The following is a 115,343-nucleotide window of genomic DNA, read 5'->3' as shown; positions in this document are numbered from 1 at the left end:
TTTACTGTAAAATTAAAAGTAGTGTAAGGCGAACCATTTTCATTAGTAGCTGGATTTAATCTCAACTTATTAGCAGCAATGTCTGTTGCTGTTATTACTTGATTTAAGGTTACATCTACCCAAGCGCTACCATTATAATATTGTAATGCACCAGCATCTTCTAATGTTGTAATTTTTATACTTACTAATGCATCATCATCATCTGCATCTGTGTAGCCAAAATCAGAAGTTGAAAATACATAAGGGGTATCTTCTGCAGTAGAAATTGTTTTATCTGAAGCTGTTGGCACATCATTAATTCCGGTTACTGTAAAGATTAATGTTGCAGTGTCTGTTGCTGTTCCATCCGATATTGTATATGTGAAACTATCTGTTGCAGTGTCTGAAGCATCTAAATCGTCTGACGCTGATTGATCTGCAACGTAAGTGTATGTTCCATTTGCACCAACAGTAAGTGTACCATAAGTTCCTGTTACTGTTTCTGGTGAACCAGAATTGTAAGTGCTGCTTGCAGTAACTGCGTTATCAGAGCTACCAGTAACTGCTATTTGAGTTACTGTGAAACTATCATCGTCATCAGCATCACTATCATCTGCCATTAATAAACTATCGCCTGAAGTTCTGGTAACTGTCGCATCTTCGTTAACAGCATCAGTATCATTGACTGCAACTGGAGCATCGTTAATTCCTGTAACCGTAAAGATTAAAGTAGCTGTATCAGTGGCATCACCATCTGAAATTGTGTAAGTGAAACTATCTGTTGCAGTATCATTTAAATCTAAATCGTCTGACGCTGATTGATCGGCTACATATGTATAAGTACCATCAGCACCCACTTTTAATGTTCCATAAGTTCCAGTAACTGAAGTAAAATTGTTGTTGTAAGTACTACTTCCAGCAACTGAGCTATTTGATCCACCTGTTACTGCAATTTGTGTAACGGTAAAACTATCATCATCATCAGCATCGCTGTCATCAGCCATTAATAAACTATCACCTGAAGTTCTGGTTACTGTTGCATCTTCATTTACAGCATCAGTATCATTGACTGCAGCTGGAGCATCATTCACTCCTGTCACTGTTATTGTAATTGTTGCAGTATCCGTTGCGGTTCCATCTGAAACTGTATAGGTAAATACATCTGTTGCAGTATCACTTGCATCTAAATCATCTGCAGCACTTTGATCAGCTGCATAAGTATAAGTTCCATCCGCTGCTAAAGTTAATGTACCATAATAACCTACAACAGCATTTGTTCCTGCTGTTCCACTGTTTCCGTTTGCAGATGATGCACTTCCACCACTTTGATTTGTAGCTGATGTATGAGAATAAGTTGTAACTGTTAAAGTATCACCACTATCAACATCAGTATCACCATGTAAAACATCTGACGATCCATCAGTAACGGTTAATGTTGCATCTTCATTGACTGAATTAGTTTCATCATCTGCAACAGGTGCATCGTTAACTGCTGTTACATTGACTGTAATTGTATTAGCTGAGGCACTATCTGCATCGCCATCATTTACTGTAAAATCAAAACTAGTGTAAGAAGATCCATTTTCATTTGCAGCTGGGTTAAATCTTAATTTATTAGCAGCAATGTCTGTTGCGGTTATCACTTGATTTAAAGTTACATCTACCCAAGCACTACCATTATTATATTGTAAAGCACCTGCATCTTCTAATCCTGTAATTTTTACACTTACTAACGCATCATCGTCATCTGCATCTGTGTAGCCAAAATCTGATGCTGAAAATACATAAGCTGTATCTTCGTTTGTAGTTACAGTTTTATCTGCAGCAGTTGGTACATCATTAATTCCTGTTACCGTAAAGATTAATGTTGCAGTGTCTGTTGTTGTTCCATCCGATATTGTATAAGTGAAACTATCTGTTACTTGGTCGTTTAAATCTAAATCATCAGACGCTGATTGATCTGCAACGTAAGTATATGTTCCATTAGCACCAACAGTAAGTGTACCATAAGTTCCTGTTACCGTTTCTGGTGAACCAGAATTATAAGTACTGCTTGCAGTAACTGCATTATTTGATCCACCTGTTACTGCTATTTGAGTTACGGTAAAACTATCATCATCATCAGCATCACTATCATCTGCCATTAATAAACTTGAACCTGAACTTCTGGTAACTGTTGCATCTTCATTTACAGCATCAGTATCATTGACTGCAACTGGAGCATCATTAATTCCTGTAACTGTAAAGATTAAAGTAGCTGTATCAGTTTCACCGTTTCCATCAGAAACTGTATAAGTAAAACTATCTGTTGCAGTATCTGAAGCATCTAAATCATCTGAAGCACTTTGATCTGCTACATACGTATAAGTACCATCAGCGCCTATAGTTAAAGTACCATAAGTACCCGTTACTGATCTACCATTAGAATTATATGAACTTGAACTTGCAACTGAAGAATTAGAAGCTCCTGTTACTGCAATTTGAGTTACTGTTAAAGTGTCACTATCAGCATCCGTATCTCCATGTAAAACATCTGAAGTTCCATCGGTGACTGTGACTGTTGCATCTTCATTAACTGAATTAGTTTCATTATCTGCAACAGGTGCATCGTTAACTGCTGTTACATTGACTGTAATTGTATTAGCTGAGGCACTATCTGCATCGCCATCATTTACTGTAAAATTAAAAGTAGTGTATGAAGATCCATTTTCATTTGCAGCTGGGTTAAATCTCAATTTATCATTACCGATATCCGTTGCTGTTATCACTTGATTTTCAGTTACATCTACCCAAGCTGATCCATTGTTATATTGTAAAGCACCTGCATCTTCTAATCCTGTAATTTTTACACTTACTAACGCATCATCGTCATCTGCATCTGTGTAGCCAAAATCTGATGCTGAAAATACATAAGGAGTATCTTCGTTTGTAGTTACAGTTTTATCTGCAGCTTCTGGTACATCATTAACACCAGTTACTGTAAAGATTAATGTTGCAGTGTCAGTAGTATCACCATCTGAAATTGTGTAAGTGAAACTATCTGTTGCAGTGTCTGAAGCATCTAAATCATCAGCTGCACTTTGATCGGCTACATATGTATAAGTACCATCAGCTCCAACAGTAAGTGTACCATAAGTTCCTGTTACCGTTTCTGGTGAACCAGAATTATAAGTACTGCTTGCAGTAACTGCGTTATTAGATCCACCCGTTACTGCTATTTGTGTAACTGTAAATGCATCATCATCATCAGCATCACTATCATCTGCCATTAATAAACTTGAGCCTGAAGTTCTGGTAACTGTCGCATCTTCGTTAACAGCATCAGTATCATTGACTGCAACTGGAGCATCGTTAATTCCTGTAACCGTAAAGATTAAAGTAGCTGTATCAGTGGCATCACCATCCGATATTGTATAAGTGAAACTATCTGTTGCAGTATCATTTAAATCTAAATCGTCTGACGCTGATTGATCTGCTACATATGTATAAGTACCATCAGCACCCACTTTTAATGTTCCATAAGTTCCAGTAACTGAAGTAAAATTGTTGTTGTAAGTACTACTTCCAGCAACTGAGCTATTTGATCCACCTGTTACTGCAATTTGTGTAACGGTAAAACTATCATCATCATCAGCATCGCTGTCATCAGCCATTAATAAACTATCACCTGAAGTTCTGGTTACTGTTGCATCTTCATTTACAGCATCAGTATCATTGACTGCAGCTGGAGCATCATTCACTCCTGTCACTGTTATTGTAATTGTTGCAGTATCCGTTGCGGTTCCATCTGAAACTGTATAGGTAAATACATCTGTTGCAGTATCACTTGCATCTAAATCATCTGCAGCACTTTGATCAGCTGCATAAGTATAAGTTCCATCCGCTGCTAAAGTTAATGTACCATAATAACCTACAACAGCATTTGTTCCTGCTGTTCCACTGTTTCCGTTTGCAGATGATGCACTTCCACCACTTTGATTTGTAGCTGATGTATGAGAATAAGTTGTAACTGTTAAAGTATCACCACTATCAACATCAGTATCACCATGTAAAACATCTGACGATCCATCAGTAACGGTTAATGTTGCATCTTCATTGACTGAATTAGTTTCATCATCTGCAACAGGTGCATCGTTAACTGCTGTTACATTGACTGTAATTGTATTAGCTGAGGCACTATCTGCATCGCCATCATTTACTGTAAAATCAAAACTAGTGTAAGAAGATCCATTTTCATTTGCAGCTGGGTTAAATCTTAATTTATTAGCAGCAATGTCTGTTGCGGTTATCACTTGATTTAAAGTTACATCTACCCAAGCACTACCATTATTATATTGTAAAGCACCTGCATCTTCTAATCCTGTAATTTTTACACTTACTAACGCATCATCGTCATCTGCATCTGTGTAGCCAAAATCTGATGCTGAAAATACATAAGCTGTATCTTCGTTTGTAGTTACAGTTTTATCTGCAGCTTCTGGTACATCATTAATTCCTGTCACTGTAAATATTAATGTTGCAGTGTCAGTAGTATCACCATCTGAAATTGTGTAAGTGAAACTATCTGTTGCAGTATCATTTAAGTCTAAATCATCAGCTGCACTTTGATCGGCTACATATGTATAAGTACCATCAGCACCCACTTTTAATGTTCCATAAGTTCCAGTAACTGAAGTAAAATTGTTGTTGTAAGTACTACTTCCAGCAACTGAGCTATTTGATCCACCTGTTACTGCAATTTGTGTAACAGTAAAACTATCATCATCATCAGCATCGCTGTCATCAGCCATTAATAAACTATCACCTGAAGTTCTGGTTACTGTTGCATCTTCATTTACAGCATCAGTATCATTGACTGCAACTGGAGCATCATTCACTCCTGTCACTGTTATTGTAATTGTTGCAGTATCCGTTGCGGTTCCATCTGATAGTGTATAGGTAAAGACATCTGTTGCAGTATCTGAAGCGTCTAAATCATCAGCAGCACTTTGATCAGCTATATATGTATATGTTCCATCACTTGCTAAAGTTAAAGTTCCATAAGTACCGGTTAAACCAGAGCCAATTGAGCCTGAGGTTCCACTTCCATCTTCAGCCCCAGTTCTAATTGCTGAAACTGTTAAAGATGCACTATCATCAGCATCCGTATCTCCATGTAAAACATCTGAAGTTCCATCGGTGACTGTTAATGTTGCATCTTCATTTACTGCCCCTGTTTCATTATCTGCAACTGGTGCGTCATTGATCCCTGTAACTGTTATTGTGATTGTTGCAGTGTCTGTTGCTGTTCCATCACTTAATGTATAATTAAATACATCAGTTACCTGATCACTTGCATCAAGGTCATCTGCTGCATCTTGGTTTGCAACATATGAATAGGATCCATTTGCATTTAAAGTTAATTGACCATACGTTCCTGTTAAAGCTTGACCTACAGTTCCTGCATTTCCACTACCTTCTACCCCACCAATTCTTACAGCAGACACCACTAAACTTGCGCTATCATCAGCATCGGTATCATTATTATCAATGATATCTCCTGAACCATTGCTAACTGACAAAGTAGCATCTTCATTAACTGAACCAGCATCATTTGTTGCAACTGGAGCATCATTAACACCTGTAATCGTAATTGTGATTGTTGCAGTATCCGTTGCTGTTCCATCTGATAGTGTATAGGTAAAGACATCAGTAACTGTATCGCTTGCATCTAAATCATCTGCAGCACTTTGATCAGCTGCATAAGTATACGTTCCATCCGCTGCTAAAGTTAATGTACCATAATAACCTACAACAGCTCCACTTCCAGCAGTACCACTGTTTCCATTTCCAGATGATGCACTTCCACCACTTTGATTTGTAGCTGATGTATGAGAGTAAGTTGTAGCTGTTAAAGATGCACTATCATCTGCATCTGTATCTCCGTGTAAAACATCAGACGTTCCATCAGTAACAGTTAATGTTGCATCTTCATTAACAGCTCCCGTTTCATTATCTGCAACCGGAGCATCATTAACACCTGTAATCGTAATTGTGATTGTTGCAGTATCCGTTGCTGTTCCATCTGATAGTGTATAGGTAAAGACATCAGTAACTGTATCGCTTGCATCTAAATCATCTGCAGCACTTTGATCAGCTGCATAAGTATACGTTCCATCCGCTGCTAAAGTTAATGTACCATAATAACCTACAACAGCTCCACTTCCAGCAGTACCACTGTTTCCATTTCCAGATGATGCACTTCCACCACTTTGATTTGTAGCTGATGTATGAGAGTAAGTTGTAGCTGTTAAAGATGCACTATCATCTGCATCTGTATCACCATGTAAAACATCAGACGTTCCATCAGTAACAGTTAATGTTGCATCTTCATTAACAGCTCCCGTTTCATTATCTGCAACTGGAGCATCATTGATACCTGTTACAGTAATAATCAAAGTTGCTGTATCAGTATCTGTTCCATCTGAAACAGTATAAGTAAAACTATCTGTTGCAGTATCTGAAGCATCTAAATCATCAGCAGCACTTTGGTCTGCAACGTAAGTGTACGTTCCATCTGCACCAACTTTTAATGTTCCATAATTTCCAGTAACTGACGTAAAATTATTATTGTAAGTACTACTTCCAGCAACTGAACTATTTTCTCCACCTGTTGCTGCAATTTGTGTAACGGTTAAAGTATCGCTATCTGCATCTGTATCATCTGCAACTAATAATTTCGATCCTGAGCTTTCAGTTATAGTTGCATCCTCATTTACAGCATCTGTATCATTTGTAGCTGAAGGTGCGCTATTTGGAGCAACAGTAATAGTTAAAGTAGCAGTATCTGTAGCTGTTCCATCTGATAATGTGTAAGTGAAAACATCCGTTCCTGCACTTGAACCTGCAATATATTGATAAGTACCATCTGCACCAACTCTCAAAGTACCATAACTTCCAGTAACTGATGTGTAACCTGAATTATAAGCAGTTCCTGAATTTACAGCTGTAGCACTTCCGCTTGCTGTGGTTGCAACAATACTAGATATACTTAATGAAGCACTTGTATCAGGATCCGTGTCTCCATCTAAAAGATCTGAAGATCCATCTGTAACTGTTAAAGTTTGGCTGATATTAACAGACCCGGTTTCATTATCTGCTGTTGGCGCATTGTTTGCTCCAGTAATTGTTATGGTTATAGTTGCAATATCTGTTTCGCCTTGTCCATCAGATACAGTGTAATTAAAGATATCCGTTACAATATCGCCTGCATCGAGTGCATCTATTGTACTGTTGTCTGCAACAACATAAGTATAAGACCCATCTGCTGCAATTGTTAAATTACCATACGATCCTGTTAAGGCTGAACCAACAGTACCTCCTGTACCATTACCTTCATCTGAACCGGTTCTAATTGCAGTAACAGTTAGTGTGTCGCTATCAGGGTCTGTATCATAATTATTAGTTGAACTTGTGTTAATGACATCACCTGAATGTTCACCAGAGACATCCACTAGGCTGAAAGGAGTTGTTAAAGAATGTTCATTAACTCTATCGTAACTACCACCTGTGGTAAAAAGTTTTGTTCCATCATTATTAAAAGAAAAACCAGCTGGATACGAGTCTGAAGAAGTAAGACTGTAACTACCTTTATGGGTAACAGTAGATGATATATCAAAGGCAGTCGACAACGTATACTCGTTAATATCTCGACCACTTGTACCTGTGATATACATTTTTGTTCCATCGTGATTAAATCTTATGTCTGTTGGGTATATTTCTTGAGATTGAATACTAACACTATCAGTATATGAAAGTGATGATGATGAAACGTCGAAAGCTGTACTTAGGGCGTATTCATATACTTTATCGTTTGATGCACCAACGGTGAACATCTTAGTTCCATCGTTATTAAAGGTTACCCCCATCATAGCTGCGTCTTGGGAACTAAGAGTACTGAATGTAGTTGCGCTTACGTTACTAGCAGTTGTATCAAATCCTGTTGAAACACTGTATTCTCTTATTTGGGTTGTATTTAGCATAAACCATTTTGTTCCATCATTATTAAATGCCATGGATTGGACGCCAAAACCACTCCCATAAAGATTAAGGTAAGATGCACTACTTACATCAAAGGCAGTTGAGAGATTGTAGTGGTATATATAACCAGTAGTAGAATCTGATACATACATTTTTGTTCCATCATCATTAAAAATTACATCAGAAGAATTAGTTGGGTAAGTTAAACTGTATGAATTTGAGGAACTGAATGTAGCTGTATCCACACTTGTTGCATTAGAACTATTTGAAACGGTTAAAGTTCCACCAACATTAATATTACCGGTATCATTACGTGCGGTTAGATCTTGGCTTGGAATAACATATATAGTTAATGTTTTTGTAGTGGCTACACCTCCAATACTCTCGGTGTAAGTAAATGTGTCGGTTACGTTTGAACCGCCTGCATTAACACCTGATATATTAGAGTTTGCAACATAGTTATAACTACCATCTGAACCAATGGTTAAGGTTCCATAAGTACCCTCAACAGAAGTTGCTGAACCATGAGAGTAAGTAACATTTGTTACAGCAGTTGTAGAACTTCCACTAGGTTGGATATGTGTTACAGTATATGTATCGCTAGTATCATTAAAGACAATGTCTCCTGTATTACTTCCAGTACTTGTACCAGAAACAAGTGAGGCCGTATTTGCAACCGTTAATGTTTTACCTTCTTGGATATAACCAAAATGATTAACTACAACATTGATTGTAAGTGTTGCAGTTGTTGTAGAGGTTCCATCAGTTACGGTGTAAGTAAAAATATCCGGTCCTGTTGTGACATTTAAATTTGCAGTATAAGAATAACTACCATCTGAACCAAATGTTAAGGTACCTTTAGAACCAACAATGGTTGCTGCATTCGATGATTTTGTTGAGCTATACGTTACCTCTGAGCTGTTTCCGTTAGTGTGAGTAATTTTTGTTACATATAAACTAGAACTTGCATCAGCATCGGTATCACCTAAAACTAAGGTTCCAGCGCTATTAGTGGCATCAGTTACAGTACCAGCTGCCGTAACAGTATCTGTATCATTATCTGCAACTGGCGCATTGTTTGCTCCAGTAATTGTTATGGTTATAGTTGCAATATCTGTTTCGCCTTGTCCATCAGATACAGTGTAATTAAAGATATCCGTTACAATATCGCCTGCATCGAGTGCATCTATTGTACTGTTGTCTGCAACAACATAAGTATAAGACCCATCTGCTGCAATTGTTAAATTACCATACGATCCTGTTAAGGCTGAACCAACAGTACCTCCTGTACCATTACCTTCATCTGAACCGGTTCTAATTGCAGTAACAGTTAGTGTGTCGCTATCAGGGTCTGTATCATAATTATTAGTTGAACTTGTGTTAATGACATCACCTGAATGTTCACCAGAGACATCCACTAGGCTGAAAGGAGTTGTTAAAGAATGTTCATTAACTCTATCGTAACTACCACCTGTGGTAAAAAGTTTTGTTCCATCATTATTAAAAGAAAAACCAGCTGGATACGAGTCTGAAGAAGTAAGACTGTAACTACCTTTATGGGTAACAGTAGATGATATATCAAAGGCAGTCGACAACGTATACTCGTTAATATCTCGACCACTTGTACCTGTGATATACATTTTTGTTCCATCGTGATTAAATCTTATGTCTGTTGGGTATATTTCTTGAGATTGAATACTAACACTATCAGTATATGAAAGTGATGATGATGAAACGTCGAAAGCTGTACTTAGGGCGTATTCATATACTTTATCGTTTGATGCACCAACGGTGAACATCTTAGTTCCATCGTTATTAAAGGTTACCCCCATCATAGCTGCGTCTTGGGAACTAAGAGTACTGAATGTAGTTGCGCTTACGTTACTAGCAGTTGTATCAAATCCTGTTGAAACACTGTATTCTCTTATTTGGGTTGTATTTAGCATAAACCATTTTGTTCCATCATTATTAAATGCCATGGATTGGACGCCAAAACCACTCCCATAAAGATTAAGGTAAGATGCACTACTTACATCAAAGGCAGTTGAGAGATTGTAGTGGTATATATAACCAGTAGTAGAATCTGATACATACATTTTTGTTCCATCATCATTAAAAATTACATCAGAAGAATTAGTTGGGTAAGTTAAACTGTATGAATTTGAGGAACTGAATGTAGCTGTATCCACACTTGTTGCATTAGAACTATTTGAAACGGTTAAAGTTCCACCAACATTAATATTACCGGTATCATTACGTCGGTTAGATCTTGGCTTGGAATAACATATATAGTTAATGTTTTTGTAGTGGCTACACCTCCAATACTCTCGGTGTAAGTAAATGTGTCGGTTACGTTTGAACCGCCTGCATTAACACCTGATATATTAGAGTTTGCAACATAGTTATAACTACCATCTGAACCAATGGTTAAGGTTCCATAAGTACCCTCAACAGAAGTTGCTGAACCATGAGAGTAAGTAACATTTGTTACAGCAGTTGTAGAACTTCCACTAGGTTGGATATGTGTTACAGTATATGTATCGCTAGTATCATTAAAGACAATGTCTCCTGTATTACTTCCAGTACTTGTACCAGAAACAAGTGAGGCCGTATTTGCAACCGTTAATGTTTTACCTTCTTGGATATAACCAAAATGATTAACTACAACATTGATTGTAAGTGTTGCAGTTGTTGTAGAGGTTCCATCAGTTACGGTGTAAGTAAAAATATCCGGTCCTGTTGTGACATTTAAATTTGCAGTATAAGAATAACTACCATCTGAACCAAATGTTAAGGTACCTTTAGAACCAACAATGGTTGCTGCATTCGATGATTTTGTTGAGCTATACGTTACCTCTGAGCTGTTTCCGTTAGTGTGAGTAATTTTTGTTACATATAAACTAGAACTTGCATCAGCATCGGTATCACCTAAAACTAAGGTTCCAGCGCTATTAGTGGCATCAGTTACAGTACCAGCTGCCGTAACAGTATCTGTATCATTATCTGCAACTGGCGCATTGTTTGCTCCAGTAATTGTTATGGTTATAGTTGCAATATCTGTTTCGCCTTGTCCATCAGATACAGTGTAATTAAAGATATCCGTTACAATATCGCCTGCATCGAGTGCATCTATTGTACTGTTGTCTGCAACAACATAAGTATAAGACCCATCTGCTGCAATTGTTAAATTACCATACGATCCTGTTAAGGCTGAACCAACAGTACCTCCTGTACCATTACCTTCATCTGAACCGGTTCTAATTGCAGTAACAGTTAGTGTGTCGCTATCAGGGTCTGTATCATAATTATTAGTTGAACTTGTGTTAATGACATCACCTGAATGTTCACCAGAGACATCCACTAGGCTGAAAGGAGTTGTTAAAGAATGTTCATTAACTCTATCGTAACTACCACCTGTGGTAAAAAGTTTTGTTCCATCATTATTAAAAGAAAAACCAGCTGGATACGAGTCTGAAGAAGTAAGACTGTAACTACCTTTATGGGTAACAGTAGATGATATATCAAAGGCAGTCGACAACGTATACTCGTTAATATCTCGACCACTTGTACCTGTGATATACATTTTTGTTCCATCGTGATTAAATCTTATGTCTGTTGGGTATATTTCTTGAGATTGAATACTAACACTATCAGTATATGAAAGTGATGATGATGAAACGTCGAAAGCTGTACTTAGGGCGTATTCATATACTTTATCGTTTGATGCACCAACGGTGAACATCTTAGTTCCATCGTTATTAAAGGTTACCCCCATCATAGCTGCGTCTTGGGAACTAAGAGTACTGAATGTAGTTGCGCTTACGTTACTAGCAGTTGTATCAAATCCTGTTGAAACACTGTATTCTCTTATTTGGGTTGTATTTAGCATAAACCATTTTGTTCCATCATTATTAAATGCCATGGATTGGACGCCAAAACCACTCCCATAAAGATTAAGGTAAGATGCACTACTTACATCAAAGGCAGTTGAGAGATTGTAGTGGTATATATAACCAGTAGTAGAATCTGATACATACATTTTTGTTCCATCATCATTAAAAATTACATCAGAAGAATTAGTTGGGTAAGTTAAACTGTATGAATTTGAGGAACTGAATGTAGCTGTATCCACACTTGTTGCATTAGAACTATTTGAAACGGTTAAAGTTCCACCAACATTAATATTACCGGTATCATTACGTGCGGTTAGATCTTGGCTTGGAATAACATATATAGTTAATGTTTTTGTAGTGGCTACACCTCCAATACTCTCGGTGTAAGTAAATGTGTCGGTTACGTTTGAACCGCCTGCATTAACACCTGATATATTAGAGTTTGCAACATAGTTATAACTACCATCTGAACCAATGGTTAAGGTTCCATAAGTACCCTCAACAGAAGTTGCTGAACCATGAGAGTAAGTAACATTTGTTACAGCAGTTGTAGAACTTCCACTAGGTTGGATATGTGTTACAGTATATGTATCGCTAGTATCATTAAAGACAATGTCTCCTGTATTACTTCCAGTACTTGTACCAGAAACAAGTGAGGCCGTATTTGCAACCGTTAATGTTTTACCTTCTTGGATATAACCAAAATGATTAACTACAACATTGATTGTAAGTGTTGCAGTTGTTGTAGAGGTTCCATCAGTTACGGTGTAAGTAAAAATATCCGGTCCTGTTGTGACATTTAAATTTGCAGTATAAGAATAACTACCATCTGAACCAAATGTTAAGGTACCTTTAGAACCAACAATGGTTGCTGCATTCGATGATTTTGTTGAGCTATACGTTACCTCTGAGCTGTTTCCGTTAGTGTGAGTAATTTTTGTTACATATAAACTAGAACTTGCATCAGCATCGGTATCACCTAAAACTAAGGTTCCAGCGCTATTAGTGGCATCAGTTACAGTACCAGCTGCCGTAACAGTATCTGTATCATTATCTGCTGTTGGCGCATCATTTATTCCAGTAATTGTTATGGTTATAGTTGCTGTATCTGTTCCACCATTTCCATCTGAAACAGTATAAGTAAATACATCGGTTACAATATCGCCTGCATCAAGGGCATTCGTTGTACTGTTATCTGCAACAACATAAGTATAACTTCCATCTGCACCAATAGTTATTGTTCCGTAGGTACCCGCAATACTTCCAGGTTGTCCTCCACTGTCAGAATAAGTAGAACCAGAGTCAACTGTATCTGTATTAGTGTTAGAATGTGATATGTTTGTAACTGTTAAAGTATCACCATCAGGATCTGTATCATAATTATTAGTTGAACTTGTGTTAATGACATCACCTGAATGTTCACCAGAGACATCCACTAGGCTGAAAGGAGTTGTTAAAGAATGTTCATTAACTCTATCGTGACTACCACCTGTGGTAAAAAGTTTTGTTCCATCATTATTAAAAGAAAAACCAGCTGGATACGAGTCTGAAGAAGTAAGACTGTAACTACCTTTATGGGTAACAGTAGATGATATATCAAAGGCAGTCGACAACGTATACTCGTTAATATCTCGACCACTTGTACCTGTGATATACATTTTTGTTCCATCGTGATTAAATCTTATGTCTGTTGGGTATATTTCTTGAGATTGAATACTAACACTATCAGTATATGAAAGTGATGATGATGAAACGTCGAAAGCTGTACTTAGGGCGTATTCATATACTTTATCGTTTGATGCACCAACGGTGAACATCTTAGTTCCATCGTTATTAAAGGTTACCCCCATCATAGCTGCGTCTTGGGAACTAAGAGTACTGAATGTAGTTGCGCTTACGTTACTAGCAGTTGTATCAAATCCTGTTGAAACACTGTATTCTCTTATTTGGGTTGTATTTAGCATAAACCATTTTGTTCCATCATTATTAAATGCCATGGATTGGACGCCAAAACCACTCCCATAAAGATTAAGGTAAGATGCACTACTTACATCAAAGGCAGTTGAGAGATTGTAGTGGTATATATAACCAGTAGTAGAATCTGATACATACATTTTTGTTCCATCATCATTAAAAATTACATCAGAAGAATTACCTGGGTAAGTTAAACTGTATGAATTTGAGGAACTGAATGTAGCTGTATCCACACTTGTTGCATTAGAACTATTTGAAACGGTTAAAGTTCCACCAACATTAATATTACCGGTATCATTACGTGCAACCGGTAAGGCATTAACTGTAATAGTTAAAGTAGCAGTATCTGTAGCTGTTCCATCTGATAATGTGTAAGTGAAAACATCCGTTCCTGCACTTGAACCTGCAATATATTGATAAGTACCATCTGCACCAACTCTCAAAGTACCATAACTTCCAGTAACTGATGTGTAACCTGAATTATAAGCAGTTCCTGAATTTACAGCTGTAGCACTTCCGCTTGCTGTGGTTGCAACAATACTAGATATACTTAATGAAGCACTTGTATCAGGATCCGTGTCTCCATCTAAAAGATCTGAAGATCCATCTGTAACTGTTAAAGTTTGGCTGATATTAACAGACCCAGTTTCATTATCTGCAACTGGTGCATCATTAACACCAATTACTGTAATTGTAATAGTTGCAGTATCCGTTTCACCCTGTCCATCAGATACAATATATGTAAAGACATCTGTTACCACATCCCCTGCATCTAGTGCATCCGTTGCATCTAAAGTTGCTGCATATTGATATGAACCATTAGAATTAATCGTTAAAATACCATAAGAACCTGTAACCGCTTCAGTATTACTTGAGAAAGTTGTTTGAGCACTTCCACCAGCTGTTGTGGCTATAATACTTGTAATAGTTAACGTATCGCTGTCAGGGTCTGTATCATAATTAGCAGTTGAACTTGTATTAATGACATCTCCTGAATGTTCACCTGAAATATCTATTAAATTATAAGGACTAGTTAAATTATATTCATGAACTTTATCTGAATCATAACCCAACATAAACATTTTAGATCCATCGTTATTAAACCTTAAACTAAAAGTGTCTACGTCTTGTGATGACGTATCGTATTCGCCATGATATGTTGCTGTAGAAACATCAAAAGCAGTAGATAATTCATATTCCGTAATATCATCACCCGTACCTCCGGTAATAAATAATCTTGTTCCATCGCTATTAAATTCAATGTCTCTAGGTTTAGTTTCATAAGACGATGTATTTAACCTTTCACTATCACCTGCATACGTAGCTGAAGATGAAGATATATCAAATGCTGTTGATAGAGAATATTCTTCAATTCGTTGACTATCAAATCCAGTTACGAATAATTTTGTTCCATCATTATTAAAACGAATTCCACAAGGTCTATTGTCTACAACAGATAAACTAACGTTATCGTATGTTCCTGATGAAATATCGTAAGCTGTACCTAAACTATATTGAAAAACTGCATCAGCTGTGTTAGCACCGGTGAAATACAACTTAGTTCCATCATTATTAAAAGTTATACCATAAATTTGGGTGTCTCTTGCTGAGACATCTAAAGAATCTACGTAAGAAGCTGACGATACATCAAATGCCGATGTTAAAGTGTATTCATGAATATCATCATTATCATTTCCTGCATGAAACATTTTTAAACCATCTTTGCTAAAAGCAAGTCCAGCAGCATTAGTTTCTTGATCACTAATACTCTTAGCATCATCTACACTATATGAGGTTGCAGCAGTTGTAATACTGTTAGCATTATCACCATCTACAACAGTTAACGTTGCATCTTCATTTACAGTACCTGTATCATTTCTTGCAGTTAGATCTTGGCTTGGAATAACATTTATAGTTAATGTTTCAGTATCGGTTCCACCATTTCCATCTGATACAGTATAAGTAAAGACATCGGTTACATTTGCTTCACCTGCATCTAAATTATTGATATCTGAACTTGCAACGTATTGATAAGAACCATCTGAACCAATGGTTAAGGTTCCATAAGTTCCATTTACTGAAGTTGCTGATCCATGATTATAAGTAACATTTGTTACAGAAGTTGAAGAACCTGCGCCACTATGTTGAATATGTGTGACAGTTAAACTGTCATTATTGGCATCTGTATCATTATCAGTTATATCACCTGTATTACTTCCAGTAGTCGTGCCAGCAACTGCTGATCCACTATTAGCAACAGTTAATGTTTTACCTTCTTGAATATAACCAGTATCTGCAACAGCACTTGGATCCACATTAGTTTTTACAATAACTCTTATATAGTCACCACCATTACCATTTTCGAAACTAAATCTTAAAAGATTATTAGTACCTGAAGAATTTGATATACTAAATTCGTCCTCATTTCTTGTAAAACTGCTTGTGTCAACTTTAAATTCCTCACCACCACTTTCTAAAAGTCTACCTCCTGCAAAATTACTTCCATAAGTAAGAGTAGTTGATTTATATTTATTATTTATTGTATTCGAAGTGTTGTATGTGTAGTCATGGTCTAGAAATACTCCAAGTATTTCGTTATCAAATTTTACATATCCCGACTTAGCACTATTAGTATTACTATTATTATAATTTAAAAACACCAAATAACTATCAACAATGGCTGAACTTAAACCATGTAATGAACTCAATGTTCGAAGTGAAAGGCCAGTATTTCCAGTGCTATTATTACCGGTGAAAGATGTTGCTGTATCAGGATCTATCTGTGAAACATAATCGCTCGAAGTTAATGATACTGATGTTTTTTCAGGTGCAATGTAATAACTGTATGTGCTTCTGGTAGTTCCGGTACCACCTTCAGAAACATTTCCACTCGATCCAAGATTGACAGTATTGCTTAGACTAACAATATCTAAGTTTGCATTATATGGTAAAACTTTAACGTTTTCAGTTTCAATAATTCCAATTTTTTTCTCTAGCTCCCAGTCACCACTTTTACCAGTAAGGTCATCTGACGCTGCAATATCTGCTTTGGTGATTTCTGATATTTTTTTAATTAAAATTTCACCTTGTTCAGTGGAAGCTACATTACAACCATAAAATAAAATATCTCCACTTGTGGTTAACGATTGACCAATGGATGCTAAAGTTGATTGGTAATTAGTGATGGTATCGTTATTTAAAAAGGCATTACCAAATAAAATTTGTCCAGCACTACCGTGACCGATGATGTGTAAACCATCAATATCTTTTCGATCATTTAAAATTTCACTAATTCTTTTAAATCCATCTTCATTGGAGTTGATTAAATAAAACTCAGTGTTTTCTTTAAATGAATTAATAATGGTTTCATAATCAGAGACAGCACTATCAATAAAGACTACATTTTTTTTGTTTTGGTCTCTTGCAGTGTTTGCAAAAGGAACTTCATTGTTGTCTTTAGTGGTATCGATTATTTTAGAGTTTTTTTTTATCTCTTCTTGATTACGTTCATCAATTAAATCCAAAAAGGTTGAGGCCCCTGCTCCGTCGAGCATTATCCTCTGCTCAAGGGCTTCTATAAATATTTTCTGTTTCTTTTTAGGTTTTTGGGTCAATTGGTTCTTCGTCTAATTTTACCAGTTATTGTTTGTCCTGGTTTTGCAATTGATTTATTGGGTGTCTTTCTAATACCTCCAATTTTACCTGTTATAGTTTGTCCTGCTCTTGCTTTAACCACACGAGGTAATTTATGTGTTTTAGGTGCATTCAATATGTTTCCTGAAACTTTTTTTTTATTCGAGGCAACTTTAACCTTAATATTCTTTGTAATTTTCTTCATTAGATCTCCTTAATTTATTGGATTTTTGAAGCTTTAACTATTTCAGCTTTTTCTTTTAATGTGGTACCTATTATTTTTGCTAAATCTTTTTGGCTCTTTAAAATTGGATCCACTATCAAAGTAAATTGATCATCAACTGTAGAATTGATATTTTTTGCATTAACAATGAGCTCTATTTCATGAATGTCACCTTTTAGTACCGAGTCTATTAAAAACGCTCTTTGCGTTGGTAAAAAATCTATCCAACTAGGTAATGGTTGATCATTTGCTAATCTTGCTGAATATTGAACAGAACCTTGACCTTCAAGTTTGAATGTTTTATCTGAAAATTCAAATTTTTTATAATTTTCATCAAATTGTTTAGCAACTGGATTTTGTTTTTGAATAGGTTCTGTTACTTTTGCAATGTATTTTTTACCTAAACCACTAAATTTATTCTTAATTTCATATGCAAATAATTCCGTTCCCCCTACTATGGTGTCTCTGGTGGTAATATCAATTCCAACTGATGTATAAACTTGTGCAATTGAATGTTGCATTTTAGAAAATGAAATATCTCTTCTTAGTTCAGCAACAAGAGTACCCGCTTCTTCTCTAATTAATTCTAACTCACCAAATCTTGCAATTTTTTGTGCGTTTCGAACTTGGTTGGCAATTTTTGTTGAAACTTTTAAATAACGTTCAGCCGTATCATATTCTTCCATGCTCATTTGAAAATCAATATTTGCTAAATGAACTTGTGATAAGATAGCCATAGATAAAGCAAGACGTTGTTCTTTAATAATTTCTGTATTTGCCTCATTCATTTTCTTAATCGATGGTGCTCTAAAGACATTTAATAAGTTTGCGCCAACTGAAGAACCAAATTCAAAATTTGATTTATTTTGTAGATAATCATTTGAAGAACTTGTGAAAGCTGCGTTAATATTAAAATTAGGTAACAAAGATCTTAATCCAACTTTAGTTTCAGCAACGGATATTCTTTCTTGATATCGGTTTTCTAATAACTCTGCTCTACTAACTAAAGCATGTTTTTCCATGTTTTTTAAATCCATGTCTAAAATATTGATAGGCTGATTGGTTGCTACCAATTTATAGCTTTGATTGGGTAACAATCCCATTAAGGTTCCTAATTCAATTTTAGAATTAATTAAAGTTTGTCTTTGTGTAATTAAAGCTCTCTTTATATCTAGCAATTCTTTTTGATACAAAAGTGCATCCATTGGTTTTTGTAGCAACATCTCTTCTATTTTTTGAGAGTCGCTTAAAGCTATTTTTACTTTTTTAATTAAAGGATCGTATTTTTGAATTAACTTATCTGCAGAAAGAGCATTCCAATAAGATCGAATAACTTCTTTTGCAATATTGTTAGCTGATTTTTTTTCTATCTCTTTTGCAATTAAAAATCGATCGCTTGTTTGCCCTGCTCTGATATAAGACAAACCAAAATCAAGTGCGTTCCAAGCAAAACCTATATCTTGATCAACAACATCTCTATTTCGTGATGTAGAGTATGTAGACCCTTTGGATGCTGCTATATCATTATTTCCAACAGTTGCACTTGTGGATGATTGATAATTGTCACTTCCAGAATAACCTGCATTAGCTGACATGGTTGGTAACATGTCAAACTTTACGTCTTTCAATTGACGGTCCGCTAATGCGGTTTCGAATAATTTTACTTTTAAATCTTTGTTATTTTCGATTGCAAGGGCGATCGCTGTATATAAATCAATGTCTAAGTTTTTTTGTAATATTTCATTTTGCTTTCTAATTTTTGAAATTTTTTCAATATCTTCATCAGCAGATTTCTTTAAAAAATCAAAAGAAAATGGCAATGGGCCTCTATTGGCGCACGAAGCCAACAAGCTAAGGCTTAAGATTAATACAATTTTTATAATTTTTTGGTACACGAACTCTTTATAAATCATTAGAAATATTCTAATAAAGGTTGAGTGACCAGTTTGGGGTTTTAAAGGTAAAAAGTATTTATTTCTTAAACTTTTTTTTAATTTTTTAATTATTTTCAGGAATTGAAGGTGTATCACTAGACTTTTCTTCAATGATATCCAAAACTGATTCAGTAGGTGTTAACTCACCTCTAGATATAATTGTTAAAGCTAAGCTACAAATTATAAATAAAGTTGCAACTACTGCAGTAGCCTTCCCCATAAAATTACCTGCAGATCTGGAAAGCATAAAATTATCCTGAGAGACACCTATGCCAAGAGCACCACCTTCTGATTTTTGTACAAGTATCAAAAGTACAAGTATTGTTGCTAGTACTAAGTTGACTACTAATAAAATATTTTCCATGTGGCTTAACTATACGTTTTTTTGACTATATCAATAAATTTTTTAGCACTTTGAGATGCACCACCAATCAAAAAACCATCAATATTATTAATTTTTTTTAAGTTTGTAATATTTTCAGGGTTGACTGAACCTCCATATAAAACTTTTGGCAATTTATCTCTAAATTTACTTTTAATAAATTCTATAGTTTTAAAAAGATCATATGATTTTGGTATAATGCCACTGCCAATAGCCCAAACAGGCTCATAAGCAATAAAAATATTAGATTTATTTTTAATATTTTTTAGACCAATTTTAATTTGTTTAGATAAAATTGAACGTGTCTTTTTTTTTCTTTTTTCACTTAAAGTTTCACCAATACAAAAAATAACTTTTAATTTAGCTTCGAGAGCACTTTTTATTTTTAGATTAATTAGTTTATCACTCTCACCTTGTTTTCTATTTTCAGAATGACCAATAATTACAAAATGCGCACCAATGTTTTTTAACATACGGGAATTAACATGGCCAGTGTGAGCACCATAATCTTTGCTTTCATGACAATTTTGTCCACCAATACCAATTTGACAATTATTAAATTTTTTAGCAAAAGAACTTATTAAAGTATTTGGAGGGCAGTAAATTAATCTACCTCCCTTTATTTCTTTAGATTTTGAAAATCTAATAACTTTATCCAATGTATTTAAAGAAGATAAATTCCCATACATTTTCCAATTAGCTACAAAATACATATATTTATTTGTCATAATGAAAAATTTAATCTATAGCTTGGTATTTTAAAGATCAATAAATTAATGAAGTAATGATAAATCCTTTTAAAAATTTTTCTAAAAAGAAAATTGGTGGTCTACTACTAATTTTTGTAATTATAGTAGCTTTTGGTTTTGGTGGTTTTGGTGGAGGATTTAGCACTGGCAATCAAAACAACATAGCTAAGATAAATAATACTAATATTTCTACACAAGATTTTATGGATTATTTAAATGAATCAGGATTAAGCCAACAGGTAATTAAAGAAAATATCGATAAAAATATTATAGAAGAACTTTTATCTACATTAGTATCCACGACTCTTCTTGATCTTGAAATAGAAGAACTTAATCTTTCAATCACAGAAGACGTATTGATTAGAAAAATTAAAAATAATAAAAATTTCCATGATGAAAATGGATTATTTCAAAGAACATTATATGAAAAATTTTTATTAACAAATAATTCTTCTGCAGCCATGTTTGAAATACGCTTGAAAAATAATGAACTTCAAAAACAATTATTTACCTACATAAGTGGTGGAACAAAATCACCAGAATTTTTAATTAATAAATTTTATAAAGAAAATAACAAAAAATTAGATATCGAATATATCGATCTAAGTACCTTTTATAAAAAAAAGGAAATGTTTACAGATAACGATATTAAGTTTTTCGTTGAAGAAAATGCAGAAAAATTAAAACAAGATTATATTGATTTCTCTTTTGTTGAAATTAGCCCAAAAAACTTACTAGGTATTGATGATTTTAATCAAGCATTTTTTGATAAAATTGACGATATAGAAAACCAAATATCAAAAAATATTGACTTTAAAACTATAGTTAAAAATTTGGATATTTCCCCTACCGAAGTTAACTCATACATAAATCTTGATAATAAAAAAATAATAGAAAATATGATCTATAATTCAAGAGAAGATAAAATTGAAATTCTTGAAAATAATGGTGCTTATATTTTTTACAATATAAATAATTCAATCTCTAAATTGCCAGATCTTGAAAATCCTATAATTAAAGAACAAATTACAAATCTTCTATTTCAAAAAGAAAAGTTAGAATTTAATAAAAATATTTTAGAAAAAATTAATAAAAAAACATTCAATCAAGTGTCATTTGATGAGTTTGGTAAAAACAATATAAAAGAAATTAAGCTAGATTCTATAAATGATACTAAAAAATTTGAGACAAACTCAATTCAAATACTCTATTCTCTTCCTATTAATTCTTTTACATTAATTGCAAACAATGAAAATGATGTGTTTATTGCAAAGACTATAAAATACGAAGAAAAAAACATTAACAAAAATTCTGCTAATTTTGGAAAAATATCTTCTGAAGAGGGAGCTCAAAGTAAAAATAATATTTTAAAATCATATGATTTATTTTTAAATAACAGATACCAAGTTGTTGTGAATGAAAAAACACTTGAGCGAGTTAAAAATTATTTTAAATAATGTTAAACAGAAACTTTAATGATTTTAAGTTTCAACATAAAAGAAACAAAAATCAAATCCTCTACACCACTAGGAAAATAAGAAATGATGACGAAATCCTAAATCTAATAGATAATTTTCTTATAGAAAAAAATAGTTTTGTTTTTGAATCCGTAGAAAAGGGGAAAATAAGAGGTAGATACACTATTTTTGGTAAAAACCCTGATAAAATTTGGGAGTTCAATAATAATAATTCATATTTAGTTACAAACAAAACTAAAAAAAGAATTAAAGGAAAACCTGAAAAAATTATAGAAAAGATAATTGAAGAATTTAAATTTAAGATACCATCAGGGCTTCCTCCTATTAGTTCATTAATTTCTGGTTATTTTTCTTATGATTCAATTAGATACATAGAAAAAATTCCAAACAAATGTAGAGATGATTTAAAACTACCTGATGTAAGGCTTTTAAGACCAAGGGTGTTAGTTGTCCACGATAACTTGAAAAAAAAGATTTTTTATATTGTTAATATCTTTAAGGATGAAAAAATTACAAACTATAAGAATAAATACCTTGAAATTGAAAAACAAATAAATGAATTATTAATTCAAGCTTCTCTCCAAAAAAAAGATTTTAATAAAGCCATTGTCAAAAATATAAAAATTAAATCTAATACAACCAAAAATAAGTTTTTAAAGATGGTAAACAAAGCTAAAAAATACATAAAAATTGGAGATATTTTTCAAGTCGTCTTAAGTCAAAGGTTTGAAGCTAAATTGTCTAAAAGACCATTAGAAATTTATAAAAAACTTAGAATTACTAACCCATCTCCATTTATGTATTTTTTTAATTTTGATGATTTTCAAATTATAGGCGCTAGTCCAGAAATTTTAGTAAGACTAAGAGATAACAAAATTACTGTTAGACCAATTGCTGGAACTAGACCTAGGGGTAAAAATTTAAAAGAGGATAACTTTTTTGCAAAAGATTTGCTTAAAGATAAAAAAGAACTTTCTGAACATTTGATGCTACTTGACTTGGGTAGAAATGATGCTGGTAAAGTTTCTAAAATAGGAACTGTTAAAGTTACAGATAGTTTTATGATCGAGAAATACTCTCATGTAATGCATATAGTTTCCAATGTGATGGGTGCTTATAATAATAAAATTTCAAAATTTAAATCACTACTTGCTGGATTTCCTGCAGGGACTGTTTCTGGTGCACCTAAAATTAGAGCTATGGAAATTATTGATGAGCTAGAAACCACTAAAAGAAAAGTATATGCTGGGGGTATAGGTTATTTTTCTGCGAATGGTGAGTTTGACACATGCATTGCATTAAGAACTGCTGTTGTAAAAAATAAAAAATTTTATGTCCAAGCTGGTGCAGGAATAGTAGCTGACAGTAATCCAATTAAAGAATACGAAGAAACTGTTAATAAAGCCAAAGCTTTAATGAATGCATTAAAATAATGAAAATTTTATTAATAGATAACTATGATAGTTTTACATTTAACTTATATCACTATGTATCATCACTAGGCGTTAAAGTTGATGTGGTTAGAAATGATAAAATCACCCATACACAAATACTAAAAATTAGATATGACAAAATTATTATATCACCAGGACCAGGTAATCCAAATCAATCAGGAAATTGTATTAAAATAGTAAAAGCACTTTATAGAAAAATACCAATTCTTGGAGTATGTTTAGGTCATCAAATTATTGGCCAAGTTTTCGGTTCAAAAATTATTCAAGCAAAAAAGTTAATGCATGGGAAAACTAGTTTTATAAAATCAAAAAAAATAGGTATACTTAAAAATCTTCCCTCTAAATTTGAAGCTACAAGGTATCACAGTCTTATAGTTGATAAAAAAACGTTATCTGATCATCTTGAAATTACTGCAGAAACTGAAGATGGAATTATCATGGGCATAATGCATAAAAAATATAATATTCACGGTGTTCAATTTCACCCTGAAAGTATAAAAACTACCATTGGAATTAAAATATTAAAAAATTTTATTAATTACAAAAGTAAATGAAAGTTTTCATAGATAAATTAAAAGATAAACAAGATTTATCATTTGCTGAAAGCAAAAATGCTTTTGAAATCCTAATGAATGGCAAAGCTTCAGATGATGAGATTTTTGATTTTTTAACTCTACTTTCATCTAAAGGTGAGAGCTCAGATGAAATTGCTGGAGGGGTTTTTGTATTAAGAGATAAATCTAAAAGAGTTAACGTTGATGATTGTATAGATACATGTGGAACGGGTGGAGACGGTATGAACACACTTAATATTTCAACCGCTTCAGCACTACTTCTATCTAGTATGGGGATAAAGGTTGCAAAACATGGCAATAAAGCTGTTTCCTCTAAATGTGGTTCAGGAGATGTTTTGGAAGCTTTAAATATAAAGATAGATTTAGAGCCTAAAGATATTGAGGAACAAATTAAAAAAAATAACTTTGGTTTTATGTTTGCACCTAACTATCACAGTGCAATGAGGTTTGTTGGTCCTACTCGAAAAAAAATAGGAAAAAGAACAATTTTTAATATGATTGGTCCCTTAAGTAGTCCTGCACTAGTTGATAGACAAGTAATTGGTGTTTTTGATAAAAAACTATTAAAAATTTTTGCTAATGCTTTGAATAATTTAGATATTAAATTTGCCTGGATTGTAAATAGTGAAGATGGATTGGATGAAATATCACCCTATTCAAAAACTAATGTTGTTCAATTAAAAGATGGTAAAATTTCTGAAATGTTAATTGATCCTATAAAACTAAATATAGGTGCAAATAAATTTGAAAATTTACTTGGTGATGATGCAAAATTTAACGCAAATAAAATGTTAGATATATTTAAAGGTGAGGATAATGATTTTTCAAAGGCTGTTTGTTTAAATGCTGCAGCAGGTCTTATCGTTTCAGAAAAATATACAATTTTTATTGATGCTTATAACGAAGCAAGAACACATATATTGTCAGGAAAAACATACAATGACTTAAAGGAAATTCAAAATGTCTAAAGATGTACTAGAGGAAATTATTAAAAAAAAAATTGAAAAAGTTGATTTATTAAAAAAATCAATTTCATTAAATTCTTTAAATGAACAAATAGATCAAAATAAATCATTTATTAACTTTAAAGATAAAATTCAAAACAACATTGATAATAATAAAATTTCACTAATTGCAGAAATAAAAAAGGCAAGCCCATCTGCTGGTATTATAATAGATGATTATAACCCTATAGAAATTGCAAAAATCTACAATAACAATAAAGCAACATGTTTATCAATTCTTACTGAAGAAGATTTCTTTTTGGGCAGCCTAAGTGACATTAGTAAAGTGAAAGAAAAAATAAATTTACCTGTCTTATGTAAAGATTTTTTTATTGATAAGTTTCAAGTACCTCTTGCAAAAAGTTATGGTGCGGATGCAATATTAATTATATTAGCTGGTGTCTCTGACGACCTTGCTAATGAGTTATATGAAGAAGCAATGAGACTTAATATGTCAATAATTGTTGAGGTCCATACAATTGAAGAAGCTGAAAAAGCTCTTAACTTTAAAGAAGCATTAATTGGAATAAATAATAGAAATCTTAAAACTTTAAAAACAGATCTTAATACAACTTATGATATCTATAACGTCTTAAGTAATCACTCCTCCCCTTTAATTTCTGAAAGCGGCATTAAAACAAAGGAAGAACTTCTTTCTTTAGAGAACAAAACAGAAATAAAAACTTTTTTAATTGGTGAATCACTTTTAAAAAATTTAAATAAAAATTCTATTTTTTCCGTTCTCTAGTAAAATAAGCCCCTATTTTAAACATTTTTTAGCTATTGCAGAATTAAAAGAACACTTGTAGAACAGATTTTGTACTTTATTTGTTCTTATGCTAACAAAAAAACAAAAAAACCTGCTTTTATTCATCAACAAAAAGTTGAGAGCCTCAGGTGTATCTCCTTCATACGAAGAAATGAAAGATTCTTTAAATTTAAAGTCTAAGTCAGGAATACACAGATTAATAAGTGCCTTAGAAGAAAGAGGTTTTATTAGAAGGTTAGCTCATAAAGCTAGAGCTTTAGAGGTTATAAAACTTCCTGAAACAGCTTCTGCTAATGATATTTACAATAGCTTTTCACCTAGTGTTATCAAGGGTGGTCTAGATACAGAAAATACTAACTTAAATGAAATGGAAATACCTGTATTAGGTAGTATAGCAGCAGGAACACCTGTGGAGGCAATACAAAATGAAGTTTCTCGTATACCTCTTCCAAGCAACCTTGAAAAAAACGGTCAATATTTTGGTCTAAAAGTTCAAGGTGATTCAATGATTGAGGCTGGGATTAATGAAGGTGATACTGTTATCATAAAAAGATCTGACACTGCTGATAACGGTAAAATTGTAGTAGCTTTAATAGATGAACACGAGGCAATGTTGAAAAGAATTAGAAGAAAAGGAAAAACTGTAGCACTTGAAAGTGCTAATAGAAACTATGAAACCAAAATATTTGGTCCAGATAGAGTAAAAGTTCAAGGTGTTCTTGTATCTTTATATAGAAACTTCTAAGAAAATAGTCTAAAAATCATTGATGTCAAAAGTAGCAACAAGATTTGCTCCCTCTCCTACTGGAGCTCTTCATATTGGTGGTGTAAGAACTGCTTTATTCAATTGGCTATATTCTAAAAATAAAAATGGGACCTTTCATTTAAGAATTGAAGATACAGACAAGGAAAGATCTAAAGATGAACACAAAATTCAAATTATCAAGTCTTTAAAATGGATTGGCATTGATCATGATGGTGATGAATACATTCAATCAACTAAAATTAATGATCATGTAAATGTAGCTAATGAACTGCTTAAAAATGGTCATGCTTATAAATGTTATTGTTCAAGTGCTGAAATAGAAGAGCAAAAAAAACGAGCAAGACAAAAAAAACTTCCTTATGTTTACAATAGAAAATGTAGAGATCTTCAAGAGACTAATGCACCTACAATTATCAAACCAGTAATTAGATTTAAAAGTAAAATTGAAGGAACTTCAGTACTAAAAGATTTGGTGCAAGGAGATGTTGAAATTGAGAATACTACAATAGAGGATTTTATAATATTAAGAAATGATGGAACGCCGACATACAACCTTTCAGCTACTGTAGATGATCATCAAATGAAAATGACACATATAATTAGAGGTGATGATCATAAAATTAATACATTCAAGCAAATGCAAATATATTTAGCAATGAGTTGGGATCTTCCTAATTTTGCACATATTCCATTAATCCATACTATTGAAGGAAAAAAACTATCAAAAAGAGACAATGCATCAACATTGGACGATTACTCTAAAATAGGAATAATGCCTGATGCTTTAAGAAATTACTTATTAAGATTAGGCTGGTCTTATCAGGATAAAGAAATATTTACACTAAAAGAAAGCATTGAACTCTTTAATTTAGAAGGAATTGGTAAGTCTCCATCAAAACTAGATATGAGCAGAATATTATCATTGAATGAACATTATATAAAAACTATTAATGAAAATGAACTTTACGATCATCTTGTAAAATATTGTGAAATTTATAAGGAAAAAATTAAACCTGAAAAAGAAACAAAAATTAAACCTTCATTAATCTTTCTTAAGAATAAAGCAAAAACATTAGAAGATATATTTAATAATGCTAAATATATAATTTTTGATGATGTAAAATTTGAAGATAAAGATTTAGAATTAATTGATGATAAAGCAAAAAGTATCATAAAAGAGTTTAAGGAAAAACTAATTTCAATAAATACATTAAATAAAGAAACACTTGAACCCATAGTTAACGATTTAATAAAAAAATATGAAACTAATTTTAAAGGTGTAGGTCAGCCCCTAAGAATTGCTTTAACAGGATCAAAATTTGGTCCTGGCCTGTATGATATAATTATTTCTTTGGGGAATGAAGAAGTGGAACGAAGATTAGGAAACAAGATAATTATTTAAGATTAAAGCTGCTTCACTTGATGAAGAAGATTTTGACTTAATTCCCTCTAAAGTTTTTTTACAATCAACTAATTGTTTTTCAATTAACTCTGGGTTTTTAAGAAAATATGTAACAGTTTTATATATCTCTTCAGCATTACATTCTTTTTGTAATAATTCAGGTATCACCTCCTTGTCATTAATAATATTAATGATGTTTGCGAATCTAACATTAACTAATAATTTAAATATCATAAAATTTATAAAACCTAATTTATAAATAATTATTGAAGGAATATTGGCACTAGAAATTTGAAGTGAAATTGTACCTGATTTAGAGACTGCAAAGATTGAATTAGATAAAACCTGATTTTTAATATCTTCATCTGAAATTATATCTATATTATCTAAATTAGTTTTTTTTACTTTATTGATTATAAATTCTTTATTTTCGTCTGTTGCATGAAAAACAAATAAATGATCAAGTTTTTTTTTGTTCATCAATTTAATAAAATTTAATAAAATTGGTAAAAGAACACTTGTTTCTGATTTTCTACTACCTGGGAATAAGGATATAATTTTTTTATCTTTAGAAATTAAATTATCTAATGATGTGATTACATTGTCTTTTTTTTCAATTAAGGGATGCCCAACAAAAGTATTTTTAATATTTTCTTCATCAAAATATTTTTTTTCAAAATTAAATAATAAAAGTATGTGATCAATAAATTTTTTAATTTTTTTAACTCTATTTTTTCTCCAAACCCATACCTGAGGAGCGACATAATGAATTATCTTTATGTTGTGATTGATATTCTTTACTTTTTCAGCAACTCTTAATGTGAAATCAGGACTATCAACACTAAATAAGATATCAGGATTAAATTTTATAATTTCCTCAACAGTTTTGTTAATTTTTTTTCTAATTTTGAAGATATTAAACAGCACACTAGTAAAACCAAGATATGTAATCTCTTTGAGATCAAATATAGATTTAATTCCTAATTTTTTAATATGTGTTCCACCTACTGACAAATATTCAATATTTGGATTATTCATTTTAAGTTTAGAGATAACTGTTGAGGCTAATTTATCACCAGAGGGTTCGCCCGTTAAAATAAAAATTTTTTTCATATAATCTTAACAAAAATCTTATTTTTATTAGCAAATGCTATACATTTAGTTTTATCTAAAAATATATTTTTTTTAGATCTTAACACTATTCCTTTTAGTCCATATTTTTTACAATCCTTTAGAGTTTGAAGGCCAATAGTTGGTAAATCCATTCTTAAATCCTGTTTTTTTTTAGGTAGCTTAATTAATATTCCCTCAGATTTTTTCTTTAATTTTGATAACATTTTCTTTGTTCCCTGCTGGTCTTCAATAGCTAGAATAGTATTATTTTTAACAATTATTGCTTGAACGTGGTCTAGACTTTTTAGTTTATTAAAGTAAGCAATTCCTTTTTTAATAGAGTTAATGTCGCTCTTATTAGCTTTAAATTTAGTATAATTTCCTCTTTTAAGCGTTAGTTCAGGGTTAAAAAAGACAGAACTAATAACTTTTATTTTTTCATTATCTAAAATTTTTATTATAGCTTTAATAATTGCTGCATCACCTAATTTTGCTGCTTTTAAGATACTGGGCATATAATAAATACCTTTAAGGTCCAATCTTAATGTTGAAAATTTTGGTTTTGCAATTTTACCTGCAAATAAAACTTTTTTTGATTTTTTTTCTTTAATTAAATCTATTATTTTACCAAACTTACCAATGCTTATTCGATTAGAGTTTATATCGTTTTTAAATTTATTATTTTTTGAAAAATCAATTATAAAATATCTTTTATTTAATTTTTTTATATTTTTAAGAACAGCTTCTGAAAAATCTGTATCTCCTAAAAATAGTCCAATCATTTTATTTTGAAAATGGTGTACAAATAGGTCTTTTTTTATCTTTCTCTAAAAAATTCACTACCTCTAATACAAGCTCGTTCTTTTTAAAATCTTGATCTAGTTTGATTAAATTTTGAGTTAAATTCTCATCCTTAAAAATTTCTTTATAGGCATCACTTAAATTTAAAATTTTTTTATTTGGAATATTCTTTCTTCTTAAACCTATTAAATTTAATCCTTGTAATACACTTCGATTACCATGAGCAATTCCGTAGGGTATGACGTCTCTTACAACACCACACATTCCTCCTATCATTGCTGACCTTCCAACTCTAGTAAACTGCTGTACAGCTGAATTACCTCCTATTATGACATTACTTTCTATATGAGCGTGTCCTCCTAAAGGAACGTTGTTAGCTAGAATAACGTTATCTTCGACTAAACAATCATGTGCTATATGTGAAGAAACCATAAATAAACAGTTATTTCCTACTTTAGTTATTCCACCACCGCCAGCAGTTCCGGGGTTAATGGTTACATATTCTCTAATTTTATTGTTGTCACCAATTTCAAGCTTCGTTTCTTCACCTGCAAATTTTAAATCTTGAGGATCATTTCCAATTGATGCAAATGAATAGATCTTATTATTAGTTCCAATTTTGGTATGTCCAACAATACTTACATGTGATTGTATTATGGAATTTTCTCCTATTTCAACATTGGGACCTATTAAAGCGTAAGCTCCAATACTAACATTGGCACTAATTTTAGCTTTTGGATCAATAATTGCTGTTTTATGTATCATTTACTTTCTTTTAAAAAATCTCTAATATTTTTTGCAGGATATCCCATTACTTTTGAATTATCCTTGATGTTTTTTATCACTCCACTACCACCTGCTATTTCAACATTATTGCCAATAGTTAAATGACCAGAAATCCCAGCTTGTCCACCAATTCGAACGTTGTTGCCAATGATGGAGCTACCAGCAATTCCTACTTGACCTGCTATAATTGAATTATCTCCAATTTTAACATTATGAGCAATGTGAATTTGATTATCTAAAAATGAATTTTTTCCAATAACAGTGTTAGACATAGAGCCTCTATCAATAGTGCAACCACACCCAATTTCAGAATTTTCACCAATTATTACAATTCCAATATGGGGATATCTTAAATTTTTTTTAGTAACAGGAAAAAAACCAAACCCATGTTTACCAATAACGCAATTATCTAAAACTGTAACGTTATTATCAATTAATGTGTTTCTTATAATAACATTTGATCCTATTGAGCAATTATCACCAATTGAAACATTCTGTTCAATAATAGTATTATGTCCAATTAAACAATTAGATCCAAGGGTAACATTGTCACCAATTAAAACATTATTTCCACATTTTACTTTATCTTTAAATTTTGTTTCAGTTATATTTCTAGCTGTATAATCAAAGTTATCATTAATTGAAGTAGGATAAAACTTTGATGTAACTTTAGAAGTTGAAACCAAAACATTCTCAACAATTAATGGTAAGCAACTCTTTGGTAATTCGTCTTTTAAAATCTCAGTTGTTAAACAAAAAGAGGCTTTGGTATTTTTTGCAAAATTTTTATATTTTTTAGAATGAAAAAAAGTAATGTCATTTTTTTTTGATGTAAGTAGATCTTTAATATCATTAATTTCTTGATCATTATCAATATTAAGGTCATCAAGATTTATTAATTGTAAAATATCAGATATATTAAGGGGACCATTATTTTTAAAAAAAGGATTAATCACAAATCCTTTTTACCAAAGCTAATTAAGCTGTGTTATCAAGATTTGTTGCTGATTATTTCTTATCAACAATAGTAGCTGACCATTGAGCATCAGCCATTTTTTTTCCATCAACAAAGGCATCACCTTTATATTTCCAAACCCTACCGTGGGTTCTGATCGCTTGAATTTTTAATTCTAGTTTACAATCTGGTATTACAGGATTTCTAAATCTTGCTTTTTCTATGCCCATTAAAAAAACTAGCTTATTTTCATATGTTTTTTTATCTAAACCATGAGCTGTTAATGCTGCAGCAGCCTGACCAAAAGCCTCAACTATTAGAACTCCTGGCATAACAGGATTGTCTGGAAAATGACCTTGCACAAAAAAACTATCTTTTTTTACATAAACAATAGCTGTTGCAGAAGATAGTTTTTCAATATCTTGCAATTCATCAATTAGTAACATTGGCTCCCTATGAGGTAGCAAATTAGCAATTTGTTTTTTATCTAGCATTTATTTATTCATTAATCTTAAATTCTTTAACTTCTAAATTTACAATTTTAATAACTTCGTCTGTAATGTCTAGTTGTGTTTTAGCAACAACTAAATCTTTTTTTTGTAAAATAATAGCTATTTCTTTGTCATTTGAAAATTTAATTAAAATTGGATTAATCAATTTTAAAAGATTATTGGTATTATCTATTTTTAATTTATTAAAATCAGACAACATTTTATTTCTATTTTGATTGTAGTTATTAATCTCAGATTTCAGTTCATTAACCTTATTTTTAAAATCATTTTCAGATATAATATTTTTTTGAGAAATTAATTTTGTTTCTTTTTCTTTGAATTTTTTTTCTTCCTCATTCAAAAATTTTAAATTTTTTTTATTAAGATCTGTTAATTGTTTTAAAATTGAAGAGCCTGCATTAGATGTTGAAATAACTTTATCCATATCTATGAATGCTATTTTTTGTTCAGAAAAAACTATATTCGTAGAAAATAAAAAAATAATTAAAAATGATGCGAGTAGTTTTTTCATTAAAAAGTGGTACCTAAATTAAACCTGAAAGATTCAGTTATATCATTTTTACCTTTAGTAATAGCTTCAGTTAAAGAAAAGTTTAGAGGACCAACTGGCGTGAAGAAATCTACAGCTATTCCTACAGATGATCTAATTTTACTTTCATCGCTTAATGATGAACTATAATCTATACCCCAGACATTTGCTGCATCAAAAAAAACAGAAAAATTAGTATTCTGTGAATTAGGTAATATTTGAGAAAGACTTGTTGCTATATTTATTGAAGCTGCATAATTACCACCAATAAAATCAGCCCCATCTTTTGGACCAACTTTTCCAGACTCAAACCCTCTTAGTTTACTTGCTGGTAAATACAATCTATCAGAAAGTTTAATATCTTTACCAGCTAAAGAATTTGAGATTTGCCCAAAAAAACCAATCGAAAAAATATTTTCGTCTAGCCATTCATTATAGATTTTATAATCATATGAATTAGTTAAAGTATAGCTTTCACTTATTAAAGGAATATTTTGTGAGAACCTACTAATGTAACCATCAGAGGTTTTGTATCTTTGGTCTCTCTTATCATAACTAAAAGTATGATTAAAAAAGGTATCAAAATATGAACCTTCTTGTTTTTTCATACTAGCAGAGGCTGTGCTATCGGTTTCTAGTTTTTCAACATACGAAGAAACACCTGTATTCCAATAAAGATCATCATAAAACTCGAAACCACTTCCAACAGAAAAACCAGTTTTATTTGACTTATAACCAAAATTTTTAAGTCTATCTGTGATCGTACTTTCCAATGAGGTGTTTAATGATCTGTTAGAGCCCTTATAGTTAGGATTATTCATTGAAATAATTCCTTTAAGACTTTCAGTGCTGACTGAAATATCAGATGCAAACTCTATACCTCTACCAAGAAAATTATTTTCTGATACGCCAAAAGCAAAAGTTCCACCACCAGTACCAATACCAGCTCCAGCCATAATTTCCCCTGTAGGTTTTTCTTCAACTGTAATATTAATTATTTTTTTATTTTCATTATCGATATCTAAAATTTCAGACTCAACTTTACTAAAAAAATTAAGTCCTCTTAAGTTATTTAATGTTCTGGTTTGAAGTAACTCATTAAAAGCATCGCCCTCATCGACCAGAAGATTATTACGAATTACTTCTTCACGGGTTACATTGTTGCCCAGTATATTAATTTTTTCGACATAGAATTTTTCTGATTCATCTATATCAAATGTAAGATTGATTAAATTGTCTTCTATACTCTCATTAACAGTAGATTTTAGAAACTCAAATTGTTCATTTAAAACAATTTTATCAATTTCTTTTAAAATTTTATCAATGGAGTTGAGAGAATAATTTTCACCTTTAAGCTTTTCAAAAATATTATCTAACTGTTGAAAATTAGCACGATCATAATCTAATGGAAGATTAAGATTAAATTCATTAAAATAAAATTTATTACCAGATGAAATATTATAGATTATTTCAAACTCATCATTGCCAAGATAGTTAGCAAATGACGACTCAATTACAACGTTAAAAAAACCTTTATTCTTATAAAAATTATTTAACAATCTTTTATCATAATTAATTAAATTTTCATTCAAGTATTTTTTACCAGAAAGAAACTTCCAAAATTTATATTCCTCACTAATAATTATATTTTTTAATGTGCTGTCTTTAAATTTTTTATCCCCAATAAATGAAATTTTTGAGATTTTTGATTTTTCACCAAGTTCAATTTGGTAAAGGAGATCAATTTTATTATCCCCTAAATCTTGATAGGAAGATGTGACTTTAGAAAAGTAATAACCATCATCTTTAAGAAAACTTAATATAGCTGATTCATCTTTTTTAATTAAAGTTGAGTTATAAGAGGATCTATTTTTTAAAGATAAAATTTCATATAAAGATTCTTTTGTTTTTTTTCTATTAATTCCCTCTATTAAAACTGTTTGAATTATTGGATTTTCCAATACATCTATAGTTAGATTATTATTTTCAATTTTAACTGTAACATCTTTAAAAAAACCAGATTTATATAATTTTTTTAAAATTTCATTTATGGAATTTTCGTCTAAAGGTATGTTATCTTGAATTTCTGAAAAAACTAATATTGTTTCATTAGATATTCTCTCATTACCATTAATAATGATTTTTTCATAATTTTTTGAGTTTGACGAAAATGTCAAAAAAATAGAGAATAATATTAATTGAATAAAAAATCTAAACATAGCGAGTTTATACACTCATAGAGCTAATTTTTAAACTTACATAATCATTTAAATTTTGAATTTCATCAATATTTCTGGGCTTCATTGACTTAAATTTATTGAATTCAGGAGTATTACAAATTTTTATCAATGTATTAGATATATCATTAAATTTAATCTTATTATTTAAAAAAAGTTTCACTAATTTATCATTTGCACTCACAATTATAGTCTCAAATAAAGAATCTTCATTACTCAAATTATTAAGAATTTTAATTACTGGGAATCTAATATTATCAATTTTTTTAAGATTTAGATTATTTAACGTTTTAATATCGATATTTTTTGATTTAAGTTTTTTGTCGGTATTAAAATAAATAGAATTAAATATTGGAATTGTCATGTTGGTATCATGAACTAAAAGTTTCGATAAACCATTATTAAATTTTACTATTGCATGCAGGTATGACTTTGGATGAATTAATATTTCAAGTTGTTTATAATTTAAGTTAAAGATTTTTTTTGCTTCTATAATTTCAAAAACTTTATTCATCATTGTAGCAGAATCGATTGTAATTTTTTTTCCCATCGACCAATTAGGATGTTTTAATGCATCTTTAACTGAAATATTTCTAAATTTTTTTAATGATAAGTTTCTAAAAGGACCTCCAGAAGCTGTTATGTAAATTTTTTCAAAATTGTTTTTTTTATTGTTATCTAATAGTGACCAAATAGAAAAATGTTCAGAATCTACTGGTACAAAATATGTTTTATATTTTTTTAAATCTTTTTTAATTAAATTCCATCCACATATGATGGATTCTTTGTTTGCTATCGCTATAGTTTTGGTAAATTTAATAATATCCAAAGTTGGTTTTAATCCGTCAAATCCTGAAATTGCACACATTGAATAATCAATTTTATTATTTGTATTAAAAATTTTGTTTAATGAATCAAAGTTATTAAAAACTTTAACTTTAGCATTTTTCAAAAGTTTGGTTGTAATTAAAAAAGAATTATAATCGGTGACAATTACATTTTTAACATTAAACAATTTAACTTGTTTTATTAATTTCTTATAATTTTTATTTACTGTGAGTAATTCAATTTTAAAGTTTTTTTGATCATCTTTAATAATCTTTAATAATGATGATCCAATAGAGCCTGTAGATCCAAAAATTGCAATTTTTTTCATACTAAATAAATATAAACAAAAAAATCCCAAGTGGTATTGCAAAAATTATTCCATCTATTCTATCTAAAACTCCTCCATGGCCAGGCAGCAAATCACTCGTATCTTTAACTTTTGCTTTGCGCTTTAAAAGTGAAATAAATAGATCTCCTAATTGAGATGTTAGGGAAATAATGATTGTTATTAAAAAAAGATTTACTATTGATTGATCAATTTGAACTTTATAAAAAAAGGGGATCAACAGCATGGAGAACATGAAAGAACCAATTGATCCAGAAATTGTTTTATTAGGGCTGATTTTAGTTAGTTTTTTTCCTTTAAATATTTTTCCACAAACAAGCCCTCCTATGTCTGACAATATTGCAATTAAAACAGAATATAAAAGGTAGATTTTAAGATTGGAATTCTCTGATTCTATAGTAAAAATTAAATAAACTAATCCTGATAAATAAATTAATGATAAAGCTTTATAAGAGAATCTAAAAAATTTATCCTTTAAAATATCTTTTTTAAAAATTTTTGATATTAATGCATAAAATTCAATCCATGAAATTATTGCTATAATAATTAAAGAAATTATCATTATATACGAGTAAAAAAACATTCCTATTAAAAGAGCAATAAGAAGTATTGAAGTTAAAATTCTTTTTTTTATATTTGAATTCATTAAATTGATCCGAAATTTCTTTTAATATTTTTAAATTTATTCATAATTTTATCAAAATCTTTACCTTTAAAATCAGGCCATAATTTTTTTTCAAAAAATATCTCTGTGTAAGATAGTTGCCAAAGTAAAAAATTGCTTAGTCTATTGGTATTTCCAGTTCTTATTAAAATATCAGGATTCGGTAGATGCTTTGTATACAAATTGTTATCTATATTTTTTTCATTTATTGTAATTTTTTTTCGTTTAATTTTTTTTACGGTATTAATTAATTCAATTTTCGAACCATAGTTTAAAGCAATATTAACTTGTAACGTTTTTTTATTAAAAGTTTTTTTTTCTGATAATTTAATTAATTTTTGAAGTTTTGTAGGTAATTTATTTAATTCACCAATAAACTTAAGCTTAATATCTTTTTCAATAATTTTACTAATCTTTTTTTGTAAAAAGTTTTCTAATAATTTAAATAAAAAAACAATTTCATTTTTGGGTCTTTTCCAATTTTCAGAAGAGAAGGTATAAAGAGTTAAAAACTTAATTTTATGGTTAATGCAATGATTAATGATTAGATCGACTGTGTTTAAACCAGCTCTATGACCTGCATTTCTTGATTGTTTATGCTTAACGCCCCATCTACCGTTTCCATCCATGATGATGGCAACATGTTTAATTGGGTTCATATGGTCATTATTTCTTTTTCTTTAACTTCAACTTTAGTATCTATGATTTTAATATGTTCGTCTGTAAATGATTGTACTAATTTTTCATTAATCTTTTCTTCATCTTCACTAATTATTTTTTCTTTAACTAGGTTTTTTAAATCATCATTGGCTTCTCTTCTAATATTTCTAATTGAGATTTTACACTTTTCACCCATAGATTTGATTAATTTTTTAATCTCAGTTCTTCGTTCTTCATTTAAATCTGGTACAGGAAGTCTAATTAATTGACCATCAATTTGAGGATTTAAACCTAATTCTGATTTTTTAATTGCAGTATCAACAAGTGGCACATTATTAAGATCCCAAACTTGAATATTAATAGTTCTAGCATCTGGAGTTGTTATGCTTGATACTTGATTTAAAGGCATTGCTTGACCATAAACATCAACCTTAACAAGATCCAACATTGAGGCATTTGCTCTGCCAGTTCTTAATGATGTTAACTCTTTCTGAAAAACCTCAATGGTTTTATCCATCTTCTGGCTATATGTTTTTTCATTAAACATTTATTCACCTATTTTAATTCTTAGAAAATTGTTAATCTTTAAATCGGGTATGTTTAGTTCTTTTATGATATCTTGAACTTTCTTTTTTGGTTCCATAACCCAGGCTTGTGTTAATAAGGCATTTTCTTCTTTAAATTTATTCATTTTACCTAAACTAATTTTTTGTGCAATATCCTCAGGTTTTCCTGAATTTTTTAACTCTTCTGCAACAAGATCCTGTTCTTTTTGAAGAAGATCTTTATCAATCAAATCTGAACTTAGTGCTAAAGGATTTGAAGCTGCAATATGCATTGAAAGTTGTTTACCAAAAGCTTTAACATCTTCACTATCGTTTGAGGTCTCAAGTGAAGTTATGACTGATAATTTAGACAAATTATCTTTAACTACAGTATGCAAATAATTAAAGTTTTTAGAACCTGGTTGGCTAAATGTTTTAGCTTTACCAAGTGTTATCTTTTCTCCCATTTTTGCAATTAATGCAACAAGGCTATCTTCAACTGTTTCTCCATTTGCCATTTTTGATTTATTGAGTTTCTCTAAGTCAGATGAATTTTGATTATTCAGTTCACTTAATTCTTTTGCAAAGGATACGAAGTCATCATTTTTAGCAACAAAATCTGTTTCACAGTTAATTTCAATAATAGATATTTTATTTTCATCGCCTGAAGTTGCAATAACACCTTCTTTAGCATCTCTTGACATTTTTTTTGAAGCTTTAGAAATTCCTTTTACTCTTAAAATTTCAACAGCTTTATCTAGGTCACCTCCAGATTCTTTGATTGCTAAATTACAATCTTTAAATCCAGCACCCGTTGCTTCACGTAATTGTTTTACTTTTTCTATATCACTCATGTTAATTTAGTTTTTCCTTATCTTTTTTTGAAAATTTAGCATCTAGCTTCTCTCTATCAATCTCCTGAATAGTTTTTGATGAAGTTTCTTTGGTTTTTGTATCATCAACATCTGGTTTTTCTTCAGATTTAGATGGAGCAGCTTTTTTTGCATTTTCAATAGTTTCTTTTACTAAATTGCAATACAAATCAATCGCTCTTCTAGCATCATCGTTACCTGGAATTGGGTAATCAATACCATCAGGATTAGAATTGCTGTCAAGTATAGCACAGATTGGAATACCTAATTTAGAAGCTTCAGCAATAGCTAGAGATTCATAATTAGTATCAATAATAAAAACTAGATCGGGAACCTTTTTCATTTCTGCAATTCCACCTAATGCTCTTTCTAATTTATCTTTTTTAACGCTCATCTTTAATAGTTCTTTTTTTGTAAAGCCTCTATTTTCAGCTACAAGATCAGCCTCATATTTTTTCATCTTTTTAATTGATCCTGAGATTGTTCCCCAGTTGGTTAGCATTCCACCTAACCATCTGTAGTTTACAAAGTATTGTCCAGTTTCTTTTGCTACTTCAGCAATAGCTTCTGATGCTTGTTTTTTTGTAGAAACAAAAAGAATTTTGCCATTATTGGCTATCGTATTGTAAACTTTTTCCAAAGCTACATTGGTTAATTCTAATGTTTGAGTTAAATCAATAATGTGAATTGAATCTCTTTTTCCAAAAATGTATTTTTTCATCTTTGGGTTCCATCTTAAGGTCTTATGACCTAAATGAACGCCTGCTTCTAATAGTTGTTGGATAGTTAAACTTGGTATTTTCATATTTATTCCCGGTTAAGCCACCACAGTAATTTCCATTTAAGGACCGGAGGTATAAAACCACAAACTGTGTGCGTGTTAATATAATTTAAGAGTTATTTACAAATTATTTATAGAACAAACAAGTCTTTTTTAATGAATAGTTGTCGAAATATCTTTATTTCTGATAATATTAATAGCTTTCCTGTCAATAAGACGCTTGTTTTTCAATTTAAAGCTAATTTCATTGTTTTTATCGGTTATATTAATTTTTACCTCAGTTGTCCCCTCTTCATTCACTAAATCAGATATTTTATCGATGTCTTTAATTGATTTAATATTAAATACAATTTCGTTAACAGGCTTATTAAAAAGATCCTTGAGAGATGCAATTTTTTGAACATTTATTCTTTTAAATCTATTTTCATCGTTAGAAATGGTTTTGATCAAGGTTATGATTAAAGAGCTACCCTCCACTAAAGCCTCTCTATTAAGTTCTAAAATATCTGAAAAAATAAATAGCTCAAAAACACTAGTTAAATCAGTGAACTTAATAACTCCGTATGAATTACCTTTTGCAGTTTTTCTTTCAGTGATTTTTAAAAGTGTAGCTGCAATATTTGCCTCTTTTATTGTATCATCCAAATTAAACTGTGCATAATCGACAATTTTATAATCATCAAAAATTTCTTTGAATTGATTTAAAGGATGGTCAGATATAAAAAAACCAATAGCTTCAAATTCTCTTGATAAACGATCCTCAAACTTCCAATCTTCAATATTTAGAACTATTTCATTATCCTGTTCTTCATCTGAGCCAAAAAGATCAATTTGATTTGCTGCTTTGTTTTCATAAATATTTTTTGTTTTTAAAATAAAATTTGGAATAGAATTAAATAAGGCTTGTCGATTGTTATCTATATTATCAAAAGCTCCTGCTTTAACCAAACCTTCTAATTGAAGTTTATTTATATCTTTAGGATTAACTCTATTTAAAAAATCATTTATAGATTTAAAATCTCCATTTTCATTTCTTTCTTTAACAACATTTGATATTGCTTCATAACCAACACTTTTAATTCCACCAAGAGCATAATAAAAATTATTGTCATCGAATTGAAAATCTGCAAAGCACTTATTAATATCAGGTCGTATAACTTTAATATTAATTCTTTTTAGTTCTTCATGGAATTCTCCCAATTTATTTTGATTTGAAATATCCATTGTCATAGATGCTGCAAAAAATTCTTTAGGATAATAGGTTTTTAAAAAAGCAGTTTGATAGGAAATTATAGCATAAGCAGCAGCATGACTTTTGTTAAATCCATATTCAGCAAATGGTTCAATTTTTAAAAATATACTAGCTGCAACTTCTTTGCTAATTCCATTTTTCAAAGCACCAGCAATAAATCCCTGTTTCTGCTTTTCTAATTCGGCTCTTTTTTTTTTACCCATAGCTCTTCTTAAAATATCTGCCTCACCAGCGGTAAAACCAGAGAGTTTTTGCGCTATTTGCATCACTTGTTCTTGATAAATAATAACTCCATAAGTAGGTTTTAAAATATCTTCAAGTAGTGGATGTAAGTAATCAGGTGTTTGTCTTCCGTGTTTACAGTCATTGTAAATTGGTATGTTGCTCATAGGTCCTGGACGATAAAGAGCAACAAGAGCAATAATATCTTCAATATGGTTAGGTTTCATTTGCAACAATGCTTCGCGCATACCAGCACTTTCAACTTGAAATAATCCAACAGTGTTACCAGAAGATAAAAGTTCAAAAACTTTTTGATCATCAAAATCAATATCTTCAATTTTGAAATCTTTAACTTTTTTATTAATCAATTTTTGTGTTCTATTAATAACTGTTAAAGTTTTTAATCCTAAAAAATCAAACTTGATTAAGCCAGCATTTTCTGCTGAATACATGTCAAATTGTGTTGATGGTAACAGCAAGTCTGCTGCAGCATCTTTGTATAAAGGTACAACTTCAGTTAATTTTCTATCAGCTATTACAACGCCTGCTGCATGAGTTGCTACATTTCTATTTAAACCTTCTAATTTTAAAGAAAGATCAGTTAATTTTTTTACACGTGGGTCTTCATTAACTAATTTTTGAAGTCGTGGTTCACTATTAATACACTCAGTTAGACTTTGAGGTCTAGAGGGATCAAAAGGGATCATTTTTGAAATACTGTCAACAAAACCATATGGTAGACCTAATACTCTACCAACATCTCTAATAACCATTCTTGCTTTTAATTTTCCAAATGTAATTATATGAGCAACACTATCTTTATATTTTGTAGTTAAATATTTAAAAACAAGATCTCTTTTTTCCTCACAAAAATCTATATCAAAGTCAGGCATTGATACTCGATCAGGGTTTAAAAATCTTTCAAATATTAAATTAAATTTAATCGGATCAACATCCGTAATGGATAAACACCAAGCAACCAGTGAGCCAGCCCCAGAACCTCTACCAGGTCCTACTGGAATATCGTTATTTTTAGCCCATTTAATATAATCAGATACAATCAAAAAATAACTTGGATATTTCATTTCGATTATGATTTTTAATTCATGATCTAGTCTGTCTTTGTATTTCAAAAATTTATCATCTGTTTTTAAATTGTTTTCTTCAACTTTAAAAACTTTGAGGAATTTTTCTTTTAATCCGTCTAGCGAATCTTTTTTGAGTATTTCATCAGCACTGCCTCCTTTTTCAGAGCTAATATTTGGAAGTACGGGTTTTGAAAACTGTGGTCTAAAATTACATTTAAATGGTAAATTGAAGTTATTTTCCAAAGCTTCAGGAAGATCTGAAAATAGCTTTGACATTTCTTCATTAGATTTAAAATAATGCTGGTTGCTATATTTAATTCTATTTTTTTCATTAACATAAGTTTTAGAACCAATGCACGTTAAAGCATCATGAGCTTCGTGCATGTCAGGTGTTAAGTAATAAACTTCATTTGTAGCTATAATTGGTATTTGAATTTTTAAAGATTGTTCTAAATTGAATTTTTCAAAAGCAATTTCGTTTTGATCACCATGTCTTTGGATTTCAAGGTAAAAATTATCATTAAATTTTGATGATAAGCTTCTATATAGTTTTGATATTTCATCTAAACGACCTTTTTCAAATAGTTTACCGAATAATCCTTGAATAGTTCCAGAAAGTAAGGACACACCCTCAGTGTCTATTAAAAGATCTTTTACATCTAAATGAGGGTCAGATAATGCATCATTTTCAAGGTAAGATCTTGAGGAAAGTTCAATAATTCTCTTATATCCATTTTCGTTAAGAGCTATTAGGGGTAATAGCCCTGTTGTATCTTCAAATCTAAAATAAATTTGAGTGCCAATAATTGGCTGTGTACCAACCTTAGAAATATTTTCAGCGAACTCTAATGCACCACATAAATTAGATGTGTCTGAAATACCTAAACAGGGTATTTTTTTTTCTTTGCAAAAATCTTTTAAGTTATCAATTTTGATAGCACCTTCACAAATTGAATACTGTGTGTGAATTTTTAAGTGATTAAAATTTTGATTATTTAATTCTGGCATTGATAGCTTTTATATTACCATCAATCATTTCTAATTTGCAATCAGCCATATTAGCAAAAAATCTATTGTGAGTTGCATAAATTATTAATCTATTTTTATTTTTTAATTTATATAAAACATTAAAAACCTCTTTAGCAGTAGTATGATCTAAGCTGCCAGTAGGCTCGTCTGCTAATATAATTTCAGGTTCATTAATTAGTGCTCTAGCCATTGCAATTCTTTGCATTTCACCTCCTGATAGTTCAGATGGAAAATGAGCTTCACGTGATGAAAGACCCATTGTTTTTATAATTTCTTTTGCTCTTTCAATTGAATTTTTTTTATCATTTGTTAAAGCTAAACCAGCTAAATAAACATTCTCTAATGCAGTAAAATCTGGAAGTAAATTATTTTGTTGATAGATAATACCAATTTTACTTGATCTAATTTTATCATTTTTCGCATTTTCATTAAAGTTTACTGGTGTTTTATTAATTATCAATGAACCAGTGGTAGGTTTATCTATTAGTGACAAAACATTTAATAATGTAGACTTTCCAGATCCAGATGGACCAACTAGAGAATAAATCTTACCTTTTGTAAAAGAATAATTAATTTTTTTTAAAACATTTATTTTTTTATTGTTAGAAAAAGATTTAGATATGTTCTTTAATGATATCAAATTATTCATACTTAAGTCCTTTAACAGGGTCTAATTTTGAAGCTTTTATTGCTGGAAAAATTGAAACGATAATAGTTATAAAAATTGAACAAAGAGAAATTATAAAAATTGAAGTTGGGTTTATTTCAGAGGGCATTGTGCTCAAAAAATAAATCTCTTCAGGAAATAAGCTAATATTAAATGTATTACTTAAGAATTCTCTCAGGTTTTCAATGTATAGAGAAAATATTACACCTAAAAAGATTCCAAAAAGTGTTGCTGTAGTTCCAATAATAACACCAACAAGGAAAAATATCTTAACAATAGACTTGTTCATGACACCAATCGACTTGAGTATAGCTATATCTCTTGTCTTATTTTTAACTAAAATTGTAAGACCCGAAATAATGTTAAAAGCAGCTACTATAATAATCAAAGATAAGATTATAAACATTACATTTCTTTCAACCTTTAATGCAGAAAACAATGAGCTATTCATATCAGCCCAACTATATACAAATTCATTTTTGAATATTTCTTGAATTTTATTTTTTGCTTCTTCAATATTTGATGGTTTGTTCAAATAAATTTCTAGGTTACGGTCTTCTTTTTTAAAACTAAAAAAGTTTTCCAATGTTTCTAAATTTATAAAAGCAATATTTGCATCAAAATCCGCTAAACCACTATCAAAGATAGATCTAATAATAAAAGTTTCTTGCCGGGGTAGACTTCCTATTATTGTTTCAATGCCTACTGGAGACATTATTGATACTTTATCTCCTACACTAAGATCTAAATTAAAACTTAATTCTTTACCTATTGATATCGAATTCTTTGTTAATTGGTTTGATTTACCAATTAAGTTTCCTTTTTTTACAACATCAAGTTTTAGAAAGTTTTCTCTACTATAACCTCTTAAAATTAAACCTTTAGTGTAGTTTTTACTAATAACAATTGCTTCACCAGAATTACTAAGTATTAATTCTTTTGAAATTAATTTTAGATTTTCACTATTTAGTTTTTCTAAATTAATAGAAGTTTCATATGGCTTAACAGTGACATGAGCATTAAATCCTACAATCTTATTAATTAACTCACTTCTAAAGCCATTCATAACAGACATCACAATAATAAGTACTGCAACACCAAGGCTAATTCCAATAAATGAAAAAATGGATATTATATTTAAAAAACCGTCTTTTTTTCTGGTTTTTAAATATCTAAGTGTAATTTCTTTTTCTAATGCAGAAATCAATTTTTTAATTTTTGTTCAGTTAAAATTTGAGTTATTTGATCTAGTGTTAAACTTTTAGGATCCTTTCCAATCTCTTTAAACTCTAATAAATTATCTTCTGAATTTTTTCCTAAAATTATTTGATAAGGCACACCTATCAAATTAAATTTTTTAATTTTAGATGAAAGATTTTCATCCATATCATCAATAATTGTATCAATATTTTTACTTTCAAAATGTTTAAAAAGTTTATTCGCTTTATCTAATGCCGATGTATCATTTTTGTTAATCATAGGTATTATTGCAAGTTCGTATGGTGCTACAGAAAATGGCCATTTCATTATTTCATCTTTTTGATCATATTTAGCTTCTATAATTGCTCCAACTAGCCTTGATACACCAATTCCATAAGATCCCATTTTAACAAAATCTTTTTTGCCACCTGGGAGATCTACAGCTGCATTTAAAGCTTTTGAATATTTATCTCCAAAATAAAAAATGTGACCTACCTCTATACCTTTTGTAATTAACCTATTTTCTTCTGACACCTTTTCTTCAAATTCTTTTTTATTAAATTTTTCATCGGCTACAGCGTAATATTGTTCATATTTTTTTCTTAAGTCTTGTAAGGATTGTCTATCCAATACAGTTCCTTCACTACCTAAATCAAAAACTCTTTTATCTGTAAAAATTTTACTTTCTCCTGTATCTGCTAAAATAATAAATTCATGAGATAAATTTCCACCAATTGGTCCCGTATCAGCTGCCATTGGTATTGCTGAAAGTTCTAATCTTTTAAATGTTTTTAAATATGAGAAAAAGAATTTATTATACGAGAATGTTGCATCTTCGTCATTAACGTCAAACGAATATGCATCCTTCATATAAAACTCCCTACCTCTCATTATTCCAAATCTTGGTCTAACTTCATCTCTAAATTTCCATTGTATATGATATAATAATTGAGGAAGTGACTTATAAGATTTTACACTTGATCTAAATATATCTGTAACTAACTCTTCATTGGTTGGTCCATAAAGCATTTCTCTACCTTGACGGTCTTTAATACGAAGCATTTCATCACCATAATCGTCATAACGACCACTTTCTTTCCAAATATCACTGGGCTGTATAGTTGGCATAAGTATTTCTTGGGCACCAATTTTATTTTGTTCTTCTCTTACTATTTGTTCAATTTTTTTCATCACCTTAAAACCTAAAGGTAGCCATGAATAAATACCTGCTGAGGATTGTTTAATCATACCAACCCTTAGCATTAACTGATGTGATTTAATTTTTGCTTCTGATGGGTTATTTTTTAATATTGGAATGAATGACTTTGAAATGTACATTTTAATTAATTATATATCTTAAATTTAAATATTCATATTTTATCAATAAATAAATTATCACGAAAATAACTGTTGTTATACCAGTACAATAAATGAATTTTTTTAGCATCTTAGGATTTTCAGGAGAACCTGCGTCTTCACCATCAATTTTGATAGATTTTTGTCTATTTACATCAATTGGAAGGATTGTAAAAAAAACTATCCACCAAATTATTATATAAATTATAGCAAGACCTGTTGCACTCATTTAAATTCTTACTAGGTTGATATTGATAAATGGTCTTTTACCAGTGAAATCTTTAGCACATTTTCTACATGTTATTTTTAAAGCATCAATTAAATTAAATTCTTGCTTTTTACTTTTTATAGAAAAAGTTCTAGTTGTTTTTTCGATTGCTTCTTCTAATTCGTATATAAACTCATCAACATCATAAACAGGCAGTCCTCTAAAAGTTAACACGGGTCTTTTGTGGATATTACCTTTTGCAGTAATTAAAATAGTAACCTCCATATATCCATTTGCACTAATGTTTTTTCTATCTTTAATTGATTGAGCATCTTCTTCTACAGTCATATTACCATCCAAATAAAGTCTACCACTTGGTGCTTTATCAAAAACATGTGGTTTACCAGGTGCTAATTTTACAATATCTCCATTTTCAACTTGAACAGGATGTGGAACTTTCATTTCTTTAGCAAACTTCATATGTTCAATCATATGTCTGTGTTCACCATGAACAGGAACTGCACATTGAGGTTTTACCCAATCGTACATCTCTCTAAGATCATCTCTATTGGGGTGTCCAGAAACATGAACAAATTCGCTTTCTTCTGAAATAACTTCAACACCATCTTTAACTAGTTGATTTTGTAATTTATACAATTTTTTCTCATTACCTGGAATAATTTTTGAAGAAAAAATAACAGCATCATCTTTTTCAATGAATACATCCGGGTGAGTATTACTAGAAATTCTCATTAGTGCTGCCATAGGTTCCCCTTGGCTACCTGTACAAAGATAAACTATTTTTTCTCTAGCAATTTTTTTGGCATCACGCGCATCGATAGGTTCTATAACATTTTTTAAATAACCACATTGTCTTGCTGCTTTAAATATTCTATGCATGGACCTTCCTACTAAAGATATTTGTCTACCAGTTTTTTCTGCACAATAAAAAGCTGTTTCCATACGTGCAACATTTGAAGCAAAAGAAGCCATAACAATTCTCTTTTTAAGGCTACCCATGATATTTAATAAACTTTTTCTAACATCTAACTCTGAACCAGCTTTACCCATGCTAAATACATTTGTTGAATCACAAATCATAGCAAGCACGCCCTCATTACCAATTTCTTTAAGTCTATCTGAATTAATCTTTTCACCAATAAGTGGCTCAGGATCAATCTTCCAATCACCAGTATGCAATATTACACCTACTGGAGTTTCAATTCTAAGACCATTGGGCTCAAGGATTGAGTGAGTTAGAGTTATATATTCTATTTTAAATGGATCTAAATTTACAGTTCCATTTAATTGAACTATTTTGAGAAACTTGGTTACATCTATATTTTTTTCTTTAAATTTTTCTTTTATTAAAACCGCTGTAAATGGAGTTGCAAAGATTTTACATTTAAGTTGAGGCCAAAGATGTGCGATCGCACCAATATGATCTTCATGTGCATGAGTTAAAATAATTCCTAAAAGGTCATCTTTTTTATCAACAATAAATCCAGGATCTGGGTAAATAAGATCAATACCGGGTAAAGTATCATCAGCAAATGTAACCCCAATATCAACCATGATCCATTTATGCTCACCAGGTTTACCGTAGGCAAATAGGTTCATATTCATACCAATTTCTCCGGACCCTCCTAGAGGGCAAAATAATAATTCATCTTTCATATTTATTTAATTAAAGTAGTGGCTCTGATTAGGCCTTTAATTGTTATGTCTTTATTTAATGTAACTTTCGTTTTTATTGAATTTTTGAATAAACCAGAAAATCCTCCAGTAATAATAATTTTAAAGGACATCTTAGTCTCTTTCTTAATTAAATTAACAATATTGTCAATTAAACCCTCATATCCCCAAAAAAAACCTGCTCTAACAGCACTAATAGTGTTTAAACCAATTACTCTATTTGTTTTTTTTAAATTGATCTTTGGAATTTGTGATGCTTTATCGGTTAATGTATCCAATGAGAGTTTAACACCAGGTGCTATAACGCCACCATGATAAGTATTTTTAATCAAAACATCAAATGTGGTTGCAGTTCCAAAGTCTAAAATTATAAAATTATCCTTATTATTAATGATGCTAATTGCATTTGCTAATCTATCTGAACCAATTTGTTTATAATTAACTTTAATCTTAATCAATTTATTTAAATTAAGTTTTTTTAGTTCGTGACACTTAATTTTATAAACTTTTTTAAAAAAGATTTTAACTGCATTAAATTTTTTTGGTACGACGCTGCAAAATAAACATTTGTTAATTGATTTATTTTTTAAATTTAGGCCAAGTAAAGATTTATTAAGTGAGGAGTGATTTATTTTTTTTGTTAATAAAGTAACACGTTTAATAATAATGTTTTTAGAGTTTACTAAACAAATTTTAGTTTCAGTATTTCCTATATCACCAACAATAATCATTTTAAATTTCTATCTAAGTTTTTTATATTAAATTTAGGAAACATTGGAATAAAAGTTTCATAAATTTTTTTTAACCTTAAAGCAGCATAATTAGGGGTAATTTTGGTACCAGTTAAGTCAAACAAATTTGTAGTTAAATAGTTTTTTATAATTGGACTCTTAGTCAAATTTATACCCACTCCAACAACAATAAATTTTTCACCAGATTTGGTTAATATTTCTTGTAAAATACCTGAAATTTTCATTCTATTAATTAATAAATCATTTGGTTTTTTAATTGTAATTTTACCATTATAAAATTTTGATAATAATTTTTTAACTAAAAGACAGTTAACTTTTGTTAAATCTTTCAATGATAATTGGACTTTGTTAATTTTAAAAAAAATACTAACAAATAAATTTCCTTTAAAAGAAGTCCATTTTTTTCCATATTGACCCCTTCCCTTTTTTTGTTTTTCAGCAATTATAATTCCAGATTTATTATTGGTTTTTTTAATTATTTGTATGGCTAGATCGTTAGTACTATTTACAGTTTTAAAATTAAACTTTTTTAATTTCATTAAATAATATTAATTCTAGATACAATTTCCACTAATTTGCTTGGAAAAATAAAATATAAGAGAATTAATAATGTTGAAAAAGTCAGGGATCCTTTTAGCCAAATATTATGATCTGTGTCATAACTTTCTTTTTCTTTATCAAAGTAAATAACCTTAATTATTTTGAGATAATAAAATGCAGCTATTACTGTTGATAAAAGACCCACAATAGCCAAGAAGTACATTGACTGCTCTATGACAGCTTTAAAAATATAAAATTTTGCAAAAAAACCAGCTAGTGGAGGAATCCCTGCTAATGAAAAAAGAATAGCTAGTAATGATAATGATAAAATTGGATGATTTTTTGATAGCCCTGATAAATCATCAATGGTTTCATAGTAAACATCATTTCTCTTTAACATCAATAGGCAACTAAAAAAGGCAAGATTCATAACCAAGTATATCGACATATATACAATGGAGCTTTGAATGCCTTCGTTTGAACTTGTAGACAAACCAGCTAGAGCATAACCCATATGACCAATTGAACTATATGCAATCAACCTTTTAAGATTATTTTGACCAATTGCAGCAATAGCACCAAAGATCATGGAGGCGATTGATAAAAATATTAATATAGGTTGCCATTGATCGATCATATTAACAAAAGGTATATATAAAAATCTTATGAAAACCGTAAGAGCTGCAACTTTTGGTACAATTGCAAAGAATAATGTGACAGCAGTTGGAGAGCCTTCATACACATCTGGTGCCCACATATGGAATGGTACAGCTGATATCTTAAATGCCAAACCAACAAGTATAAAAACAATTCCAAATGTTAAACCATAATGAGATGAATTCATTAAATCACCAATAACATTAAAATTAGTTGATCCAGAAAACCCATAAACCAAAGAACATCCATACAACAATAATCCTGATGATAAAGCACTCAAAACAAAATATTTTAGTCCAGACTCTGAAGACTTTAATTGATCTCGATTAAATGATGCTAACACATATAAAGCTAAAGATTGCAACTCAAGACCTATATAAAAAACCATAAGATCATTTGAACTGATCATTACCATCATGCCTAAAATTGAAGAAAGAATTAAAACTGGATATTCTATTAAAAAAATCTTAAATATTTTGAGATATCTTGTTGAAATTGATAAAACAAATGCACCTCCTAAAATAGTGAGTATTTTCATAAATGATGAAAGATTATCTACAACGTAACCATCATTAAATAGTGAAATATTTTGATCTAACGGATTATTAAAAATTAAAATACCCGTAATAAGTAAAGATCCTACTGCAAGATTATGAACAATTTTTGAGCTATTCTTTTTATAAACTCCAAGAAGCAATAAAAACATTATAGACAAAGATATAAATATTTCAGGTAGTATAAAATTTAAATTATCCATTAATTTTGTACCTCTGTTATATTCATATTTAAGTTAAAATTGTACATCTCTATTAAATCTTTTACAGAAATTTCAATCGTATTAATAAGAGGCTCTGGATAAAATCCAAAAAATAAAACTGGTATTGCTAAACACCACAAAATAAATTTTTCTGAATTATTAAGGTCAGGCATTTTTAAAAGTTCTTTATTTTTAATCTCTCCAAATACAACTCTTCTATATAGCCACAACATATATGCGGCGCCAAAAATAACACCTAAACTAGCTATAACTGCTACTAAGAAATTATCTTTAAATGCCCCCATTAGTATTAAAAATTCACCTATAAAACCACTAGTACCGGGTAAGCCTAATGCAGCTAAAGTGAAAAGCATAAATAATATAGAATATTTAGGCATAACCGAAACTAAGCCACCGTAAGTTGCTATTAATCTGGAGTGCATACGATCATAAACAACTCCAACACATAAAAACAATGCTGCTGAAACCAAACCATGACTTATCATTTGAACTATACTTCCTTCAATACCTTGTTGGGTGATTGTAAAAATACCTAATGTAACAAATCCCATGTGTGCAACTGAAGAATACGCTATTAACTTTTTCATGTCTTCTTGCATCAGCGCAACAAGAGATGTGTATACAATAGCAATCAAACTCAAGGCATAGACTAGAGGCGTAAATAAATCAGAAGCTACTGGGAAAAGTCCTAAAGAAAACCTAATAAACCCATAACCAGCCATTTTAAGTAATATAGCTGCAAGCAAAACAGAGCCAGCAGTAGGCGCTTCAACGTGTGCATCTGGCAACCAAGTGTGTACAGGCCACATTGGAGTTTTGACAGCAAAAGAACTAAAGAAAGCTAACCATAATAAATTTTGATATTTGGTGTCTATACCAAGTTCATAAAGCTGAGTTATATCTGTGGTTCCTGATATCCAGTAGATCGAAATTATAGCAATTAGCATTAAAACAGAACCAAGTAATGTGTATAAGAAAAATTTAAATGCTGAATATACTCTTCTTGCTCCACCCCATATTCCAATTATTAAAAACATAGGTATTAATCCAGCTTCAAAAAATAAATAAAATATAACAAGATCAAGAGAGCAAAAAACACCAATCATTAAACTTTCCATTACTAAGATAGCAATCAGGAAATCTCTAAGTCTGTCTTTAACAGTATTGTTAACTGAGATTATACAAAGTGGTGTTATTAGCGCAGTTAAAACTATAAATAAGATTGATATTCCATCAATACCTATCTTATAATTAATAATTCCCTTTAACCATTCTCTATCTTCAACAAACTGAAAATCAGAAGTGGTTGGGTCAAACTGATACCAAAGGTATAAAGAAATTAAAAAGTTAACAAACGATGTAAATAAAGCAACATATTTACCTGTATTAGAATTTTTATCTTTGGAAAATAATAGAAACAAAGAGCCCACTACAGGTAGTAAAATTAAAGATGATAAAATTGGAAAATTCATTAATTCAAAATTAAAAATGTTAATAACGCAGAAAATCCTAATAATATCATAAATGCATATTGATAGATAAATCCACTTTGAAATTTACTTGCTTTTAAAGATAGCCTATTAATCAATGAAGAAACTCCATCTGGTCCAAATTTATCAATAATTTTAACATCAACTACCTTCCAAAAAAATATTCCTAATTTTTTTGAAAATTTAATGAACAAAACATCATAAAGTTCATCGAAATACCATTTGTTTATTAAAAAATTATGTAATGGTTTATTGGATTGAGCAATTCGATTTGGAATATCTTTATCTTTAACAAATAAATAATAAGCAATTGGAATGGAGGTTAATACAAGTGCTGGTGTAGTTAAAAGAAACCATAAAGGAGGATGTTCTGTACTTAATGGATTTAAAAATTTAATTGAATCTCCCCAAAAACTATTTCCACTACTATTACCAATGAACAAATCCTTAAATAAAAAACCAGCAAAAATAGCTCCAATAGCAAGTATAAATAAAGGTAAAAGCATTACTAATGGGGATTCGTGCATTTCGTTAATATTAATTTTTTTATTATTATAATCTCCATGAAACGTTTTAAAAATTAATCTCCAAGAATAAATTGATGTTAAAACAGCAGTCAAAATTCCTACACCTGCCGCATAATATCCTGTTGTATTTCCTTTAAGATACGCAAATTCTATAATTGCATCTTTTGAATAAAAACCAGATAAGAATGGAAAACCAGTAAGAGCTAATGTTCCAATAATCATAAATATATAGGTATATGGAAGTTTTTTATAAACACCTCCCATCTGATTAATATCTTGCTCATCTTTAAATGAGTGAATTACAGATCCAGAACCTAAAAAAAGTAAAGCTTTGAAAAAGGCATGAGTAAATAAGTGAAACATAGCAACATTATAGGCACCTACTCCTGCCGCAAAAAACATATAACCAAGCTGACTACAAGTTGAGTATGCAATTATTTTTTTTATATCAGTTTGCACTAAAGCTACAGTTGCAGCAAAAAAAGCTGTAGTCATTCCAACAACAGTAATTATATTTAGTGTAAGAGGTGAGTATTCAAAAATTGGAGAACATCTTACAACTAAAAAAACACCAGCTGTAACCATGGTAGCCGCATGAATTAAAGCTGAAACTGGTGTGGGGCCTTCCATGGCATCTGGCAACCAAGTGTGTAAGAAAATTTGTGCTGATTTACCCATTGCACCTATGAATAAAAGAATACAAATTAAATCAATTGCTCCAACATTTATTCCTAAAAATAAAAGTTTTTTTTCAACAATTTGTGGAATTTGATTAAAAACTTCTACATAGTTTACAGTACCAAATAAATAAAAGATTAAAAAAATTCCTAAAGCAAAGCCAAAATCACCTACTCTATTTACCACAAAGGCTTTTATTGCAGCTGCATTTGCTGTTTCTTTTTTAAACCAAAAACCAATCAAGAAATATGAACAAAGCCCTACACCCTCCCATCCAAAAAATAGCTGAAGAAAATTATCAGAGGTAACTAATGTTAGCATTGAAAAAGTGAAAAGTGACAAATAAGCCATGAATCTCGGCTTATGTGGATCATGAGACATATAACCAATTGAGTAAATATGCACTAAAGCTGAAACTAAAGTTACAACAACAAGCATTACAGATGATAAAGCATCAACTTTAATAGACCAATTAACATCTAAAGTTCCAGAGTTAATCCAAGTTGCTACAACTACATTACTTTCATATCCGTTAACAATTACTTGATAGAATAATATAATTGAAAGTAACGCTGAAATTGACACAAAAAGACTAGTTACAATTTCTGAATTCCTGTCACCTAAATATTTACCAAAAAAACCTGAAGTTATTGAGGCTAATAATGGAAGAAATATTAAAGCTAATTCCATATTATCCTTTTAAACTGTCAATTTTCTCAACATCAATTGTTGATGAGTTTCTATAATAGACAACAATAATTGCTAAACCTATTGCCGCCTCTGCCGCTGCAACAGTTAATATAAAAAGAGTGAATATTTGACCAGAAATATCGTTTAAAAATATTGAAAATGAAACTAAATTAATATTTACAGCTAATAAAATAAGCTCAATACTCATTAAAATTACTATAATATTTTTTCTATTTAAAAATAATCCGACTATGCCGATAGTAAAAATTATTGCAGCCAATGTAAGATAGTGACCTAAACCTATACTAATCATCAGATTTAACTCCTTTATTGTTCTCAACATCAATTAATTCAACACCATCTGATCTTTCACGAGATATTTGACTAAAATAACTTTGTCTTTTAACTCCAGATCTTTGTCTAAATGTAAGAACAATAGCACCTATCATTGCAACTAATAAAATCATTCCACTTAACTGAAAAACATGAATGTAATCTGTATATAGAACGTAACCAATTGAATGAGTATTGGTTATATTTTTATCTATTGTTAAAGACATTGCCGAGACAAGATCAGGTTTATATTTCCATCCACCAATTACGATTATTAATTCGAAAAATATTATAACACTTACTATTAGTCCAATAGGTATATGTTTTGAACTTTCCTGTGCACTAAACCACTGATTTTTTTGTTGAGCTACATTTAACATCATAACTACAAATAAAAATAAAACAGCAACCGCACCTACATAAACAATCAACATGATCATTCCCAAAAATTCAGCGCCGATCATTATAAATAGGCATGAAATGCTTATGAAATCTAAAATTAAAAAGAAAACAGAATGAACGGTGTTTTTAGATACCGTTACCATTATAGCAGAAACAATTGCTATAAAAGAAAACGTATAAAAAAATATTGCGTGCGCTAACATAATTATCTGTGAGAGTTATCAGTTTTAATATTGGCTGCTAAAACATTTTCCCATCTATCTCCATTATCGAGTAATTTTTCTTTATTATAATAAAGCTCTTCTCTTGTTTCAGTTGAAAATTCAAAATTAGGCCCCTGTACAATAGCATCAACTGGACAAGACTCTTCACAAAGACCACAATAAATACATTTCATCATATCAATATCATATCTAGTAGTTTTTCTGCTACCATCAGATCTTTCAGAGGATTCAATTGTGATTGCTTGAGCTGGACACACAGCTTCACATAACTTACATGCAATACATCTTTCTTCACCGTTAGGATATCTTCTTAAAGCATGTTCACCTCTAAATCTTGGGCTTATTTTTCCTTTTTCAAAAGGGTAATTTATTGTTTTTTTAGATTTAAATATTTCTTTGATAGCAATATTTAAGCCGCCTAAAAAATCTAATAAAAAAATTGTTTTAAATATTCTTGAAATTTTCATAATTAATTAACCGGTAATAAGTTGAAGTAAAACAAATAGCTAGCTGTTAGAACTACCCATGTTAATGATAATGGTAAAAATATCTTCCATCCTAGTCTCATTAATTGATCGTATCTATATCTCGGAACAATAGCTTTAACCAAGGCAAACAAAACAAATAAGAATAATATTTTAAAAATCATCCAAATTGCGCTTGGAATTAAGTTAAATGGATAAAGATCAATGGGTGATAGCCACCCACCTAAAAAAAGTATTGACCCCATAGCGCACATCAAAAGAATATTTGCATATTCTCCAAGCCAAAACATTGCATACATCATGCCTGAATATTCAGTTTGATAACCCGCAACAAGTTCTGCTTCTGCTTCAGGCAAATCAAATGGCGGTCTGTTTGTCTCTGCTAATGCAGAAATAAAGAAAATCACAAACATTGGAAATAATGGAATTATAAACCATAAATTTTCTTGAGCCATAATTATATCGTTCAAATTTAAAGAACCAACACAAAGCAAAACATTTATAATAATAACTCCAATTGATACTTCGTAGGAAACCATTTGTGCAGCAGATCTAATAGCGCCTAAAAAAGGATATTTTGAATTTGAAGCCCAACCACCCATAATAATTCCATAAACACCCAAAGAAGAAACAGCGAATAGATAAAGGACACCTACATTAATATCAGCCAATACTTGAGTTGCACTGAATGGAATAACAGCCCACGAAACTAAGGCCAAAGTCATAGTTACAATTGGTGCTAGTATAAAGATTACTTTATTTGAACTTGAAGGAATTATAACTTCTTTAAAAATATATTTTAATGCATCAGCTAATGATTGAAGCAAACCAAAAGGTCCAACAACATTAGGTCCTTGCCTTTTTTGTACAAAGGCCCAAATACGTCGGTCAAGCCACACAATCATAGCCACAGAAACTAAAACAGGAACTAATAAAAATAATATTTTGTAAGTTTGTAAAAAAATAATATTAAGATATTCCATAAATTAACCTTCTGTTCCTGTAGACTTTAAATCTGCTTTTAAATGTCTACACTCAGACATAGTTTTTGAAGCTCTAGCAATTACATTTGAATAATAATAATCATTATCTATTTTAATCAATTCATTTTCAAAAATTAATTCCTTAACTTTTGATGAAGTTAAAGAGTTATTTTTTTCAATATGTAGATTTATTTGATTAATTAAACTGCTATCCAGCTCATCTTTATCATTAAATAATTTTCTATGATTCATGGACTCTGCAAGTTCATTTATTATTACCCAATCCTCTTTTGCAAGTTCTGGTGGATAAGATGCTTTGTAGGCTTTTTGTAATTTACCTTCTAAATTTGTAAAATAACCATTTTGCTCTGTATAAGCAGCCCCTGGCAAAATAATGTCTGCTATTTCCGCTCCTTTATCTCCATGAGAGCCTTGATAAATAATAAACTCATTTTTTTTTTCAAAATTAATAGTGTCTAGACCTAGAAGATAAACAATTTCAAACTTGTGATCTTCCAAGTCTTTCAAAACTTCATTGTCACCATCAGTTGTTTTATATACCCCAAGATCAAACGCACCTACCGTGGATGCATTTTCAGAAATTATATTTAAAGCATTCCAATCATTGGAAAGTTTATTATTTTCATCTAAAAATTGCTTGATTGATTCAAAAATATATTTAGATGATTTATTTTTAAGTGCAGATTGACCCATTATAATCATAGGTTTCTTTGCTTGTTTAATTAAATCAGATACCTCATGTTTACCTTCGATAATTTTTTTAACAGTTTCAGTGTTTCCATCTAAAGACTGGTAAGGGTATGTAAGATCACCTACTTCATTTAGCGAAATAATTTTAGTTTTGTTTTGAAGATAGGATTTTCTAATTCGGGCATTTAAAATTGTTGCTTCAAATCTAGGGTTTGTCCCTAAAAGGAAAATAAAATCAGCTTCTTCAATTCCATTAATTGATGAGTTGAATAAATAATTTTCTCGCTTTCCTGGATTTAAATAACTGTAATTATCTCTAGACTCTATATTTTGAGAACCTAATGTTTTATTAAAAAATTCTTTAAATATATAAAGTGTTTCCATATTGACTAAATCACCAGTTAACCCACAGATTTTTTCTTTATCAGTGTTTTTAAACTTAGATTTAATTATATTAAAAACTTCAGACCATGATGCTTTTTCAAATTTTCCATTATACTTAATATAAGGTGTATCTAGTCTTTGATTTGATAAACCATCGCAAGCATGTCTTGTTTTATCAGAAATCCATTCCTCGTTAATGTCTTCGTTTATTCTTGGTAAAATTCTCTTAACTTCCCAGCCATAGGTATCAACTCTTATATTAGAGCCAATAGCATCCATAACATCAATAGATTCGGTCTTTTTTAATTCCCAAGGTCTTGCTTCAAAAACATATGGTTTAGATGTTAAAGCTCCAACAGGACACAAATCAACAACATTAGCAGATAATTCTGATTGCATTGATTGCTCAAGGTAAGTAGTTATTTGCATATCTTCACCACGTCCTATTGCTCCTATTTCTGGTACACCAGCAATTTCTGTTGCAAACCTAACACATCTAGTACAATGGATGCACCTTGTCATTTGAGTTTTAATTAAAGGACCCATATTTTTTTCAGGAACTTGTCTTTTATTTTCTTTAAATCTAGATTTATCTACCCCATAAAACATTGATTGATCTTGAAGATCACATTCGCCACCTTGATCACATACAGGACAATCTAATGGGTGATTTGCAAGTAAAAATTCCATCACACCTTTTCTTGCTTTTTCAACAAATTCAGTATTCGTTTTAATATTCATACCTTCAGCAGCAGGCATCGCACATGAAGCAACTGGTTTTGGAGATTTTTCCATTTCAACTAGGCACATTCTACAATTTCCAGCAATTGAAAGTTTTTCGTGATAACAAAATCTTGGAATTTCAACTCCAGCTTTTTCACAAGCTTGTAAGACTGTTAAGCCATCTTCAACTTCAACTTCAATATTGTTAACTTTTAATTTAGGCATTTTTTTTATCCAATAAATGTTGATCGACTAAATAAGGAACTTCATTATTTTTTTTTATTGTTGGTTCAAAATTGTTTCGTTCCTCAATTTCTTTTCTAAAATGTCTTAACAAACCCTGTACAGGCCATGAAGATCCTTCACCGAAAGCACAAATAGTATGACCAGCAATTTGATTTGTAACATCACCAAGCATTTCTACTTCATCTTTTGACGCTTCTCCCTTAGCCATTCTTTCTAGCATTCTCCACATCCATCCAGAACCTTCTCTACATGGTGTGCACTGTCCACAACTTTCATGTTTATAAAATCTAGCAATTCTTGCCATACATTTAATAATATCCTGATCATTATTTATAACGACAATACCTGCGGTTCCTAAACCACTTTTCTCAGCAACAAGTGAATCAAAATCCATTGTTAAAGTTTCACATGTTTTTTTTGGTATAATAGGCATAGAAGATCCACCTGGTATTACAGCTTGTAGATTATCCCATCCACCAATTACTCCGCCAGCATGTACTTCTATTAACTCTTTAAGAGATATACTCATTTCCTCTTCAACGTTACATGGTTTATTAACATTTCCAGATATACAAAATATTTTAGTTCCTGTATTTTTCGCTTTTCCTAATGACGCAAACCATTTACCACCTTTTCTCAAAATCGTCGGAACAACAGCTATAGTTTCCACGTTATTAATTATTGTTGGACATCCGTATAATCCTATTAAAGCTGGAAAAGGAGGTTTTAATCTTGGCTGACCTTTTTTACCTTCGATGCTTTCTAGGAGTGCTGTTTCTTCACCACATATATAAGCGCCTGCTCCATAATGAATATAAATATCTAAGTCCCAGCCAGTACCAGAGGCATTTTTTCCTATAAGTTTTTTTTCGTAAGCTTCATCGATAGCTTTTTGAAGTTTTTGTCCATCAATAAAATATTCGCCGCGTATATAAATATAGCAAACATGGGCCTGAACTGCGTAAGAAGCAATCAAACATCCTTCTATTAATTTGTGAGGTTCAAACCTTAAAATATCACGATCCTTACATGTGCCAGGTTCAGATTCATCACCATTTATAACTAGATAGTGAGGTCTAGAACCAAGTTCTTTTGGGGCAAAAGACCATTTAAGACCCGTAGGAAATCCAGCACCACCTCTTCCTCTTAATTCCGATGATTTAACTTCTTCTATAATCCATTCTCTACCTTTTTTAATTATTTCAGCAGTATCTACCCAGTCGCCTCTATTTTTTGAAGACTCAACATCTGAACCTTTGTCATTATATAGGTTTTGAAATATTCTATCTTTATCGTTAAGCATTTTTTAAATCCAAAAGTGTTTTTCTGTTATTTTCAGGTTCATTATTAACTCTTCCTCTATAAGATCCTGGCTTTGGCGTCTTACCATCAAGTATCTCATCTAAAATTTTTAAAGTTTTTTCTTTATCGAGGTCTTCATAATAGTCATCATTAATTTGCATCATTGGGGCATTAACGCATGCACCCAAACATTCAACTTCCATCCATGAGCATGATTTATCAGTAGATAATTCATTTTCATTTTCTGAAATTTTTTCTTTGCATGCTTCAACAAGTTTATATGCTCCTCTGATCATGCATGGTGTAGTTGTACAAACTTGGATAAAGTGTTTTCCAACTGGTGATAGGTTGTACATTGTGTAAAAAGTGGCCACCTCATAAACTTTTATATAAGGCATATCTAAAAACTTTCCGATATATTTCATTGCTGCAAGTGGTATCCAGTTATCATTTTGTTTTTGAGCGATATATAGTAATGCCATTACAGCGCTTTGTTGTTTTCCTTCTGGATATTTGGAAATCATTTCTTTTGCTGCAGCTAGACTATCTGCTGTGAATTCAAATTTTTCTGGTTGTTCTTTTGCAGGTTTTCTTAAACTCATTATCTGTCAACCTCTCCAAAAACAATATCTAACGAACCTAAAACAGCAGGTACATCAGCAAGCATATGTCCTTTAATCAAATAATCCATTGCTTGTAGGTGAGAAAAGCCAGGAGCTCTAATTTTACATTTGTAAGGTTTGCTGGTTCCATCAGAGATTAAATAAACACCAAATTCACCTTTTGGTGCTTCAACAGCTGTATAAATTTCATCTTTATCAACACGATAACCTTCAGTGAATAATTTAAAGTGATGAATTAAAGCTTCCATTGATTGTTTAATATCTTTTTTGGGTGGAGGACTAATTTTTCCATCTAATGATTTAATTGGTCCTTTTTCCATTTTACTTAAGCATTGTTTGATTATTGAAACACTTTCTCTCATTTCTTCAATTCTACATAAATATCTATCAAAACAGTCTCCATTTTTTCCTACTGGAATTTTAAATTCTAGTTGTTCATAACAGTCATAAGGTTGAGATTTTCTTAGATCCCAAGGAACTCCAGAACCTCTAATCATAACACCACTAAAAGAATAATCTAACGCATCTTCCTTGGTTACAATTCCTATATCAACATTTCGTTGTTTAAATATTCTGTTGTCAGTCAATAATGTTTCAAGATCATCTATTATCTTAGGAAACGACTCACAAAAATTACCTATATCTTCTTCAAGACCCATCGGTAAATCTTGATGAACACCACCCGCTCTGAAGTAATTGGCATGTAGTCTTGAACCAGATGCTCTTTCATAAAATGTCATTAATGTTTCACGTTCTTCAAAACCCCATAGTGATGGAGTTAAAGCACCAACATCAAGAGCTTGAGTTGTAACATTTAATATATGACTTAATATTCTTCCAATTTCACAAAACATCACTCTGATTAATTGGGCTCTAATTGGAACATTTATCTTTAAAATTTTTTCTATAGCTAAAGCAAAAGCATGCTCTTGATTCATTGGGGCAACATAATCAAGTCTGTCAAAATAAGGGACTGCTTGCATATACGTTTTATTTTCTATTAGTTTTTCTGTTCCCCGGTGTAGAAGGCCAATATGTGGGTCAGCCTTTTCAACAACCTCTCCATCCAATTCTAAAATTAATCTTAACACACCATGAGCTGCGGGGTGCTGAGGTCCAAAATTTAGATTTAATGTTTTAATTTTTTTTGTCATTTTCAAGGTCAGTTTGATCTTTAATATATTTTGTTCCTTCCCAAGGGCTTTCGTAATCAAAATTTCTATAATTTTGTTCTAACTTAACTGGTTCACTAATAACTTTCTTTTGATCTTCGCTATATCTAACTTCAGTATGACCAGTTAAAGGAAAATCTTTTCTTAAGGGGTGTCCTTCAAAGCCATAATCAGTAAGTATTCTTCTCATATCTGGATGGTCTTTAAACTTAACTCCATACATATCAAAAACTTCTCTCTCCATCCAATTTGCTGCAGGATAAATGGGTGTTAGTGATGGAATAACTTCATTTTCACTTATTAGGTAACTTAATATAATTCTTTGATTAAATTCATGACTTAAAAACAAATACACAACTTTAAAACGTTGAGCATTTTCAGGGTAATCAACAACTGTAATATCAATTAACTGTCTAAATTTTGTATTCTCATTACTTTTAATAAATAACGTCACATCTATCAAATCTTCATTGTCAATATTAACATATAACTGTTCATGTCTAATCTCAGTTTTTTTAATTTTAGTTGTAAGTTCCGAGTTAATTTTTTTTTCAAGATCAATTAAATTTTGCATATAAATTATCTTTCAAAAGATCCTTTGTTTCTAATTTTTTTTTGTAATTGCAAGATCCCATAAAGTAATGCTTCAGCTGATGGAGGACATCCTGGTACATAAATATCCACTGGTACTATCTTATCACAACCACGTACTACAGAATAAGAGTAGTGATAATAACCACCACCATTTGCGCAACTACCCATAGAAATAACATATCTCGGTTCAGGCATTTGATCATAAACTTTTCTTAATGCTGGTGCCATTTTGTTGGTTAAAGTTCCAGCTACAATCATAACATCAGATTGTCTTGGTGACCCCCTTGGTGCAGCACCAAATCTTTCTAAATCATATCTTGGCATTGCTGTTTGCATCATCTCAACAGCACAGCAAGCTAAACCAAAAGTCATCCAGTGTAATGAACCAGCTCTTGACCAGTTTATTAAATTATCAAGTGAAGTTGTTATAAAACCATTTTTACTAAAGTCTTCAGCAAGTTTTTTAAATTCTTCAGGAATTTCTTTGTTTTTATTTTCTAAGTTCATAATCTAAAATTTTATTCCCAGTCTAGTGCACCTTTTTTCCATTCATAAATAAATCCAACCGTAAGAATAAATAAAAATATCATCATTGAAGTAAAGCCAAGACCTCCAATATTGCCCAATGATATTGCCCAGGGAAAAAGGAAAGCTATCTCTAAATCAAAGATTATAAATAGAATTGCCACTAAATAAAACCTTACATCAAATTCCATTCTTGAATCTTCAAAGGGTTCAAAACCACATTCATACGCAGATAATTTTTCTGGATCTGGATGTTTTGGTGATAATATTAAGTTTACAACAACAAAAGCACAACTCAGACCAAGTGCAATAATCAAAAATATAATAATTGGTAAGTAATCTTTTAAAAATTCTGAAAGCATTTGAGTCTATATAGCAGTTTTTACCTCTTGTTGAAGGGTACTTACGTCACATTTTTAATAATATAAATGTTAATTAATAGGGAAAAAGTGGCGGGAGTGAAGGGACTCGAACCCTCGACCTATCGCGTGACAGGCGATCGCTCTAACCAACTGAGCTACACCCCCACTTTAGTTGTTTTGGTGGGCAGTAAAGGACTCGAACCTTTGACCCCCTCGGTGTAAACGAGATGCTCTACCAACTGAGCTAACCGCCCAAAACAAGCGCTACTATTACATCAAGGAATAGATAATGTAAATTGGTAATTATTGAATACTGGCTTGAGATTTATCATTAGATTGAGAAATTTTCTCAACCTCGACCCACTCAACTCTTTTTAATTCTTTTGTTAAAGCTATTTTTAATACTTCGTCAGCATGCTCAACAGGAGTAATTTTTATATCATCAATAATTTTCTTAGGCATATCAACAAGATCTTTTTCATTTTCCTTCGGAATTATAACTTGTTTTATCCCAGCTCTGTGTGCTGCTAATAGTTTTTCTTTTAATCCACCAATTGGCAATACTTGACCTGTTAATGTTACCTCGCCTGTCATTGCAACATCTCTTCTGACGGGGTTATTTGTGATTGCAGAAACTATTGAAGTGACCATACCAATACCTGCTGAGGGTCCATCTTTAGGAGTAGCTCCTTCTGGAACATGAATATGAAAATCCTTTTTTTCAAATAAAGGAGGAATGATTCCATAATCTAAACTTTTTGATCTAATAAAAGATTTTGCAGCTTTGATAGACTCTTGCATAACCTCACCTAATTTTCCTGTAATTTGCATTCTGCCTTTTCCTGGCATTATAACAGTTTCAATTTTAAGAATTTCCCCACCGTATTCAGTCCAAGCTAAACCAGTAACAACACCGATTTTATCTTTACTTTCAAGTTCACCAAATTTAAATTTTTGAATTCCTAAATAGTCTGGTAAATTTTTTAAATCAATTTTAACTTCTTTCTCTTCTCCAGAAACTACTTTCTTAACAACTTTTCTAGCTACTTTTGAAATTTCTCTTTCTAGGTTTCTTACACCAGACTCTTTTGTATAGCTTTGGATAATTTCTTTAATTATATCCTCAGATAAAGTCATTTCATTTTCTTTAACTCCATTATCTTTAACTTGTTTGGGTAGTAGATACTTATTTGCAATATTAATTTTTTCATCTTCTGTATAACCAGCTAATCTAATGACTTCCATTCTATCTAATAACGGTGGTAAAATATTCAAAGTGTTAGCTGTGGTAACAAACATGACATCAGATAAATCATAATCAACTTCTAGATAATGATCATTAAATGTTGTGTTTTGTTCTGGATCTAATGCTTCTAACAAAGCAGAAGATGGATCTCCTCTATAATCATTTCCAATTTTATCTATTTCATCAAGAAGAATAAGTGGATTTTTTGTACCTGCTTTTTTCATCATTTGAATAATTTTACCAGGTAAAGAACCTATATAAGTTCTTCTGTGTCCTCTTATTTCCGCTTCATCTCTCATACCACCAACAGAAACTCTTACAAATTCTCTGTTAGTAGCTTTTGCAATTGATTTTCCTAATGATGTTTTACCAACCCCTGGAGGACCAACTAAACATAAAATTGGACCTTTAATTTTTTCCATTCTTTTTTGGACTGCTAAAAATTCAATAATTCTTTCTTTAACTTTTTCTAAACCAAAATGATCTGCATCAAGAACTGCAAGTGCTTTTTTCAGATCAATATCAACTTGGCTTTTTTTATACCAAGGTAGATCTGTCATCCAATCAAGATAATTTCTGATAACAGTAGCCTCAGCAGACATTGGGCTCATATTTTTTAACTTTTTAAGCTCAGCCATACATTTCTTCTCAACATCTTTTGGCATTTTTGCTTTAATAATTAATTTATTCAAACTTGAAGTTTCATCTTTTCCATCTTCGATTTCACCCAATTCCTTTTGAATAGCTTTAAGTTGTTCATTTAAATAATATTCTCTTTGAGTTTTCTCCATTTGAGTTTTAACTCTTCCTCTAATTCTTTTTTCAACTCCAATAATACTGGTTTCATTCTCCATTATTTTAATTATAGAATTAAGTCTTTTCTTAACATCTATAGTTTCAAATATTTGTTGCTTCTCTGAAATTGTAGCTGTTAGGTGAGATGCGATATTATCAGCAATGTGTGATGCATTAGTTAACTTTTTAATATTATTAATCGTTTCACTTGATACTTTTTTATTAATTGAAGTTAGTTTTTCTAATCTTCTTACAGCAGTCATTGCTAGTGGTATTAAGTCTTCATCTTTAGTTACTACATCATGGTGATGAGCATATTCACAAATAATAAATTTCTCATTATCTTTAAAATCTAAAATTTTTACTCTTTTGCTTCCTTCAACTAAAACTTTTACTGTACCGTCTGGTAATTTTAATAACTGAAGAATATTACCTTCACAACCATACATGAAAACATCAGTTTTTTTAGGGTCATCTATTTCTGAATTTTTTTGGGTAACTAGAACAATTTTTTTGTCCTTTTTCATAACTTCATTTAAAGCGGCAATAGATTTATCTCTACCAACAAATAATGGAACTACCATATTTGGAAATACAACAATATCTCTTAACGGTAATAAAGGTCGTTCAATTTTTACATCCATCATCTAAATATGGATATTAAATATGATATTGCAATAGCTATTTATTACTTATTAACGTGAAATTAGGCAGCAGAAGTTTTGTCAGTCTTTGTTTTGCTACTATTTTTTGAATGAACTATGATTGGTTGAGATAGTCCTTTGGCCGCACTAGCGTCTACAATAACTTCCTCCACATTGTCTTGACTTGGAAGATCGTACATTGTTTTTAATAAAATATTTTCTAAGATTGATCTAAGGCCTCTAGCCCCAGTTTTCTTATTAATTGCTTTTTGTGCAATCTCTTTGATCGCATTTTCTTTAAAACTTAACTTAGCTCCATCTAATTTAAATAATTCTTGGTATTGTTTAATTAGCGAGTTTTTTGGTTCTTGTAGTATTTTAACTAGAGATTTTTCATCAAGATCTTCTAATGTAGCTATCATTGGAAGTCTTCCAATAAATTCTGGGATTAAGCCATACTTTAACAAATCTTCAGGTTCTAAAGTTTTCATCCACTCACCTGTTTTTTTATCATCTGTTTTTTTTACATTTGCACCAAATCCTATTGATGTACCCTTATCTCTTTGAGATATTATTTTATCTAAGCCAGCAAATGCTCCACCACAAATAAACAAAATATTTGTTGTGTCTACTTGTAAAAATTCTTGTTGTGGATGCTTTCTGCCACCTTGAGGTGGAACGCTTGCCACTGTCCCTTCCATAATTTTTAATAGAGCTTGTTGCACACCTTCTCCAGACACGTCTCTAGTAATAGAAGGGTTTTCTGACTTTCTGCTAATCTTATCAACTTCGTCGATGTATACAATTCCACGTTGTGCTTTTTCAACGTTGTAATCAGCAGCTTGTAATAATTTTAAAATTATATTTTCAACATCTTCACCAACATAACCTGCTTCTGTTAAAGTGGTTGCATCTGCCATTGTGAAAGGAACGTCAAGGATTCTTGCTAGAGTTTGAGCTAATAAAGTTTTTCCACAACCAGTTGGACCAACTAAAAGAATATTTGATTTTGAAAGTTCAACTGTTTTGCTGGTTTTAGTCTCATAATTAAGTCTCTTATAATGATTATGAACAGCAACTGATAAAACTTTTTTTGCGTGAGGCTGCCCAATAACATAATCATCTAATACAGCACAAATTTCTTTAGGCGGTGGTAACCCATCTTGATGTTTAACAAATGTGTCTTTACTTTCTTCTTTGATGATATCCATGCAGAGTTCAACGCATTCATCACATATAAATACGGTTGGACCTGCAATAAGTTTTCTAACTTCATGTTGGCTCTTTCCACAAAAAGAACAGTAAAGAATATTTTTATTATTTGTTGTCATATAATTTATAAACGAATCAGTATAGTTACTTTAATATAGAAGACTCATACTAATCAAGTATCAGTTTAAAGGGGTGTCAAGATGTTGTGTATTAAGATCTATTTTCAACTACTTCATCTATCAAACCAAACTCTTTTGCTGTATCTGGAGTCATAAAGTTATCACGTTCTAGTGCTTTCTTCACATCATCAACAGATTTTCCAGTATGTTTTGAATAAATCTCATTAAGTCTTTTTTTCAAGGCTAAAACTTCGTTAGCATGAATTTCAATATCTGTAGCTTGTCCTTGAAAACCAGCAGAAGGTTGGTGAACCATAATTCTAGAATTTGGCAAAGAAAATCTTTTACCTTTTTTACCTGCAGCTAATAAAAATGAACCCATTGATGCAGCTTGACCAATACATAATGTTGAAATATCTGGTTTAATGTATTGCATAGTATCATAAATTCCAAGACCTGCTGTCACTAGTCCTCCAGGACTATTGATATATAAATTGATTTCTTTTTTTGGATCCTCAGACTCTAAAAACAAAAGTTGAGCTGTAACTAAAGATGCTACGTTATCATTTATTGGTCCTACCAAAAAAATAATTCTCTCTTTGAGAAGTCTTGAATAAATATCATAAGCTCTCTCACCTTTATTTGATTGTTCAACAACCATAGGTACAAGAGTATTCATTTGATCTAATAAATTTGTTGTCATAAGTTGATTCTCTTACTTATACAACTTGTGATTACTTTTTACTAACTTTTTTTGTTGAAGGTTTTTTAGATGCTGAGGGTTTTGATTTTTTTTCAATTTTAGTAGATTTTGAAGCTTTTTTTTCCTCAGGATGATCGTGGTCATGATTGTGGTCATGTTCATGATTATGATCTTGTTTTTGATGTTCCTTTAAAATTTTTTCTGCTTCTTCTTTGCTAATTTCTTTTTTAGATGGTTTTGCTTTAGTTTTAATTAAATCGATAATTTTTTCTTCATACACGGTTCCTCTTAAGCTAGCTAATGCTGATGGATTTTTTTGATAAAATTCCATAACCATCTTTTCTTGGCCAGGCATCATTCTAAGTTGTTTTTGAACTTCAGCTTGAACTTCTTGTTCGGTTACTTTGATTTTATTTTGTTCACCGAATTCATTTAATATCAACCCAACTTTAATTCTTTTTTTAGCGATTTCCTCAAAATTTTTTCTACTTTTTTTAGAATCTTCTTCAGTCATACCTTGAGATAAAATCTTAACTTCTTCTTCAATTAAGTTTTCCGGAATTTCATCTACTTTAAAATTTTCAATTTCTTTTAAGATTTGAGTTTTTGCCAATTTATCTAGAGAATTTTTATATTCATCATTAATTTGTTTACTAACTAATACTTTTAAATCGGCAAGATCTTTTGCACCTAAGTTTTTAGCAAAAACATCATCTATTTTTACTTCCTCTGATTTTTTTACTTCTGTAATTTTACAAATAAAATTAGCTTTCTTATTTGCGTATTCTTTTTGTGGATAATTTTCAGGCAGAGTAACGTCAACAGATTTTTCATCATTTTTTTTAACGCCGATAAGCTGCTTATCAAAGCCTTTAATAAATAAGTCCTTACCTAGAATTAATTGTGTATTTTTTCCTTCACCACCAGTAAAATCTTTTCCATCAATCGTCGCTTTGTAGTCAAAAATAACTAAATTTTCCTCTACTGCTTTAACATCTGCTGCAACTTCTTTAAAATTGTTCTGACTTTTGGCTATTTCTTTAATTCTTTTATCTGTTTCGTTTGTGTCAATTTTAACTGAATATTCATCAAATTTAATATTTTCAACAGACTTTAACTCTACCTTTGGAAGTTCTGTTATCGACATTACATATTCTAAATCTTTATCTTCACCATAGGTTTTAAGATCGAGCTTTGGTTGTCCAGCTGGTTTAATTTTATTATCTTCTAAAGCTTTAACTGATGTATCTTTAAGAACTTTATCTAGCACTTCACTAAAAATTGCTTGGCCAAATTGTCTTTTTAAAACTTCTTTAGGCACCTTGCCAGGTCTAAAACCTTTTAAGTTAACAGTTTTTTTAATTTCTTCATATTTTTCATCCATATAAGAATTCATAGTTTCTTTATCTATGAAAACTTTAATGTCTTTATTTAAACCTTTTTTATTTTCTACTGTAACTTTCATAATTTTTTAAGCTTGTTGGTAGGCGAAAAAGGACTCGAACCTTCACATCTTGCGATACTGGTTCCTAAGACCAGCGCGTCTACCAATTCCGCCATTCGCCCACAATTCTTGTGGCTTTATATAGGATAGTTTCTATTTGTCCAATGACAATAATAATGAAATATATTAATAATCAATTATATTTACTAGTAATTTAAAAAAAATGATTATTTCTCCATGTATAAGCATATGTAAAACAGATCCTCAAACAGGATATTGTTATGGATGTGCAAGAAATAATGAGGAAAAAAAAATGTGGAAAAAGCAAGAAACTACAGAAGAATGGAAAAAATCAAACTTAACAATCATTCAAACACGTCTGAGTGGCTGGCAATTAGAGAGTTTTAAAGAATCTTATGATCATAAGATTGAAAATGGAATTTCACTTTATAAAAAGAATTTAAATAATGAGTAAATCTACTTTAGCTATATTAATTTATGTTGCAGGGTTAATCTTTGGAGCATTGGTTTTAAATATATGGAGTGCAGAAACTGGACCCAAAGCTTTTATAGGGATAATTTGGACAGCAATTTTATTAATTGCACTTTTTTATGCTGACAAGCATGAAAAAAAATAAATATAAAAACATTAATTAAGATTAAAACAGTAATAAATAGAGAGACAGGTATCTCCAAAATTTAAAAATTAATAAGTGGGAGTTTTTATAAAAAAAATTAAGTTTTTTTATTTTTCTTATTAACTTTACTTGTAAAATTTATTTTTTTTGAACCAAATCTGCTATTAGTTATATTACTTCTATGTTTAGCGTAGGCTTGCTTTTGTGCTAACTTCATTGCTTTTTTTGATGACATTTTAAATAGTTTATATTTTTTAAAAATTTTGTCGAGCAAGAACATCAAAATTTTTATCTGAAATGATTATCTCTCCAGAAGAAGGTGAAATATTTAGTACTTCTTGAATTGTTACATAATGTGTAACTAACACCAAATTGTTATCACCGTTCCATTCGTTAATATATTTTTTTAAATCATAAATTTGTTTATTTTTATTACTTGCAAATTTTGCACTGAAAAATGAATTTAAAAAACTTTTTGTTTCATATTTATCAAAAGCATGTTGAGCTGTTTGTTTGCACCTACACCACTCACTTGATAACACCTTATCAATTTTAATATTATTTTCTGAAAAAAACTTCCCAATGTTTTTAGATTGTTCAATACCCTCTATACTTAAATTTCGTTGAGTTTCACATTTTAATATATCAAAATCTAACGGATCACCTCCACCTGGTGCAATTGCATGTCTTATAAATATTAATTTTTTACCTTCTTTTAACAAACTTTGTATTTCATCATTTGAATTTGCTTTTACTGAAATATTGAAAGATAAAAGTATTAATAAAAAAAATTTTATAAATTTCATATATGAGTATAAAATTCAAAAAATTAAATAATTCAATAGTTAAATGTAAAAGTTGTCCTAGGTTAATTGCATTTAGTAAAAAAATTTCTATAGAAAAAAGAAAACAAAATATGAAAGATACTTATTGGGCTAAACCAGTTACGGGATTTGGTGATATTAAAGCTAAATTATTAATTGTAGGTCTGGCGCCTGCAGCTCACGGAGGTACTAGGACAGGCAGAGCGTTCACTGGAGATAAATCTGGAGATTTTCTATTTAACTGTTTATTTAAAGCTAACATATCGAATATATCAACTTCTAAGCATATTGATGATGGTTTAAAATTAAATAAAACCTATATTACAAATATTCTTAAATGTGTCCCTCCAGAAGATAAACCTTTAAAAAATGAATTATCCAACTGTTCAACATTTTTTAAAAATGAATTGACCTTATTAAAAAATTTAAAAGTTGTTATAGCATTAGGCAAAGTTTCATTTGATAATTGTATAGAATTTTATAAAAAAAATTATCATTTTGATAAAAAATTAATCTTCATTCACGGTGTAAAATATTTATTACCTGATAATAAAATTCTAATTCCTAGTTATCACCCTAGTCCAAGAAATGTTAATAGAAAAATAATTAATACACAAAAAATGGTAAGCTTGTTAAAGAAGGCTAAGAAAATTATTTAATTTTTATACTATCGCAAAAATAAGGTTTAAAAACTTTAAAAATGTCCTCTGGAACTTTTATAGGTTTTCCATTTTTATCTACAAAAACTAAATGTACTTTTGCCTCAACAATTAATTCGTCATCTCTAGAAATAAATTGTGACATAAAAAAAGAAGTCTTTGTAATAGATTTAACAAAGGATCTAATTTTTAACTCATCTTCAAGATAGGAGGGTTTTTTGTACTCAATGTTACAAGATTTAACAACAATTAAAGCTCCATAATCTTCTTTAATTTTTTTATTATTAAATCCGATTGTAAACAATGCTTCTGTTCTTGCTCTTTCAAGAAACCTCAAATAGTTCGCATAATAAACAACACCACCAGCATCAGTGTCTTCATAATAAACCTTTATATTGTGAAAAAAATTTTCGTGCATGAATTTATACTATCAAAAATAAATATTTTTAGCATCAAACTAAGATATAATATAACAATGAAAGTTTATATTATTTGGCTTTTAGGTGTAATTGCTTGGAATTATTTGGTCCCTAATGCTGCACCCATTGAAGATGTAATTGTTGCAGTACTTTTATCTTTTTTAAGTATTGGTCTTAAAAAAGTATTTAAATAATCTTATTCAGCTGAAAAATAAATATCTTGATAATAAGAGATAGCTTTTAATTTCGAATTATCAGTGTCAGTCATTATAGCTATACCTGAAATTTCTGTAACATCAATTTCATGAAGTTTCTTAAAATCTTTTTGCACATTTGCTTTAACAGTAACCCATGTATTTTTGTTATTTTTTGTAGTTGAGAGAACATAGTCAATAGATTTTTTTGTATATGGACTTGGCCAATATTTTCCAACATCATTATTACTTGAAAAAACATAATTAATTGCCCTGTTAGATAATGGTGTAGAACCTGTTTTTTTTATTACAAAAACTCTAGCAGCATAATCGTGCCCTTTTTTACTATTTTCAATAATTCCAGATAAATCTTTCTCAACTTTCCATGTAATATTAATAATAGGAGTTTTATTAAGATCAATTCTAATTTCTTTTCCCAAGCCTGACCCAACACCTTCAGCCTCTGCTCTTATAAAGTTACCATTTTCGTTAGACCCAACAGCCCAGCTGGTCTCTCCTTTAACTTTTTTAACTTTTAATGTATTTAGCTCATCGTTAGTAAAATCAAAAACATAAACATTTTCAGCTAACAAAGGTTTTGTTATTAAAAATAAATATCCTAATAATATTAAAAAAAATTTCATCAGTCTGAGGGTATATCTAAATTTAATTTTAAAACAATATTTGAACACACTTTAAGCATTAAATTATCAATATTGGATACTATATAAATAGAATGAAATTAATTTCTATATTTGTTTTATTAATATATTGGTCCATAATTCTACTGGCACCAGTTATTTCTAAAGAAAGTAAGTCTCTTAATGTTGATTCTAAAGTGCTAGTTAGTAAGTAGAACGACCACCACTAATATCAAAAACAGCTGCTGTTGAAAATGAGTTTTCTTCTGAAGCTAGCCAACAAATTAATGAAGTAAACTCTTCTATCTCTAAAAATCTACCTCTAGGAACCTTGGAAAGCATTCTGGCAACATGTTCTTTTGACATTTGGTCTAATATTCTTGTTTTAGCTCCTGCTGGAGTGACAGCATTTACAGCTATATTCTTATCAGCCAATTCTTTTCCTAACGATTTTGTTAAACCAATAACACCCGCTTTTGCTGAGCTATAAGCGCTTGCATTTGCATTACCATCTTTTCCGGCAACCGAAGCAACATTAACTATTCTACCATAATCATTTTTAATCATGTAAGGCACCACACATTTACAACAGTTAAATGTACCCATTAAGTTAATTTCTATTATTTTATTCCATTCAGCTACATCGTAATCCCAAAGTGAAGACGTAGACCCAGTAATACCCGCATTATTAATTAAAATATCAATATTTGAAGATTTTGCTATTTCATCAACTGTATCTTTAACATTTTTGAAAACAGATACATCAACAACATTATATGAAAGATTTGGATCATTCACAGCTTTAACAGCTTTTTTTAATTCTTCTTCATCGATGTCCCAGATAATTGCTTTTGTTCCTGACTTTAAAAACCTTTTAGCAATATCTAAACCAAAACCTTGTGCTCCACCTGTGATAATTGCTGTTTTATTTTTTAAATCAAACTGATGCATGAAATTATTTACTTGTTAATAAATTGTATGTCAATGAAGAGATAAGAGCACCAATTAACCAAGAGTAAGAATTAAAATTCATTAAACTTTCATTCCAAATTGTTGAAGCAGCAAAAATAAAACCTAGGGTTATAGAGTATACGGCTTTTATATGCCATCCATTAGTGTAAAAGTAAACTCCATCAGGTTCTGCTGAAAATATATCCTTATTATTTAAGTTTGATTTTTTAACTAAATAATAATCTATGATTATAACACCAAAAAGAGGTCCAAAAAATGCAGCAAATGTATCGACAAAAGATAAAATTCCTATCTGACTTAATAATGGTAACCAAAAAATACCAATTATAAATCCAAAAATAATAATTATATAAGAGGAAGTTTTTAGATTAAGTTTACTTGGAAAAAAATTTAACAAAGAATTTTGAGCAGGCACATAATTTGCAATTAGATTAGTAGATGCTGAAGCTACAATAATAAAAAATAAAACTATTACAGTTATAATAGTGTTATCTAAAGTTCCTATAATATCTGTAGGATTTGTAAGTATCTTTCCAATTTCCTCAAGTTTCTGATGAAAAATTACATCAGCCCCGACAACTATAAATACAGCAAAAAATGAAAATATAATAAGATTTAAAAATAAACTCAAATTACCTTTTTTTAATTCCTCTTCATCTTTAACGTAACGGGCAAAGTCTCCAAAATTTACAAGAATAATTGAAAAGTAAGCAAATACTATTCCAACTACAGTAATCAAGGGAGCAATATTACTCTTAAGAAATATATTGCTATAAGTAAAAATGTCAGCAAATGATCTTGAAACCTCCTTAACATCTAAGAGAAGTACAACAAAAAAAAATAATAGCATCCCTGTGTAAACTGTTATTGCTGAATAATTAATAATTAGCTTATTAAATTTATGACTTTTACTGAATAAAAAAGATTGTAATAGAATTGCTATTAAAAAAGCAGCCCAATCAATAATGTTAAGACCTGAAACAAAAATTAAAAAAATATCATGCTGAAGGAAAGTATTATCAACCGAAAAGAAAAATATTCGAATTAAATAACTAAATGCTTTTGATAAAAAATATGTTTGAATTCCAAACATGAAGATACCAACAAGACCTCTTATTAAAGAAAAATATTTTGCCCCAAACACACCCAATGAAGTCCTTAAGATAACGGGAAATGGAAGACCATATTTTTGAGAGGGTTTTCCTATCAAGTTAGCTAAAAAATAAACTAGAAGAGAACCAATTAAACTTCCTAAAAAAACAACTGCAATGTTTAAGTCATAAACAAGATACAATGATGCTATTAAGGAAAAAGCAATAACACTTTGTATATTAATGCCCCAAAAGCAAAAAATATCCTTCCAATTCCAAGTTTTATCATTTGGGTTAACTGACACTAATTCCCAGTTAATAAGATTAATTTTATTTTTACGCTGAATCACTAATAAATAATAAACTAATAAGTTAAAATGGAATATCTTTTTTTTTCATTTGTAATAGTATTTTGGATCTAATGCTCTTTCTTAAAAAAAATATTGGTTACTTGGCAATGTTTCTTGCTGTAATTGGTTTTGGCTCAGGTCCTCCGTTTGTAAAACTTGCTCTAGAAGAATTTCAAATTGTTGATTTACTAGCTGTAAGGTTTGCAATTGCTTTTTTGCTTATGTTAACTTTTGCTTTAATAATGAGAGTTGACTTGTCAATTAAAAAAATAGGTCTAGCACCTTTCTTGATGGGTTTGCTAAACCCTTTTCTTGTAACATTAGCATTCCATGTAGGTTTAATGCTTACGTCGCCTATTAATGGTGTTGCTATTATAAGTACAATGCCAATCATGCAACCTTTTGTTGCTAAAATATTTTTAAATGAAAAAATTGAGATAAAGGTTTTAATAGGAGCTTTTATAACAATTATTGGAACTTATATCCTCTTATCAAGTCAAACTATTATTGGTCAGGGAAATTATATTGGGGACTTTATTATTTTTGCAGGAATGACTTTGGCTTCAATTAATGAAGTTATTGGTAGAAAAAAAATGCAAACTAATGTTAACCAGCTAGGTGTAAATACTTACCAATATTTTACTGGTTTCATTTTATCATTTTTAATATTATTTATTATTTGGCCTAACTCTACCTTTGGATATTCATTTCATTTAGAATTTACACCATCAGTAATAGCTGCAATCACTTTATCTTTTATAACTTTTGGTTCTTATTTATTTTATAATTATGCCTTGAGAAGGGTTCCAATAGGAAGAATTAGTCTTATGTATCCTTTAACAGGGCCCATAGGAGCTTTATCTGCCTGGGTAGTAATTGATGCAGAAATTACTTTAAAGATATTTATTTCATTGGGAATTATTTTAGTTGGAACTGTAATTCCTTATATAAATAAAAAATAAACTCTTAAGGGTACATTACACTAGGTAACCAAAGTGCAATTTGAGGAAATGCGATGATCAAAATTAAACCTAAAAGCTGTATTCCCATAAACTGCATCATACCAAGATAAATATCTTTAAGTTCCCATTCTGGCACAACACCTTTTAAAAAATACGCAGATAGAGCTACAGGTGGAGATAACCAGGCGGTCTGTAAATTCACAGCTACAAGTATTGCAAACCAAGTCAAGTTGAAGTCTAATTCTTTAATCAATGGAACAAATATTGGTAATACAATAAGAACTATTGGTACCCACTCTAAAGGCCAACCTAACAAGAAAATTACTGCCATTAGTATAGCTAAAATAACATATCTGTTAACTTCTAAGTTTAATAAAAATTCAGTTAATAAAGATGGTGTTCCTAATTTTGAAAAAACTGCTCCAAAGAAATTCGATGCAGCAACTAAAAACATTATCAATGCAGTAATCTCTAAAGTTTTAATTAAAGAATTTTTTAAAGTTTTTAAAGTTAATTTTTTATATGCTAAAGCAAGTAACAAAGATCCAATAGCTCCAATACCGGCACCTTCAGTAGGTGTTGCTAAACCAAATAATATGCTACCTAGAGCAAAAAATACTAATCCCGCAGGCGGTACTAACCCTAAAAAGAATTCTACCCAAACTTTACCCATACTTTTTGGTTGCATACTTTTTGGTAAAATTGGACCAAGTTTTGGATCAAAATAACATCTAACAGTGGTGTAAAGAGCATAAAGAACTGCCAACATTATTCCTGGAATTATTGCTGCAGCAAATAAATCTGTTACTGGGATTTCTAAAACAGGCCCCATTACCACTAACATAATGCTTGGTGGAATTAAAATTCCAAGAGTTCCTCCGGCACATATTAAGCCTGCAGATAATCTAGTATCGTATCCAGATTTAATCATAGTTTTACCTGCCATGATTCCAAGGATTGTTACTGATGCCCCAACTATTCCTGTTGCAGCAGCAAAAATTGTAGACACAAACATAACTGCATAAAATAATGCACCCCTTGTTCTAGATAGCATTAATTGTATGGCTGAAAATAGTCTTTCCATAAGACCTGCAGATTCCATTAATATGCCCATAAATATAAAGAGTGGGACGGCAACCAGCGTACTTTCCGTCATAATCATATTAAACTGTAGGGTCATTAAATAAAAAACTAACTTTCCAAAACCCCAATAACCAAACACAAGACCTAAAAATATTAATGTAAATGAAATAGGAAAACCAATAAAGATAGCAAATAGCATTACTCCTATCATTATTGCTCCAATTAATTCTTGTGAAAAAATTTCCATTATGGCCATCTACCTTTCACAAACGCATAATATGTTTTAAATAATTCTGATATCCCTTGAATTAATAACAAAAAAGCTCCAATTGGCATGCAGCTTTTTAATGGCCACATTACTGGCATCCAAGTAGTATCCATTGCTCTTTGAATTCTAACTTTTCCATCTAAGCATTCTGCTAAAATAGATCTCCCACATATAGAAGTATAAGCATAATCAAAACTTACCCAAAAGAAGACTATGAAACCTGGAAAGAAGAATAATAAATATAAGAATAGATCTACTTTTGCTTGAGTTTTAACATTCCAATTTCTATATAAAAAATCAGCTCTTATATGAATACCTTTTGATAATGCGTAACCAGCACCCAACATAAAAAATGCTCCTGCAATCATTCTGGTTACATCATAAGCCCAAAGAGTTGGTCTATTAAAAAAATGTCTACCAATAACTTCAAAAGTCATTGCAAAAATTAAAGGAATTACCATCCAACAAATTACTTTACCAATTCTCAACATGTTAAGGTCGATAAACTCTATAGTTTTTGCCATCCAAGGAACCATATCCTTGGGCATTTTTAAACTAGTTCGACGTTCTGCTATTAACTCATCAGTAATATCTAGAGTTTCTTTAACACCAGCAGAATGTGATTTTTTTTTGACCATTTTATTGATTGGTAATGTCGATTAAAATTTTTTCTATTTTAAAAAAACGGGAACTTAAAAATATTAAGTCCCCGTTTAAATTATTTATTTACTTTTGCGCTTTTGCAAATGCAGTTCCAATTGATGCATCAGATGTTTCCATTTGAGCAATAAAAGGTACTACGATTTTTGCGTGAGCAGTCATGTGCTGGTAAACTTCATCAAAGAACTTATTTTCTTTTGAGTTCTTTTGAATAGTAGCTTTAGCAGCAGCCATATACTCAACAAAGTAATCAGCTGGTGTATCATGAAGGATAACACCATGCTTAGATGTTAATTCAATTAACGCTTTTCCATTTTCAACAGCTCTGTTAGTGATGTTTCTAGTTATCATCGCTTCAGAAGCAATTTCCATTGCATATTTCTCTTGGTCAGTTAACTTATTATAAACATCCTTGTTAAAGAACACATCTCCATTTACAACGTTTTGGTGTAAGCCTTGAAGGTAGTAATTTTTCAATACCTTTTGGAAACCAAATACTAGATCTGGTTTTGGACAACACCATTCAGCAGCATCGATTGTTCCTTTTTCAAGTGCTGGTAGAATATCTCCACCACCCATTGAAACTGATGCAACACCAATGTCTTTGTATGTTTGACCAGGAATTCCCGGAGGAGTTCTAAATCTGTATTTTCTGAAATCAGCCATACTGTTGATCGGCTCTTTGAACCAACCTAAAGCCTCTGGACCAGAAGATGCCATGATGAAACCTTTTACGTTCATACCCATTTCATCCCATAGTTGATCGTATAAAGCTTTTCCACCGTTATCAAAATACCAAGCTAACCAAGATTTAGTACTTAAACCAATACCACCACCTGCAACTGGCGAACCAAATAACATTGCAGCAGGGTGATAGTTAGACCAGTAATGAGTCCAAGCAGCACCACCATCAACAAGACCCTTGTCAACAGCTTCTAATGTTTCTTTAACACCTACAACTTCTCCAGCTCCTAGAAGTTCAAATTTTAATGAACCACCAGTAAGGCCAGTAACTCTTTCAGCCCACATTCCTACGATTTGCGCATCATAAGAAGTTTTTGGAAAGGTCATTTGTATTTTTAAAGTTTTAGCAGAAGCAGAAGCAATAATAGATACTGCAAATACTAAACTTAAAATCAATGATGTGATTTTTTTCATGTTTATCCCTCTCTGTTTTTTTATTTAGTCTTAATAAATTTGAAATAAACATTATTGTAGGAGAAAAGTAAACTTAAAATAAGTTAAATATAGACGATACAACCTATAATATACTACAATCAATTGAATTGTTTGGTATACTTTTAATACTGTTAAGTAAATTTACAAATATTGTTTTTTATTTATTTCCTTTTGGATCAAATGGATAATTCCAAGCATCACCACCAATCATTTTAGATATACCTGAATAGTCAGTGTCACTATCACCCTCATCACAGAATTTTGAAAAAATTTCTAAAGCAGCTTTACCTAATGGTGTAGAGGCATCTACAGACTGAGCGGCATCCATGGCTAGCCTTAAATCCTTTCTCATCATTGATGCTGTAAAACCTGGTCGGTATTTATTATTTGAAGGAACTCCATCAGTAAGATTTGGTAAAGGTGTATAATTAGTCATAGCCCAATTATTTCCTGAAGCTGCTTTTATTATTTCATGAACCTTTTTAATATCCATTTTTAATCTTTTAGCTAACATTAAAGATTCAGATGCTGCTATCATAGAAATTCCTAAAGACATATTGTTGCAAATTTTTACACCTACTCCACTTCCTTGAACACCTGCATGTAAAATTTTTTGTCCCATAATATCAAATAAAGGTTTTGCTAATGCTACAGCTTCATCACTTCCACCAACTAAAAAATTTAATTTTCCAATTCTTGCTCCCATCACACCACCAGTAACTGGTGCATCTATCATTTTAATTCCAAGTTTTTTTGATTCATTACCTAGCTCTAGAGAAGTCTCAATATCAATTGTTGAGCAATCAATTATCAAACATTCTTTTGGAATTTTATTTAATATTCCTTTGTCTCCTAAATAAAGAGATCGAACATGCTTTCCCTCTGGTAGCATAGATATAACAGTACTAGCGCCATCTAATAATTCATCAATAGTGGATACAACGTTTAAACCTGACTCTTTTGCAATTTTTATTACCTCTGGTGAAACATCAAAAGCTTTTACTTCTTTGCCAGCTTTTACTAATTGATCAGCCATAGGGTTTCCCATATTTCCAACACCTATAAATGCAATGTGATTAGTCATCTAAATTTGATTTACCTCTATTAATTAAAACTGTTTTACTTTGTGTAAAGTGGTTAATCATACTATCAAAAGCATATTCTTTACCTAAACCACTCATTTTAATTCCTCCATAAGAAACATTGGCTCTTGGAGCAACGCATTGATTTACCTGAACAAAGCCTGCTTCAATTTCATCTACAAATTGCAATGCTCTAGATAAGTTTTGAGTCCATAAAACGGCTGATAAACCAAAAGGTGTGTCGTTAGCGCTTTTCATAACTTCATCAAAACTCTTAAACGGAATTGCGCAAGCAACAGGGCCAAATACCTCTTCTTGACATACAGGAGATTCTACAGGAACGCCTGACAATAAGGTTGGTTCATAAAAGAAACCTTCCTTATAATCTCCTCCTTTAGGTTGATTGCCACCATGTAAAACCTTTGCAGATGATGTTTTTTTAGCAATGTCCATATAATGTAAGGTTCTTTTGAGTTGTTCATTAGATATTATTGCGCCAATATCAGATTTACTATCAAGTGCATTTCCCATCTTAAGTTTACTTAATTTAGAAACTACACCTTCTAAAACTTTATCATAAATTTTTTCGTGTATATAAACTCTTGATCCTGCGGTGCAAGCCTGTCCTTGACGAGTATACCTCATACCATCAATTACGCCTGGTATTGCTATATCTAAGTCAGCATCACTCATTATAATATTTGGATTTTTTCCACCTAATTCTAATGTAACTGGACATAATTTTGGAGCAGCTTTTATTGCAATAATTTTTCCAACAGAAAACGATCCTGTAAAAGTAACCTTTCTAACTTTAGGATGATCAATTAATGGTTCACCACACTCTTCTCCATAGCCTGAAATTACATTTAAAACTCCAGGAGGAAGTTCTTGTTGTAATATTTCACATAAGAGTAAAGCACAAAGTGGTGCTTGCTCAGCAGTTTTTAACACTACAGTATTTCCCGCTACAATAGCTGGTGCAATTTTTGCAACAGTCAAAAATAAAGGAGCATTCCAAGGAATAATTGCACAAACAACTCCAATTGGATCTTTGGTTGTGTAATGAATTGTATTTGGAATGTTTGGTGGATAATTTTCACCTTTTATTTCTCCTGCAAGTCCAGCAAACATATGAGTTAATTCAATTGATGCTGCTGTCTCCGGTATGGCTTGAGTTCTAAGTGCGTTACCAGTATCTAAAGCTAATAATGTTTCAATTTCATTTTTTCTATCTTCTAATTTTCTAGCAGCAGCCGTCATTATTTTACCACGTTCTCTCGCAGGTACTTTTTTCCATTTTTGAAATGCAGCTTCTGCTGCATCAACCGCTATATTCACATCAACCTTATTGCACTGTGGAGCTTCACCAATATTTTCACCTGTACTTGGATTTAATACGCTAATTTTAGCTTCAGCTTTAGCAGGTGACAATTTTCCATTAATTAAAATTTTATTAGATAATCTTTTTGCATTACCTAGTGCTAGTTCTAAATTATTTTTAAAATCATCACTCATTAATTACTTATTTCACCTTTTCTAGTTTTTGCTGCTAACCATCCACCATCAATTTTTATTTCAGATCCATTTATAAAATCTGCATCATCGCTAGATAGAAAAACAGCTGCACCAGATATATCAGATGGCAAACCCCAACGTCCAACTATAGTTTCTTTGCCCCAAGCTTTACCGTGAGTAGGATCTTCAGCAAATTTTTGATTGAAAGGTGTTGAAATTAACCCAGGACAAATAGTATTTACGTTAATATTTTTCCCAGTTAAATCGACCGCTAAGGCTCTCGTTAAACCTAGTATACCAGATTTTGCAGCAACATAGGCTACTCTATCAGGTCTACCCATAAAACTTGCAATAGATCCAAAATTAATAATTTTTCCTTTACCATTTTTTATCATATGAGGAATAACAGACTTACAGCATAGATATGGTCCGGTTAAGTTTACCGATATCATGTCATCCCATTGCTGTTTTGTATGATCTAGAATATTGTTAATATGTCTTATACCAGCATTATTAACAAGAATATCAATCTTACCAAATTTTTTAATAGCAACATCAGCCATGTTATTTGCACTATCTTCTTCGGCAACATTTGTTTCTACAACAATTGCTTCACCATTATTACCTTGAATTTTTTTAGAAATTTTTTCACCATTTTCAATATCCATTTCAGCTATAACAATTTTTGCTCCCTCACTTGCTAGTCTTACACAAATCTCTGCACCAATTCCTTTTCCACCACCTGTGACTATTGCTATTCTATCTTTTAGTTTCATTGAAATCCTGTTATAAAAATTTTTAATTTTAATTAAGTTATTACTTTTTAAAATATTAATCAAAAGAATTATTAAATATAAAATTTTTTTGGTATTAAAACTAAACTAGTATATTAAACATACCATGGTAAATAAATTAGAAATAAATAAAGATCCATTAAATAATGCTTTAAAATTAATTAGTGGAAAGTGGAAAATTAAGATACTTGAAAAGTTAATTAATAAACCAATAAGATTTGGTAAACTTAAGAAAGATTTAAATACGATAACTGCTCAAATGTTGTCTAAACAATTAAAAGAAATGGAGAATGACACTCTAGTAAAAAGAAAGGTTATTAAATCAAACCCAATAACTGTTGAATATTCTTTAACACAATTTGGCAGCTCTAGCTTACCAATAATTAGAGCTTTAATTAAATGGGGAAGTATTAATAAAAGGAAAATGTCAAGCGTTATTGGAAAAGACCAGGAAAGAGCAATTGATTTATTAAATGATGAAATTAGATTTAAAAACTTACAAAGAAAAAACTTTTATCGATAGAATGATATTACTTATGAGGGCCAAGTTTTTTATTTTCACTCTGCCAAGCTTTAATTCCACCTTTTAAAACCGAAACATTAGTAAAGCCCAAGTCTTCAGAAAATGAATTAGCCAACATTGATGCCGTTTCTCCATCATGACTTATAAAAATCAAATTAACATCTTGAGATTGAGAAGCAGCTAGTGCTCTAATTTTATCCATAACATACACTTGAAATTTACCATTTTTATCAAAAGCTGTTTCTGGGAATGAACCTTTGATAACACCTGTTTTATCCCACTCTTCTTCTGTTCTAATATCAAGTGCCACGGCATTATTTTCAATCATGTCTATTAACTCATCTGATGAAACTGATTTATAACTAGGATCTAAAACGTCAATTACTTCAAATTCAAATATTAGATCTGTATTAGGTGGTATAATATCTCCACCACCCTTTTTTCCATAGGCTAATTCAGCTGGAATTTTAATTTTTCTTTTAGTTCCTTTGGTAGTTCCCATTATTCCTTGTTCAAAACCAGGAATTACCTCTTTCATACTCATTTGTACTACTAAAGGTCTATCTTTACCAATATTTGTATCAAAAACTTTTCCATTTTCAAATGAGCCTGTGTATTCAAGCTGAACCCAAGAATGCTTTATAATCTTTTTTCCCGTACCAGGCTTATCATTAATAATTTCAATTTCAACAGACTGAACGTGAAATGATAAAGATAAAAAAATTGTACATATAAATATTAATATTTTTTTCATTATTTTGTAGTTGTTCAAATATCAGAAATAAATATGCTTTTCTATATATTATTAGATTATTAATAAAAATTAATTTATAAAAATATATATGGATAATTTTGACTACATTATTATTGGAGCTGGATCAGCAGGTTGTGTTCTTGCAAATAGATTATCTGAAAATCCAAAAAACAAAGTCCTTTTAATTGAGGCTGGTGGTAAAGATAATTACCCATGGATTCATATACCAGTAGGATATTTCAAAACTATGCATAACCCCAATGTTGATTGGTGTTATAATACAGAACCGGATGAAACTATGAACAATAGGTCCATAAGGTATCCTAGAGGAAAAACTCTTGGAGGTAGCTCATCAATAAATGGTCTACTTTATGTTAGGGGTCAACACAGAGACTACGATGTTTGGAGGCAGCTAGGAAATAAAGGCTGGAGTTGGGAAGATGTATTACCTTATTTCATCAAAGCTGAAAATCAAGAACGAGGAGAAAGTGAATTTCATGGTGTAGGAGGTCCTTTGTCTGTTTCTGACCAACGAATACAATTGCCTTTATTAAATCAGTTTCAAAAAGCGGCTGAGGAATTTGGAATTCCAAAAACTAAAGATTTTAATACAGGAGACAATCATGGCTGTGGTTATTTTCAAGTAACAGAAAAGGATGGCTTTAGATGTAGTACTGCTGTTGGTTATTTAAACCCAGCTAAGAAAAGACCTAATTTAAAAATAGTTACAAAAGCTCATGTTAAAAAGATTAATTTTGAAAACAAAGTTGCTAAAGAAGTTGAGTATTGGATTGAAAATGAAATATTCACTGTAAGTGCAAATAAAGAAATTGTCTTATCTTCAGGAGCAATAGGTTCTCCACAATTATTACAAGTATCTGGAGTTGGAAATTCAGATAAATTAAAGGAACTAGGAATTGAAATGGTGCATGAATTAAAGGGTGTAGGTGAAAATTTACAAGACCATTTAATGTTTAGACCAATATATAAAATACAAAATATAAAATCTCTTAATAAAAAAATTAATAGTTTATTTGGTAACTTGTTAATTGGATTGGAATATATCTTTAATAGAAGTGGGCCCATGACTATGGGTGCAAGTCAAATGTGTATGTTTGCAAAAAGTGATCCTTCATTAGAGCTGCCTGATTTACAATGGCATGTTCAGCCAATGAGTATGGATACATTGGGAGCTACCAAAAACCATGATTTTCATGGTTTTACTCCAACAGTTTCACAAATTAGACCAACTAGTAGAGGTCATATTAGTATAACAGATAAAGACTCACGAACTTACGCAAAAATAAAAATGAATTATTTGTCGACAGATGAAGATAGAAAAATTGCAGCAGCTGGTCTTAAATTAACAAGAAAAATTGTTTTAGAATCTGAGACATTTAAAAAATTTAGCCCAGAAGAATACCGACCTGGAATTCATTTAACAGAAGATGAAGATATTTTAAAAGCAGCAGCAGATTATGCTCAAACTATTTTTCATCCTGTTGGAACATGTAAAATGGGTCAAGATGATATGGCCGTTGTTGATGATCAGCTAAAAGTTCATGGAATTAAAAATTTAAGAGTAATAGATGCATCAATAATGCCCAATATCACCTCTGGAAACACTAACGCACCCACAATAATGATTGCAGAAAAAGGTGCTGATATGATACTAAGCAGCTGATGTTTGCAGAATTATTCGGGCCTGAACAACTTATAATTTTAGGCCAAATTATATTTATCGATTTAGTATTAGCTGGTGATAATGCCATTATTATTGGAATGGTTGCCTCTAAATTTCCACCCGAACAAAGAAAAAAAGTAATTTTTTGGGGGATAGGTGGTGCAGTAATTTTAAGAATTATCTTAACCATGTTAACTGCTTATTTATTACAAATAACAGGATTAAGATTAATAGGAGGATTGCTTCTTCTTTATATAGTCTACAAACTCTATACAGATGTAATCAAAGGTCAGTCAGGTGATGAAGATATTAAAGTAGATAATTCAAGCTTTATGAAGGCTATATGGACAGTTTTACTTGCTGATTTTACGATGAGTTTGGATAATGTTTTAGGTGTAGCTGGTGCTGCTGGTGATCACTATGTATTATTAATATTTGGTTTAGCTTTATCAATAATTCTTATGGCAACAGCTGCTACTGTAATATCAAGATGGATTAATGAATATAAATGGATAGCCTGGATTGGTTTAATTGCTATACTGGTTGTTGCTATCGAATTAATTTATACTGATTTAAAGTTATTTATTTAAATGTACTTACAAAAAATAAATCTTAAAAACAAATATGCATTAGTTACAGGTGCAGGTAAAGGATTGGGAAGAGCTTGCTCAATTGCTCTTGCTGAAGCTGGAGCTACAATCATTGCTTTAAGCAGAACTCAATCAGATCTTGATAAACTTGAAAAAGAAATAAAAAAGATAAAAGGTAAAGTTATCAAAGTTAATTGTGATGTAATGAATTATGAAGATCTTAAAGAAAAACTAGATAAGATTAAGATTATAGATATTTTAGTTAATAATGCTGGGACAAATATTCCAGAACCTTTTGAAAAAATTAAACAAGAAAACATGAACTACTTAGTAGATTTAAACCTTAAAGCTGCTTTTAATGTTGCTCAATTAGTTGTTAAAAAAATGTTAAAGAATAAAAAAAGAGGTGGATCTATTATTAATATGTCATCTCAACTTGGTCATGTTGGAATGTCTGGTAGAAATGTTTATAATATGACAAAATTTGGTATTGAAGGTTTGACTAAAGGTATGGGTGTTGAGCTTGCAAAAAACAATATTAGAGTAAATACAGTGGCCCCTACTTTTGTAGCAACACCGATGGTTAAAAGATTTTTTAAAAACAAAGAATTTAAAAAACTAGCTTTAGGCAATATTCCTATGGGAAAATTAGCAACAGAAAGTGATGTTGCAACAAGCGTTTGTTTTTTAGCTTCATCCGCTTCATCGATGATTACAGCCACATCAATCCTAGTAGACGGTGGATGGACAGCAAAGTAATATATAGATTACTTTCATTAGTAGCGTTATTTTTTTCAACTCAATCTTTTGCAGTAGAGTTTCAGGGAAAATTCATTCAAGGACATTACATTATTGGAAAAACTGAGCCTGGTTCATCAATTTTTGTAGATAAAAAAAAAGTTAAAGTCACAAAAGATGGTTATTTTGCATTTGGAATTGAAAAAGATAGAAAATTTGACATTACAATTACTGAAAATAATAACAAAATTATAAAAAAAATTAAAAAAAGAAAATATAATATTCAAAAAATTGAAGGCTTACCTAAAAAAAAAGTTACACCACCTGAAGAATTTTATGCAAGAATAAAAAAGGAAAACAAATTAATAGCTGATGCAAGAGAAATTGAAAGTAACTTACAGTTTTTTAAAGAAAAGTTTATTATCCCAGTTGATGATGCAATAATTACTGGTGTTTATGGTAGTCAAAGAATTTTAAATGGCATACCCAAATGGCCTCATTACGGTTTAGATTTTGCTCAAAAAAAAGGCACACCTGTTAAAGCAATGAATAACGGTGTTGTTACTCTGGCTGAAAAAGACTTATTTTATACAGGTGCAACTTTAATATTTGACCATGGTCATGGTGTTTCAACTCTCTACATGCATATGGATGAAATTTTTGTAAATGTAGGTGATCATGTTAAAAAAGGAGATATCATTGCTACAGTTGGTTCCTCTGGTAGGTCAACTGGACCACATCTTGATGTAAGACTTAATTGGTTTGGTACTAGACTAGATCCTGCAACTATATTAAACATTCAATAATGAAAAAAACCATATTAGAAAAAACAGCAGATAAATTAGTTAATGCTTTTGTTAACAATAAAATAATTGCACCACTTCCAATAAAATTTACAAAAACATTAAGTGAAGCTCAAAAGCTAAGAAAATTATGTGAGAGTAAAGTTAAAGATCCAATAATAGGATTTAAAGCTGCAGGGACAGGTATACCTGTCATGAAAAAACTTAAAGAAAAAAAACCTTTCTATGCTGCAATCTTTAAAAAGAATTTTATAAAAAGTGGAAAAAAAGTAAAAATTAATAAATCAACTTTAGGGATAGAACTTGAGGTTTGTTACCTAATTAAGAAAAACTTTTTCTCATCAAAAGGATTAATTACAACGAAAAATATAACAAAACATATTTCTCACATGGCAGCTTGTATTGAGGTTATTGGTTACAGGCAAAAGAAAAAAGGCATTACTAGTTTTGGAGATTTATGTAGTGACTTTGGTGCTAATGTTAAGTTTTTAATTGGGCAAAAGAAAAAATATAAAAAAATTAATATTGGAAATTTAAAGACAAATATTGCTAATAAAAAAATTGGACAAAGCGTTAATGGAAATACAAATACCGTTTATATAAACCCATTAAACTCACTTAGATTTGTTTTGAATGAGTTAAAAAAAGATAAAGTCACTCTTGATAAAGATTTTTATGTATTTACAGGATCGACTGTTGGTGTTGTTCCAATCCTAGGTAAAGGTCTTTATACTGGAAAAGTTGATCAACTAGGTTCAGCTAAAGCTATTATTCATTAATTTTAGATTATCATTTAAAAAACCTTAATAATTAACAATAATTTGGGTTCGTTTTACTAAAAAAAATCTTAATTTAAGGCTACTTGTGCTTAATATTTTTAAAAGTTATAGTTTTTATTATGGCACTTCATTTTAGCAAACAAGAATTTGAGAAAAGAAAACTGGCTACATTAAAATCAATGAAAGAGCATAATCTTGATGCTCTTTTAATGTTTCGTCAAGAATCTATGTTTTGGCTTACAGGCTACGATACCTTTGGTTATGTTTTCTTTCAAACATTAATATTGGACAATAAAGGAGATATTATTCTTTTAACAAGGGCTCCAGATTTAAGACAAGCACAAAATACATCAAACATTGAAGATATAAGAATTTGGGTAGATAAAGACCAGTCTAACCCTACAGATGATCTTAAAATTATTTTAAACGAATTAAATTTAAAAGATAAAAAAATCGGAGTTGAATACGAAGCTTACGGTATGACAGGTCGTAATGCTTTAAGACTTAATAAATCGCTAGAAGGTTATTGTGAGGTAGAAGATCAATCAGAATTAATCACCAAACATAGGGTTGTTAAATCTACTGAAGAAATTGTTTATGTAAAAAAAGCTGCAGAACTTGCGGATCAAGCGCTTGATGAGGCTTGGAAATATGCAAAAGCTGGTGCTAGTGAAGCAAAAATTTTAGCTGAAATGCAAAGAGTTGTTTTAGAGGGTGGCGGTGATTATCCAGCAAATGAATATATTATAGGCTCTGGACACAATGCATTATTATGCAGATATCAATCTGAGAAAAGAATTTTATCAGATACTGATCAGTTAACTATTGAATGGGCTGGAACTTATAAACATTATCACTCTGCAATGTTTAGAACTATTCCTATTGGTAAAGCTGATCCAAAGCATATTAAGATGCATGAGTCTTGTCTTGAGGCTTTGACTAATTGTGCAAAAACTCTAATACCAGGAAAAACTGCGGGAGATGTATTTGATATACATGCTAAAACTTTTGATGATCTTGGGTACAATAAATCAAGAATGAATGCTTGTGGCTATTCATTAGGGACAACCTTCTCACCCAATTGGATGGACTGGCCAATGTTATACACGGGTAATCCTTATGTAATAACTCCTGGTAATGTCTTCTTCATGCACATGATATTGATGGATTCAGATAGTAAACTTGCTATGAATTTAGGTGAGACCTATTTAGTGACAGAGAATGGTAATGAGAGATTAGGTAAGCAAAAGTTGGATTTGGTTGTTCTTTAAATTAAATCATATTGATACTGTCTAGCTTTAACAACATCTTCTGGAAGATCTAACTCCACATCATCTAATCTTATAGATTGATCTTTATTAATATCTTTCTTAACAATTGCTCCATCTGTTAAACCAAGAGGTAAAATTTTTTCATCTTTTGATTTTTTAGAAGTAATTAATTTCCCTCTAGCACAAAAACCACCCTCACCGTCTAATCGCTCACCAATTTTCAAATCTTTTTTGGCATAAGCTGCAACATCTGCATTATAATTTATAGTTTGTCCTGTTGCTTTTTGATCAAGTGCGATTGCATATATTGATTGAGCAAGTTCTAAACCAATATAATGATATGGCCTCCATATAGCTGAATAACTGCCAGATGAATCGGTCACCATTCCATAATCTTTAAAGCAATTTTTGACATATTGATTTTGAGCTTTAATTACTATGTAAACACCCCATCTAAGATCGTTTGGAATATCTTTTTGATTTAAATCAATGCTAGATATCACCTCTACTTGACCTTCATAATCAATTAATCCTCCTTCCACTTTTGGAATTAATTTTTTAGCAATGTCATAAACCCCAACAGGTGGAAAAGTTAATCCATTACTTGGACATTTTAAATTTGATGCATTACTGACTGCACACATTTCAATTGCAGATTTATCTCCACATAAAAAACTATTAAACATTTTAGGATTCATACCAGATTCAATTTCAGCACGTTCTTTACTTAAACCGTAGTGACCCCAAACCGTGTCTGGTGTTGAATATTCAAAATCTGGGTGGTACTTCGTTCCTTTTCCTGCACAAACTACAGAAAAACCGTTTAACTTAGCCCATTCAATCTGTTCCATAATTAATGAAGGTTGATCACCATATGCCATTGAACAAATAACATTGTTTTCTTTTGCAAGATCAGCAAGGTATTTCCCACAAGTAACATCAGCTTCAACATTTACTAATATGATGTGTTTTTTATTTTTAATAATCTTTACAGCATGAACTGTTCCTATAATTGGATTTCCAGTAGCTTCTATAAAAACTTCAACATCTCTATCAAATGCCTCATCTAAAGTAGTTACAAAATTTATTTTATTAACTGTCTCTGTAGTTAAACCGCTCTTAAGACAGTTTTTTTTGGCGTTATCAATATTAATATCAACGATAGTATCAATAGTAATTTTTTGTAATTGATTGTATTGAGCAAGAAACATGCTTACAAATTTTCCACAGCCAATGAATGCAACTTTTATCGGTTTTTTTCTGGATTGTAGTTTAGTATTTAAAAACATTTTATCACGATATACTATTTTTTTATAAAATTGATGATACTTTTTGTAAGTGTATCACTTATAATTATAGTTCCTTTTTCATTTGGGTGCATACCGTCTTCTTGATTAAGTTCAGGTTTTAAAGCAACTCCCTCTAATAAAAAAGGAATTAAATTTAACTCATATTTTTGAGCTAAACTTGGATAAATATTATCAAATTTTTTTTTATAACTAATTCCATGAGTTGTTGGTGCAATCATTCCTGCTAAAATTATTTCTATATTTTTTAATTTTGCTGTTTGAATAATTTTTTCTAAATTTTTTTCAGTCTCGATTGGGCTTATTCCTCTTAACATGTCATTAGCACCCAATCCTAAGATCATTAAGTCAATATTCGGTTGAGATAAAGACCATTCAACTCGATTTAATCCTCCAGCAGATGTGCTTCCAGATACACTTCCATCAATAATTCCAAGATCATAACCACTATCATTAAGGTTATTTTGAAGGACAATGGCTAAATGTTTTTCCTGTGGAAGACCATAGCCTGCCATTAAGCTATCACCAAATAAGATAACGTTTTCTAGAGCATTGACGTTTATGCTCACTAGACAGACGGCAATAATTTTAATAATAAATCTTTTAATCATGGATAGTCTTCTTAAGCTAAAAAACGTTAATCTTAAATACCAAACTGGTAATGATACTATTAAGGTTTTAAAGAATATTAATTTAGAAACTAAAAAAAATGAGTCTATTTCAATAGTGGGTGAAAGTGGATCTGGAAAAACTAGCTTAATCATGCTTGCTGGGGGACTAGAGAAAGCAACCTCTGGTAAGATATTTTTTGAAGATCAAGAAATATCTAAAATGAGTGAAGATGAAGTTTCTAAAATTAGAAGAAAAAATATTGGTATTGTTTTTCAATCTTTCTATCTTATTCCAAATTATACTGCTGTTGAAAATGTTGCTCTAACCTTAGAGTTAAATAATTTAAAAAACCCTACTGAACGAGCCAAAGAGTTGTTGGATCGATTTGGACTAAAAAATAGATTTAATAATTTACCTAGTCAACTTTCAGGTGGTGAACAACAACGTGTAGCAATTGCTAGAGCTATAGCCATGAAACCTAAGCTAATTTTGGCAGATGAACCTACGGGAAATTTAGATAGTGAAAATTCACAAATGATTGCAGATATTTTATTCAAATATATTAAAGAAGAAAAATCATCTTTAATTATGGTCACCCATGACCCAAAACTTGCAAATAAAGCAAAAAGAAAAATTAAAATCAAAGATGGAAAAATTGTCTAAGCTTTCAGAGTACAAGTTAACTTTGATATATGCCTTAAGAGACTTGAGTAGAAATTATAAAAAAATTTCTAGTATTATTCTAACACTTTTTATCAGCCTATTTATTTTAAGTTCAATTTTCACCATTGAAGATAGTTTGAATAAAGAATTAAATAATAATTCAAGAGCACTTTTAGGTGGAGATATTGAAATTGACTATAATCGTAATGTTGGCAACTTAGAATTAATTAACCAAGTTAAAGAATTTGCTACTGTTTCACAAATGGTTGAGTTTAGCACCATGATCTCAACTACCAACCAATCTAAAAATAAATCAATATTTTCTAGAATTAAAACAGTAGATCAAAATTACCCATTATTTGGCAAGGTAGGTTATGAACCAAGTGGTGCATTTGAAAAATTACAAACTATAGAGAATACAATCCTTGTTAATGAAAACATTTTCAAAAATCTCAATTTAAAAATTAATGATAAAATCAAAGTTCAAGATCAGTTATTTACTGTAATTGGTATCGTAAAATCAGTACCTGATATTGGGGGTGCTTTTGTATTTGGTGATTTTGCTTTAGCTGGCAAACAAACATTAGAATTATTAAAACTTAATAATCTAGGGAGCTTTTTAAATTATGAGTATAAAGTAAAATTTAATGAGGGAGATAATCCAAATACTTTATCTAAAAAAATTGAGCAGTTATTCAAAAATGAAAAGAAGGTTAGAATTAGATATCACGAAAAATCTGACGGTCCTTTAAAGAGAATAATTGATAATTTCTCTCAATTCTTATCTCTTGTATCAATCAGTGCAATGTTAATTGCAGGAATTGGAATTGCTAACACTCTACTTTCATTCATTAATCAGAATAATATGTCTATTGCAGTTAAGAAGTCTTTAGGCTTTTTCTCAAAGGATATAAAGATAGTCTACTATTTACAATTGCTCATTCTACTATTCATAATATCAACTGCCGCCTACTCTTTTAGTTTCTTTCTAGTCCCTATTGTTGATGTTTATCTGTCAGCTGGTCTTGGATTAAATATTGAAGGTAGCTTTTCTATTCTTAATTATTTCAAAGTTTTTTTAGTAGGGTTATTAGTATTAATCATATTTTCTATACCAACCATTAATGCAATTGATCAAGTTAAGGCATCAAACTTATTTAGAAATGTATTTCAAAACCTTCAATTTTATTATTCAAAAAAATCAATTCTTTTAAGTCTGTTACTATTATCAATTTTAATTTCTTTATTTACCATCGGTTCTGCTCGACCTGTTTATAGTTTGGGTTATTTTGGAGCTTTCTTTGTTTGTTTATTAGTCTTCTACTTATTATCAAACTTAATCATTAAATTGTTTAAAGGACTTAAAGAGCATCCAAATATTTCAATTAAAGTATCAGTTAAAAATATTACTCAAACTAAAAGTATTACCCCTATAACTATTATGTCTTTAGGTTTGGGGGTCACTTTACTATTAACTTTAGCTTTTGTAGGTTCAAATTTTAAAAGAGAAATTGCTAAATCTATACCAGAACTTGCGCCTGATTATTTTTTCATTGGTATTCAAAGTGATGAAAGACAAATATTTGAAGATTTAATTTTTGACATGGATAAAGAAGCTAACCTTGAAATTGTTCCAATGGTTTCAACAGGTATTGTAAAAATAAATGGAATAGATCCAAATACTTATATCGATTCAAGTAATGATAGCCACTGGGTGATCAGAAATGACAGAAGGTCTTCTTGGGCTGATAAAGTTTTAAAAGATAACCCAATTGTAGAAGGCAAATGGTGGGATCTAGATAGACCTGATAAACTTCAAATTTCACTTGATAGTAAAATTGCTAAAGATTTTGATATTAAAATTGGTGATATTTTTACTCTTAATATTTATGGACGTGAAATTGAAGGTGAAATAGTAAATTTTAGATTAGTAGACTACAGAGATTTTTCTATTAACTTTGCAATGTTATTAAATCCTCAATTTGCAAAAAATATACCTCACGAATATTTGGCTACTTCAAAGTTTAAAAGTTTAGAGAATTTTAACGAAACTGCTTTACTAGATAAAATGCCTAGTCTTTCTATTATAAAAATTACTGATTACTTGGAGAAAGTAACAGATCTTTTAAACAAAGTGTTTATTGCTGTAACCGTTATCTCTGCAATAACTATAGTCATTGGTTTAATTGTCATTTCAAGTGCAATTATAGTTCAGGGTAAAATTAAAGAATTTCAAAATTTAATATTCAAAATTTTAGGTTTTTCCAAAGTTGAGGTTATACTTTCTTCAATTATTGAGTTTTTTATAATATTCACATCCATAATTCTAATTGCTCTCTTTTTTGCGGTCATAGGTTCACAATTTATCATTGAAAATATTTTTCAAATCACTTGGAAGTTTGATTTAGCAATATTTTTACAGGTAACTATTGGAATTGGGCTTGCAACATTAATCTTAATTATGATTACTAATTTTAAGTATTTAAGCCCTAAAGTTTATCCACTTATAAGAAATCAATAACTACACCTCAGATCGAGATCTAAACCTCTCAAACATCAATCTTGTTTTAACCCCAATATTTAAAAAAGGCTGAGGTGGAAGCCAAGTAGGTTTAGTTCTAGATTCTATTATATTAATTTCATCACTATTTTCATTACTTGCTTTAATTGCTATCTGTTCACCAAATAAAGTTCCAACTCCAATACCAGAACCGTTATAGCAGCCTGCCACAAAAACATTGTCTTCTACTTTTTCAAAAATTTGTGAACTATTTCTAGTTCTAGATACAACCCCAGACCAACTAGATTCAATAATATTATCTGCTAAACTTGGAAATCTTTTTTTTATTCCAAGTTTTTGAGTTAAAGATCTTTCATCCAACTCTGTTTTAGACATTTTAAAAGGACTATGAACTTCAGCAGTGTTTCTAATTAAAATTCTTTTATCTTTTGTCATTCTAATGGTTGCGCCCATTGGTCTAATAGGTAGCACACCCCACTCTCTAGGCTCACCAATAGACTTAAATTCTCTATCAGTTAATGGTCTTGTCATGCTTGCAGTTAAAGTTAAGGGAAAATTATAATTTTTTTTTACACCAAGTGATTTTAAAAAACCATTAGTACAAAAAATAATCTTTTTAGTAATTATTTGATACTTATTAAATTTACAAATAATTTTATCAGTATTCTTTACCCATTCATTTAGCTGAGAATTCTCAAGTAACTCAACATTATCAGGTAAGGTATCAACCATAGCTCTGACTAATTTTCCTGGATGCAATAAAACTCCACCTTTGGTATAAAGGGCAAGGTTATAAAAATTTGTACCCAATCTTTTACCTAAATCATTTTTATCTAAAATATTATGTTCAAAATTTAATTTTATTAAAGTTTTGCTAAAATTTTCTAATATCTTTATGTCTTTTTCATTTGATGAGGCAAAATATTTTCCACTTTCATTCCAATCACAATCTACCTGATGTTCTTTAATAAACTTTTTTACAATATCAATTCCCAATTTATAAATGTCTGTTTTCTTTTTATAATTAGAAAGTTCTTTGTTAGATGTGAAACCATCGTTAAGTGTAGTATCGACTAAATAACCAGAGTTCCTTCCACTTGCACCCTCACCTGCTAATTGAGCATCTACAACAATAATTTTTTGATCTGGATGAAGTTCTGATAATTTTCTAGCAGCAGACAAACCTGTATAACCAGCACCTACTATTAACCAGTCACAAGATTTATCTTTATCTAAATTTTTTATATTAGATCTTCTGTCAAGGTCACTAATCCAGCTACAGCCTAAGTCGTTTACTATCCTCATATTTTTAGTATGTTGCTCTTCCGCCCGTAAGATCATAAACGGCACCAGTAGCAAAAGAATTTTCTTCACTAGAAAGCCAGGAAACTAAAGAGGCTAACTCTTCAACTTTAGCAAATCTTTTTCTAGGAATTTTTGAAAGCATATAGTCTATAAATTCAGGTTCCATTTCATCAAAAATTCTTGTTTTTGCAGCTGCAGGTGTAACACAATTAACAGAAATATTTTTATCAGCTAATTCTTTTCCTAAAGATTTAGTTAAAGCGATAGTTCCAGCTTTAGCAGAACTGTAACATGCTGCAGTTGGGTTTCCTTCTTTTCCAGCATTTGATGAAATGTTAACAATTCTTCCATAATTATTTTTAATCATGTGAGGAACAACAGCCTTACAGCAGTAGTATGTTGCTGTTAAATTAATTTTTAAAATCTTTTCCCATTCATCAATTGGGTAATCCCATGTATTTGCATTTATCCCATGGTATCCAGCGTTGTTAACAAAAATATCTATCTTATTACAAATCTTTAAAACTTGTTTGATGCCTTCTTTAACTTTTTTATAATTTGTTATATCAATTGGAAAAGCATAACATTTCTTTGAATTTATAATTTTTATTGCGTCTTTAGTAGCTATTGAATCTATATCCCAAATTACAACAGTTGCACCAGATTCTATAAAGCGTTTTGAAATAGCCAATCCAAAACCTTGAGCTCCTCCAGTTACTACTGCAATTTTATTTTTTAAATCAATTTTATTCATAATTATTAAATAATTTTAATGCTTATTAAAATTAAAACCTTCATAGTTTTTTAAAACAATGTCTTCACAAATCTTTTTATACTTTGGAAGTCCAGATGGGTAAGGCATAAAAACTTTGGGTTTTCCTTCAATATTACCACCATACAACCATGAGCTTTTAGACTCTGGTATTAATGTTTCTTCTACAGCTTTATCAATTACCCCTCTCCACTTTAAAGAGTAATCATTATTAGTTTCAATTGTTGAATATTTATTTTTTTCCATATGTGAAATACAATCAGTTATAAACTCGACATGTTGCTCTATAGCCATTGGAACATTTGTTAATACTGAGGGACTTCCAGGTCCGGTAATGGTAAAAAAATTAGGAAATCCAGGTATCTGTAGACCTAAATAAGTTAATGGACCATTTTTCCATAATTCACTTAGTTTGATATTATTTTTACCCACCATATCAATTGATAATAGTGCACCTGTAATAGCGTCATACCCTGTTGCAAATACAATTATATCAAATTCATAGTTATTTTCTATGGTGCTGATTCCAGTTTCAGTAATTTCTTTTATTGAGTCTTTCGAGATATCAATTAATTCGACATTATCTTTATTAAAAGTTTCATAATAATCAGTATTTAAAGTTGGTCTTCTAGTTGCAAATGGATATTTAAAATCTGTCACAACTTTAGCATAATGTTTATTTAGCATTGTTGTCTCTACCTTTTCTTTAATAAAATTAACAATTGTTTTATTAGCATCCAAATTTGTTGTTATATCTTTAAAAAGACCGCGAAAACCCAACCCACCCTTTTGCCACCCGTTTTCATAAATTTTTTTTCTATCTTCATTACTGACATCAAAAGTGGACTGACTTGAAAAATGAAAAGCGTGACCAGTTGGTGTTGACTTAATTAAATCTCTAATTTCTTGATAATTATCTTTTATCTTTTTCTTATATTTATCATTAACAATTTCATTTCTTGCTGGAATACTAAAATTTGGTGATCTCTGAAAAATTGAAAGCTTCTTTGCTGATTTAGCTATCTCGGGTGCCAACTGTATTCCAGTAGAACCAACACCAATTTGTGCAACTCTTTTATTTTTAAAATCTACACCAGTATGAGGCCATTTTCCTGTATGGTACCATTTACCTTTAAATTTTCTTAAACCATTTATTTTTGGAATGTTTGCTGCTGATAAACAGCCAACAGCACTAATTAAATATTTGCATAAAAAAGTTTTGTCTTTATTGGTTTTGATGTTCCATAAATTACTTTTTTCATCGAAATGTGCTTTAATAACTTTATTATCAAAAAGCATATCTTTTTTTAAACTTAATTTTTCAACAACATAATTTAAATATTCTAATATGATGTCTTGCTTTGAATATCTTTCTGGCCATGACCAATTTTCAAATATCTCTTTTGAAAATGTAAAGTTGTAAGTATGACTTTCTGAGTCACATCTGGCCCCTGGATATCTATTCCAATACCAAGTACCACCTAAGTCCTTACCTGACTCAATTACTAGAGTGTTAAGTTTTAATTTATCTCTTAAGCTATGTAATTGATAAATACCTGAAAAGCCTGCACCAATTATTATAGCATCATAACTAACCATAATAGAATATTATGGTATTTTATTTGATATTAAAACAATTTATGAAACTAGCGAAGGTTGCTTGATCATGTCTTCTTTTTTGATCCCTGCAACTTTAACTGGTCTTTTCATAGCATCTCTTCTGAAAGGCTCTCCCAGTTCTTGGTTAAGAATTACTTCAATAAATGTTGTAATCCCTTTCTTTTGATCTTCACATGATTGCTTGATAGCAGCAGTAGTCTCTTCCATGGTTCGAACAGTAACCCCTTTTAATCCACAAGCATCAGCAACTTTTGCATAACTTAATTCTGGATCAAGCTCTGTTCCAACGAAGTTATCATCAAACCATAAAGTAGTATTTCTTTTTTCAGCACCCCATTGGTAATTTCTAAAGATTACCATTGAAATTGCTGGCCATTCTGATCTAGCACATGAGCTCATTTCGTTCATGCTAATACCAAATGCACCGTCACCTGCAAAACCAATTACTGGTGTATCAGGACATCCAATTTTTGCTCCAAGAATTGCTGGAAAACCATAACCACAAGGACCAAATAATCCTGGTGCTAAATATTTTCTACCTTTTTCAAATGTTGGATAAGCATTTCCAATTGCACAGTTATTACCAATATCACTTGAGATAATTACATCATCAGGCATACCTGCTTGAATTGCTCTCCATGCTTCTCTAGGAGACATTCTATCTGCATCTCTTTTTCTTGCTTCTGCATTCCAAACTGTACCTTCATCATCATCTTCGTGATCTAAACTTGATAACTCTTGTAACCAAGCAGATTTAGTTTGGTGAATTGTATTTTTTCTCTCTTCTCTATTTGTATCTCCTGCTGTTGGAGAAAGTTGAGCTAAAATTTGTTGTGATACTAATTTTGCATCCCCACAAATACCAACTGTGACTTTTTTAGTTAAACCAATTCTATCTGAATTCATATCAACTTGAATGATACTTGCATCTTTAGGCCAGTAATCCATTCCATAACCTGGTAAAGTTGAGAAAGGATTTAATCTTGTACCAAGTGCAAGAACAACATCAGCTTTCTTAATTAATTCCATTCCAGCTTTTGATCCATTATAGCCTAAAGGTCCAGCTGCTAATGGGTGACTTCCTGGAAAACTATCATTATGTTGATACCCTGAACAAACTGGAGCATCTAATTTCTCAGCTAATTTTTTACAATCTTCAATTGCCCCACCAATAACAACACCTGCACCAGATAGTATTACTGGAAACTTAGCATTTGATAATAAGTCAGCTGCTTTTTTAATTGCATCAACTCCACCTGCTTGCCTTTCAAGTCTAACAATTGGAGGAAGATCTATATCAATTACTTGTGTCCAATAATCTCTTGGAACATTTATTTGTGCTGGAGCTGATCCTCTGATCGCTTTTTCAATTACTCTATTTAATACTTCTGCCATTCTTGAAGGGTCTCTAACTTCTTCTTGATAGCAAACCATATCTTTAAATAAATTCATTTGTTCTACTTCTTGAAAACCACCTTGACCCATAGTTTTATTGGCAGCTTGAGGTGTTACTAATAATAATGGTGTGTGGTTCCAGTATGCAGTTTTAATTGGTGTTACAAGACCTGTAATTCCAGGACCGTTTTGAGCAATAACCATTGACATTTTTCCAGTAGATCTCGTGTAACCATCAGCAATTAATCCACCGTTTGTTTCATGAGCAACATCCCAAAAAGTAATTCCAGCATCAGGAAAGATATCTGAAATAGGCATAAAAGCTGAACCGATAATTCCGAATGCGTGTTCAATTCCATGCATTTGTAAAACTTTTACAAAAGCTTCTTCAGTTGTCATTTTAGTCATAATAATTAGGCCTTCCTGCTTAAGTTGTTAAAAAATCTATAAATAATTTGTTAATTTTAAAGATTAATATATAAGATTTAAAAAATTTCAAACAAACAAATCGACACAATTATGGCTACAGATATTATTATACACGACGAGAAAGACAACGTAGGAGTAGTTGTTATTGATAAAATTACTCCAAAACAAGATTGCGCATGTTGGATTATGGAGAATGATAAAACAGTTCAAATTCAATCAGTAGATGAAATTCAATTAGGACATAAAATTGCAATGGTTGACCTTAATGAAGGTGATACTATTTTGAAATATGGTCACGATATTGGAAAAGTAGTTAAATCAATCAAAAAAGGTGAACATGTTCACGTTCACAATGTAAAAACGAAGAAGTGGTAAAAAATATGGAAATTCCAAAAAGTTTTTTAGGTTATAAAAGAGAAAATGGCAGAGTTGGTACTAGAAATCACGTAATCATCTTACCTGTAGATGATATATCAAATGCTTGTGCTGAAGCTGTAGCAAATAATATTAAAGGTACAATAGCTCTTCCTCACTCTTACGGAAGACTTCAATTTGGTGCTGATTTAGATCTACACTTTAGAACAATGATTGGGACTGGGAAAAATCCTAACGTTGCTGCTGTAATTGTTATTGGAATTGAACCTAAATGGACAAAAAGAATTGTTGATGAAATTGCTAAAACTGGAAAACCAGTTGAAGGATTTCACATTGAAAGAACTGGTGATATTGGAACAATCATGAAGGCTTCTAAAAAAGCACAAGAATTTGCAATGTGGGCTTCTGAAAAACAAAGAGAAGAATGTCCTTTAAGCGATTTATGGATTTCAGTTAAATGTGGTGAATCTGATACAACATCAGGTCTTGCTGCTAACCCAACAGTTGGAAACTTAATGGATAAATTAGAGCCATTGGGAGTTCATTTATGTTTTGGTGAAACCTCAGAGTTAACTGGTGCTGAAAAAGTTTGTGCTACACGTGGTGCCACTCCAGAAGCTTCAGAAAAATTCATGAAAACTTGGAGCGATTACAACGACTTTATTTTAAAAGAAGCAACAGATGATCTTTCTGAAAGTCAACCAACTGCGGGAAATATTGCAGGTGGATTAACTACAATTGAAGAAAAAGCATTTGGTAATTTCCAAAAAATTGGAAATTGTAAGTTTATTGATGTTTTAGAACCAGCTGAAGAGCCTACTAAAGGAAAAGGATTATACTTTATGGATACTTCATCTGCTGCAGCAGAGTGTATTACACTTCAAGCAGCTGCTGGATTTAACATTCATTTATTCCCAACAGGTCAAGGTAATATCGTAGGTAATCCAATTGAACCTGTTGTTAAGTTAACTGCCAACCCATTAACTGTAAAAGGTATGGGTGAGCATATTGATTGTGATGTATCGAAAATTCTATCTCGTGAAATGAATTTATCACAAGCTGGTGACGAATTAATCAAATCAATGATTAGAGTTGCTAACGGTAGATTAACTTGTGCTGAAGCTTTAGGTCATAAAGAGTTTGTTATGACTAAACTTTACAGAAGTGCTTAAAAATTTATCTATAAAGTAATGTTATTTAAAAAATATCTGGTCATTTTACCAGGTATTGTTTTAGCATTTGTTCTCTACAGTTTATCTCAAGGATTTAATAACATTATTGGTATTGAATTATTAGGTTACGATAAAAGCCCAATATCGACAGCCATGATTGCTATTTTACTTGGAATGCTTTTTGGAAATATATTCAAAATGAGAGACAACTTTGTAAAAGGTTTGGACTTTACTCAATCATATATTCTCAAACTTGGAATAATTTTTTTAGGAATTCAATTAAAACCTTTTGAGTTTTTAGAATTTGGAGCAGTAGCAATACCTTTAATCATAATTTGTATTGTAACAGTACTAATAGTTATAAAACTGTTAATTAAAAAACTTAAAATCCCAACAAGAATGGCTTACTTAATATCTATTGGCAGCACAGTTTGTGGGACAACAGCAATTATGGCAACTGCTCCAGTAATTGGTGCAAAAAAAAATGAAGTATCATATGCAATTGCTAACATCACTTTGTTTGGAATTTTATCGATGCTTATATATCCTTATTTTGCTAATTATTACTTTGATGCTGAACCAATGTTTGTTGGTTTATTTTTAGGTACATCAATTCATGAAACATCGCAAGTTGCTGCAGCTGGACTTATTTACGATCAACAGTTTAACAGCCCAGAAACATTAAATATTGCAACAGTCACAAAATTAATAAGAAATACTTTTTTAGTAATAATGATTCCATTATTTGCATTTCTTTATAATAGAAACAATGTTGTTAAAAAAAATTACTCAATATTGGCTATTTTCCCTTATTTTGTAATAGGTTTTGTGGCAATGATAATTTTAAGAAATATTGGAGATCAATTTTTTTTAAACTCATATAATAATTTATGGCTAGAGACAGTTGACATTATCAAATCATCTTCAAAAGTATTTTTAACAATGGCAATGGCTGCTATTGGTTTATCTACAAATCTGAGAGATCTTAAAAGCATGGGTTACAAACCTTTTTTAGTCGGATTTATAGGGATGGCGACAGTAGGTTTGGTAAGTATTTTGAGTATAGAATTCTATATTAACTTTTTAAACTAAGACTTCTTCAATAACATCTTTTTTTTGAAATTAGAGAAAATACGTCTAATAAGAGCAGCACCTACACCCAATAGAATTGCAAACATAATTGAAAATAATCCATAAAAGAATGGCATGTCTTCTGAAAATTCTAAAATAAATAATGAGAAAAAATTCAAATCTGCATTTAAAACTTGTATTATTTCTTTTTCAGTTTGTTCTGCAAAAAAAGTTTCATAGGCAATAGCTATTCCAACTATCAATAATAAAATTGCCAGTAATGCTTTTAAACCAGAACTATCAATTTTTTCACCAAGTTTCTGTCCCGCTTGAACCCCTACAATTGATCCAATAACTAACATAAATACCAACATTAAATCTATAGAACCAAAATTAATTGAATGCAAAAAAGTAACTATGACACTGACAAAAATTGTAACAAACAAAGAAGTTCCTGGAACTAATTTTGTTGGCATTTTAATTATATAAATCATTGCGGGTACTAATATAAAAGCACCACCTATCCCCATTATAGCGGCAATAAATCCTACAACTAAACCAATTATAATTGGAGTAAAAATACTTTCGTATAATTTTGATTTTGGAAACCTCATTCTTAATGGAAGACCATGTATCCAATAATGAACGTGTAATTTTTTTTTAACTACAAGATTTCTTTTTGCTCTGTCTATTTCTCTAAGACTTTCAACCAACATTAATGTACCAATAATTGCAAGTATATACATGTAGGCTAAAGAAATAACCGTATCAATCTTTCCAATACCTTTAAAATATGTAAAAGTATAAATACCTAAAGCTGTTCCAATTGATCCACCAATTACAATCATAAGACCCATTTTGTAATCTAAAGTATTTTTTAAATAATGAGTTGTTGATCCTGATACTGATGTTGCAAGAATATTGTTAGCTTCATTTGCAACCGCATATGCAGGTGGCACACCTAAAAAAATTAAGAATGGCGTCATTAAAAAACCACCACCAACACCAAATAAACCAGAAAGTACTCCAACGATTGCACTCAATAAAAGTATTTCAATCGGGTTAACAAATACTTGAGCTATTGGTAAAAATACATCCATAAAAAATTATTAGTTGTTAAAAAACAAACTAATTAAATGTGATAAAAGTTCCAACTAAAATAACACCCCAATAAGCAGCTAAGCTAACAAAGATACCTGTTTTGATAATAGTTGCCTTAAAATCTAAAATTTTTTTTAATATTTTTATGTTGGAAATTGACATTACAACCGTCAATACACCCAGTTAATTATTTGTCAAATAAATATTTAATATAAAGTGATTTTTTTTTATTAGTAGATTGTTGCTCCAAAAACCTTAACATCATCACCCTCGATACCAAGAACCAATCTACCAAGGAACTCACCTTCAATCTCTTTACTTCTTTGTTTAAATAGAACGGTGATGTTTTGACCTCGTCTTAAACAACCAAATGCTTGGTAGTCTTCTTTTAGGCTTGTTAAAAGTTTATTATTAGCCCACTGTTTTCCAAGCTCTACTTCATTTGCTCCAAATAACATTTGAGTTCCAAAGTCTTTAGTAAAACCCCCATAATCTTTCATATTGGAAGTTTTAACAAGATTATCCCAAATAGGATTAGCAATTGCTATAATCTCATCATCAGATTTCTCTAAAAGACTCATAATTTAAGTTTAACTGTTTTAAGAAGCTTTTTTCTTCTCGTTCTCGTCAACTATGTGGTAAACCGGCACTTTCTCAAGAGAGAATTTACCAGTTTTAGGATCACGTCTAGAAACTGTTAAACAATGCCAATTATCATCATCAAGTTTCATATGATCACCTCTATAATAGTAACCAGGCCAACGTGTTTCTTCACGGAACATAGTGTGTTCAGTTACACATTGAGAAGTTAAAGCTCTGTGTTTTAATTCCCAAGCTCTCATAAGTTGGTGCAAATCTTCAGCTCCTACTTTTTCTAAATCTTCCTCTAACCAAGCAAGTAATTCTAGGCCTCTTTTAAGCATATTACCATTTGTCATGTAGTTAGTTGCAATACCTCCAACATATTCGTCCATAATTCTTTGTAAACGTTGAAGACCTTGAATAGGAGAAATATAACTTGGTGAAACTGTTCCACCTGTGATCTCATTTTGAGCTACTTGGTATGTCTCTAAAGGTTTGAATACAGCAGTTTTAAAGTCTTCACATTGTTTATCAGTAACTTTAATACCTTCTGCTTTTTTATCTTGAATATATTTAACAGCAGCTTTTGCAGCTAAACGACCTTCGGTAAACGATCCAGAAGAAAACTTATGGGCACTTCCACCTACAGTATCACCTGCACCAAAAAGACCATCAATTGTTAACATTCTGTTATAACCCCAGAAATATTCTGGTGGAGATAAATCTTCAGGTCCACTAACCCAAGCTCCAGAGCATGTTGCATGAGAACCCATAACATATGGCTCAGATGTAGTTAATTCTGGATTTGTGTATTTAGGATCTATGTTTTGAGATGCCCAAACAACAGCTTGACCAACGGTCATACCTAAAAAGTTTTCCCAACCAACTGTTTCTAAATGTGGATCTTGGAATGCTTCAGTAGTCACCATATGAATAGGTCCACCGCCTGCAATAGTTTCTTGTATAAATGCATGGTTTCTTAAACATGTTGGTGTTGGATGGTGATCAATATACTCACCAACTAATTCTTTAGTTTGGTCATACCATTTCTTTTCATAATTCTCTCCATTTGCATTTTGAGTATATGTTTTAAGGTGCAAGAAATATGCTCCAACTGGACCATAACCATCTTTAAATCTACATAACACAATTCTGTTTTCCATTTGTGTCATTTTAGCTCCAACAGCGATAGGTAATGCATAAGCTGAACCATTACTCCATGGTGCATACCAAGTTCTTCCCATTCCTTCTCCGACTGCTCTTGGTTTGAAAATGTGAGATGCTCCACCTGCTGCAACGATTACAGTTTTTGCTCTAAATACATGGAAATCACCAGTTCTCATATTAAAACCAACAGCTCCACCTACTCTATTTTCTTGAGCCTCATCCATTAAAAGATGAGTAATCATTATTCTATTGTAAATTTTATCAGCTGATTTTTTTGCAGCCTCTGCAACGATTGGCTTATAACTTTCACCATGAATCATGATCTGCCATTTACCTTCTCTAAGGTAACGACCTGTTTTTTCATTCTTCATCATTGGTAGACCCCACTCATCAAACATATGAACAGTTGAATCAACGTGACGAGCCATGTCATAACCTAAATCTTCTCTAACCATACCCATCAAATCATTACGTGCATATCTTACGTGATCTTCAGGTTGGTTTTCACCCCACTGCATACCCATATAACAGTTAATAGCGTATAAACCTTGAGCAACTGCTCCACTTCTATCGATGTTAGCTTTTTCAACACAAATAATTTTCATGTCTCTTCCCCAGTGCCTAGCTTCAAAAGTAGCACCAGTTCCAGCCATTCCACCACCAACAACTAGAACATCGCAATCTTCAAAATGTGTTTTATGCTTAGCCATTAGTAGTAAACCCCTTTTTTAAATGAATCTTTTGGTACTACCGGTAATTTACCATCAATATTTAAACCATTAGGCTCAGTGTAAAGCATTTGAGAATTGATCTCACCTTGATTAGGTTTTTCACCTTCTGCTAATTTAGGAATAAATTTTCCCCAAGGTTTTGTTGTAATTGGAGATACAAAATCTTTTGTAGTTCCATTTCTAAATTTAATTTTCCAAGAAATAGTTCCTTTTTCTTCTTCACGTCTAACTCTTACACTGTGACCCATAGGAGCAAAGTCAGCATAACCACGAACATCAATTGCATGATTAGGACAAGCTTTTACACAAGAATAACATTCCCAACAAAAATTTGGTTCAATATTTACTGCTCTTCTAATATTTTCATCGATGTGCATTATATCTGATGGACAAATATCCACACAGTGACCACATCCATCACATCTCGTCATGTATACAAAAGTTGACATATTATATTACCTCTCTCTTTTTAATAATGTTTTGGTTGTTCTCTTTTAATTCCTAGTCCAAATTGTTTTGGTGCATCTGCAAGTGGAGGAAGATTGTCTCTTGATCCATCTGCTTCTGCTAAGTTTTTTTGGATTGCAGCACCAGGTTTATAAAACATATGTGCAAATTTTGACCAATAAACTCCCCCAAATAAAACAATGTTTGAGGTAATAAATAAAATTAAAAATAAATATCCTAATCCAGCTGATCCTGAAGATTGAAAGTATGACCAAGCAAGTCCAGTAGTAGCACATGCAAGAAGTGCTAAAACAAATAAGTCAGCTTTAATAATTCTATACCAAGGATGAGCTTCGGCTAACACATCCACTCTTAAAAATAACCAAAACCAATATCCACCTACACAAGTCATAATTGCTCCGACATGCCAAATTATAGGCCAAACTGTCGGTGTGGTAGTTCCTTGTGCTGTATAACAAAAAACCATTACAACAGATGCAACCCAAAATAAAATAGTTCCATACATTCCCATAACGTGTGCAACTCTTCTTTTACCAGCTCCAAGCTCTGCAGTAGTTGCGATATCATGAGCTACAGTTTTTAAAATAATTGATGTTTTTTCTCCAGCTCCTAATTCTCTTTCAGCTGCTAATTTTGCTTTTTTTGCATTATTAAAAAAGTAAGTTACATTTTTATGATGGATCATCTGAACTATTGTTCCAATAATAATTAAAGCAATCATAGCTAAAACAAAAAATTGTATGGCTGCAGGAGATATTGTTTCAGCTAAAACTGAAAAAGGGTTAATTGACATCATAATTAGTAATACCTTTATTTAGAATCTATGTTGATTGTGATTATTTAGTACAGATGAAATAATAGATCAACCGTTTTGTATGGGTTATTTTACCATATAAGATTTTACACCTTACGCTTGTAATGCTGTTTCTTTGGTATAACCGACCGAACTCCTCCTTGTGGGTTATCGACATCGCCTTCTCTACGAGGAATTAGATGAATATGACAATGCAAGATTGATTGTCCAGCAATAACTCCAGCATTTGTTCCAATATTAAACCCTTTAACTGTGGGATCTTTTAACAATATTTCCTCTTTAATTTGTTTGATTAAGTTATTGCAAGCAATCACTTCATCGTCATTTAAATTAAAATAATCCATAACATGCCGTTTTGGAATAATTAAACAATGGAATTCGGACACTGGATATGTGTCATAACTAGCATAAGCCAAATCATTTTCAGCAGCCAAACCACTTTGTTTGGAGTTGCAGAATAAACAAGGATTATTTGGATCAAACATAATTTTATCTATAGATAGAGCATTTGTTAACTTCATTTTTATAAAAATTAGATAGTTTTTTATAAAATTTAAAACTTTTTCTCTTCCACTTGATTTCATTAATATTTTTTATTGAAGCAACACCTTTTCCAGAACCAATGAGAAGAATTTCACTAAATTCAGATAAAGTTTTTATCAATATATCTTTGTTAATAATCTTACCTAATTTTTTATTAAAAAATTTATAAGTAATGCCCTTATAAATATTATTTATTGGAGAGTACACTTTATCATCTTTTATAAACAGCATATTTGAAGTTCCACTTTCTAAAATTGTATTCTTATAACAAAGACCAACATCTGAAGTGGTATTATCCATTTTAGATAAATGCTTTAATATAAAGTTATATTTAAGATTTTTAAATTTAGGGTCAAATCGTTTGTGACGGATAAGCTTTAAATTAAAATTTAATTTAGGAGTTTTTCTGTTTCTCAAAGAAATTGATATCATCTTTTTATTTACTGCAACTCTAAGAAGATGATTATAAGATCTTTTTTTATCAATATTCAATTTGATTAATTTAAGAATATTTTTTTCAAGATTTGGGTTATTTAATTTATAAACTTCTAAAGATTTTATTAAATTTTTAATATGTTTTTTAAAAAAAAGTATTTTAGCAGGTTTTCCAAAAATCCACATCGTAGTGAATACACCATTATCCCCCCAAAGATCTTTAAAATTAATCTCTTTGTAAGTTTTATGCTGATAAGATTTTTTTAATAAGTAAGTTACCATTTTCAGTTAAAAAAGATTCAGGATGAAATTGAAAGCCAAATATTTTCTCTTTATTATTTTCTATTGTCATTGCTGTATTTGAAATAGCACACCTCATTGTAATTTCAAAATTTTTTGCAGCAAACGGCTCTTTTAATTTTAGAGAGTGATATCTACCTACAGTAAATTGACTATTTTTTTTAAACAATGAATTTTTGCTAGTTACTTTTATTTTAGATTGGAAACCATGGTAAATCTTTTTTTGTTCAACTATTTTTCCATTTTCACAATGAAGAATTTGTTGAAACCCAAGACAAATTCCAATAATTTTTTTTTTACCTTTAAATTTTTTATAAATCTCAGAACTAATTGGATAATCTTTTGGAGCACCTGGACCTGGTGAAAAAACAATAATATCTGCTTTTTTTAATTTATTTTGATTTATTTCATTAAAATTAGTGCAAACAACTTCATCAAAATTTTGAAATTGATGTACTACGTTTTGAGTAAAAGAGTCATGATGATCGATAATGTATATCATTTATAAAGATCCATTAATGACTTTGCTTTAATATAATTTTCATTAAATTCATGAGCTGCATTACTGTCAATTACAACACCAGATGCCACAGAAATTTCCGATTTACCTTTAAAATTTAATATTGATCTAATAATGATATTAAACCTCATATCTCCATTGAACTTTAAGTAACCAAAGCTACCTGTATAAATATTTCTACTTTGTTTTTCCTGTTTGTTTAACAAATTTAATGTACTAATTTTAGGACATCCTATTACAGATCCTCCCGGCATCATTGCCTTTATAATCTCTAATGAGGTAACTCTATTTTTGAGTTGTCCTCCAATTAAACTCACATAATGATAAAGATCTTTATATTCTTCAACTATCTTTTTTTTTAAAATTTTTACTGAACCTGGTTTACAAATTTTAGATAAGTCATTTCTTTCCATATCAACAATCATGTTGTGTTCTTTGGATTCTTTTAAATTTTTTCTAAAAAAAATAAGGGCTTTATTTTTATTTAATTTTTTAGTTTTTTTTAAAGTACCTGCAATTGGTTTTGTCGTTATAAAATTATTTTTTTTTGTTATCAAATTTTCAGGTGAACAACTTATTATTGAATAATTTTTATCCTTAATCATAAATGCTTCAGGCGCCATATTGCTTTTTACAAGTCTACTAAAAAAATCTAAAGCATCTATTTCTGATTTATTACTATATTTAGTACAAATTTTAATCTGATATGTTTCTCCAGATTTTATTTTCTTTTTAAATTTATCAAATATTACCTTATAGGATTTTTTATTAATATTTATTTTGAATAAATCATTATAATTTAATGATCTTGTTTTTTTATACTCAAGGTTGTTTGGAAGTTTTATTTTTGTTTCAGGTTTATAAAATATGCCTTTAGGGAAATTTATTGTTTTTTGTTTTTTTATTTTTACCTCAATTAACTTATTTAATATTTCATAGCCAAAAAAACCAATAAACAGATCAGTTTCTTTATAGGGAAATTTTAACCTATTATTTTTGTTAATAAATTTTTCAATATTATTATTGTTTAAAATAATCTTTTTTGAAAAGTCTGTATAAAGATCAAACCCTTTATCTGATTTATAGATTATAAAGGGTTTCTTTGAATTATTTAAATCTAGTAAGTAGTTTTTCTTATTCAATTTTTATTCTGTTTTTAGTCTTAGAACTGCTTCTTCTTTAATTGGTAGATGTATTATTGCTGCAAAAATAGATAAAACAATTGCTAAATACCAAGCATAATCATAAGAGCCATATAAATCATGAAATAGTCCTCCAAGAAATGCTCCAAAAAATGAGCCTACTTGATGACTTAAAAAAACTATTCCATAAAGAATACCAAGATATTTTGTTCCAAAAATATGAGCAACTATTCCACTTGTAGCAGGCACTGTTGATAGCCATAAAAAACCAAAACTTGCACCAAAGATAAATGCATTAATGTTACTTGCGGGTAAAAATATAAATAAGATAATTGAAATTCCTCTTAATGCGTAAATAGAACTTAAGATAATTTTTTTACTAATTTTCGTAGATAAGTATCCACTTAATAAAGAACCAAATATATTAAATAATCCAATTAATGACAATATTGCAGCAGCCGTCCAGCTTTCTAAACCTCTATCTATTACATATTTTGGAACGTGTGTTCCAACTAAAGTTATATGAAAACCACATACAAAAAATCCAGAGACTAGAAGTATATAACTTTTGTTTTTGAAAGCTTCCTTAAATGCCTCTATGGCGCTTTGGTTGTTTGGTTTTTCAATAGACTGAGCAGCAGATGGAGATCTCACAAAAAAAGCTATTATAAGCCCGATAAATAAGAATATTGTGAATACAAAAAGTGTATCCACCCATCCATTTTTAATTAATGAATAGCTCGTATAAAGTGGAGAGATAAAATAGCCCAAAGAACCAACAGCTGTAACAATGCTCATTGCTATTGTTCTATTTGATAATGGAAAATGCTTTCCAACAATTGACATTGGAATACTAATTGCAGTTCCACCTAAACCAATTCCAACTAAAAGTCCTAAATCGATTTGAAAAAAAATTCCAGTATTTGGACCAGCATACAAAAAATAAATTCCCAAAATATAAAAAACAAAAGCTAAACAAATTGCTTTGTGTCCACCATATTTATCTGCAATGGCTCCAAATATAGGACCTGTTAAACCCCACATTAACATTTGAATGCCTATTGCTAATCCAGATTGAGTTATTGAAATATCTAGGTCATTTTTAAAATCCATGAAAAACAAACCAAAAGTTTGCCTAACACCAAGAGAAATTAAAACTACAATACAAGCTGCGATCAGCGTTATTAAGGCTGTTTTATTTTGAATAAATTTTTCTGAACTCATTTTATATATTTAAGAGATTTTTTTAAATCATCAATGAGGTCTTTTGGGTCTTCTAAACCAATATGTAATCTTACTAAATGTTCATCTTTTGCTAATTTTAGATATTCTCTATTACCTTGTTCACGTTTATCTTGATATAAAGCAAGGCTTTCAAATCCACCCCAACTATATCCATAACCAAATAATTTTAAAGAATTAACAAACTTAATTACAGAGTTTTTGTTTTTTGATTTAATTTTCAGACCCATCAATCCTGAGGCACCAGAATAATATTTTTTCCACATTCTAAAATTAAAGGAATCTTTTTTATGCGGGTATAATAGTTTTATATTTTTATAATTAGATAAAAACTCAGCTACTTGTTTTGCACTTTTTTCATGTTTGTCTAATCTAACATCTAAAGTTCTAAGTCCTCTTGTTATTAAATAAGCATCATCAGGGCCAAGTCTTAAACCTGTTATCTTATACGCTTTATCAACTTGTTTAAAAACTTTTTTATTAACAGCTAAACTTCCACCCATAACATCTGAGTGACCTGAGTAATATTTAGTAGCAGATACAATGGACATATCAAAACCAAGTTTAATTGGTTTTAAAAAATAAGGAGTTCCCCATGTATTATCAATTACAGAAAAAATTTTATTCTTTTTTGCAATTGATACTATTTTACCTAAATCCTGAAAATCAAATGTGTTACTTCCAGGATTTTCAACAAAAATTAATTTTGTTTTTTTTGTAATTGCTTTTTCTAAAGTTTTCAAATCATGTGGGTCATAAAAAACAGATTTTACATTAAATTCTTTTAGAAAGTCTTGAGTTAAAATTCTCGTAGGTGAATATGTTGGATCTGCCACAATAATCTCATCACCAGGACGAACAATACTAAATATAGATAAGAAAACTGATCCAAATCCAGTTGGTGTTAAAAATACATGATAACACTCTTCCATTTCTTTAAGTATTTGTGACAAAACATGAGTTGTTGATGTTCCTTGTCTTCCATAATCAAAATGTCCACCTGTTGGATCTTTTTTGCTCTTATCCTGCATTTTTCTAATATCTTGCATGGATTTGAAGATAATAGTCGACGCTCTTACCACAGGGGGGTTAACTGACTGATTATGGTAATCTTTTGCAGTATGTTTAAGAAAAGTCTTGAATGATTTAGTCATAAAAAATTTGATAAGTTAAAGGGAGAATGCTATATCCCTCCAATAACGTCAATAAAATTATAAATAGGATAGTATGGGTTACCCAAAAAAACATAGAGGTCGAAGAAAACAGGGCTCTAAAAAAAGAAGAGCTAAAAGAAAAAATAAGAAAAAATAGTCTCTTAACTTTTATATCTCAATAATACCTAACTTTTTATCCAACCACCACCAAGAACCTTATAGCCATTATTGTTTTTTGTATAAAACACACACGCTTGACCAGGCGCAATACCGTGCTCCTCTTCCAATAAATTAACGTTCGCATTAGTATCATTGATATCTATCTTAGCTTTAATTAATCTTCCAGTAGACCTTACCTTTACAAACAATTCATTTTTAAAATCATTTTGATCGTTTGTAATGATATTCAAATCTTTTAAATTTATTTTTGTTTTAACAAGGTGTTCCTTGGCTCCAACAATAATTTCATTTTTATCAGCAATAATCTTTACTACATACAATGGGTTCTTATCAGAAACTCCAATTCCTTTTCTTTGACCAATTGTATAATTAATAATGCCGTCATGAACACCTATCACTTCACCATTCATATTTTTAATGTTACCTTTGCTAAAAGAGTTTGGTCTAAATTTTTCTATAACTGAAGCGTAGTCTCCATTTGGAACGAAACAAATATCTTGACTGTCAGGTTTGTCTGCAACATTAAGATCAAGTTCTCTTGCAATATTTCTTGTTTCATCTTTAAGAAGATTGCCTAAAGGAAATCTTAAAAAATTTAATTGATCTTTTGTGGTATTGAATAAAAAATAACTTTGATCTCTATTTAAATCAATTCCTCTGTACATATCTGTATTATCTTTTTCAGTAATACTTTTAACGTAGTGTCCTGTTACTAAAGCATCAGCGTTAAGTCTTTTAGCTTCTTTAAATAAGTCTGTAAATTTAACTGTCTTATTACATTGCACACATGGAATAGGTGTTTCTCCATTTAAATAGCTATCAATAAAATTATCAATAACTCCTTCTTTAAATTTATTTTGATAATATAAAATCTTATGTTCGATCTTTAATTTATCAGCTACTCTTTTTGCATCCATAATATCTTGACCTGCACAACATTGTTTTGAAGAAGCTGTCTCTTTACTGTCATTATAAAGTTTAAGAGTAATACCGATGACATTGTAACCTTCATTTTTCATCATAGCTGCAACTGTTGAAGAATCTACTCCACCTGACATTGCAACAATAACTAAGGTGTCTTTTGGGTCTTTAGCTATTCCAATAGAATTCAATTTTGTCATATTTAATGATATTTATTAGTATATTAACTATAAGTAAATTAATGATTTTAGATTTTGAACCAGGTGACAAAGTTATCAATCCGAACAACAAAGAATGGGGAACTGGACAAGTTCAATCAATAATTAATGGTAAAGTTACTGTAAATTTTGAAAACGTTGGAAAAAAAGTTATTAATTCAAAAGTAATTCAATTAGAAAAATTAT

102 protein-coding genes and 3 tRNA genes (2 of these 105 cut by a window edge) are annotated in these 115,343 nt (G+C 30.6%); 25 read left to right on the top strand and 80 right to left on the bottom strand.

The annotated features are described in order from the left end of the window. From AC5SL4_RS02695 to AC5SL4_RS02670, 6 genes are all read right to left on the bottom strand, one after another. A protein-coding gene (locus AC5SL4_RS02695) for a beta strand repeat-containing protein (RefSeq protein ID WP_494587532.1) crosses the window boundary here: on the bottom strand, nucleotides 1-10,187 show its 5' portion. The gene continues 8,701 nt to the left of window position 1, outside the view; only the first 10,187 of its 18,888 coding nucleotides appear in the window; the start codon lies at nucleotides 10,185-10,187; the stop codon falls past the left edge of the window. A gap of 29 nt (nucleotides 10,188-10,216) precedes the next feature. Then, a complete protein-coding gene (locus tag AC5SL4_RS02690) occupies nucleotides 10,217-17,419 on the bottom strand; it encodes a cadherin-like domain-containing protein (RefSeq protein ID WP_494587531.1) in 7,203 nt (2,400 codons plus the stop codon). 56 nt (nucleotides 17,420-17,475) lie between these two features. Next, complete coding sequence (locus tag AC5SL4_RS02685; RefSeq protein ID WP_011282048.1) at nucleotides 17,476-17,703, bottom strand: hypothetical protein; 228 nt, start codon at nucleotides 17,701-17,703, stop codon at nucleotides 17,476-17,478. A 14-nt stretch (nucleotides 17,704-17,717) separates the two neighbouring features. Continuing rightward, a complete protein-coding gene (locus AC5SL4_RS02680) occupies nucleotides 17,718-19,634 on the bottom strand; it encodes a TolC family protein (RefSeq protein ID WP_494587530.1) in 1,917 nt (638 codons plus the stop codon). An 85-nt stretch (nucleotides 19,635-19,719) separates the two neighbouring features. Next, nucleotides 19,720-20,019: a preprotein translocase subunit SecG gene (secG, locus tag AC5SL4_RS02675; protein WP_006996993.1), complete on the bottom strand. Its 300-nt coding sequence runs from the start codon at nucleotides 20,017-20,019 to the stop codon at nucleotides 19,720-19,722. A gap of 5 nt (nucleotides 20,020-20,024) precedes the next feature. Beyond that, a complete protein-coding gene (locus AC5SL4_RS02670) occupies nucleotides 20,025-20,765 on the bottom strand; it encodes a triose-phosphate isomerase (protein ID WP_006996994.1) in 741 nt (246 codons plus the stop codon). Between the two features lie 56 nt (nucleotides 20,766-20,821). On the opposite strand from AC5SL4_RS02670, the gene AC5SL4_RS02665 reads away from it, so the two are divergent. The 7 genes from AC5SL4_RS02665 (at nucleotide 20,822) to gltX (ending at nucleotide 28,234) form a co-directional block, all read left to right on the top strand. Continuing rightward, nucleotides 20,822-22,243: a SurA N-terminal domain-containing protein gene (locus AC5SL4_RS02665; RefSeq protein ID WP_011282044.1), complete on the top strand. Its 1,422-nt coding sequence runs from the start codon at nucleotides 20,822-20,824 to the stop codon at nucleotides 22,241-22,243. After that, nucleotides 22,243-23,697 (top strand): anthranilate synthase component I, encoded by a 1,455-nt coding sequence (gene trpE / locus AC5SL4_RS02660; protein WP_494587529.1) that lies wholly within the window; start codon nucleotides 22,243-22,245, stop codon nucleotides 23,695-23,697. Before AC5SL4_RS02665 ends, trpE begins: the two co-directional genes overlap by 1 nt. Next, complete coding sequence (locus AC5SL4_RS02655) at nucleotides 23,697-24,272, top strand: anthranilate synthase component II (protein WP_027306562.1); 576 nt, start codon at nucleotides 23,697-23,699, stop codon at nucleotides 24,270-24,272. The genes trpE and AC5SL4_RS02655 overlap by 1 nt, the downstream gene beginning before the upstream one ends. Then, on the top strand, nucleotides 24,269-25,261 hold the full coding sequence (trpD, locus tag AC5SL4_RS02650) for an anthranilate phosphoribosyltransferase (protein ID WP_494587528.1): 993 nt from the start codon (nucleotides 24,269-24,271) through the stop codon (nucleotides 25,259-25,261). The genes AC5SL4_RS02655 and trpD overlap by 4 nt, the downstream gene beginning before the upstream one ends. Further along, nucleotides 25,254-26,045: an indole-3-glycerol phosphate synthase TrpC gene (locus AC5SL4_RS02645; protein ID WP_011282040.1), complete on the top strand. Its 792-nt coding sequence runs from the start codon at nucleotides 25,254-25,256 to the stop codon at nucleotides 26,043-26,045. The genes trpD and AC5SL4_RS02645 overlap by 8 nt, the downstream gene beginning before the upstream one ends. An 88-nt stretch (nucleotides 26,046-26,133) precedes the next feature. Next, the gene (lexA, locus tag AC5SL4_RS02640) at nucleotides 26,134-26,811 is read left to right on the top strand and encodes a transcriptional repressor LexA (protein WP_006997000.1); all 678 of its coding nucleotides are present in this window, start codon (nucleotides 26,134-26,136) and stop codon (nucleotides 26,809-26,811) included. 22 nt (nucleotides 26,812-26,833) lie between these two features. Then, a complete protein-coding gene (gene gltX / locus AC5SL4_RS02635) occupies nucleotides 26,834-28,234 on the top strand; it encodes a glutamate--tRNA ligase (protein ID WP_494587527.1) in 1,401 nt (466 codons plus the stop codon). Here gltX and lpxB read toward each other — a convergent pair. From lpxB to AC5SL4_RS02425, 42 genes are all read right to left on the bottom strand, one after another. Beyond that, the gene (lpxB, locus tag AC5SL4_RS02630) at nucleotides 28,211-29,347 is read right to left on the bottom strand and encodes a lipid-A-disaccharide synthase (RefSeq protein ID WP_011282038.1); all 1,137 of its coding nucleotides are present in this window, start codon (nucleotides 29,345-29,347) and stop codon (nucleotides 28,211-28,213) included. The two genes, gltX and lpxB, sit on opposite strands and share 24 nt — an antisense overlap. Beyond that, nucleotides 29,344-30,129 (bottom strand): UDP-2,3-diacylglucosamine diphosphatase LpxI domain-containing protein, encoded by a 786-nt coding sequence (gene lpxI / locus AC5SL4_RS02625; RefSeq protein WP_027306566.1) that lies wholly within the window; start codon nucleotides 30,127-30,129, stop codon nucleotides 29,344-29,346. Before lpxI ends, lpxB begins: the two co-directional genes overlap by 4 nt. A 1-nt stretch (nucleotide 30,130) precedes the next feature. Further along, a complete protein-coding gene (gene lpxA, locus AC5SL4_RS02620) occupies nucleotides 30,131-30,913 on the bottom strand; it encodes an acyl-ACP--UDP-N-acetylglucosamine O-acyltransferase (protein ID WP_011282036.1) in 783 nt (260 codons plus the stop codon). Continuing rightward, complete coding sequence (lpxD, locus tag AC5SL4_RS02615; RefSeq protein WP_494587526.1) at nucleotides 30,910-31,890, bottom strand: UDP-3-O-(3-hydroxymyristoyl)glucosamine N-acyltransferase; 981 nt, start codon at nucleotides 31,888-31,890, stop codon at nucleotides 30,910-30,912. The genes lpxA and lpxD overlap by 4 nt, the downstream gene beginning before the upstream one ends. Nucleotides 31,891-31,942: 52 nt before the next feature. Further along, a complete protein-coding gene (fabZ, locus tag AC5SL4_RS02610; RefSeq protein WP_006997006.1) occupies nucleotides 31,943-32,383 on the bottom strand; it encodes a 3-hydroxyacyl-ACP dehydratase FabZ in 441 nt (146 codons plus the stop codon). 4 nt (nucleotides 32,384-32,387) lie between these two features. After that, nucleotides 32,388-32,912: an OmpH/Skp family outer membrane protein gene (locus AC5SL4_RS02605; RefSeq protein ID WP_027306570.1), complete on the bottom strand. Its 525-nt coding sequence runs from the start codon at nucleotides 32,910-32,912 to the stop codon at nucleotides 32,388-32,390. Then, nucleotides 32,912-35,149 (bottom strand): outer membrane protein assembly factor BamA, encoded by a 2,238-nt coding sequence (gene bamA / locus AC5SL4_RS02600; protein ID WP_494587525.1) that lies wholly within the window; start codon nucleotides 35,147-35,149, stop codon nucleotides 32,912-32,914. Before bamA ends, AC5SL4_RS02605 begins: the two co-directional genes overlap by 1 nt. A gap of 7 nt (nucleotides 35,150-35,156) precedes the next feature. Beyond that, nucleotides 35,157-36,323: a 1-deoxy-D-xylulose-5-phosphate reductoisomerase gene (locus AC5SL4_RS02595; protein ID WP_011282031.1), complete on the bottom strand. Its 1,167-nt coding sequence runs from the start codon at nucleotides 36,321-36,323 to the stop codon at nucleotides 35,157-35,159. Nucleotide 36,324: 1 nt separating this feature from the next. Further along, nucleotides 36,325-36,987 (bottom strand): phosphatidate cytidylyltransferase, encoded by a 663-nt coding sequence (locus AC5SL4_RS02590; RefSeq protein ID WP_011282030.1) that lies wholly within the window; start codon nucleotides 36,985-36,987, stop codon nucleotides 36,325-36,327. Next, complete coding sequence (gene uppS / locus AC5SL4_RS02585) at nucleotides 36,987-37,664, bottom strand: polyprenyl diphosphate synthase (RefSeq protein ID WP_011282029.1); 678 nt, start codon at nucleotides 37,662-37,664, stop codon at nucleotides 36,987-36,989. Before uppS ends, AC5SL4_RS02590 begins: the two co-directional genes overlap by 1 nt. Next, nucleotides 37,661-38,212: a ribosome recycling factor gene (gene frr, locus AC5SL4_RS02580; protein WP_494587524.1), complete on the bottom strand. Its 552-nt coding sequence runs from the start codon at nucleotides 38,210-38,212 to the stop codon at nucleotides 37,661-37,663. The genes uppS and frr overlap by 4 nt, the downstream gene beginning before the upstream one ends. Further along, the gene (gene tsf, locus AC5SL4_RS02575; RefSeq protein ID WP_006997013.1) at nucleotides 38,213-39,064 is read right to left on the bottom strand and encodes a translation elongation factor Ts; all 852 of its coding nucleotides are present in this window, start codon (nucleotides 39,062-39,064) and stop codon (nucleotides 38,213-38,215) included. It lies immediately after the preceding gene. A 1-nt stretch (nucleotide 39,065) separates the two neighbouring features. Next, the gene (gene rpsB, locus AC5SL4_RS02570; protein WP_006997014.1) at nucleotides 39,066-39,887 is read right to left on the bottom strand and encodes a 30S ribosomal protein S2; all 822 of its coding nucleotides are present in this window, start codon (nucleotides 39,885-39,887) and stop codon (nucleotides 39,066-39,068) included. Nucleotides 39,888-40,016: 129 nt separating this feature from the next. Beyond that, a complete protein-coding gene (gene dnaE / locus AC5SL4_RS02565; RefSeq protein WP_006997015.1) occupies nucleotides 40,017-43,433 on the bottom strand; it encodes a DNA polymerase III subunit alpha in 3,417 nt (1,138 codons plus the stop codon). Continuing rightward, complete coding sequence (locus AC5SL4_RS02560) at nucleotides 43,417-44,103, bottom strand: ABC transporter ATP-binding protein (RefSeq protein WP_011282025.1); 687 nt, start codon at nucleotides 44,101-44,103, stop codon at nucleotides 43,417-43,419. Before AC5SL4_RS02560 ends, dnaE begins: the two co-directional genes overlap by 17 nt. After that, a complete protein-coding gene (locus tag AC5SL4_RS02555; protein WP_006997017.1) occupies nucleotides 44,096-45,328 on the bottom strand; it encodes an FtsX-like permease family protein in 1,233 nt (410 codons plus the stop codon). Before AC5SL4_RS02555 ends, AC5SL4_RS02560 begins: the two co-directional genes overlap by 8 nt. Continuing rightward, complete coding sequence (gene proS / locus AC5SL4_RS02550) at nucleotides 45,325-46,659, bottom strand: proline--tRNA ligase (RefSeq protein WP_494587523.1); 1,335 nt, start codon at nucleotides 46,657-46,659, stop codon at nucleotides 45,325-45,327. Before proS ends, AC5SL4_RS02555 begins: the two co-directional genes overlap by 4 nt. 1 nt (nucleotide 46,660) lies before the next feature. Next, a complete protein-coding gene (locus tag AC5SL4_RS02545) occupies nucleotides 46,661-46,906 on the bottom strand; it encodes a DUF1467 family protein (RefSeq protein ID WP_011282023.1) in 246 nt (81 codons plus the stop codon). Next, nucleotides 46,907-48,562 (bottom strand): ribonuclease J, encoded by a 1,656-nt coding sequence (locus tag AC5SL4_RS02540; protein WP_494587522.1) that lies wholly within the window; start codon nucleotides 48,560-48,562, stop codon nucleotides 46,907-46,909. Nucleotides 48,563-48,564: 2 nt separating this feature from the next. Further along, entirely contained in the window at nucleotides 48,565-49,311 is a 747-nt protein-coding gene (locus AC5SL4_RS02535) for a type III pantothenate kinase (protein WP_020169351.1), read from the bottom strand. After that, entirely contained in the window at nucleotides 49,308-49,871 is a 564-nt protein-coding gene (locus AC5SL4_RS02530) for a biotin--[acetyl-CoA-carboxylase] ligase (RefSeq protein WP_006997022.1), read from the bottom strand. The genes AC5SL4_RS02535 and AC5SL4_RS02530 overlap by 4 nt, the downstream gene beginning before the upstream one ends. Then, nucleotides 49,871-51,286 carry an NADH-quinone oxidoreductase subunit NuoN gene (gene nuoN, locus AC5SL4_RS02525; RefSeq protein ID WP_494587521.1) on the bottom strand — a complete coding sequence of 472 codons (1,416 nt, stop codon included), beginning with the start codon at nucleotides 51,284-51,286 and terminating at the stop codon, nucleotides 49,871-49,873. The genes AC5SL4_RS02530 and nuoN overlap by 1 nt, the downstream gene beginning before the upstream one ends. After that, complete coding sequence (locus AC5SL4_RS02520) at nucleotides 51,286-52,779, bottom strand: NADH-quinone oxidoreductase subunit M (RefSeq protein ID WP_006997024.1); 1,494 nt, start codon at nucleotides 52,777-52,779, stop codon at nucleotides 51,286-51,288. Before AC5SL4_RS02520 ends, nuoN begins: the two co-directional genes overlap by 1 nt. Then, nucleotides 52,779-54,692 (bottom strand): NADH-quinone oxidoreductase subunit L, encoded by a 1,914-nt coding sequence (gene nuoL / locus AC5SL4_RS02515; RefSeq protein ID WP_494587520.1) that lies wholly within the window; start codon nucleotides 54,690-54,692, stop codon nucleotides 52,779-52,781. Before nuoL ends, AC5SL4_RS02520 begins: the two co-directional genes overlap by 1 nt. A 1-nt stretch (nucleotide 54,693) precedes the next feature. Continuing rightward, nucleotides 54,694-55,002 (bottom strand): NADH-quinone oxidoreductase subunit NuoK, encoded by a 309-nt coding sequence (gene nuoK / locus AC5SL4_RS02510; protein ID WP_026225064.1) that lies wholly within the window; start codon nucleotides 55,000-55,002, stop codon nucleotides 54,694-54,696. After that, the gene (locus AC5SL4_RS02505) at nucleotides 54,998-55,630 is read right to left on the bottom strand and encodes an NADH-quinone oxidoreductase subunit J (RefSeq protein ID WP_006997027.1); all 633 of its coding nucleotides are present in this window, start codon (nucleotides 55,628-55,630) and stop codon (nucleotides 54,998-55,000) included. Before AC5SL4_RS02505 ends, nuoK begins: the two co-directional genes overlap by 5 nt. Before the next feature lie 2 nt (nucleotides 55,631-55,632). Next, nucleotides 55,633-56,118, bottom strand: coding sequence for an NADH-quinone oxidoreductase subunit NuoI (nuoI, locus tag AC5SL4_RS02500; protein ID WP_494587519.1), 486 nt, complete (start codon nucleotides 56,116-56,118; stop codon nucleotides 55,633-55,635). Between the two features lie 2 nt (nucleotides 56,119-56,120). Then, nucleotides 56,121-57,119, bottom strand: coding sequence for an NADH-quinone oxidoreductase subunit NuoH (gene nuoH, locus AC5SL4_RS02495; protein ID WP_494587518.1), 999 nt, complete (start codon nucleotides 57,117-57,119; stop codon nucleotides 56,121-56,123). Nucleotides 57,120-57,122: 3 nt separating this feature from the next. Beyond that, a complete protein-coding gene (gene nuoG / locus AC5SL4_RS02490; RefSeq protein ID WP_494587517.1) occupies nucleotides 57,123-59,162 on the bottom strand; it encodes an NADH-quinone oxidoreductase subunit NuoG in 2,040 nt (679 codons plus the stop codon). Then, nucleotides 59,155-60,486, bottom strand: a complete 1,332-nt coding sequence (gene nuoF, locus AC5SL4_RS02485) for an NADH-quinone oxidoreductase subunit NuoF (RefSeq protein WP_011282015.1) — start codon at nucleotides 60,484-60,486, stop codon at nucleotides 59,155-59,157. The genes nuoG and nuoF overlap by 8 nt, the downstream gene beginning before the upstream one ends. Beyond that, entirely contained in the window at nucleotides 60,479-61,087 is a 609-nt protein-coding gene (gene nuoE / locus AC5SL4_RS02480; protein WP_011282014.1) for an NADH-quinone oxidoreductase subunit NuoE, read from the bottom strand. The genes nuoF and nuoE overlap by 8 nt, the downstream gene beginning before the upstream one ends. Beyond that, nucleotides 61,087-62,262, bottom strand: coding sequence for an NADH-quinone oxidoreductase subunit D (locus AC5SL4_RS02475; RefSeq protein WP_006997033.1), 1,176 nt, complete (start codon nucleotides 62,260-62,262; stop codon nucleotides 61,087-61,089). The genes nuoE and AC5SL4_RS02475 overlap by 1 nt, the downstream gene beginning before the upstream one ends. Then, nucleotides 62,246-62,854 carry an NADH-quinone oxidoreductase subunit C gene (locus AC5SL4_RS02470; RefSeq protein WP_271616225.1) on the bottom strand — a complete coding sequence of 203 codons (609 nt, stop codon included), beginning with the start codon at nucleotides 62,852-62,854 and terminating at the stop codon, nucleotides 62,246-62,248. The genes AC5SL4_RS02475 and AC5SL4_RS02470 overlap by 17 nt, the downstream gene beginning before the upstream one ends. 5 nt (nucleotides 62,855-62,859) lie before the next feature. Continuing rightward, entirely contained in the window at nucleotides 62,860-63,381 is a 522-nt protein-coding gene (locus AC5SL4_RS02465; protein ID WP_006997035.1) for a NuoB/complex I 20 kDa subunit family protein, read from the bottom strand. An 11-nt stretch (nucleotides 63,382-63,392) separates the two neighbouring features. Next, the gene (locus AC5SL4_RS02460) at nucleotides 63,393-63,761 is read right to left on the bottom strand and encodes an NADH-quinone oxidoreductase subunit A (RefSeq protein WP_006997036.1); all 369 of its coding nucleotides are present in this window, start codon (nucleotides 63,759-63,761) and stop codon (nucleotides 63,393-63,395) included. 88 nt (nucleotides 63,762-63,849) lie between these two features. Next, a tRNA-Asp gene (locus AC5SL4_RS02455) sits at nucleotides 63,850-63,926 on the bottom strand. A 13-nt stretch (nucleotides 63,927-63,939) separates the two neighbouring features. After that, nucleotides 63,940-64,015, bottom strand: a tRNA-Val gene (locus AC5SL4_RS02450). Between the two features lie 49 nt (nucleotides 64,016-64,064). Further along, nucleotides 64,065-66,449, bottom strand: a complete 2,385-nt coding sequence (gene lon / locus AC5SL4_RS02445) for an endopeptidase La (protein ID WP_027306582.1) — start codon at nucleotides 66,447-66,449, stop codon at nucleotides 64,065-64,067. 59 nt (nucleotides 66,450-66,508) lie between these two features. Continuing rightward, nucleotides 66,509-67,777 carry an ATP-dependent Clp protease ATP-binding subunit ClpX gene (clpX, locus tag AC5SL4_RS02440; protein WP_006997038.1) on the bottom strand — a complete coding sequence of 423 codons (1,269 nt, stop codon included), beginning with the start codon at nucleotides 67,775-67,777 and terminating at the stop codon, nucleotides 66,509-66,511. A gap of 91 nt (nucleotides 67,778-67,868) precedes the next feature. Then, complete coding sequence (gene clpP, locus AC5SL4_RS02435; protein ID WP_494587516.1) at nucleotides 67,869-68,480, bottom strand: ATP-dependent Clp endopeptidase proteolytic subunit ClpP; 612 nt, start codon at nucleotides 68,478-68,480, stop codon at nucleotides 67,869-67,871. A 31-nt stretch (nucleotides 68,481-68,511) separates the two neighbouring features. Further along, the gene (gene tig / locus AC5SL4_RS02430) at nucleotides 68,512-69,945 is read right to left on the bottom strand and encodes a trigger factor (protein WP_494587515.1); all 1,434 of its coding nucleotides are present in this window, start codon (nucleotides 69,943-69,945) and stop codon (nucleotides 68,512-68,514) included. 16 nt (nucleotides 69,946-69,961) lie between these two features. Next, nucleotides 69,962-70,046, bottom strand: a tRNA-Leu gene (locus tag AC5SL4_RS02425). A gap of 101 nt (nucleotides 70,047-70,147) precedes the next feature. Here AC5SL4_RS02425 and AC5SL4_RS02420 point away from each other — a divergent pair. Next, nucleotides 70,148-70,399 carry a DUF1289 domain-containing protein gene (locus tag AC5SL4_RS02420; protein WP_018414054.1) on the top strand — a complete coding sequence of 84 codons (252 nt, stop codon included), beginning with the start codon at nucleotides 70,148-70,150 and terminating at the stop codon, nucleotides 70,397-70,399. After that, complete coding sequence (locus tag AC5SL4_RS02415) at nucleotides 70,392-70,562, top strand: hypothetical protein (RefSeq protein ID WP_006997042.1); 171 nt, start codon at nucleotides 70,392-70,394, stop codon at nucleotides 70,560-70,562. The genes AC5SL4_RS02420 and AC5SL4_RS02415 overlap by 8 nt, the downstream gene beginning before the upstream one ends. A 97-nt stretch (nucleotides 70,563-70,659) precedes the next feature. On the opposite strand, the gene AC5SL4_RS02410 is transcribed toward AC5SL4_RS02415, so the two are convergent. After that, complete coding sequence (locus tag AC5SL4_RS02410; RefSeq protein WP_196218403.1) at nucleotides 70,660-70,797, bottom strand: hypothetical protein; 138 nt, start codon at nucleotides 70,795-70,797, stop codon at nucleotides 70,660-70,662. A 19-nt stretch (nucleotides 70,798-70,816) separates the two neighbouring features. Next, nucleotides 70,817-71,368, bottom strand: a complete 552-nt coding sequence (locus tag AC5SL4_RS02405; protein ID WP_006997044.1) for a histidine phosphatase family protein — start codon at nucleotides 71,366-71,368, stop codon at nucleotides 70,817-70,819. 2 nt (nucleotides 71,369-71,370) lie between these two features. Between AC5SL4_RS02405 and AC5SL4_RS02400 the strand changes: the two genes are divergently transcribed. Next, nucleotides 71,371-72,045 (top strand): uracil-DNA glycosylase, encoded by a 675-nt coding sequence (locus tag AC5SL4_RS02400; RefSeq protein WP_494587514.1) that lies wholly within the window; start codon nucleotides 71,371-71,373, stop codon nucleotides 72,043-72,045. Here AC5SL4_RS02400 and AC5SL4_RS02395 read toward each other — a convergent pair. Continuing rightward, nucleotides 72,038-72,463: a YbgC/FadM family acyl-CoA thioesterase gene (locus AC5SL4_RS02395; RefSeq protein WP_006997046.1), complete on the bottom strand. Its 426-nt coding sequence runs from the start codon at nucleotides 72,461-72,463 to the stop codon at nucleotides 72,038-72,040. The genes AC5SL4_RS02400 and AC5SL4_RS02395 overlap by 8 nt on opposite strands. A gap of 57 nt (nucleotides 72,464-72,520) precedes the next feature. Here AC5SL4_RS02395 and AC5SL4_RS02390 point away from each other — a divergent pair, with 57 nt between their 5' ends. Continuing rightward, nucleotides 72,521-72,658 (top strand): hypothetical protein, encoded by a 138-nt coding sequence (locus AC5SL4_RS02390; RefSeq protein WP_006997047.1) that lies wholly within the window; start codon nucleotides 72,521-72,523, stop codon nucleotides 72,656-72,658. Between the two features lie 2 nt (nucleotides 72,659-72,660). Here the strand turns inward: AC5SL4_RS02390 and AC5SL4_RS02385 are convergent, their stop codons facing one another. The 3 genes from AC5SL4_RS02385 to AC5SL4_RS02375 form a co-directional block, all read right to left on the bottom strand. Further along, nucleotides 72,661-73,302 (bottom strand): DUF3047 domain-containing protein, encoded by a 642-nt coding sequence (locus AC5SL4_RS02385; protein ID WP_006997048.1) that lies wholly within the window; start codon nucleotides 73,300-73,302, stop codon nucleotides 72,661-72,663. 201 nt (nucleotides 73,303-73,503) lie between these two features. Further along, a complete protein-coding gene (locus tag AC5SL4_RS02380) occupies nucleotides 73,504-74,250 on the bottom strand; it encodes an SDR family NAD(P)-dependent oxidoreductase (protein ID WP_006997049.1) in 747 nt (248 codons plus the stop codon). A gap of 4 nt (nucleotides 74,251-74,254) precedes the next feature. After that, a complete protein-coding gene (locus AC5SL4_RS02375; protein ID WP_494587513.1) occupies nucleotides 74,255-75,667 on the bottom strand; it encodes a cytosine permease in 1,413 nt (470 codons plus the stop codon). A gap of 116 nt (nucleotides 75,668-75,783) precedes the next feature. On the opposite strand from AC5SL4_RS02375, the gene AC5SL4_RS02370 reads away from it, so the two are divergent. Beyond that, nucleotides 75,784-76,674, top strand: a complete 891-nt coding sequence (locus AC5SL4_RS02370; protein WP_041185786.1) for a DMT family transporter — start codon at nucleotides 75,784-75,786, stop codon at nucleotides 76,672-76,674. A 4-nt stretch (nucleotides 76,675-76,678) separates the two neighbouring features. Here AC5SL4_RS02370 and AC5SL4_RS02365 read toward each other — a convergent pair whose 3' ends face one another. The 6 genes from AC5SL4_RS02365 to AC5SL4_RS02340 form a co-directional block, all read right to left on the bottom strand. Further along, a complete protein-coding gene (locus AC5SL4_RS02365; RefSeq protein ID WP_006997052.1) occupies nucleotides 76,679-78,004 on the bottom strand; it encodes a TRAP transporter large permease in 1,326 nt (441 codons plus the stop codon). After that, a complete protein-coding gene (locus AC5SL4_RS02360; RefSeq protein WP_006997053.1) occupies nucleotides 78,004-78,663 on the bottom strand; it encodes a TRAP transporter small permease subunit in 660 nt (219 codons plus the stop codon). The genes AC5SL4_RS02365 and AC5SL4_RS02360 overlap by 1 nt, the downstream gene beginning before the upstream one ends. Nucleotides 78,664-78,751: 88 nt before the next feature. Then, nucleotides 78,752-79,843, bottom strand: coding sequence for a TRAP transporter substrate-binding protein (locus AC5SL4_RS02355; RefSeq protein WP_006997054.1), 1,092 nt, complete (start codon nucleotides 79,841-79,843; stop codon nucleotides 78,752-78,754). Nucleotides 79,844-80,021: 178 nt separating this feature from the next. Then, on the bottom strand, nucleotides 80,022-80,948 hold the full coding sequence (gene mmsB, locus AC5SL4_RS02350; RefSeq protein ID WP_006997055.1) for a 3-hydroxyisobutyrate dehydrogenase: 927 nt from the start codon (nucleotides 80,946-80,948) through the stop codon (nucleotides 80,022-80,024). Next, complete coding sequence (locus AC5SL4_RS02345; RefSeq protein ID WP_006997056.1) at nucleotides 80,941-82,461, bottom strand: aldehyde dehydrogenase family protein; 1,521 nt, start codon at nucleotides 82,459-82,461, stop codon at nucleotides 80,941-80,943. The genes mmsB and AC5SL4_RS02345 overlap by 8 nt, the downstream gene beginning before the upstream one ends. Then, complete coding sequence (locus AC5SL4_RS02340; protein ID WP_006997057.1) at nucleotides 82,461-83,237, bottom strand: SDR family NAD(P)-dependent oxidoreductase; 777 nt, start codon at nucleotides 83,235-83,237, stop codon at nucleotides 82,461-82,463. Before AC5SL4_RS02340 ends, AC5SL4_RS02345 begins: the two co-directional genes overlap by 1 nt. Nucleotides 83,238-83,361: 124 nt before the next feature. Here AC5SL4_RS02340 and AC5SL4_RS02335 point away from each other — a divergent pair, with 124 nt between their 5' ends. Further along, nucleotides 83,362-83,778, top strand: coding sequence for a winged helix-turn-helix transcriptional regulator (locus AC5SL4_RS02335; RefSeq protein WP_006997058.1), 417 nt, complete (start codon nucleotides 83,362-83,364; stop codon nucleotides 83,776-83,778). 7 nt (nucleotides 83,779-83,785) lie between these two features. Here the strand turns inward: AC5SL4_RS02335 and AC5SL4_RS02330 are convergent, their stop codons facing one another. Further along, nucleotides 83,786-84,532 (bottom strand): FKBP-type peptidyl-prolyl cis-trans isomerase, encoded by a 747-nt coding sequence (locus AC5SL4_RS02330; RefSeq protein WP_494574280.1) that lies wholly within the window; start codon nucleotides 84,530-84,532, stop codon nucleotides 83,786-83,788. An 88-nt stretch (nucleotides 84,533-84,620) separates the two neighbouring features. Between AC5SL4_RS02330 and AC5SL4_RS02325 the strand changes: the two genes are divergently transcribed. The 6 genes from AC5SL4_RS02325 to AC5SL4_RS02300 all read left to right on the top strand — a co-directional run bounded on the left by AC5SL4_RS02325 (nucleotide 84,621) and on the right by AC5SL4_RS02300 (nucleotide 90,397). Continuing rightward, entirely contained in the window at nucleotides 84,621-86,216 is a 1,596-nt protein-coding gene (locus AC5SL4_RS02325; protein WP_006997060.1) for a GMC family oxidoreductase, read from the top strand. Further along, nucleotides 86,216-86,806 carry a TerC family protein gene (locus tag AC5SL4_RS02320; RefSeq protein WP_011281998.1) on the top strand — a complete coding sequence of 197 codons (591 nt, stop codon included), beginning with the start codon at nucleotides 86,216-86,218 and terminating at the stop codon, nucleotides 86,804-86,806. Before AC5SL4_RS02325 ends, AC5SL4_RS02320 begins: the two co-directional genes overlap by 1 nt. After that, complete coding sequence (locus AC5SL4_RS02315; protein WP_006997062.1) at nucleotides 86,807-87,565, top strand: SDR family NAD(P)-dependent oxidoreductase; 759 nt, start codon at nucleotides 86,807-86,809, stop codon at nucleotides 87,563-87,565. Beyond that, nucleotides 87,550-88,350 carry a M23 family metallopeptidase gene (locus AC5SL4_RS02310; protein ID WP_494587512.1) on the top strand — a complete coding sequence of 267 codons (801 nt, stop codon included), beginning with the start codon at nucleotides 87,550-87,552 and terminating at the stop codon, nucleotides 88,348-88,350. The genes AC5SL4_RS02315 and AC5SL4_RS02310 overlap by 16 nt, the downstream gene beginning before the upstream one ends. Then, complete coding sequence (locus tag AC5SL4_RS02305) at nucleotides 88,350-89,126, top strand: fumarylacetoacetate hydrolase (RefSeq protein WP_278387130.1); 777 nt, start codon at nucleotides 88,350-88,352, stop codon at nucleotides 89,124-89,126. Before AC5SL4_RS02310 ends, AC5SL4_RS02305 begins: the two co-directional genes overlap by 1 nt. 119 nt (nucleotides 89,127-89,245) lie before the next feature. Beyond that, nucleotides 89,246-90,397 (top strand): M24 family metallopeptidase, encoded by a 1,152-nt coding sequence (locus AC5SL4_RS02300; protein ID WP_494574279.1) that lies wholly within the window; start codon nucleotides 89,246-89,248, stop codon nucleotides 90,395-90,397. Here AC5SL4_RS02300 and AC5SL4_RS02295 read toward each other — a convergent pair. Together AC5SL4_RS02295 and AC5SL4_RS02290 are read right to left on the bottom strand one after the other, a co-directional pair. After that, entirely contained in the window at nucleotides 90,394-91,686 is a 1,293-nt protein-coding gene (locus AC5SL4_RS02295) for an NAD(P)H-dependent oxidoreductase (protein ID WP_006997066.1), read from the bottom strand. The genes AC5SL4_RS02300 and AC5SL4_RS02295 overlap by 4 nt on opposite strands. A gap of 14 nt (nucleotides 91,687-91,700) precedes the next feature. Next, on the bottom strand, nucleotides 91,701-92,315 hold the full coding sequence (locus tag AC5SL4_RS02290; protein WP_011281993.1) for an arylesterase: 615 nt from the start codon (nucleotides 92,313-92,315) through the stop codon (nucleotides 91,701-91,703). Between AC5SL4_RS02290 and AC5SL4_RS02285 the strand changes: the two genes are divergently transcribed. After that, the gene (locus tag AC5SL4_RS02285; RefSeq protein WP_011281992.1) at nucleotides 92,314-92,979 is read left to right on the top strand and encodes an ABC transporter ATP-binding protein; all 666 of its coding nucleotides are present in this window, start codon (nucleotides 92,314-92,316) and stop codon (nucleotides 92,977-92,979) included. The genes AC5SL4_RS02290 and AC5SL4_RS02285 overlap by 2 nt on opposite strands. Next, the gene (locus tag AC5SL4_RS02280) at nucleotides 92,915-95,500 is read left to right on the top strand and encodes an ABC transporter permease (RefSeq protein WP_006997069.1); all 2,586 of its coding nucleotides are present in this window, start codon (nucleotides 92,915-92,917) and stop codon (nucleotides 95,498-95,500) included. Before AC5SL4_RS02285 ends, AC5SL4_RS02280 begins: the two co-directional genes overlap by 65 nt. Here AC5SL4_RS02280 and AC5SL4_RS02275 read toward each other — a convergent pair whose 3' ends face one another. From AC5SL4_RS02275 to xsc, 4 genes are read right to left on the bottom strand one after another with little or no spacing between them, the layout of a single operon-like run. Beyond that, the gene (locus AC5SL4_RS02275) at nucleotides 95,501-96,805 is read right to left on the bottom strand and encodes an NAD(P)/FAD-dependent oxidoreductase (protein WP_494587511.1); all 1,305 of its coding nucleotides are present in this window, start codon (nucleotides 96,803-96,805) and stop codon (nucleotides 95,501-95,503) included. 4 nt (nucleotides 96,806-96,809) lie between these two features. Continuing rightward, nucleotides 96,810-97,559, bottom strand: coding sequence for an SDR family NAD(P)-dependent oxidoreductase (locus tag AC5SL4_RS02270; RefSeq protein WP_006997071.1), 750 nt, complete (start codon nucleotides 97,557-97,559; stop codon nucleotides 96,810-96,812). A gap of 15 nt (nucleotides 97,560-97,574) precedes the next feature. Then, nucleotides 97,575-99,176 carry a flavin-containing monooxygenase gene (locus AC5SL4_RS02265; protein WP_494587510.1) on the bottom strand — a complete coding sequence of 534 codons (1,602 nt, stop codon included), beginning with the start codon at nucleotides 99,174-99,176 and terminating at the stop codon, nucleotides 97,575-97,577. A gap of 39 nt (nucleotides 99,177-99,215) precedes the next feature. Next, nucleotides 99,216-101,000, bottom strand: a complete 1,785-nt coding sequence (gene xsc, locus AC5SL4_RS02260) for a sulfoacetaldehyde acetyltransferase (RefSeq protein WP_006997073.1) — start codon at nucleotides 100,998-101,000, stop codon at nucleotides 99,216-99,218. Nucleotides 101,001-101,111: 111 nt separating this feature from the next. Here xsc and AC5SL4_RS02255 point away from each other — a divergent pair, with 111 nt between their 5' ends. From AC5SL4_RS02255 to AC5SL4_RS02245, 3 genes are read left to right on the top strand one after another with little or no spacing between them, the layout of a single operon-like run. After that, nucleotides 101,112-101,396 (top strand): UxaA family hydrolase, encoded by a 285-nt coding sequence (locus AC5SL4_RS02255; RefSeq protein WP_006997074.1) that lies wholly within the window; start codon nucleotides 101,112-101,114, stop codon nucleotides 101,394-101,396. Nucleotides 101,397-101,401: 5 nt separating this feature from the next. Beyond that, nucleotides 101,402-102,568 carry a UxaA family hydrolase gene (locus AC5SL4_RS02250; RefSeq protein ID WP_006997075.1) on the top strand — a complete coding sequence of 389 codons (1,167 nt, stop codon included), beginning with the start codon at nucleotides 101,402-101,404 and terminating at the stop codon, nucleotides 102,566-102,568. Nucleotides 102,569-102,586: 18 nt separating this feature from the next. After that, entirely contained in the window at nucleotides 102,587-103,660 is a 1,074-nt protein-coding gene (locus tag AC5SL4_RS02245; RefSeq protein WP_494587509.1) for a YeiH family protein, read from the top strand. On the opposite strand, the gene AC5SL4_RS02240 is transcribed toward AC5SL4_RS02245, so the two are convergent. From AC5SL4_RS02240 to mnmA, 13 genes are all read right to left on the bottom strand, one after another. After that, a complete protein-coding gene (locus AC5SL4_RS02240) occupies nucleotides 103,657-104,739 on the bottom strand; it encodes a sulfite exporter TauE/SafE family protein (protein ID WP_011281987.1) in 1,083 nt (360 codons plus the stop codon). The genes AC5SL4_RS02245 and AC5SL4_RS02240 overlap by 4 nt on opposite strands. Nucleotides 104,740-104,767: 28 nt before the next feature. Then, a complete protein-coding gene (locus tag AC5SL4_RS02235) occupies nucleotides 104,768-104,902 on the bottom strand; it encodes a hypothetical protein (RefSeq protein ID WP_011281986.1) in 135 nt (44 codons plus the stop codon). A gap of 68 nt (nucleotides 104,903-104,970) precedes the next feature. Then, nucleotides 104,971-105,321, bottom strand: coding sequence for a hypothetical protein (locus AC5SL4_RS02230; protein WP_011281985.1), 351 nt, complete (start codon nucleotides 105,319-105,321; stop codon nucleotides 104,971-104,973). An 18-nt stretch (nucleotides 105,322-105,339) separates the two neighbouring features. Continuing rightward, nucleotides 105,340-107,199 carry an adenylyl-sulfate reductase subunit alpha gene (gene aprA / locus AC5SL4_RS02225; protein ID WP_006997080.1) on the bottom strand — a complete coding sequence of 620 codons (1,860 nt, stop codon included), beginning with the start codon at nucleotides 107,197-107,199 and terminating at the stop codon, nucleotides 105,340-105,342. Next, a complete protein-coding gene (aprB, locus tag AC5SL4_RS02220; protein ID WP_011281984.1) occupies nucleotides 107,199-107,669 on the bottom strand; it encodes an adenylyl-sulfate reductase subunit beta in 471 nt (156 codons plus the stop codon). Before aprB ends, aprA begins: the two co-directional genes overlap by 1 nt. Nucleotides 107,670-107,689: 20 nt before the next feature. After that, nucleotides 107,690-108,484, bottom strand: coding sequence for a hypothetical protein (locus tag AC5SL4_RS02215; protein WP_011281983.1), 795 nt, complete (start codon nucleotides 108,482-108,484; stop codon nucleotides 107,690-107,692). Between the two features lie 104 nt (nucleotides 108,485-108,588). Beyond that, nucleotides 108,589-109,023 (bottom strand): HIT family protein, encoded by a 435-nt coding sequence (locus tag AC5SL4_RS02210; RefSeq protein ID WP_494587610.1) that lies wholly within the window; start codon nucleotides 109,021-109,023, stop codon nucleotides 108,589-108,591. Further along, nucleotides 108,992-109,762, bottom strand: coding sequence for an aminotransferase class IV (locus AC5SL4_RS02205; protein ID WP_006997084.1), 771 nt, complete (start codon nucleotides 109,760-109,762; stop codon nucleotides 108,992-108,994). Before AC5SL4_RS02205 ends, AC5SL4_RS02210 begins: the two co-directional genes overlap by 32 nt. Then, nucleotides 109,725-110,282, bottom strand: a complete 558-nt coding sequence (locus AC5SL4_RS02200; RefSeq protein WP_011281980.1) for an aminodeoxychorismate/anthranilate synthase component II — start codon at nucleotides 110,280-110,282, stop codon at nucleotides 109,725-109,727. The genes AC5SL4_RS02205 and AC5SL4_RS02200 overlap by 38 nt, the downstream gene beginning before the upstream one ends. Next, complete coding sequence (locus tag AC5SL4_RS02195) at nucleotides 110,279-111,442, bottom strand: chorismate-binding protein (protein WP_027306603.1); 1,164 nt, start codon at nucleotides 111,440-111,442, stop codon at nucleotides 110,279-110,281. Before AC5SL4_RS02195 ends, AC5SL4_RS02200 begins: the two co-directional genes overlap by 4 nt. 3 nt (nucleotides 111,443-111,445) lie before the next feature. Next, the gene (locus AC5SL4_RS02190) at nucleotides 111,446-112,666 is read right to left on the bottom strand and encodes an MFS transporter (protein ID WP_027306604.1); all 1,221 of its coding nucleotides are present in this window, start codon (nucleotides 112,664-112,666) and stop codon (nucleotides 111,446-111,448) included. Further along, complete coding sequence (locus AC5SL4_RS02185) at nucleotides 112,663-113,838, bottom strand: trans-sulfuration enzyme family protein (protein WP_027306605.1); 1,176 nt, start codon at nucleotides 113,836-113,838, stop codon at nucleotides 112,663-112,665. The genes AC5SL4_RS02190 and AC5SL4_RS02185 overlap by 4 nt, the downstream gene beginning before the upstream one ends. A gap of 185 nt (nucleotides 113,839-114,023) precedes the next feature. Continuing rightward, nucleotides 114,024-115,139: a tRNA 2-thiouridine(34) synthase MnmA gene (gene mnmA / locus AC5SL4_RS02180; RefSeq protein WP_494587508.1), complete on the bottom strand. Its 1,116-nt coding sequence runs from the start codon at nucleotides 115,137-115,139 to the stop codon at nucleotides 114,024-114,026. A gap of 41 nt (nucleotides 115,140-115,180) precedes the next feature. On the opposite strand from mnmA, the gene AC5SL4_RS02175 reads away from it, so the two are divergent. Continuing rightward, nucleotides 115,181-115,343: the 5' portion of a DUF3553 domain-containing protein gene (locus AC5SL4_RS02175; protein ID WP_494587507.1), read on the top strand. Its footprint extends 8 nt past the window's final position; 163 of the gene's 171 nt are visible here — the first part of the coding sequence; its start codon is at nucleotides 115,181-115,183; the stop codon falls past the right edge of the window.

This window comes from Candidatus Pelagibacter sp. PS_02 (assembly GCF_059418065.1).
Note: the sequence above shows the minus strand (reverse complement) of the source record. Positions and strands in the feature narration are given on the sequence as shown.

Bases quoted from the DNA above. Each gene is read 5' to 3' on its own strand.
- AC5SL4_RS02690 (WP_494587531.1), bottom strand. From the start codon at position 17,419: ATGCTCGACGGAGCAGGGGCCTCAACCTTTTTGGATTTAATTGATGAA.
- AC5SL4_RS02685 (WP_011282048.1), bottom strand. From the start codon at position 17,703: ATGAAGAAAATTACAAAGAATATTAAGGTTAAAGTTGCCTCGAATAAA.
- AC5SL4_RS02680 (WP_494587530.1), bottom strand. From the start codon at position 19,634: ATGATTTATAAAGAGTTCGTGTACCAAAAAATTATAAAAATTGTATTA.
- secG (WP_006996993.1), bottom strand. From the start codon at position 20,019: ATGGAAAATATTTTATTAGTAGTCAACTTAGTACTAGCAACAATACTT.
- AC5SL4_RS02670 (WP_006996994.1), bottom strand. From the start codon at position 20,765: ATGACAAATAAATATATGTATTTTGTAGCTAATTGGAAAATGTATGGG.
- AC5SL4_RS02665 (WP_011282044.1), top strand. From the start codon at position 20,822: ATGATAAATCCTTTTAAAAATTTTTCTAAAAAGAAAATTGGTGGTCTA.
- trpE (WP_494587529.1), top strand. From the start codon at position 22,243: ATGTTAAACAGAAACTTTAATGATTTTAAGTTTCAACATAAAAGAAAC.
- AC5SL4_RS02655 (WP_027306562.1), top strand. From the start codon at position 23,697: ATGAAAATTTTATTAATAGATAACTATGATAGTTTTACATTTAACTTA.
- trpD (WP_494587528.1), top strand. From the start codon at position 24,269: ATGAAAGTTTTCATAGATAAATTAAAAGATAAACAAGATTTATCATTT.
- AC5SL4_RS02645 (WP_011282040.1), top strand. From the start codon at position 25,254: ATGTCTAAAGATGTACTAGAGGAAATTATTAAAAAAAAAATTGAAAAA.
- lexA (WP_006997000.1), top strand. From the start codon at position 26,134: ATGCTAACAAAAAAACAAAAAAACCTGCTTTTATTCATCAACAAAAAG.
- gltX (WP_494587527.1), top strand. From the start codon at position 26,834: ATGTCAAAAGTAGCAACAAGATTTGCTCCCTCTCCTACTGGAGCTCTT.
- lpxB (WP_011282038.1), bottom strand. From the start codon at position 29,347: ATGAAAAAAATTTTTATTTTAACGGGCGAACCCTCTGGTGATAAATTA.
- lpxI (WP_027306566.1), bottom strand. From the start codon at position 30,129: ATGATTGGACTATTTTTAGGAGATACAGATTTTTCAGAAGCTGTTCTT.
- lpxA (WP_011282036.1), bottom strand. From the start codon at position 30,913: ATGATACATAAAACAGCAATTATTGATCCAAAAGCTAAAATTAGTGCC.
- fabZ (WP_006997006.1), bottom strand. From the start codon at position 32,383: ATGCTAGATAAAAAACAAATTGCTAATTTGCTACCTCATAGGGAGCCA.
- AC5SL4_RS02605 (WP_027306570.1), bottom strand. From the start codon at position 32,912: ATGAAAAAACTACTCGCATCATTTTTAATTATTTTTTTATTTTCTACG.
- bamA (WP_494587525.1), bottom strand. From the start codon at position 35,149: ATGTTTAGATTTTTTATTCAATTAATATTATTCTCTATTTTTTTGACA.
- AC5SL4_RS02595 (WP_011282031.1), bottom strand. From the start codon at position 36,323: ATGAAAAAAATTGCAATTTTTGGATCTACAGGCTCTATTGGATCATCA.
- AC5SL4_RS02590 (WP_011282030.1), bottom strand. From the start codon at position 36,987: ATGAATTCAAATATAAAAAAAAGAATTTTAACTTCAATACTTCTTATT.
- uppS (WP_011282029.1), bottom strand. From the start codon at position 37,664: ATGAACCCAATTAAACATGTTGCCATCATCATGGATGGAAACGGTAGA.
- frr (WP_494587524.1), bottom strand. From the start codon at position 38,212: ATGTTTAATGAAAAAACATATAGCCAGAAGATGGATAAAACCATTGAG.
- tsf (WP_006997013.1), bottom strand. From the start codon at position 39,064: ATGAGTGATATAGAAAAAGTAAAACAATTACGTGAAGCAACGGGTGCT.
- rpsB (WP_006997014.1), bottom strand. From the start codon at position 39,887: ATGAAAATACCAAGTTTAACTATCCAACAACTATTAGAAGCAGGCGTT.
- dnaE (WP_006997015.1), bottom strand. From the start codon at position 43,433: ATGCCAGAATTAAATAATCAAAATTTTAATCACTTAAAAATTCACACA.
- AC5SL4_RS02560 (WP_011282025.1), bottom strand. From the start codon at position 44,103: ATGAATAATTTGATATCATTAAAGAACATATCTAAATCTTTTTCTAAC.
- proS (WP_494587523.1), bottom strand. From the start codon at position 46,659: ATGTACATTTCAAAGTCATTCATTCCAATATTAAAAAATAACCCATCA.
- AC5SL4_RS02545 (WP_011282023.1), bottom strand. From the start codon at position 46,906: ATGAGTGCAACAGGTCTTGCTATAATTTATATAATAATTTGGTGGATA.
- AC5SL4_RS02540 (WP_494587522.1), bottom strand. From the start codon at position 48,562: ATGAAAGATGAATTATTATTTTGCCCTCTAGGAGGGTCCGGAGAAATT.
- AC5SL4_RS02535 (WP_020169351.1), bottom strand. From the start codon at position 49,311: ATGATTATTGTTGGTGATATAGGAAATACTGAAACTAAAATTTGTTTA.
- AC5SL4_RS02530 (WP_006997022.1), bottom strand. From the start codon at position 49,871: ATGAAATTAAAAAAGTTTAATTTTAAAACTGTAAATAGTACTAACGAT.
- nuoN (WP_494587521.1), bottom strand. From the start codon at position 51,286: ATGGATAATTTAAATTTTATACTACCTGAAATATTTATATCTTTGTCT.
- AC5SL4_RS02520 (WP_006997024.1), bottom strand. From the start codon at position 52,779: ATGAATTTTCCAATTTTATCATCTTTAATTTTACTACCTGTAGTGGGC.
- nuoL (WP_494587520.1), bottom strand. From the start codon at position 54,692: ATGGAATTAGCTTTAATATTTCTTCCATTATTAGCCTCAATAACTTCA.
- AC5SL4_RS02505 (WP_006997027.1), bottom strand. From the start codon at position 55,630: ATGTTAGCGCACGCAATATTTTTTTATACGTTTTCTTTTATAGCAATT.
- nuoI (WP_494587519.1), bottom strand. From the start codon at position 56,118: ATGAAAATTTCAAGAATATTTAAAACAATTTTTTTATTAGATTTTTTA.
- nuoH (WP_494587518.1), bottom strand. From the start codon at position 57,119: ATGGAATATCTTAATATTATTTTTTTACAAACTTACAAAATATTATTT.
- nuoG (WP_494587517.1), bottom strand. From the start codon at position 59,162: ATGCCTAAATTAAAAGTTAACAATATTGAAGTTGAAGTTGAAGATGGC.
- nuoF (WP_011282015.1), bottom strand. From the start codon at position 60,486: ATGCTTAACGATAAAGATAGAATATTTCAAAACCTATATAATGACAAA.
- nuoE (WP_011282014.1), bottom strand. From the start codon at position 61,087: ATGAGTTTAAGAAAACCTGCAAAAGAACAACCAGAAAAATTTGAATTC.
- AC5SL4_RS02475 (WP_006997033.1), bottom strand. From the start codon at position 62,262: ATGACAAAAAAAATTAAAACATTAAATCTAAATTTTGGACCTCAGCAC.
- AC5SL4_RS02470 (WP_271616225.1), bottom strand. From the start codon at position 62,854: ATGCAAAATTTAATTGATCTTGAAAAAAAAATTAACTCGGAACTTACA.
- AC5SL4_RS02465 (WP_006997035.1), bottom strand. From the start codon at position 63,381: ATGAACTTAGAAAATAAAAACAAAGAAATTCCTGAAGAATTTAAAAAA.
- AC5SL4_RS02460 (WP_006997036.1), bottom strand. From the start codon at position 63,761: ATGCTTTCAGAATTTTTAAAAGATTACTTACCAATTATTATATTTTTG.
- lon (WP_027306582.1), bottom strand. From the start codon at position 66,449: ATGATGGATGTAAAAATTGAACGACCTTTATTACCGTTAAGAGATATT.
- clpX (WP_006997038.1), bottom strand. From the start codon at position 67,777: ATGACAACAAATAATAAAAATATTCTTTACTGTTCTTTTTGTGGAAAG.
- clpP (WP_494587516.1), bottom strand. From the start codon at position 68,480: ATGACAACAAATTTATTAGATCAAATGAATACTCTTGTACCTATGGTT.
- tig (WP_494587515.1), bottom strand. From the start codon at position 69,945: ATGAAAGTTACAGTAGAAAATAAAAAAGGTTTAAATAAAGACATTAAA.
- AC5SL4_RS02420 (WP_018414054.1), top strand. From the start codon at position 70,148: ATGATTATTTCTCCATGTATAAGCATATGTAAAACAGATCCTCAAACA.
- AC5SL4_RS02415 (WP_006997042.1), top strand. From the start codon at position 70,392: ATGAGTAAATCTACTTTAGCTATATTAATTTATGTTGCAGGGTTAATC.
- AC5SL4_RS02410 (WP_196218403.1), bottom strand. From the start codon at position 70,797: ATGTCATCAAAAAAAGCAATGAAGTTAGCACAAAAGCAAGCCTACGCT.
- AC5SL4_RS02405 (WP_006997044.1), bottom strand. From the start codon at position 71,368: ATGAAATTTATAAAATTTTTTTTATTAATACTTTTATCTTTCAATATT.
- AC5SL4_RS02400 (WP_494587514.1), top strand. From the start codon at position 71,371: ATGAGTATAAAATTCAAAAAATTAAATAATTCAATAGTTAAATGTAAA.
- AC5SL4_RS02395 (WP_006997046.1), bottom strand. From the start codon at position 72,463: ATGCACGAAAATTTTTTTCACAATATAAAGGTTTATTATGAAGACACT.
- AC5SL4_RS02390 (WP_006997047.1), top strand. From the start codon at position 72,521: ATGAAAGTTTATATTATTTGGCTTTTAGGTGTAATTGCTTGGAATTAT.
- AC5SL4_RS02385 (WP_006997048.1), bottom strand. From the start codon at position 73,302: ATGAAATTTTTTTTAATATTATTAGGATATTTATTTTTAATAACAAAA.
- AC5SL4_RS02380 (WP_006997049.1), bottom strand. From the start codon at position 74,250: ATGCATCAGTTTGATTTAAAAAATAAAACAGCAATTATCACAGGTGGA.
- AC5SL4_RS02370 (WP_041185786.1), top strand. From the start codon at position 75,784: ATGCTCTTTCTTAAAAAAAATATTGGTTACTTGGCAATGTTTCTTGCT.
- AC5SL4_RS02365 (WP_006997052.1), bottom strand. From the start codon at position 78,004: ATGGAAATTTTTTCACAAGAATTAATTGGAGCAATAATGATAGGAGTA.
- AC5SL4_RS02360 (WP_006997053.1), bottom strand. From the start codon at position 78,663: ATGGTCAAAAAAAAATCACATTCTGCTGGTGTTAAAGAAACTCTAGAT.
- AC5SL4_RS02355 (WP_006997054.1), bottom strand. From the start codon at position 79,843: ATGAAAAAAATCACATCATTGATTTTAAGTTTAGTATTTGCAGTATCT.
- mmsB (WP_006997055.1), bottom strand. From the start codon at position 80,948: ATGACTAATCACATTGCATTTATAGGTGTTGGAAATATGGGAAACCCT.
- AC5SL4_RS02345 (WP_006997056.1), bottom strand. From the start codon at position 82,461: ATGAGTGATGATTTTAAAAATAATTTAGAACTAGCACTAGGTAATGCA.
- AC5SL4_RS02340 (WP_006997057.1), bottom strand. From the start codon at position 83,237: ATGAAACTAAAAGATAGAATAGCAATAGTCACAGGTGGTGGAAAAGGA.
- AC5SL4_RS02335 (WP_006997058.1), top strand. From the start codon at position 83,362: ATGGTAAATAAATTAGAAATAAATAAAGATCCATTAAATAATGCTTTA.
- AC5SL4_RS02330 (WP_494574280.1), bottom strand. From the start codon at position 84,532: ATGAAAAAAATATTAATATTTATATGTACAATTTTTTTATCTTTATCA.
- AC5SL4_RS02325 (WP_006997060.1), top strand. From the start codon at position 84,621: ATGGATAATTTTGACTACATTATTATTGGAGCTGGATCAGCAGGTTGT.
- AC5SL4_RS02320 (WP_011281998.1), top strand. From the start codon at position 86,216: ATGTTTGCAGAATTATTCGGGCCTGAACAACTTATAATTTTAGGCCAA.
- AC5SL4_RS02315 (WP_006997062.1), top strand. From the start codon at position 86,807: ATGTACTTACAAAAAATAAATCTTAAAAACAAATATGCATTAGTTACA.
- AC5SL4_RS02310 (WP_494587512.1), top strand. From the start codon at position 87,550: ATGGACAGCAAAGTAATATATAGATTACTTTCATTAGTAGCGTTATTT.
- AC5SL4_RS02305 (WP_278387130.1), top strand. From the start codon at position 88,350: ATGAAAAAAACCATATTAGAAAAAACAGCAGATAAATTAGTTAATGCT.
- AC5SL4_RS02300 (WP_494574279.1), top strand. From the start codon at position 89,246: ATGGCACTTCATTTTAGCAAACAAGAATTTGAGAAAAGAAAACTGGCT.
- AC5SL4_RS02295 (WP_006997066.1), bottom strand. From the start codon at position 91,686: ATGTTTTTAAATACTAAACTACAATCCAGAAAAAAACCGATAAAAGTT.
- AC5SL4_RS02285 (WP_011281992.1), top strand. From the start codon at position 92,314: ATGGATAGTCTTCTTAAGCTAAAAAACGTTAATCTTAAATACCAAACT.
- AC5SL4_RS02290 (WP_011281993.1), bottom strand. From the start codon at position 92,315: ATGATTAAAAGATTTATTATTAAAATTATTGCCGTCTGTCTAGTGAGC.
- AC5SL4_RS02280 (WP_006997069.1), top strand. From the start codon at position 92,915: ATGACCCAAAACTTGCAAATAAAGCAAAAAGAAAAATTAAAATCAAAG.
- AC5SL4_RS02275 (WP_494587511.1), bottom strand. From the start codon at position 96,805: ATGAGGATAGTAAACGACTTAGGCTGTAGCTGGATTAGTGACCTTGAC.
- AC5SL4_RS02270 (WP_006997071.1), bottom strand. From the start codon at position 97,559: ATGAATAAAATTGATTTAAAAAATAAAATTGCAGTAGTAACTGGAGGA.
- AC5SL4_RS02265 (WP_494587510.1), bottom strand. From the start codon at position 99,176: ATGGTTAGTTATGATGCTATAATAATTGGTGCAGGCTTTTCAGGTATT.
- xsc (WP_006997073.1), bottom strand. From the start codon at position 101,000: ATGACTAAAATGACAACTGAAGAAGCTTTTGTAAAAGTTTTACAAATG.
- AC5SL4_RS02255 (WP_006997074.1), top strand. From the start codon at position 101,112: ATGGCTACAGATATTATTATACACGACGAGAAAGACAACGTAGGAGTA.
- AC5SL4_RS02250 (WP_006997075.1), top strand. From the start codon at position 101,402: ATGGAAATTCCAAAAAGTTTTTTAGGTTATAAAAGAGAAAATGGCAGA.
- AC5SL4_RS02245 (WP_494587509.1), top strand. From the start codon at position 102,587: ATGTTATTTAAAAAATATCTGGTCATTTTACCAGGTATTGTTTTAGCA.
- AC5SL4_RS02240 (WP_011281987.1), bottom strand. From the start codon at position 104,739: ATGGATGTATTTTTACCAATAGCTCAAGTATTTGTTAACCCGATTGAA.
- AC5SL4_RS02235 (WP_011281986.1), bottom strand. From the start codon at position 104,902: ATGTCAATTTCCAACATAAAAATATTAAAAAAAATTTTAGATTTTAAG.
- AC5SL4_RS02230 (WP_011281985.1), bottom strand. From the start codon at position 105,321: ATGAGTCTTTTAGAGAAATCTGATGATGAGATTATAGCAATTGCTAAT.
- aprA (WP_006997080.1), bottom strand. From the start codon at position 107,199: ATGGCTAAGCATAAAACACATTTTGAAGATTGCGATGTTCTAGTTGTT.
- aprB (WP_011281984.1), bottom strand. From the start codon at position 107,669: ATGTCAACTTTTGTATACATGACGAGATGTGATGGATGTGGTCACTGT.
- AC5SL4_RS02215 (WP_011281983.1), bottom strand. From the start codon at position 108,484: ATGATGTCAATTAACCCTTTTTCAGTTTTAGCTGAAACAATATCTCCT.
- AC5SL4_RS02210 (WP_494587610.1), bottom strand. From the start codon at position 109,023: ATGAAGTTAACAAATGCTCTATCTATAGATAAAATTATGTTTGATCCA.
- AC5SL4_RS02205 (WP_006997084.1), bottom strand. From the start codon at position 109,762: ATGGTAACTTACTTATTAAAAAAATCTTATCAGCATAAAACTTACAAA.
- AC5SL4_RS02200 (WP_011281980.1), bottom strand. From the start codon at position 110,282: ATGATATACATTATCGATCATCATGACTCTTTTACTCAAAACGTAGTA.
- AC5SL4_RS02190 (WP_027306604.1), bottom strand. From the start codon at position 112,666: ATGAGTTCAGAAAAATTTATTCAAAATAAAACAGCCTTAATAACGCTG.
- AC5SL4_RS02185 (WP_027306605.1), bottom strand. From the start codon at position 113,838: ATGACTAAATCATTCAAGACTTTTCTTAAACATACTGCAAAAGATTAC.
- mnmA (WP_494587508.1), bottom strand. From the start codon at position 115,139: ATGACAAAATTGAATTCTATTGGAATAGCTAAAGACCCAAAAGACACC.